Genomic DNA, 87,824 nt, shown 5'->3' on the forward strand with positions numbered 1-87,824 from the left:
CTCGTCATCGATCTTTACGTAGAGTGCGGTCACGAGGGTGTCCAGGTTCGTCGTCACAAACGATCATGGACACCCTCTCCTCGCGCCCGCAGGCATTCGGAAAGACTCGTCTAGAGGTCCCGCTGCGCGTCGTACAGATTGCGCGGTCGTACGGCGTCCGTGGTGCCGTACAGCTCCAGGCGCGCGTGCAGATCGCCGGTGAAGTCGGGGACGTCGATCTGGTCGAACTCGGTGACCTCGTTGACGCCGACCGTCGCGGAGCGGGGCGCGAGTCCGTCGATCTTCATCAGGCCGGCGCGGCCGTTGGTGACCCTGATGTTCCAGTGGGTGAAGCGGGCGCCGAAGAGCGGGCCCGCGTTGGCGTCTCCGCCGTGCCGGCCGTTGTTGTTCACCGTGATGTCCGTGCGGACGTTGGCGAAGGGCAGGCCGCGGTGGCTGTCGAAGGTGCCCATCCGCATCTCGCCGCGCGACCAGACGTTGTACGAGGACAGCCCTTCGACGTTGATGCCGTGGAGCTGGGTGTTCGGCGGGGGCCGGGACCGTGCGCTGTTCGATGGTGAAGTCCTCGATCAGGTTGTCGTGGGAGCCCTCGCGGCAGAAGTACGGGTGGTGCGAGCCGCGGCCGGCGACCCGGGTGCGGCGCAGGGTGCAGGCGGAGGCGGCGACCAGGCCGAAGCCGTTGTCGACGTTCGTCACCGTGACGTCGTCCACCCAGCAGTCGTACGCGCACTGCAAGGCCACGCCGTTGTAGCCCTTGTCGAGCAGATGCGGGGACTGCGGGGTCTCGACCGCCTCCAGGGTCAGGCCCTCGACGCCGGACCCGGTCAGCTCGGTGACGTGCGTGGTCAGTTGCGGGTTCCACTCGGGGCGTACGTCGAGCGGCAGGGGGCGTTCGAGGGTGACCCGGCGGCCCCGGACGCGGGCGATGCGCACCGGCCACTCGTAGGGGACGTACGACAGCAGCTTGGTCTTGTCGTCCCAGGAGTACGACGCCGGGCCCGGGCCGCCGCCCGCCATGTGCTGGAGCAGGGTGTGCGCGGGGTCGTCCGCGAGGCGGAGGAGGACGAGACGGCCGGGGTGCAGCCCTTCCGGATCGGCGACGGTGATCGTCCACGAGCCCTGCCGGGCCGGTTCCACCGCCGTCAGCGGCGTCCACTCGTCACGCTTGTTGCCGGTCCAGCCCTCGAAGGGCCAGGCGCGGGACCGGACGACGGCGACCAGGGAGTCCCAACGGGCCCTCGGCGCCAGCCAGATGAGACCGCCCGCCCAGGACCACGCCGACTTGTCGCCGCCGTAGCGGGAGCCGTAGACGCCGATCAGTTCGGTGAGGGACTTCGTCGCGTGGAGGGTGGTACGGCCGCTGCCGGCGCCGCACAGCACGACACCCGAGTCGCCGATGTGGATCAGGCCGTCGATGCGGAAGGTGCCGGGCGGGATGGTGACCGTGCCACCGCCGGCCCTTCCGGCGGCGGCGATGGCACGGTTGATCGCGGGGGCACAGTCGGTGGTGCCGTCGGGTACGGCGCCGTACTCGGTGACGTCGGCGAAGTGGCGGGGGCGGGGGAAGCAGGCGGCTCCACCTCGGCAGCCGGCCCGGCCGACGTAGGGGATCTGGGGGTGGGTGAAGGGAGACCGGCCGAACTCATGCCAGATGTCGGGCACTTGGGCCTGTTCGGCGGCCGCCGCCTTGACCGTCGTCCCGATCGCGGTCGCGCCGAGCGCCACGGCCGTGGCACCGGCCAGCAGGGTCCGTCGCGTGAGGTGCGTGCTGCTCATGTCCACCCACCCCTTCATATTCATCTATATGAATGACGTTCAGAATTGCGTCGGCCGTGAGCATGCCACTGCCACTGTCGGGCAGGGAAGAGGTCGTACGGAAGTCAGTCCGCCGGGCGTTCGATCAGATGCCTGAACGCGTCCAGGTTGCGCGTGGACTCGCCCCGGGACACCCGCCAGGCGTACTCCTTGCGGATGGAGGAGGCGAAGCCCAGCTCCAGGAGGGTGTTGAAGGCGCCGTCGGCCGCCTCCAGGACCTGGCCGAGGAGGCGGTCGATCTCGTCGGGGGTGACCGAGGCGAGGGGCAGGCGGGCGGTGACGTAGACGTCGCCGAGGCGGTCGACGGCGTAACTCACGCCGTACAGCTTGAGGTTGCGCTCCAGCAGCCAGCGGTGGACGCCCGCCTCGTTCTCGTCGGGGTGGCGGACGACGAAGGCGTTGAGGGAGAGGGAGTGGCGGCCGACGAGGAAGGAGACCGTCGTGGACAGCTTGCGGGTGCCGGGGAGCTTGACCACGTAGTTTCCGGGCTCGGGGCTCTCCCACTCCAGTTCGGCGTCCTTCAGGACACCTTCCAGGACCTGCCTGGCCTTCTCGACGTCACCCATGGTGGGAGCGTACGCGACGGCGGTGGGACTGGGTCGCGGCCGTGTAGACGTCCGCGGTCTCGGCGGCCGCCCGGTCCCAGCCGAAGGACTGCGCGTGCCGGGCGGCGGCCCGGCCCATGCTCGCCGGGAGGGACGGCTCGTCGACGAAACGGCGCAGCACGCGCGCGTAGTCGGCGGGATGGTGGCCGTGGACCAGGAAGCCGGTCTCGCCGTCGCACACGGCCACCGGCAGTCCGCCGACCGAGGCCGCGAGCACCGGCGTACCGGCCGCCTGCGCCTCTATGGCGACCAGCCCGAAGGACTCGCTGTAGGACGGCATGACAAGCACGGAAGCGGCCCGGAACCAGTCCGCGAGCTGTTCCTGCCCGACCGGCGGGTGGAACCGTACGACGTCCGCGATGCCGAGCCGGGCGGCGAGCTTCTGCAGCCCCTCCGGCTTGGCGAGCCCGCTGCCGCTCGGTCCGCCGACGACCGGGACCAGGATGCGGGAGCGGAGTTCCGGGCGCTCGTCCAGCAGCACCGCCACCGCGCGCAGCAGCACGTCCGGGGCCTTCAGGGGCTGTATGCGGCCGGCGAAGAGCGGGATCAGGGCGTCCTGCGGGAGGCCGAGCCGGGCGCGGGCGGCGGCGCGGCCGTCGGCGGGGCGGAAGCGGTCGAGGTTGACGCCCGGGTGGACGACGGCGACCTTCGCGGGGTCGGCGCAGTAGTGCCGTACCAGCTCGTCGGCCTCCTCGGCCGTGTTGGCGATGAGCCGGTCGGCGGCGGCCACGATCTGGGTCTCGCCGATGACGCGGGCGGCGGGCTCGGGCGTGTCGCCGTCGGCCAGGTTGGCGTTCTTGACCTTGGCCATGGTGTGCATGGCGTGCACCAGGGGCACGCCCCAGCGCTGGGCGGCGAGCCAGCCGACGTGGCCGGAGAGCCAGTAGTGGGAGTGGACGAGGTCGTAGTAGCCGGGGCGGTGACCGGCCCAGGCCTGCATCACACCGTGTGTGAAGGCGCACAGCTGGGCCGGCAGGTCCTCCTTCGCGAGGCCCTCGTAGGGGCCGGCGTCGACGTGCCGGACGAGGACGCCGGGGGCCAGCTCGACCGTGGGCGGCAGTCCGCCCGACGTGGCCCGGGTGAAGATCTCGACCTCGATGTTGATGGCGGCGAGCCGCTGGGCCAGCTCCACGATGTAGACGTTCATGCCGCCGGCGTCGCCGGTGCCGGGCTGGTGGAGCGGCGAGGTGTGGACGGAGAGCATGGCGACGCGGCGGGGCCTGCGGTGCAGTCGTAGCCGTGACGCGGCCGACGGGGAGCGTCGCCCGAGCCTGCTGACGTACTGGCTCACCTGGCGGTCCTCTCCTTGCTGCGGGCATGCCGGACGGAGGACCGACCTCGCCCTCCAAGGAGGTGCAACAGAGGCGGCGGCCGGGCCATTTCCCGATCAAGCAGCTTTACCCAATCATTACCCTCGATCGAGCAACCGTTCGATGCGCTGCCGGCCCGGCAGCCGTTTTCCGGGGCGCGCCCCCGCTTACCCTCGTAGGCATGAAAGCCCGCGCAGCCGCCCGCCCCGTGGGAACGGTGACGCGCGGGACGACGAACCCCAACCGGCTCCGCCGCATGGACCGCTGGATAGCGGCGACCCACGGCACCGAACTGCGCCGCGCCGAGACACCGCTGGCCATCGACCTCGGTTATGGCGCCGCCCCCTGGACCGCCGTGGAGCTGCTCGGCCGGCTGCGGACCACCGCCCCCCGCACGCGCGTGGTCGGTATCGAGATCGAACCCGCGCGGGTCGCGGCGGCGAAGGCGTACGAGCGGCAGGGTCTGACCTTCCGGCACGGCGGATTCGAGGTGCCCGTGCCCGGGCGGCCGATGCTCATCCGGGCCGCCAACGTGCTGCGCCAGTACGACGAGGCCGAGGTCGCCGCCGTCTGGCAGCGGCTGTGCGCGCGGCTCGCCCCGGCCGGCGGCGGCTCGCGCGGCGGACTGCTGGTGGAGGGCACGTGCGACGAGATCGGTCGCCGGCACGTGTGGGTGGCGCTCGGCCCGGAGGGCCCGCGCACCGTCACCTTCGCCACCCGGCTGGGCTCGCTGGAGCGGCCCTCCGACCTCGCCGAGCGGCTGCCGAAGGCGCTCATCCACCGCAATGTCCCCGGCGAGCCGGTGCACGCCTTCCTGCGCGACTTCGACCGCGCCTGGGCCGCCGCCGCGCCCTTCGCCTCCTACGGCGCCCGGCAGCGCTGGCTGCGCGCGGTACGGGACCTGACGGCCGACTGGCCGGTGACCGACGGCCCGGCGCGCTGGCGGCAGGGTGAAGTGACGGTGGCGTGGGGGGCCTTGGCGCCCTGGGGCTGAGATAACCCGTTCGGCGAGGCCGGACCGCCCCATTCGGGATCACCCGTTCGGGAAAGCCGGAACGGAACGATCTCCGTGCGCCGTTCGTCACACCGGCGGGGAGATCGTCATAGCGGCGCGAACTCGGGGGGAACACCCACCTCTGTCGTTTTGTGTCGTGACGTGACACCATCCCCGGAGCATCGTAAGTTACTGACGGTAAATCAGCTTTGGGGGCATGTGTGATGGGCTGGGGCAAGCGCAGCATCCTCTCGGCCGCCGTGACGGTGGTCTGCGCGGTGACCGTGCTGGCGGCGCCCGGCACGGCCTTCGCCACCCCGGCACCCACGCCGAGCACATCCCCGACTCCCCCGCCCAGCAAGGACCTCGAACAGGTCCGCGAGAAGCTCGACAAGCTCTACCACGACGCCGCCGTCGCCACCGACGCCTACAACGCGGCCGAGGAGAAGGCTAAGCAGCAGTCCGCCCAGATCGTCGCGCTGGCCAGGAAGATCGACGAGGGACAGCAGAGGCTCGCGAAGCTCAAGGACCAGGCGGGCGCGGCCGCCCGCGCCCAGTACCGCACCGGCGGCATCCCGCCCACCGCCCAGTTCCTGCTCAGCGACGACCCCGGACAGGTCCTGGACGGGGCCGGGCTGGTGCTCCAGGGCCAGCGGGCGACGAAGTCGCTGATGAGCGAACTGACCAGCACCCAGGACCAGTTGCGGGCGTACGCCGACGACGCCGCCGCGCAGTGGACGCAGCTGGACGGCGAGCGCAAGGCCAAGGCCACCGCCAAGAAGAGGATCGAGCAGCAGATCGCCGCCGCCGAGAAGCTCGAGTCCGAGCTGGAGAAGAAGGACAGGGAGCGGCTCGCCAGACTGGAGGCCGAGGCCGCGCTGAAGGCGCAGACGGACTGGCTGGACACCGGCATACTCGAGAAGATCCACGGCAAGGCGTCCGCGCAGGGCGAGAAGGCGATCGCGTTCGCCACGGCCCAGCTCGGCAAGCCCTATGTGTGGGGCGCCGAGGGCCCGAAGTCCTACGACTGCTCCGGCCTGACCTCCCAGGCCTGGGCGTCGGCCGGCCACCCCATCCCGCGCACCTCGCAGGAGCAGTGGAAGCAGCTCAAGCACGTCGCCGTCAAGGACATGCGCCCCGGCGACCTCATCATCTATTTCGACGACGCCAGCCACGTGGCCATCTACGTCGGCGACGGCGCGATCATCCAGGCTCCCCGCCCCGGGCGGACGGTGACGGTCGCGGGCGCCGGGTCGATGCCGATCCTGGGGGTCGTACGACCGGACGCGTGAGCCAGGTCATCTCCGGCCATGCCCCGTGATGTGCACCATGTGACCCACTCCACCACCAACCCCCGTTCAAACCCCGGCCGGACGTGAGCTTCGTCATTCCCCGTGCCGGGGGGCCGTGTCCAACTGTCGTACGGAAAGCGGCATATGACAGCGGCCTGCGCGGGAGCGGCGCGGCTCACACCATTCCATCGGGGTGGGAGCACCCGCTATGGTCCCCGTCGGTGGCTTCGAGACCCTCGACGCCGCCGTGCCCTCGGGGGGAGGGAAGGAACCCAAGACGATGCCCGTACCCGTACCGCGGCAGAGAGCGATCCCGGCCGTGGAGAGTGGTCAGGCGCAGGCCGCCTCCGCCGTCGGCGGCCCCCTCAAGGAAGAGGCCCACCGCGACGCGATGCCCACGAACGGCACCGGCGCCACTCTCACCCTGCTGCTGATCGAGGACGATCCGGCCGGTTCGCCGATCGTGCCCGACCTGCTGGACTCGGCCGGCAAGCCGATCCGTGTGCGTACCGCCCGGAACCTCACCGAGGCCGAGCGGCTGCTCACCGACGACGTCCACTGCATCCTGCTGGACCTGGCGCTGTCGGCGCCCGGCGGCAGCGACACCGACGACGAGTTGGCCGTGCTCAAGCACGTGCTCCGGCTCGCGCCCCGGCATGCCGTGCTCGCGCTGACCGCCTCCGGGGACGCCGAGCGCGGTGCCGAGGCCGTGCGCGTGGGCGCGCAGGACTACCTCTTCCGGGACGAGCTGGACGGCCGGCTGCTCAGCCGTGCCATCCGGTACGCGGTGGAGCGGAAACGTTCCGACACGGCCGAGCGGCGGCTGGCCGAGGGCCGGCTGCGCGCGCAGGAGAACCGCCGTCTGGAGCGCGGGCTGCTGCCCACGCCTCTGCTGGACGGCTCCTCGCTGCGCTTCGCCGCCCGCTACCGCCCCGGCCGCTCCCGCGCGCTGCTCGGCGGCGACTTCTACGACGCCGTCCGCACCCCCGACGGCACGGTGCACGCCATGATCGGCGACGTCTGCGGCCACGGTCCGGACGAGGCCGCGCTCGGTGTGGAGCTGCGCATCGCCTGGCGGGCACTGACGCTGGCGGGCCTGTGCGGCGACGAACTGCTCGGCACGCTGCAGCAGGTGCTGGAGCACGAGCGGGCCGACGAGGAGATCTTCGCGACCCTGTGCACGGTGGACATCGCGCCCGACGGCCGCCGCGCGGGCCTGTGCCTGGCCGGCCACCCGGCGCCTCTGTTCGCCCGCCCCGGCCGGCAGGCCCGCCTGCTGCCCTACGACAACAACGGCCCCGCCCTCGGCCTGCTCCCCGGCGCCCGCTGGCCCCGGATGCAGGTGGAGCTGGGTTCCGAGTGGAGCCTGATGCTCTACACCGACGGTCTGATCGAGGGCCGCGTCGGCGAGGGGGGCGAGCGACTCGGTCAGGACGGGATGGTGTCGATGATCCGCCGCCAGCTCTCGGCGGGTCTGCGGGGGGAGGAGCTGCTGCGGGCGGCGGTGAGCGAGGTGCGCCAGCTCAACGGTGGGGAGCTGACCGACGACGTGGCCGTGGTGCTGCTGGATCGGGCGCCGTGATCGGGGCCTTGCCGTAGGCGGTGCCTCTCCGTCGCCGGGTGCGGGCGCGGGTGGGTTGCTCGCGCGGTTCCCCGCGCCCCTTGCGTTGGTGTCCGCGCCCGGAATCGGCTAGCGGCCGCCGTTCCACGGCCCGTAAGGACCGTCGCTGCTGCTTCCCCTGCGGCGGCGGAAGCCCTTGCCGCCCGAGACCTGCTGCAGCGCGGGGCGTACGTCCACGAAGAAGACGATCGTGGCGACCAGGCCCGCGAGCTGCAGGAACAGCATGGGCACGAAGAGGTTCACGGCGACCGCGATGCCGAGGATGATCAGCCAGAAGCCCTTGTTCTGCTTGCTCGCGGCGCGGTACGCGTCCTCGCGGAAGATCGCCGCCATCACGAACGCCACGATGGCGAGCGCCAGCATGGCGGTGAAGATCAGCCACATCACTCCGCCGACTGCCGTCATCAGCACAATGCCCACCACCCGAGTCGAGTCTTCCGTACAGCAACCGTACCCGTACAACGGGCCGGACACCCCCAAGGTGCCCGGCCCGCTGTCATCTCGGCGTGATCCCGCCGCTGCCGGTCACTTGGCCGGCGGCGTGGTCTTCTTCGCGGTGGTGGTCTTGCGGGGGGCCGGTGCCTTCTTCGCCACCGGCTTGTCCTCCGCGGCGGGCTCGGCCACGGCCGGCTGCGGCTCGTCCCGGGCCTCGGCCGGCTCGGGCTTGCCCTCGACGGCGATCGCGAAGTCCTCGATCTCCTCGGCGGCCTCGCCGCGCCAGCTCTTCACGGCCTGCTCGCCGTGCTCGGCGACCTTCTCGTAGGTCTCGCGGGCCTTGACGGCGTACTCGGCGGCGACGCCGACCCCGCGCAGGGCGAGGTCCTGCGCCTGCTCGCCGAGCTTCTTCAGGTCGACGTCGAGGGTGCCGAAGAACTCGTTGACCTTCGTCTGGAGGGTCTCCTGCGCCTCCTTGGCCCGGGCGGCGGCCTTCTCCTGCGCCTCCTTGGCCCGGGCGGCGGCCTTCCCCTGCGCCTCCTTGGCCCGGGCGGCGGCCTTCTCCTGCACGGCCTTCGGGTCGGTGTTGCGTACGGCCTCGATACGGGCCGGCGCCTCGGCGCGCAGCTGCTCGACCAGGGCGGGCACCTTCTTGGCCTGCTGGAAGGCGAGGTCGGCGGTGCCGGCGGCGAAGTAGAGCGGGGTCGGGTCGCTGAGGGTCTTGCGCAGGTCGTCGGTGATGGCCATCGTGATCTGGTCCTCCCGGATTCGTGTTCGGCTGAGGTTGGTGTGGTCCGCGGTGGGAGCCGGCGCCCTGGTCCGGTTATCCGGCCGTCCGCCGCGGGCCTGCATCGGCATCGTGTCCGTCGGTGTCCGCTTCTTGAGCGCCGCCCTCGTCTTGAGCGCCGCCCTCGTCGTCGGCGGGCTCGCCGATCCCGAATCCGTTCTCTTTCCGGAAGGACTCGTAGATCTGGAGCAGCACCTGCTTCTGCCGCTCGTTGAGCGAGGGATCGGCGAGGATGACCGACCTGGTCTCCACTTCATCCCGGTCCCGCTCGGCGTCGAGGATTCCGGCGCGGACGTACAGCGTCTCGGCGGAGATGCGCAGGGCCTTGGCGACCTGCTGGAGCACCTCCGCGCTGGGCTTGCGCAGCCCGCGCTCGATCTGGCTCAGGTAGGGATTGGACACGCCGGCGGCGTCGGCGAGTTGCCGCAGCGACAGCTGTGCGTTCCGCCGCTGCTCGCGCAGGTACTCACCGAGATTGCCGACGTTGAGCGATGCCATGCGTCCACCTTGCCCCACCATCGCTAACAATTGCAAGCACCCGCTTGCAAAAGTCTGTCCGCGGGGGGAGAGGGCGACTTCTGGCTGGAGTTACGTGCGTTCTGCCGATCTCGGGCCTGGCGTCGAGGCACGGGGCTACGGTCATGGCCCATGACCGAAGCGACCTACCTGCACAGGACTCGGACGGCCTACGACACCGTTGCCGTCGACTACGAGAGACTCGCTCGCGACGAGCTGAACGCCAAGCCGCTGGACCGCGCCATGCTCGCCGCGTTCTGCGAACTCGTGCAGGCGCCGGGCACGAGACCGGTCGCCGACCTCGGCTGCGGCCCCGGCCGCATCACGGCCCACCTCCACTCGCTCGGAGTGGACGCATTCGGCATCGACCTCTCCCCCGAGATGATCGCGGTCGCCCGCCGGACGCACCCGGGTCTTCGGTTCGAAGAGGGATCGATGACCGCTCTGGACCTGGAGGACAACGGTCTCGGCGGCATCGTCGCCTGGTACTCGACCGTCCACACCCCACCGGAGTCGTTGCCGACCGTGTTCGCGGAATGTCACCGGGTGCTGGCCCCGGGCGGCCACATACTGCTGGCGTTCAAGGTCGGGGACCGGCGTCGGCACCTGGACCACGCATACGGCCACGAGGTGTCGCTCGATGTCTACTGGATGTCCCCTGATCACATCGCCGGCCTGATGAGCAAGGCCGGCCTCGTCATGGACGCCCAGACCATCCGCGAAGCCGACGAGAGCGAGAGACCCCGGCAAGGCCGGCAAGGCTTCTTCCTCGCCCACAAGCCCGACGGCTCGTGACGGGACACCTCGGGTCCGTTCTCGCCCTGGCCGAAAACCGTTGGGCGCTTCTGCCGCACGGGGAACCATGAAGCATGCGACCGGATGGCTGGTACCTCACCGAAGACGTCGACGGCTTTCTCGTCCGGGCCGGGGACTTCCTGCGCTCGCGACCCGGTCCGCACGTCATGCAGTTGACCTGGGCCGAGAGGGTGCGAGCGCGTGGGGCGGAGGCGTTCGGCGCCGAAGCCCCCGTCTTCGGTGTGCTGGAGCGAGGGGGCGAGGTCGAGGCCACCTTCTACCGCCTTCCGCCGCGTGGTTTCGGCCTCTCCCCGCTCACGCCCGAGCAGGCCGACTCCCTCGCCGCCCGCCTGGCCGCCCTCGGGCACTGTGTCCCCTCCGTCAGCGCCGACCACGTGACGGCCGGCGCTTTCGCCGAGGCCTGGCAGCGGCGCACCGGCGCGACGCCGGAACTCCGCGACACGCGGCTGCGTCTGTACCGCCTCGGCACGCTCACCCCGCGGGAGCCGATGCCGGCGGGCCGGGGCCGCGTCCTGGGCGAGCAGGACCTCGAGCAGGTCATGTTCTGGTGCGGCGAGTTCGCCAAGGCCGTCGGGGAAGACGTCTCCATCGACGCCGGCACATGGGCCGGCACCCGCTTCGCCGACAAGCGCTACACGCTCTGGGAGACCCCGGACGGCACCCCCGTCTCCGTCGCGGGCATGAACCCGCTGATCGGCGGCCAGATCCAGGTGGACGTCGTCTACACCCCGGCCCACCTCCGCGGCCGCGGCTACGCGGGTGCCGTGACGGCGGAGGTGAGCCGGGCCGCGCTGGCCGCGGGCGCGAGGGACGTCGTCCTGTTCGCCGACCTGGCCAACCCCACCAGCAACGCCCTCTACCAGCGCCTCGGCTATCGCACGCTCACCGACTGGGCGGCATACGACTTCTCGCACCCCGCACCGCAAGCCGGCTGAGCACCGACGACGCGGGACCGCGCCGGAGAGCGGACGGCTACCGGGCGAGTTCGGCCGGCTCGTTCAGGCGGGTCAGCTTGTGGGGGTTGCGGACCACGTGGATCCGGGTGATCCGGCCGTCCTCCACCGTGAGGCTCACCGCGCTCGGCTCGCCGTCGAGGTCGATACGGCCGGCCGGGGCGCCGTTGAGCCACACCGCCGTCGTCTCCAGGCTCTCCACCCGCAGGTGTGCGCGCGCGAGCAGGTCCGCGACGACGCCGGCCCCGTGGAACGGCCGTATGGCGGCGGCCACCACCCCGCCCCCGTCGGTGATCATGACGACGTCCGGCGCCAGGATCTCCAGCAGCTCCCCCAGCCGCCCGGTGCGCAGTGCGGCAAGGAAACGTTCCACCACCGCCTGCTGCTCGGAGCGGCTCACCCGCACGCGCGGCCGCCGGGCCGCCACGTGCTCGCGGGCGCGCCGCGCGATCTGCCGCACCGTGGCCGCCGTCTTCCCGACCGCCTCGCCGATCTCCCCGTACGGCAGCTCGAAGACCTCGCGCAGCACGAACACCGCGCGCTCGGTCGGCCCGAGGGTTTCCAGGACCGTCAGCATCGCGATCGACACGCTCTCCGCGAGTTCGACGTCCTCGGCGACGTCGGGGCTGGTCAGCAGCGGTTCCGGCAGCCATTCGCCGACGTACTCCTCGCGGCTGCGGGACAGGGCGCGCAGCCGGTTGAGCGCCTGCCGGGTGACGATCCGGACCAGGTAGGCCCGCGGCTCACGCACGTCGGCCTGCTCGACGCCGGCCCACCGCAGCCAGGACTCCTGCAGCACGTCCTCCGCGTCGGCCGCCGAGCCGAGCATCTCGTAGGCGACCGTGAAGAGCAGGCTGCGGTGGGTGACGAAGGGATCCTCGGTCATGAAGCCGGCTGCTCCGAACGCGCGGCCAGGGGAATCTCGCAGGCGTCCGAGAAGCCCTGGGACCTGACTCCGAGCGCCGTGTTGTTCCTGGTCGCGAAGTTGGCGAAGGCGATCGACGCGGTGATCTCGATCAGCGCCGCCGCGCCGAGCCGGTCGAGCAGACACGCGGACAGCTCGTCGGTCACGGTCGGCGGCGTGGCCGACATCGCCTCGGCGTACTCCATCACGTCCCGCTCCAGCGGGGTGAAGACGTCCGACTCCCGCCAGCGCGGCACCTGGCTGGCCTTGGTCAGGTCCAGCTTCTTGTTCTGCGCCTGGAAGTAGTTGACGTCCAGGCACCAGCTGCAGCCGACCAGCGCGGCCACCGCCATGTGCGCGAACGACTTCAGGTTCTCGTCGGCCACGTCCCAGGCGTTCACCCGGGCCCCCATCTCCTGGGCCGCCTCGGCGACCTTGGGGTTGTGCCACGTGGCCTGAAGGGGTTCGGGCACGGTGCCGAACTGCTCGATCAGGACTTCGGTGATCTCGGGGCCGAGCTCGGCCTTCGGGACGCGGAGCGTCATGGTGTCCTCCTCATGCGACGCGGTACGACTCCTGTGCCGACCGGTCGTACGACTCGTGTGCCGACCGGTTCGCCATGAAGACACCACCGGACTGCCGGGTGTGACATCGGGCTCGCCGGGCCGTCGGGACGGTCGTCAGGATTGAAGAAGCGCCCGGCGGTCCGGTCCCGCTACCGTGACCGCCATGGACGACGCCACCGCACCGCACGCAGCCGACAGCCACGACCTGATCCGTGTGCACGGCGCCCGGGAGAACAACCTCAAGGACGTCAGCGTGGAGCTGCCCAAGCGCCGGCTGACCGTGTTCACCGGTGTGTCCGGCTCCGGCAAGAGCTCGCTGGTCTTCGACACGATCGCCGCGGAGTCGCAGCGGCTGATCAACGAGACGTACAGCGCGTTCGTGCAGGGCTTCATGCCGACGCTCGCGCGCCCCGAGGTCGACGTCCTCGACGGGCTCACCACCGCGATCATCGTCGACCAGCAGCGGATGGGCGCCGACCCCCGCTCCACCGTCGGCACCGCCACCGACGCCAACGCCATGCTGCGCATCCTGTTCAGCCGGCTCGGCAAGCCGCACATCGGCTCGCCCAAGGCGTACTCCTTCAACGTGGCCTCCATCAGCGGTGCCGGCGCGGTGACCGTGGAGCGCGGCGGGCAGCAGGTGAAGGAGCGGCGCAGCTTCAGCATCACCGGCGGCATGTGCCCGCGCTGCGAGGGCCGGGGCACGGTCACCGACCTCGACCTCACCCAGCTCTTCGACGACTCCCTGTCCCTCAACGAGGGCGCGCTCACCGTCCCCGGCTACAAGACGGGCGGATGGAACTACCGCCTCTACACGGAGTCCGGCCTGTACGACCCGGACAAGCCGATCCGCGAGTTCACCAAGCGGGAGCTGCAGGACTTCCTGCACCGCGAGCCGACCCGGATGAAGATCGCGGGCATCAACATGACCTACGAGGGTCTGATCCCGCGGATCCAGAAGTCGATGCTCGCCAAGGACAAGGAGGGCATGCAGCCGCACATCCGGGCGTTCGTGGAGCGTGCGGTCACCTTCACCGTCTGCCCCGAGTGCGAGGGCACCCGGCTCACCGCGGCGGCCCGCTCCTCGAAGATCGACGGCGTGAGCATCGCCGACGCCTGCGCGATGCAGATCAGCGACCTGGCCGAGTGGGTGCGGGGGCTGGATGAGCCGACGGTGGCACCGCTCCTGGCCTCCCTGCGGCACACCCTCGACTCGTTCGTGGAGATCGGCCTCGGCTATCTCTCGCTCGACCGGCCCGCGGGCACGCTGTCGGGCGGCGAGGCCCAGCGCGTGAAGATGATCCGCCACCTCGGCTCCTCCCTCACCGACGTGACGTACGTGTTCGACGAGCCCACGATCGGCCTGCACCCGCACGACATCCAGCGGATGAACGAACTGCTGCTGCGGCTGCGCGACAAGGGCAACACCGTGCTGGTCGTGGAGCACAAGCCGGAGGCGATCGCGATCGCCGACCATGTCGTCGACCTCGGCCCCGGCGCCGGTACGGCGGGCGGCACCGTCTGCTTCGAGGGCACCGTGGAGGGCCTGCGCGCCAGCGGCACGCTGACCGGCCGGCACCTGGACGACCGGGCGGCGGTCAAGGACACCGTGCGCAAGCCGACGGGGGCGTTGGAGATCAGGGGCGCGACGACGCACAACCTGCGGAACGTGGACGTCGACATCCCGCTGGGCGTCCTCTGCGTCGTCACCGGGGTGGCCGGCTCCGGCAAGAGCTCGCTGGTGCACGGGTCGATGCCGCCGGGCGCGGACGTCGTGTCCGTCGACCAGACCCCGATCCGCGGCTCGCGCCGCAGCAACCCGGCGACGTACACCGGTCTGCTGGAGCCGATCCGCAAGGCGTTCGCCAAGGCCAACGGCGTGAAGCCGGCGCTGTTCAGCGCCAACTCCGAGGGCGCCTGCCCCACCTGCAACGGCGCCGGCGTCGTCTACACCGACCTGGCGATGATGGCCGGTGTCGCCACGACGTGCGAGGAGTGCGAGGGCAAACGCTTCCAGGCCTCGGTGCTGGAGTACACCTTCGGCGGGCGGGACATCGCGGAGGTTCTGGCGATGTCGGTGACCGAGGCGGAGGAGTTCTTCGCCACGGGCGAGGCGCGCACGCCGTCCGCGCACAAGATCCTGGAGCGCATGTCCGACGTGGGCCTCGGCTACCTCACCCTCGGCCAGCCGCTCACCACCCTCTCCGGCGGTGAACGCCAGCGCCTGAAGCTGGCCACGCACATGGCCGACAAGGGCGGGATCTACGTCCTCGACGAGCCGACGACGGGCCTCCACCTGGCCGACGTGGAACAGCTCCTCGCCCTCCTGGACCGCCTGGTCGACTCCGGCAAGTCGGTGATCGTCGTGGAACACCACCAGGCGGTCATGGCCCATGCCGACTGGATCGTCGACCTCGGGCCCGGCGCCGGCCACGACGGCGGCCGCGTGGTCTTCGAGGGCACCCCGGCGGACCTGGTGAAGACCCGCTCCACCCTCACCGGCGAGCACTTGGCGGAGTACGTCGGCGCGTGAGGGGGCGGGCCGGGCGGTGAAGCGCCGTTGAGCCCCGCGACGGGGCGTCCGGGGCTTCCTGGCCGGCCGGGTCAGCCGGCCAGCACCGTCTCGCACGCCGACCAGGCCGACGGGCTCAGCAGGGGTCGGACGCGGGTGAAGAGAGCGAGCAGTTCCGGCCCCCAGCGGCCGCGGAAGGCGGGGTCCCGGCGGGCCAGGTCGAGTTCGTTGGCGGCGGTCAGCTCGGCGAAGTCCCGGCGCGGGCCGGCCCCGGGGACATGGGCGCGACCGGTGAACCGGTCCTGGAAGAGCCCGTCGTCCTCGGCGAGCGCCGGATAGGTGGCCGCGCGGTCGCAGGAGCCGTACAGGTACACGAGGGCCTCGGCCTCGGTACCGATGACGGACGCCAGTTCGGCCCGTCGGCCGGGCGGCAGCAGGGACTCGGGAAAGCCGTCGGTGCCGTAGCAGGCGTGGCACAGGCCGGCGAGCCGCAGGGCCGGGCGCGCGCCCCACTCGGCGAGCTGTCGCTCCACGCGCCGGAGATGCGCGAGGAGGGTGCCGCCCGGATGCGCGAGGTCGGCGGCTCCCAGGTCGCGCAGGAACGCGACCGCGGTGGCCGGGGAGTCCGGCACGGGTCACCTCCGTCCGTCGGCCCGAAGGGCATCGCCCTGCCGATCATCCGGCGGCCGGCGTGAGCCGGTCAATCCTCGGTTTCCCTCCGCCGGTCCAAGCCTTCGCTTCACCCGCTCCCCGACCTGGGGGCACTCGCCGAGCACGGCGACTCCGTGCCCTGGTTCAGCAACCGATCCCCGCCAGCCACTCCCCCACCGCCCCGAAGTCCGCCTCCGTCAGCCCGTGCCGGTGGTCCACCCGGTGCAGCAGGGCCGGTCCGGGGTGGTGGACGGCGGTCCAGGCGCGGTCGGGGGCGGTGATTTCGTCGTCCAGCCAGACGAAGGGGCGGCCCGCCGCCCAGGCGACCAGGGGCCGGGTCTTCCAGTGCAGCCGGCCTGGGGGCTCGGGCTCGTCCGGCCACGGGACGACCGGGAGCGGCGGCAGGCCCAGCCAGGGCGCCAGGCAGCTGTTGGCCTCGTCCATCCAGGTCGTGGCCCACACCAGCTCGCAGCCCAGCGCGGCCAGCCGGGGGCCCAGCGCCGGATCGACCCGGTTCAGCAGCGGGTGTTCACCGACGGCGGCCGAGGGGCCGTCGTACAGCTGGTAGGGGCCCGCCCCGAAGGGGATGAGCGGGCCGTCGACGTCGAGGAAGAGCAGCATCACCGTCCAGGATCAGTCCTGGAAGCCCTGCGCGGCGAGGATTTCGTCGATCCGCGCCCGGTGGGCCTTCTCCCAGTCGTCCAGGGTCTCCTCGGACTCCTTGGCGAGCTTGGCCTGCGCGGCCCGCAGGACCTCCTCCGCACGGGATGCCGGTACGGCGACCACGCCCTCCTCGTCCGCCACGACCACGTCCCCGGACTCGACCCGTACGCCCCCGCAGCGCACAGCCCGGTTCAGCGGCCGTACGGCCTTCTTGGCGCCGAGGACGGGGATGACGCCGCGGGCGAAGACGGGGAAGGCCATCTCCCGGACCTCGCCCAGGTCGCGGATCAGGCCGTCGGCGACGAACGCGGCCACGCCGCGGCGCCGGGCCACCGCGCACACGTTGCCGCCGGCCAGCGCGTAGTGGAGGTCGCCGGACTCGACGACGACGACCGAGCCGGGCGCGGCGCGGTGGACGGCCGCGTGCAGCATGAGGTTGTCGCCGGGCGGGCAGCTGACGGTGAACGCCGGTCCGGCCACCCGCGGGACCGGCCGCCACAGCGGCCGTATGCCGATGTCCATGACCTGTGCGCGGCCGAGGAGGTCGGCGAGGGTCGTGGTGGGCACTTCGCTGAACGCTGCTGTCTGGGTCATGGCCCGCGCGCTATCCCGGTCCGAACACGCCGTCCCTGTTCAGGAGTTCAGAAGGGGAGCGGACGGGCGTGGACCACGTCCAGGCGGGAGACCGCCCTCGTCAGCACGACGTACAGGCGATGCGCGCCGCGCTCCTCCGCCTCCGCCACCGCCGCCGGTTCCACGGCCACCACATGGTCGTACTCCAGGCCCTTGACCATGCTCGCGGGGACCAGGGTCACGCGGGCGCCGAGCTCGTCCGGGCCGGCCGGGTCCAGGCCCGCCGCCGTGAGGGCCGCCCGTACGGCGTCCACGTCCGCGTCGGCCGCCACGACGCCCACCGAGCCCTCGTGGGCCAACGCCTCGCGTACCGCGGTCACGGTCGTGCCCGGCACGTCGTCGGTCGGGCGCAGCCGCAACTCCCCGTCCGCGCGGAGGGATTCGGCCGGGGGCACCGACACGTCCAGGCGGGGCAGCAGCCGGTTGGCCAGGTCCACGACGGCCGCCGGCACCCGGAAACCGGTGGTCAGCGGGACCACGGCCGCGTCCGGCCGGCCGAGGTGGCGCAGTTGGACGGACCAGTCGCGGGCGGCCCACGCGGTGGTGCCCTGGGCGAGGTCGCCGAGGACGGTCAGCGAGCCGAAGGCCGCGCGGCGGGCGATCGCCCGGCACTCCATGGGCGAGAGGTCCTGCGCCTCGTCGACGACGATGTGGCCGTAGCCCTCCGGGTGCTCGATCAGCCCGGAGAGCTCGTCCAGCAGGACCAGGTCGGCGGCCGACCAGCGGGCCGACTTGTGCGAGCGCGGCGGGCGCGGCCACACCAGCGCCGCCTGCTCCTCGGGGTCCAGCAGCCCGTCGGCGGCCCGCGCCAACTCCGCCGGGTCGGTGAGGAGTCGGGCCAGCACCTCCTCGGGGCGGACCTTCGGCCAGACCAGGTCGAGGTGCTCGGTGAGCGGCCGGGCCCGTTCGATGCGGCGCGCCCAGGAGGCGGGCAGGACCCCGGCGTGCCGTTCGGCCCGCTCGCGCAGCCGCCGTACCACCCGGGTGCGCACCCGTTCGCGGCCGATGGCGTACGGCGGCTCCTCGGTGCGCACCGCCTCGACGATGGCGGCCAGTTCACCGGCGGGCACCCGCCACCGGCTGGAGCCGTCCTTCACGGCGAGGTCGGTCACGCCGTCGGTGGTGACGCGCCCGTACAGCGCCCGGCGCAGCACCTCGGCCATCCGGGGGTCGTGCTTGAGCGCCGCCGTGTCCGCCGGGTCGGTGCCGGTGACCGGGTGCCGGGCGATCTCCTCCAGGAGCGTCGACTGGCCTACGCCGGTCTCGCCGAGCGAGGGCAGCACCTCGGCGATGTAGTGCAGGAACGTGCGGTTGGGGCCGAGGATCAGCAGTCCGGCGCGCTGCAGCCGCTTGGGATGGGTGTAGAGCAGGTACGCCGCCCTGTGCAGGCCCACCGCCGTCTTGCCGGTGCCGGGCGCGCCCTGGACGCACACCGAGTCGGCGAGGGCGGCGCGGACCAGGTCGTCCTGTTCGGGTTGGATGGTGGCGGCGATGTCGCGCATGGGTCCGACCCGCGGCCGCTCGATCTCGCGGGCCACGATGTCGCTGGCCCGGGACTCGCCCCGGCCGAGGTGCTCGTCCTCCAGGCCGGTGAGGTCGGCGGACGCGCCCCGGCTGCCCGGCGCCCAGCCGAACCGTCGCCGCACCTCGACGCCTCGCGGGTCGCGGGCGCTCGCCTGGTAGAAGGCGCGGGAGACGGGGGCCCGCCAGTCGACCACGAGGGGCGGGACGGCCGGGTCCTCGGTGATCCGGAGCCGGCCGAGGTGGTAGCTCTGCCCGCCGTGCCCGGGGTCGCCGGCGGCGAAGTCCAGGCGGCCGAAGAACAGCGGGCCGGGCGGCAGTTCGCGCAGCGCCTTGGCCTGGCTGCGCAGGTGGTAGCCGAGGACCTCGGCGTCGGCTCCGGAGGCGGAGACGTCCTCGCCGATGACGACCTGTTCGGCGGCGCCCTCGACCATGGCGGCGAGGGCGGCACGGCAGGTGTCGTGGTAGGCGCGCTCGGTGTGCAGGGTGTTCGTGAGGGCGGGGTCGAGTGACGTCATGGCGACCAGCGTACCGCCACAGCGTTACCGAGTTATATTTTTAACCGAGTCTCACTTCTCACGTCTCAACTCCGGCAGCCCCTCCCCCAGCCGCCGGAACGCCCGCTCGGCCGCCCGTACGGCGTCCGGCGCCACCTCCTCGATCCGCTCCCCCGCCGCGATCCGCCGCCAGTTCTCCTGGGCGAGGATGCGCTGCACGGCGATGATCTGCCCGGCGGCCAGCCGTTCCTCCAGCCCGCCCCCGAGCGCCTCGGCGAGCGCCGCCTCCGACCGCTCCAGGTGGGAGTGCGCCCGCGCCACCAGGGCCGGGGTGCCGTAGAGCAGGGTGTGGAAGGCGAGCACCTGGGGGTGGTCGTTCAGCCCGGTGACCGGGTCGCGCCGCTCGAGACCGGCGAGGAAGTGCCGGCGCAGCGCGTCCACCGGATCGGCCGCGCCGGCGACCACCCGCGCGGCCTCCGTCTCGTGGTCCGCGATCCGGTGCAGGACCAGGTCCTCCTTGGCCGGGAAGTACCGGAAGAGGGTCGGCTTGGAGATCCCGGCCGCCGCCGCGACCTCGGCCACGGACACCGCGTCGAAGCCCCGCTCCAGGAACAGCCGTACGGCGATGTCCGACACGTCCTGGTACATCCGCTGCCGCTTGCGCTCACGCAGGCCCATCTCACCCATGGGGCGAGCCTACGCAGCGCCGCCCGGGCGGGTGGGCCAGGCCAGGGCGCGGGCGAGGTAGGGGTTGGTCCGGCGCCGCGACGACAGCCCCAGGGAGGCGGTGGCCGCCGCCAGGGTCATCGCGTACGAGTCCACCGCGCGGCGGACGTTGGGGGCGTCCAGGCTCGCGCCGGTGACCAGGCGGTCGAGGTCGACGTAGGCGGAACGGACGATCTCGATCCACCGGTACACCCGCCAGTCCTCCTGCCAGTTCCTGGTGAACCGGTCCGGCAGCCGGCTCGCCCAGCGGCGGAACATGCGGTCGCGGATCTCCGGCCGGGTCGGGGTGAGGTGCATGTGCCGGACCAGCTCGTACAGCGGGTCGCCGACCACCGCCAGCTCCCAGTCGATGAGGGTCAGCGCGAGATCGTCACCGCGGCGCACCAGGTTCCAGGGGTTGAGGTCGCCGTGCAGCAGGGCGGCGGCCCGGTCGGTGACCTGGTGCCGGGCGAGGATCTCGCGCAGCCGGGCCGCGTCGGGCAGGCCGAGGAAGCGGGCCAGCTGCTGCGACTCCTTGGGCAGCCGGGCCACCAGCGCCACCAGCTGGTCGCTGAGCCAGGCGTAGAAGCCGGGCCGGCCGGCCAGCGGGTCGACCAGGGTGTAGTCGACCTCGGTCAGTGCGGCCAGCTGGTCGACCAGGCGGTCCGCCTCGTGCGGGAGCAGCCCGTGCACCGGATGCTCGGGCCGCCGGCCGACGTCGGGCCGGCCCTCGTAGGTGTGGATGGCGAAGCGGTCCCCGGAGTAGGTCCGGATGGCGGACAGGCTCTTCGAGTGGCTCTCCCCCAGCGCCAGCACCCGGGGCGCGGCCACCGCCGCCCCGGACCGCTCGATGGCCTGGAGCACGGCGTGCTCGCTGAGGAAACTGCGCTCGCGCCGGGTGACGTCCGCGACCTTGCGGCGGACGACGACCGGGAACGGCGTGCCGGGGACCTGGAGCACCGTGTTGAGGTGCGCGGTGCCCTTGAACACCCGGTGGGCCGGGGCCGCGCCCTCCAGGACCAGGGCGTCGGCGACCGCGGAGTGCGGGAAGTCGGGGGGTGCCGGCACCCGCCGGTCCGGCTTCCAGTCGATCGCCCGGGCGACCGGGCCCCGCCACGGCCCGCCACCGGCCGGCGCCGCCGCTCCCGTGACCGTCGTGGTACCGGGCTGTACGGACGCCGCGCGCCAGCGGAACAGGATCCGCTCGATCTCCTCCCGCCCCGGCACCCGGCCCAGCCTCAGCGGTTCGGCCGCCGCCTGCACGGCCTGGTGCACCCATGCCGTCGCCTCGTCCAGGCTCTTCTGGTCGAAGGACTCCTCCAGCGACTTCGCGGCCCGCATCACATCGGGGTACACCGACTGCGCCCGTTCGAAGGCCACGTAGTGCCGCAGATCGCGGGCCACCCCGTTGACCGCGGCCGGCCGCACCCCGCCCATGGCGCGCGCCCACGCCTCGATCACCTCGCCCCACTGGTGGTCCGGATACTGCATCCGGACCAGGTGGACGGCGAGGTCGTGCAGCGGATCGCCGTAGGTGGCGAGTTCCCAGTCGACCCAGATCAGGGGCGGATCACCGCCGTACGACATGATCACGTTGTCGCGGTGCAGGTCGGCGTGGAGCAGTCCGTAGGGGCGGCGGGACATGGCGGGGACCCGTTCGGCCAGCCGGACCAGGGCGTCCTCGGGGATGCCGAGAGCGGCGAACAGGCCGCCGAAACGGGCCCAGTTGGGCTTGCGGATCTGCAGGTCGGCCAGCCGCGCCAGGGTCTGCAGGAAGCCCTGGCTGTCGGTGTGGTTACGGGGCCACAACGGCGACAGGGGCGGCAGCGCGGGGCCCCGCACCTGGGCCGCCTGGGCGAGCAGGTCCGCCAGGGCCCCGACCAGCAGGCGATCGACCGGTTTGCCGGCCCGGCAGACGCTGGAGAGCGGCACGCCTTCCACATAGCTGTGGATGGCGAAGCCGTCGCCTTCGACCAGGCACTCGGGCACATTGGGCAGCACGCCCTTGACGGCCCGCAGGATCCCCGCCTCGCTGCGCCACGTCCGGATCACCACGGGCAGGGCGTCGGCGCGCGGCAGCCGCACGGTCACCAGGGTGCCCGGCTTCCGGCCCAGCAGCCGGGCCATGGGCTCGGGCAGCGGCAGCACGTGGTTGTCGTTGTGGAAGCCGCCGCTGGTGCGCCCCCGCGCGGCTGCCTCCGTGACGAACGCCCGCCATACGGCGTCGGTCCGGGCCCGGCCGGAGCGCGGCCCCGCCGTGTCGCGGGGGACGGGTGGTGCGCCCACTGGTCGCTCCGGGTTTCGATCACGCTGCGCTGGAGGGGGACGGGACGGGTCGGGGGAAAAACGCTAACTCCCCGGACGACGGACAACACAACCTGCGGCCCGGTCGAGCAGCCAGGCGGGTGGTGTGCCACTCGTCCGCGCCGAGCCGGCAGAGGCTGGCTCGTCGCCATCCCTCACGCGAGAACCCGAGCGGTCGCTCGGACGGTAGCCGGATGGTATCCCATACCCGACGGTGTTCCGGGCCTCACGCCTGTGCCGCCGTCCCGGCCGCCGGCTTCGCGGCCTCGTCCGTCAGCAGCTCCCACGTGGCCTTGAACCACGCCTTCATGCCGTCCACGAAGGTCGACCCCGGTGAGTCGGCACGGGCGTCGCGCACGTGGTGGGTGAGCGTCGCGCCGAGCCCGAGGACGTCCACGGCCCGGACCTCCTCACCGGTGTCGAACATCACCGGGCGGACGAGCGGTATGTACGGGCCGTGCAGCACCTCGGAGCGGTTGATGACGTAGAGCTTGAACGTGGGAGCGAAGGGGGCGTGGCGGAACTCGTACTCCACCTCGGGGACGAGCTGCTCGGCGCTCAGCTCGCCGAGGACCTTGTGCAGCGAGGCGGTGTGGGCCTCGGTGATGCCCCGCAGCCGTTCCCGCAGCCGTTCGTCGTGTCCCGGCTCCACCCCGCGCGGATAGGGCAGGGCGTCGATCGCGGACGGGAGGATCAGGCGCAGGGCGATGCGCCGGGGCGCGATGATGCCGGCGCGGATCCGCTCCGCCTGCAGATGGATGTGGGTGTCCAGGCTCTCCGAGGTCAACGTGTAGATGTCCAGCGTGACTTCGGACTGCTCGAACGCCTCGGCGATCAGCGGCCCCAGGGTCAGCTGGCGCCGGGACCTGCTCGCCCGGGGCGTCGAGGACTGGATGCGCTGGTTGCGCACCACCCGCGAGCCCTTGCCCTGCCGGGACTCGATCCACTCCTCACCGCGCAGGACGCGCAAGGCCCGCTGCACGGTGTCCCGGGAGACCCCGAACTCCCTGGCCAGCGTGGCCTGGGAGGGCAGATAGGTCTCCACCGGATAGAAGCCGTCGGCCATCCGGGCCCGCAGCTCCTCCGTGACCCGGAGAAACTCGTGCCCGCCGGCCTCGTCCTTCCGCTCCACCGTCATGCGCCGTACGTACCTCCCACGCACCGTCGGCAAACCCACGTCCGTCAGGCAACCAGTCAAGTCAACTGCGCGGTTACTAGATCTAGTTGGCCGGGCATGCTGCCACAAGCAGTCAACTTCGTCAGTCAACAGCGCGGACTTGAGGGGTTGACCGGTTGCCGGGGGCCCGGAAGGGGTGCAAGCCGTGACGATCCATGTGCTCGGATTCGACGTGCAGATCGACGACCTGACCCAGCTGGTCCTCTGGGGCGTGGGGGCCCTGGCGTCGCTGCGGGCCTGGGCCCGCAGGCGGCGGGGCCGGCCGGAGGCCGGGATCCCGGGGGCCGACGCCCCGGAGGCCGGGATCCCGGCGGCCGCACCGCCCGCCGTCACCAGCCCCGCAGCACCCGCAGCAACGGCTCCAGCGACGCGACGACGTGCCCGGCACCGGCATCCCGCAGAAGCTTCCCCTTCCGCTCGTTACGCGCGTAGCCGAGAAAGGGCACGCCTGCGTCGTTCGCGGCGGCGAGGTCGGACGGCGAGTCGCCGATCATCAGGGCCGCCGAAGGGGCGGAGCCCGTCGCGGCCAGCGCCCGGTTGAGACAGTGCGGGTCGGGCTTGAGGAGGTGCAGCTCGGTCGTACGGCCGTAGATGTGGGGGGTGAAGCAGCCGGTGAGGCCGCGGTCGTTCAGGTAGGTGCGGACCACCTTCGGGGAGTTGTTGGTGGTGATGGCCAGCCGGGCGCCCACCGCGGTCCAGGTGCGTATCAAGGGGTCGGCGTAGGCGGTGGGCAGCGCGGAGCCGGCGGCCCGCAGCTCCTCCTGGGTGAGACGTTCCTCCAGCTCGGTCACGAGGTCGCTGCCGGGGTGCCGTAGGTCCACCGCGCGCAGCACCTCGTGCGGGTCGAGCGAGTCCCGCTCGGAGTTGCTGAGCAGGTTGTTGAGCCCGCGCCCGGCCAGCCAGTCCACCAGCTCGGTCGCCACCCGTTCGGCCGTGTGCCGCGCGAACAGACGGCAGATCGGCCCGTCGAAGTCCCACAGGACCACCCGGGCACCCTCGATCAGACCCCGGAGCTCGTCGATCTCGTCCGCGGTCCGCCTCGCGGTCCCTTCGGTCCGCGTCGTGTCGGTCTGCGTCGCATCGGTCTGCGTCGTCGCATCAGAAGTCACTAGGAGAGTGTCAGGTCCGTGGTGATGGTTTCCCAGAGGGCGTCGAACCACTTCTGCGATTGCTCCACGAACGCCGCGTCCCGCTGCCCGGCCCGCTGCTCGAAGGAGAACAGCAGGGACTCCGAACCGAGCGTGTCGTACATCTCCAGCGTCCCGCTGTCGGTGGGCTCCGCGCGGCGCGTGACCATGTAGTGCGCGAACAGCGCCTCGACCCCGTTGAGCAGGTACAGCTTGACCGGCGGGGTGAACGGCAGCGCCCGGAAGGTGATATGGACGTCGATGTCGTGGGTGCCGCGCAGCGCCTGGAGGTTGTACTGCAGGACCTGGCCCTGGGCGTTGCGCATGGCCAGCCAGCGCTGGTGCACGGCGTGGTCCTCCTCGCTGCCGGCGTCGACCGAGACCGGGAAGGCGAGGTTGATGTCGCGGGACGGCAGCAGGATGCGGGCGTCGATCCGCTCGGGGCGCAGCCGGCCCTCGTGGACCAGGCGCAGCGGCTCGCCGAGCGCGGGGATCAGGCTCTGCGCGGTCAGGCAGACGGCGTCGATGCGCACGTGCGGTGCCGCGAAGGCCTCGGTCAGCCGGGGCGCGAGCGCCACCATGGTCGGCTGCGGCTCCCCCCGCTGGGTCTGCGGCTCGGCGACCCGCGGCGGGCTGCCCTTGCTGACGTCGGCGAGCAGCCCGTCCTCCTGGAGCACCCGCAGCGCCTGGCGTACGGCGCCCCGCTCCACGCCGAACTCCCCGGCGAGCTCCGCCTGGGTGGGCAGCCGCTCGCCGGGCTGCAGCTCACCGGTGCGGATCCGCTCGCGCAGGGTGTCGGCGATCTCGTGGGGCGTGAGCCTCCTGCTGCCGTTCACTGCCACATGCTCCTGGGTCACGACCAAACGCTACAACTTTGATCCATCTATGAGGAGTTGCCGAGAAGTTGTTTATGAACTCGGACCAAGTGGGGACAACTTAGATGGAGTTGGTTGCCAACTTTTCCGAGTTGGCCAATCTTCTGAAGGGGGAACCGCGTGCCCGCCCTCGCTCTCCTCGTCGAGCAACTCGTCCAGTGGAAGTTCGGTCTCGCCGGCGCCGTCGCACTGCTTCTGATCTCCGTCGGCATCGAGACCAAGAGCCACAAGGCCCTCTCCGCCGGCGCCGTCCTGCTCGCCGTGCTCCTCGCGGGCCCGGCGCTGTAAAGCCTCACCAGCCCTAGGAACTGAGCAGAAGATCCGAACTGATCGTCTCCCACAGCGCGTCGAACCACAGCCGCGACTGCTCCACGAACGCGGCGTCGCGCTCCCCGGCACGCCGCTCGAAGGCGAACAGCATCGAGCGGGTGCCGTCGGCGTCGTACAGCTCCAGATGCTCGTGCTCGATCTCCCGCTCGCGGCGCTTGAGCGTGTAGTACGCGAACAGCGCCTCGGAGTCGCCCAGCAGATACAGCTTGACCGGCGGGGTGAACGGCAGGGCGCGGAAGGAGACCCGGACGTCGACGCCGTGCGTGGTGAGCAGGGCCAGCAGGTTCTGCCGCAGCACCATGCCCTGGGCGTTGCGCTGGGACAGCCAGCGCCGGTGCAGCAGGCCGTGGTCGTCGGCGGCCACCGGGGCCGGGAAGGCGAGGTCGATGTCCCGGCTGGGCAGCAGCACCCGGACGTCGATCTTGGCCGGTTTCAGCCGTCCCGCGTGGATCTGCCGCAGTGGCTCGCCGATGGCCAGCGTGAGCGAGACCGCGGTCAGGCAGAGCGCGTCGATGCGCACGTGGGGGGCGGCGAAGGCCTTCGCTATCCGGGGTGCGAGGCCGACCATGGTGGGCTGGGGCGGCGCGGTCGGTCCGGCCGGCAGCCGGGCAGGTCCGGGCGCCGCCGCCACGGTGGCCGGGCTGCCTTTGGACACGTTGGTGAGCAGGCGCTCCGACTGCAGGATGCGCAGGGCCTGGCGCACGGCACCGCGTTCGACGCCGAATTCGACGGCCAACTCCGCCTGTGTGGGCATGCGCTGGCCCGGCTGCAGCAGCCCGGCCCTGATCCGGCTGCGCAGTTCGTCGGCGATGTCGCGATGGGACGCATGGGGCCGCTGTGACCTCGTCCGTCCACTGGCGGAGGCGTGCTCCGGGTCCATGGACAAACACTACAACTTCCCGCCAAGTTCCATCAGTTCGCCGATAGCTGGTTATGAGCCGCTTCCTAGCGGACATAAGTACGGTGAAGTTGGCTGCCAACTTGCATGACATGGTCAAGCTTCCCAGTGGTTGGCCGACCGGGCTCCCTTCCGGAGGGGAGCCGGGAGCCCGGGCAGGGGACGGCCACCGAAGCGCACAGTCACAACTGAACACGACATCGCACAGCCACAACTGAACATCGCTGCACAGCCACAACTGAACAGCTCGCTACGGATGCACAGTCGGAAGTCGCCGGGAGAGGGGAGCGGTCAGAAGACGTCCGGGCACCACGGCCGCCCGGGCGAACGGAACAGGGCGTCGGCCTTCCGGGCGGCGCCCTCTCGTTCTTCCCGCACCCGGCCGAGCGCCGTGAGCCGCAGCACCGACTCGCCGCCGAGCCACACCGACGCCAACTCGCGGACGTCCAGCGTGAGATCGGCGCCCTCGGTGCCCGCCGGCACACAGCAGGCCCCCTCGGGCGAGGCTTCCAGCCGGAACCGGCCCCCGGCCAGACCGGCGTCGTCCACGACCTCCAGCACCAGCGTGCCCGTCCCGTCGTACGTCCGCGCCTGAAGGGCCCGTACGACGTCCAGGATCCGCACCCACAGCCAGTCCGCGTGCCCGGTGATCCGGGCGGCGCGCGGATCGGGGAGGTAGCACGGCAGCAGGTCGTCGGGGCCGCGGAAGCCGCTCTTGACCTTCGTGATCCAGTCGATGGAACACAGGTAGTGCCACAGGGCGCGCTCGGCCGCCGGGGTGATGGCGGTCAGCTTGAGCACGCTCGCGGTCTGGTCCGGCTGCTTGCCGTTCCAGGTGTCGTCGGACTTGTACGCCACCAGGCCCTGCACCTCGCCGTCGGCCGCGCGGTGGACGGCGTGGAACGGCTCGGTCCAGTCGGCGCGGTAGCGGACGGCCCCGGTGCTGGCCTGCCACCACAGCTCGTCCCGGCTGACCGCGCCGGGCTGGGCACGCCTGAACCGCTCGTAGAACTCCGGGCCGAGCTTGCGGACCTCCGCCCCGTCCACCAGGTCGATACGGCCCCCGTCGTCCGGGCCCGACCAGCGCGGATCGAGGCCGGCCCGGGGCACCTCGACGGTCCACTGGGTCGACCAGGTGGCGGGGCCGAAGCCGTAACGGCCGTAGATCGGGTACTCGGCGGCGATCAGGGTGGCGACCACGTCGCCGCGTTCCTTCGCCGCCGCGAGGTCCTGGTTCATCATGCGCGTGAGCAGGCCGCGGCGGCGGTGGGTGGGGCTGACGGAGACGTTGGTGATCGCGTCCGCCGGGACCAGGCCGCCGCCCACCGCGGTGAGCTCCTGCGCGAAGGACCGGAAGGTGGCGACACACCGGCCGCCGTCGAAGGCGCCGAGCAGCCGGCCCGGCACGAACTGCAGGCGCCGGGCGTCGAGTTCCTCGGGCGTCAGGGCGGGTGGCTGCAGGAACCCGGTGGCCAGCGCGCGCTGCCAGTCCTCGAAATCGGCCTCGGTGACGATCCGGACGTCGCTCATGGGGCCACGGTAGGCGGACCGGCTGCCACCTGTCGTCACGTTTTCCGCAGGCAGCCACCAGCCTCACGTCAGCAGATCGTCGACCTGCGCCTCACCCACCCGGTACCGCCGGGCGATCTCCCCGCTGCAGTCGTCGGCCGTCCGCTGCAACCGCTGGCGGCGCCGGGAGACCTCCTGCTCGTAGCGCACCAGCCGGCCCATCGCGGCGGTCAGTTCCAGGTCGGTCCGCGCCTGCAGGTCCGACAGCTCGACCTCGGCGAGCATCTCGGCGGCCAGCTGCCGGTACTCCTCGTTGTGCGGGGTGCCGAGCGTGACATGGCGGGCCGAGGAGCGGTGCCGGGCCGGGGCGTCCTTGAGGATCTCCGGGAGCCGGTCGACCACGGAGCCGTCCGCGGGCGCCGGCACGGACGCGCGGCCGCGCCGGCACAGCTCCGCGCGCAGGATGTCGATCCGCCCCTGCAGCAGCCGCCGTACATAGCTGAGGTCCGCCTCGTCGCGCTGGGCGTCGCGGCGCAGCGCGCGCAGCTCCGGCAGGCTGAGCCGGGCCAGTTCGGGCTCGGGCGGCTCCACGGGCAGCGCGGGGCCGGCCGGGGCCGCCGGGGTGGGCGGCGTGTCGGCGCGCTGGGCGGGCGGCCGGTACGTCCCCTGTGCCCCCAGCCGCCCGCTGGTACTCGGTGTGCTCATGTTGCCTGTGACCGTCCCCTCGACCGGCGTGTGCAAGCATCGTGCCACCCCAACCGGCCGCTATGTGACCGAGTGCCCCCGAACGGCCCCAGATGGGCGGTAAGAGATCCATATTGGACCCCCTGTGACCGCGTACCGGGCACCCGGCATGATGGTCCGCATGCGTGCGGTGGTGCAGAGAGTGGACGGCGCGAGCGTCGTCGTGGACGGAGAGACGGTCGGCGCGATCGAGGGCGAGGGGCTGTGCGTCCTGGTCGGGGTGACCCACGAGGACACCAAGGAGAAGGCGGCGCAGCTGGCCCGCAAGCTGTGGTCGATCCGCATGCTGCAGGACGAGAAGTCGTGCAGCGACATCGACGCCCCGCTGCTGGTCATCAGCCAGTTCACGCTGTACGGCGACGCGCGCAAGGGCCGCCGGCCCACCTGGAACGCCGCCGCCCCCGGCGATGTCGCCGAGCCGCTGGTGGACGAGGTGGTGTCCCGGCTGCGGGCACTGGGCGCGACGGTGGCGACGGGGCGGTTCGGCGCGCGGATGCGGGTGTCGCTGACGAACGACGGACCCTTCACGGTGCTGATCGAGGTCTGAGACGGCACCGGGACGGCTGGTTTGCCGGACGGCCCGGCCGGGATACCCATGGCGCGTGATTCCCACCAAGGTCGATGACACCCTGCCGGAGCTGGCGCCCTTCGTCCACGCCGTGCAGGCACGCAGGCCCGACGACGGCACATGGTGCGAGGCGTGGACGGTGCGGGACGTCCTGATCCACCAGACGGGCAATGCCGAGCAGCTGGCCCGGGTGCTCCAGGCGTTCCTCGACGGATCGCCCGTGGAGACCCGGGGCTTCGACCGCGAGGCACCCTTCCGGCGGCTGTCCGACTCCGAGCTCTGGGCGACGTTCCTGAACCGCTGCGAACGGCTCACCGAGGTCGCCGCGGCCGCCGCTCAGGACCTGCCGCCGGACACGGAGGTGCGGTGGACCGGCCGGACGGTGACGGTCCCCTTCTTCGCGGAGCACATGCGTGAGGAGCTGATCCTGCACCGCTGGGACCTGACCGGCGACGACCGGACGGCGGTGCGGGCGCTCGAGGAGCCGTGGATGACCGAGCACAGCGTGGTGTCGGTCGGCCGGCCGCTGCTCGCGCGCGGCGGCGCCGGGCTGGACCTGGGAGCGGGCGGACGGGTCGAGGGCCGCCTGCGCACCCCGGGCACGGACGACATCGTGGTGGCCGCCGACGCGGACGACCGCAGCATCCGGTTCGCGGCCCCCGAGGGCCCCGCCACGATCGAGAGCGACGCGGCCACCCGCGTCCTGCTGCTGTGGGGGCGGCGCCCGGCCGATCCGTCGCGCTGGCACAGCGAGGCCGGCCCGGAGGCGCTGCGGGCTGTACGAACCCTGCTGAGCGGCTACTGACGCCGCTGGACCAGCGCGCCCGCGGCCGTACGACTACGGCTCGACCACGACCTCTTGCGCCGCCGCGGTCTCCCCGGCGATCAGCCGCGCGTCCACCGGCACGTTCCGCTTGACCAGCGCCAGCGCCACCGGTCCCAGCTCGTGGTGCCGTACCGACGTCGTCACGAAGCCGATCTTGCGGCCTTCCGGGCCCTCGTCGGCGAGCCGGATCTCCGTGCCCGGCACCGGCAGATGGACCTCGCTGCCGTCCAGGTGGAGGAAGACCAGGCGGCGCGGCGGCTTGCCCAGGTTCTGGACGCGGGCGACCGTCTCCTGGCCCCGGTAGCAGCCCTTCTGCAGGTGCACGGCCGTGCCGATCCAGCCCAGCTCGTGCGGGATGGTCCGGTGGTCGGTCTCGAAGCCGAGCCGGGGCCGGTGCTGCTCGACGCGCAGCGCCTCGTGGGCGAGGAGGCCGGCGGCGGGCCCGTGCGCGGCCGCGAAGGACTCCAGGTCCTCGCGGGGCAGGAAGAGATCACGGCCGTACGCCGTCTCGCGTACGACGACGCCCTCGGGCGCCTCGGCGATGGACCCGGCGGGCAGGTGGACGACCGCGAAGTCGGCCGTCCGGTCGGCGACCTCCACGCGGTAGAAGAACTTCATCGACTCCAGGTACGCGATCAGCGCGTCCTGGGTCCCGGGTTCCACATGCGCCCAGACGGTGCTGCCGTCGTCCACCAGGTACAGCGCGTGCTCGATGTGCCCGTGCGCGGAGAGGATCAGCGCCTCGGTGGCCTCACCGGCCGGCAGGTCGCTGACGTGCTGGGTGAGCAGCAGGTGCAGCCAGCTCAGCCGGTCCTCACCGCTGACGGTGACGACACCGCGATGGGACAGGTCGACGAAACCGGTGCCGTCGGCGAGGGCGCGCTGCTCGCGGAACAGGTCGCCGTAGTGGGCGGCGACGCCTTCGTCCACACCCTCGGCGGGGACGGCGCCGGGCAGGGACAGCAGAGGGCTCTTCATACCGTCAGCCTACGACGTGGTAGTTGAAGTCTTCAGCGAACAGTCCTTGCACCGGCCGAAGATCGCGAAGTGCTTCATGTCGGTGTCGAAACCGAACTGCTGACGCAGCTTGGCGGTGAACTCGGCGGCCACGGCCACATCGGCCTCGATCACGTTCTCGCAGTCGCGGCACACCAGGTGCAGATGGTGATGCCGGTCGGCGAGGTGATACGTGGGCGCACCGTGCCCCAGATGGGCGTGGCTGACCAGGCCCAGCTCCTCCAGCAGCTCCAGCGTCCGGTAGACCGTGGAAATGTTGACCCCCGACGCCGTCTTCCTCACTTCGCCGAGGATGTCGTCGGGGGTCGCGTGCTCAAGGGTGTCCACGGCTTCCAGGACAAGCTGCCGCTGCGGCGTCAGCCGGTAGCCGCGCTGCCTGAGGTCGCTCTTCCAGTCGGTGCTCACCACACCAAAGAGTCTAGGACCACTCGGACCGGGCCACTTGGGGAAGACGGGCCTACTTGAAGAAGGCGATCCCGTCGTCCGGGAGGTCGTCCGGGAGGGCCTTGGCCCAGCGCTCGACGTCCTCCGGGGTGACGACCTTCTTCAGGTGGGCCGACATGTAGGGGCGCAGCTCGACCTCGGGGGTCTGCTTCTCGCCGACCCACATCAGGTCGCTCTTGACGTAGCCGTACAGGCGCTTGCCGCCGCTGTACGGCTGCGAGCCGGGGATGCGGGCCAGGGTGTCCGTGGCCAGGTCGATCTGCGGCTTCTTATCGGCCATCTCGCCGTACCAGATCTCGATGACGCCGTCGTCCCGGGTCATCGTCACCTCGACCTTGCGGCCGGAGTCGATCCGCCAGAAGCCGGACTCCGACTCCAGGGGGCGGACCTTGTTGCCGTCCTGGTCCAGCACCCAGGTGTGGGAGTGGTACTCCAGGAAGTCCCGGCCGTCGTGGGTGAAGCTGACCTCCTGCCCGAAGTTGCACTTCTGCGAGCCGGGGAAGTCGTGCACGCCCGCGCCGGCCCAGTTGCCGAGCAGGAAGGCGAGCGGGACCAGGTCCTTGTGCAGGTCGGACGGGATCTCGATCATGAGGGGAGGCTTTCCTGGATCTTTCCTGGACGTGGGGTCAGCGCTGGCCCTGGTACAGCTTCTTCACGGTCAGGTAGGCGAAGGCGAGCACGCCGACGCAGACCAGGACCAGCAGGGTTTCGAAGAAGATCTCCACGGGTGCTCCTTGAGCGAGGGTGTGGGCATACGACAGAGCCGGGGCCCAGCTTACGCGGCCGGGCCCCGGCTCTCTTTGCGAGGTGGTGCGTAGCGCCCCGTGGTCTCAGCCGAGCAGTTGCTGCTGCAGGACCACCGTCTGCTGGAACGGGATCTCCTTCGCACCGCCCGCGCGGGACTGCACCACGAGTGCGATGACGTCGCCGGAGGCGATGTAGGCCTGCCGCACCTGCTCGGCGCCGTACGGCTTCTGTTCGGCGAACTCCTCCACCAGGCCGTGCCCGTCGACGGCGGCCGTGGGGTACGACGCGTCCATCGCGTTGGAGGCGGCCCCGCGCAGGGCGAGCGTCGGATTCTGGTAGCCGGTGAACTCGTCCTGCTGGACCTCGCCTGCGATCAGGCCGGTCTCGAACTGGAGCAGGTAGATCCGGGTCCGGGTGCCGTCCGGCATGGTCCAGCCGCGCGCGGCGATGTGCCGCAGGCCGTGGTCGGTGAGCTCGCCCCGGAGGGTGTCCCGGTCGTCCTTGGACGCGTACTCCGCGAGGTACGCCTTCGGCTCCACCCATCCGTGGTCGCCGGCGAGCGCGGGATCGGCCTTGGCGCCCTTCGGCGCGGGCAGGACCAGCTTGCGCAGGTCGGCGTAGTGGACGGCGGCCTCGTTGCGGTGGGCGAACGGGGCGGGGCGGCCGGCGGGCAGCGGCGGCCGCACGATCCGCGGGTACTCCCAGCGGCCGTCCGGGCGGGTGGCGAGACCGGGGAGACCGGTGCGCTCCATCCGGGTGATGCCGTACGCCGTCGCCGTGCCGGCCACCGCGAAGACCACGAGGGCCGCGGTCCAGCGCAGGACGGCCCGCAGGACCCGGCGGTCTCCGGGCGCGGGCCGCGGCTCCTGCGGCACGGGCGTCTCGGGGACGGCGGGAATCTGCTGCTCGCTCATACGGCCATCCCCGGGTCCTTGTCCTTGATGCGGTCGAGCTGTCTGCCGATGAAGACGGCGATGGCTTTGGTGTCGAGCGGTCGGCTCCCGGCCACGTTGGCGGTGACGAGCACGTCGCCCACCGAGGCGGAGCAGACCATGCGGTCCATCTCCTCGCCGCTCACCTTGGGCATCCGGAAGCAGGCCGCGTTCTTGTGCCCCTTGATCTCCGGCCCCTTGGGGAAGATCCGCAGCGCCTTGAAGACCTCGTTCCGGCGGGTCGAGAGGTCGCGTACCGAGTCGCGGTTCGCCATCCGGACGAGCTCGAAGGTGAGCGTGAAGGGCTCGCCCTCGAAGGTGTCGAACCGGGCGTAGCTGCGCATCGCCAGGCCCTGGATGTGCTCCTTGTCGATCACCTTGCCCAGTGCCCGCCGGGTCTCCGGCGGCAGGTCGCGGAGCTCCTGCTTGCGCAGGGCGGTGGCCTGGCGTCCGCCGAGCGCGACATCGGGTCCGAACTCGTCGAGGTCCGGCCCCTGGACGTAGCCGTCGGACCCGACCTCGTACGGCATCAGCATGTCGCGCAGCCCCGAGGCGTCCTTGCCCCGCCGGCCGTCCCGGCCGTCCTCGCCGCCCTGGTCCTCCTTGGAGGCCTTGGGGAACTTCCAGACGGGCTTGCCGGGATCCCGGTCGGCACCGGCGACGGTCACGCCGGTGAACCCGGCCCCGCCGACGACGGCGAGGGCCAGCAGCGCGACGGCGACGATCCGGCCCACGGGCCGCCGGGCGGGGGCCGGTGCGGTCGGTGCCACGGGCTCGGCGGTTTCCGGGAGCGGGTGTTGCTCGGGTGACTCGTCGAGCGACTCGTTCACAGCTTGGCCACCTGTCGCTTCGCCAGTTCCATGATCTCGCTCTCGGGGACCGGCTTGGTGTCGCTGATCCAGATGTCCATGTAGATGTCACCGCGGGAGACGACGGCCTCGGCCGTGTACTGCGGCAGGTAGCCGCTCTTCCTCTCGGGCGTGCGGTGCACGAACACCATGCCGTCGCCGGTCCCGGGTATGGGCGAGCTGCCGGTGTTCGGCTCCCGCTCGGCCCAGTACCGCTGGTCCTCCACGTCCTGGGCGGCGGCCGCCCGCGACACCTGGTGGTACTGGGTCAGCTGTATCTCGACGTCGTGCGTGTCGCCGATCCGCCAGCCGGTCTGGGCGGCGCGCCGGAACTCGCGCTCCAGCTCCTGCTCGAAGACCCAGCCCGGCTTGTCGAAGGAGCTCGCGTAGTCGGCCAGGTCGATCCAGCCCTCGGCACCCCCGGCGTCCCGCGCGCCCTTGGGTCGCTTCAGCAGCAGCTTGCGCAGGTCGCCGTCGGTCTTCACCCGGCGGTCGTGCGCCGCCGACAGGGGCTCGACGGTGCCCTTGGCCTGCCGGACCACGGGCTGCGACAAAGAGGGCAGCTTCGTGGGCGGGCGTCCGGCCTGGACGACGTAGCCGGTGCACACACCCGCCACGACGCCCAGGGCGGCGGCCCCGGCGACCAGCGCGGCGGTCCGGCCGCGGCGCGGTCTCTCAGGTGGTTCCAAGACGTCTCCCTACGGAACGGGACGCGCGGATTCCGTCATCCGCGCGCACAGGAGACTCATGGAGTACGCATGGAGTTGTAGCGGAGTTCGATCATGATTCGGCGTTCGGCTTCACCGGCGGACGCAGCCCCCGGGCGCCCGTGCCGAAGCGGTGGGGCGGCCGGCGCTGGCCGCGAGGGCTTACGCTTCCGGCATGGCGAAGAAGCTCGTGATCAAGGTGACGGCCGGGGCCGATGCCCCGGAGCGCTGCTCGCAGGCGTTCACCGTGGCGGCGGTGGCCGTGGCCAGCGGTGTCGACGTGTCGCTGTGGCTGACCGGGGAGTCGTCCTGGTTCGCGCTGCCGGGGCGGGCCGCCGAGTTCGAGCTGCCGCACGCGGCTCCGCTGCCGGACCTGATCGAGTCGGTCCTGGCCGCCGGCCGCATCACCCTGTGCACCCAGTGCGCGGCCCGGCGCGAGATCACCGAGAAGGACGTGATCGAGGGCGTGCGGATCGCGGGGGCGCAGGTCTTCGTGCAGGAGACGCTGGCGGAGGACACGCAGGCGCTCGTCTACTGAGACGCCCGCGTCCAGAGGCAGAAGGGGTGCCCCGCGGGGTCGAACAGCACGCGGACGTCGTCCTGCGGCTGGTACGCGGCGAGTTCGGCCCCTTCCGCCACGGCCCGCGCGGTCTCACCTTCGAGGTCGTCGACCTCGATGTCCAGGTGCAGCATCATCCGCTGGTCACCGGGTGTGCGCGTGGGCCAGACCGGCGGGACGTACCCGGGTTCGGTCTGGAAGGACAGGCCCGTGCCGCCGCCGGGCGGGCCGATGAGGACCCAGTCCGGTTCCTCGGCGCGGACCACGTATCCGAGCAGGCGGCGGTAGAAACCGGCCAGCATGTGCGCGTCCGGGGCGTCGAGCACCACCGTGGACAGCCTCGTGGGCGACATGCGCTCCTTCCTACCGGGGCCCCTTCTTGCCGTCCAGCTCGTCCCACCACTCGTCGGACTGGGGATCGCCGGACGGGTCGTCCCACCAGCGGTCCTCCGGGCCCCGCCGGTTGGCGATCATCGCGGCGACCGGCGGGATCAGCATGGCCACGACGCACATGCCCACGGCCGCCGGGACCGACCAGATGCGCACCACTCCCCAGGCCAGGACGAAGAGCCCGATGCAGGTGCCCATCATGGCGAAGTAGATGTGCCGCCGCCGCGCGTACATAACACCAGGGTAGGCCGCGTCGTACCTGTCACAACTGATCCACAAACGCCGCCCGGGCGGCGCCCGCGGGGTTACCGTGGCGTAGCCGAAGACCGCTCTCGTCCCGGGGGAAACACCACATGCGCGCCCTGCGAATAATCCTGATCCTCGTCGTGATCCTGGGTGGGCTGTTCGTGATCGCGGACCGGGTGGCCGTGCACTTCGCCGAGGGTGAGGCCGCCGACAAGCTGCAGTCGACGGAGAACCTGGCCTCGACGCCGGATGTGAACATCAAGGGGTTCCCGTTCCTCACCCAGGTCGCGGGCGGATCGCTGGACGACGTCGAGGTCGGGATCAAGGACTACGAGGCCGCGACCGGGACGGCCGGCAAGACGATCCGGATCGACGATCTGCGGGCCGACATGAAGGGCGTCTCCTTCTCCGGCGACTACAGCTCCGCCACCGCGGCCAGCGCCACCGGCACCGCGACGATCTCCTACTCCGAGCTGCTGAAGACCGCCAGGTCCGAGCCGACCGAGGTGGCTCCCGGGGTCACCGCCCGGGTCGTCGGCCTGTCCGACGGCGGCAACGGCAAGATCAAGGTCATGGTGGAGGGCACCGTCTCGTCCCTGGGGATCAAGCGGACCGTGCCCGTGCTCAGCTCCGTGACCGTCGAGAACGACAAGGTGCGGGTGCACGCCGACTCGCTGCCCAAGCTCGGCGCCGCCGCGATCGCCGAGGGCCGTATCCGCCAGATCACCGACTTCCAGCAGGCCATCGACCGGCTGCCCGGCGGCATCAAGCTGGACAAGGTGCAGGCCGCGAAGGACGGCGTGGAGATCACCGTGAAGGGTTCCGGCGTCAGGCTGGCGGGGTAGGTCCACCGTCGGCGGACGGTCCGCAGAGCGGGATCGTCCGACTGGCGAGACAGGGTCGTCCGTACATCAGATGCGGAGACCCGCGCGAGCGTCCGGGAGGCCGTGGGGCGGCCACCGGGCGCTTTCTTGTCCCGCCATACGGACGATCGTGTCTCGTCATATGACACACCGGTGACACGCCCACCCGGACGTCCCTACGATCGAGCCCATGAAGCGACAGGCGGATCTCACGAAGCGGCGGGCAGTGGACCTGTGCCGCGTTGCCGCCATGCTCTGTCGCCCCTTCTGAGCGAAAGTCCCCGACTTCCGCATCTCACCGCCGCCCTGCTGGAAGGGCACCCGTGCGCCGCCCGGCCCTCACGAGCGCGCACCCCTGTACCCGCACACCCCGCCGCAACTGCCCCGGAGGAGAAAGAGCATGAGCCGCACCGACGTCCTGGTCGACGCCGACTGGCTGCAGGAGCACCTGGACGACCCGGCCATCGCCGTCGTCGAGGTGGACGAGGACACGTCCGCCTACGACAAGAACCACATCAAGAACGCGATCCGCATCGACTGGACCAAGGATCTGCAGGACCCGGTCCGCCGCGACTTCATCGACCAGGAGGGCTTCGAGAAGCTCCTGTCGGAGAAGGGCATCGCCAACGACCACACGGTGATCCTCTACGGCGGCAACAACAACTGGTTCGCCTCGTACGCCTACTGGTACTTCAAGCTCTACGGCCACGAGAACGTCAAGCTCCTCGACGGCGGCCGCAAGAAGTGGGAACTGGACGCCCGCGAGCTGGTCGACGGCACCGAGGTCCTGGAGCGCCCGAAGACCGAGTACAAGGCCAAGCCGCAGGACACCTCGATCCGCGCCTTCCGTGACGACGTCGTCGCCGCGATCGGCTCGCACAACCTGGTCGACGTGCGGTCGCCCGACGAGTTCTCCGGCAAGCTGCTCGCCCCGGCGCACCTGCCGCAGGAGCAGTCGCAGCGTCCGGGCCACGTCCCGAGCGCCAAGAACATCCCGTGGTCGAAGAACGCCAACGACGACGGCACCTTCAAGTCGGACGAGGACCTCAAGGCCCTCTACGCCGAGGAGAACGTGGACCTCGCCAAGGACACGATCGCCTACTGCCGCATCGGTGAGCGCTCGGCCCTGACCTGGTTCGTGCTGCACGAGCTGCTCGGCGTCGAGAACGTCAAGAACTACGACGGTTCCTGGACCGAGTACGGCTCCCTCGTCGGCGTGCCGATCGAGCTCGGCGCGGGCAACTGAGCCCACCCCCAACCCATCCCGACCGACCTCCCGGTCAGACCCCTCTGGAGAAACAGCATGTGCGGAGCGAAGGCCGGCGGCCCGGACGCCTCGACGATCAAGCCCGGTGAGACCACGATCCAGGGTCAGGTGACCCGCGACGGCGAGCCGGTGACGGGCTACGTCCGTCTGCTGGACTCGACCGGCGAGTTCACGGCCGAGGTTCCCACCTCGGCGACCGGTCAGTTCCGGTTCTACGCGGCCGAGGGCACCTGGACGGTCCGGGCGCTCGTGCCGGGCGCGACGGCCGACCGCACGGTCGTCGTGGCGGAGAAGGGCGCGCTGGCCGAGGTCGCCATCGCGGTCTGAACGGGCTTGCGCGAAGCAGCAGCACAGTGACGGTCGAAGGGCCGCATCCCTGGGGTTGGACGCCAGTGGGGGTGCGGCCCTTCGGCATGCGCGCTAGCGCGACTGACGTCCTTGCGCCAGTAACGACACGCTTGCCGTCGGGGTAGGTACTTGTCATAAGATCATCCAAAAGGTCTAGCGGTGTATCAACTCCCCTTTTTCTGCGGCGACTTGACGCCCCCTCGGTGAACGACGAACAGCGGACATACGCCGCAATTCCCCCAATTGGTGCACAAAAACCCAGTCTCCGGCCGTTTCCGACATGACAGCCATGGAGCTCGGCGAATACGTTCCATGTCGACCGGCCGATGAGTCGGCGTCTCAGAGACTGGAGAAGCACCATGAAGATCACTCGTTCCACCGCTCTCACTGCCGCCGCAGCGGCAGCCGCGGCCCTGGCGGCGACCGGCGTCACCTACGCGTCGGCCGCCTCCGCGCCGGAGGCGGCGCCGGCTGCCCGGCCGGCCGTCGCGCCGGCCGCCGCCGCACCTCTTGGTGGCGCCGGAGCGGGCAACAACAACAACGGCAAGGGCAACGAAGGCGGCCCTCGCGGCGGCGGTCCTCGCGGCGGCGGCCCCCGCGGCGGCTGGTGGGACGGAGGCCGCATCCAGATCAACGAGCGGTCCTACTCCGCCCACGCGGGTGACTGCATCACCGTGATCAGTGGCCTGGGCGCCAGGACGCTGAACATCCGCAACGACAGCCACCGGGTTGTCGAGGTGTTCCGCGGCGCGGTCTGCGACAACGGCGCTCCCGTCGCCACCGTCGGTCCCCACAGCCAGAGCGACGGCGTGCGCGTCCGCCGCGTGGAGGGCATCCACGTCAAGGACGGCGTCCTCGGCAGCTTCCGCGTGGTCGGTGGCCACGGCTGGGGCGGCTGGGGCGGCGGCTGGGGCGGCGGCGACGGCGGCTGGGGCGGCGGCGACGGCGGCTGGGGCGGCGGCGACGGCGGCTGGGGCGGCGGCGGCGACGGTGGCGACGGCGGCGACGGCGGGCGGTAACCCGCAGTCCGCTGCTGGCCCACAGCCCGCTGGTACCTCACAGCCCGCTGTATGAAATGGAGCCCCGGCCCGCCGGAATCGGGCCGGGGCTCCGGCATGTCCCCGTCCCCCGTCCGACGACGGACGGGACGCGATCGGGGCGGAACAGCTCTAACCGAGCGCCCTTCCCAGCACCCACACCACGGGCGCGGCAGCCGACAGCGGCAACGCCACCCCGGCCGTGAAGTGCACGAACCTCGACGGGTAGTCGTAACTGGCCACGCGATGACCGACCAGCGCGCACACCCCCGCAGCCGCGCCCAGCAGCGCGCCCTTCGCGCCCATCCCGGTCATCCCGCCCACGGCGATCCCCGCGCCGGCCGCCGCCAGCAGCGAGACCACGACCGACGCCGGCGTCGGCAGCGGCAGGGCCCGGGCCAGGACGGCCACCGCCACCGCCGCGGCGCCCACGGACACCGCGTGCGCGTCGGCGCCCAGGTACCCGGTGGCCAGTACCGAGAGGGCCGACGAGACGACCGTCGCCATCAGGCCGTACATCCGCTCGTCCGGCGAGGCGTGCGAGCGCAGCTGCAGGACCAGGGCCAGCAGGACCCAGACGCCGAGCGGGCCGAGGATCGCCGCGGGGGCGTGGTCGCGGCCGGCGGCCAGGACCGCCGCGTCGGCCGTCAGCCCGCCCAGGAACGCCAGCGCGATGCCCTGCCGGGCCGGCCACATGCCGTTCAGCCGGAACCAGCCCGCCGCCGTCACGCCCTGGAGCACCACGAGCGGCGCGAGGAGCGCGTACGAGGCGACCGGCGCCGCCGCGGCCAGCAGCAGCCCCAGCAGCGCGGTCAGCAGCGCGGGCTGCATACCGGGCTCGATGATCGGCGAACGGCCCTCCAGGCGCGCGCGCTGGGCATCCGTGATCCGGGCGTTCCCGGCGAGCGTGGCGGGGCCGTACTCAGGCTCGGACTCCGGTACGGCGTCCGGCGCGGGTGCGGCTGCCGGGGCAGGGTGCGGCTGCGGCTGAGGAGCAGCCGCGTACTGCTGCTGGTGCTGGTACTGCCCGTCGTACGGCTGCGGCGCGGGCGTCTGCACCGAGGCGTGCGTCTGCGTTTCCCAGGTCTGGCCCTGCCACTGCTGGGTGAGCTGGGGGTCGTAGCCCGGCTCCGGCTGCTGTGCGTACTGGTGGCCGTAGCCCGGCCAGGACTGCCGGTCGGGCTGGTGCTGGTGCTGCTGCTGATGTTGCTGCTGGTACGGGTCGTAGCCCTCGTACGGGCCGCCCTGATAGGGGCCCTGATACGGCTGGTCGCTCATCGCCTCACCCTCCTGCGAACGGCGGGAGCACCTCGACCGTGCCGCCCTCGGCCAGCCGTACCGTCTCATGCGCGCGGGTCCCGACGGGGTCGCCGTCGACGAGGAAGGAGCATCGCTGCAGCACGCGTGTGAGTTCACCGGGATGGCGCGCGCGCACGGCGGTCAGCGCGTCGGCGAGCGTGTCCGCGTCGTACGGCTCCTCGGCGACACCGGCCGCGGCCTTTGCGGCGGCCCAGTAGCGCACCGTGACCTTGGGCATCTGATTCCTCAATCGACAGCCTGAAAGAAACAAAGAGTGCTGCCAGGCTAGCCCGCCCTGACGGCCGCCCATTCCCCGATCCGGGCGAGCAGGGCGTCCTGGGCCGCGTGCTCCGCGTGGCCCATGCCCGCCTCCACCCAGAGTTCTCCGTGATCACCGGCCGCCTCGGCGAGCATCCGGGGGTGGTCGAGGGGGAAGTAGCCGTCGCGGTCGCCGTGCACGATCAGCAGCGGGGTGGGGGCGATCCCCGGGACCGCTTCCGTCGGGGAGAGCGGGACGGGATCCCACTCGCGGTGGTGGATGCGGGTGCGCAGGCCGTAGCGGCCGACCAGACGGCCCTCGGGGCGGGTGACCAGCCAGTGCAGCCGGCGCATGGGTGCCGTGCCCCGGTAGTACCAGCGGGCCGGGGCGCTGACCGAGACCACCGCGTCGACCGTGCCGGGCTCCAGGGCGGCGTGCCGCAGGACCACCGAGCCGCCCATCGAGAAGCCGACGGTCGCCACGCGCGCGTGCCCGAGGCCGCGCGCCCACGCGACGGCGGCGGCGAGGTCCAGGACCTCCCTGTCGCCGACCGTGGAGCGGCCGCCGGAGCGCCCGTGGCCGCGGAAGGAGAAGGTGACGACCGCGCCGTAACCGCGCAGGACGCCCGCCACCCGTCGTACGTGCGGACGGTCCACGTCCCCGGTGAACCCGTGGGCGACGACGAACACCAGGTCACGGGAGGCGGAACGGCCGGTGTCGGGATCGGATCCGGAGCTTTCGTATACGACGGCGCCCGGATCGTATACGGAATCGATCGGAATTCCGTCGGCGGTGCACAGAAACGTCCGGATAGGCGCCTGTCTGCGTGTCTCACGATTCGGACGAAAGGTGGAATGCGCCATTTGACCTGCCGAACGGTTCCTCATGTGGGCTATTCTGCTGGGCAGAGGACTCGGGCAGCGCAGCCCCCGGGTCCTTTTGTGCTTTCGGAAGCGTTGTATACGAAGCGGGAAACCTCAGGTGACCGCCGGTGTACGGGGCCTTCGGGATCGCAGAGCAGTGCCCGTCCGCACAGTCCTCGCAGGGACCGAGGAGGAACCAGACGTATGAGTTCTCTGCTGCTCCTGACCAACGCCCTTCAGCCGTCGACGGAGGTGCTCCCGGCCCTCGGCCTGCTCCTGCACAACGTGCGGGTGGCCCCGGCGGAGGGCCCCGCCCTCGTCGACACCCCCGGCGCCGACGTCATCCTCGTCGACGGCCGCCGCGACCTGCCCCAGGTGCGCAGCCTGTGCCAGCTGCTGCGTTCCACCGGCCCCGGCTGTCCGCTGATCCTCGTCGTCACCGAGGGCGGTCTCGCCGCCGTCACCGCCGACTGGGGCATCGACGACGTGCTCCTCGACACCGCCGGGCCCGCGGAGGTGGAGGCGCGACTGCGGCTGGCCATGGGCCGCCAGCAGATCGTCAACGACGACTCCCCGATGGAGATCCGCAACGGCGACCTCTCCGTGGACGAGGCGACCTACAGCGCCAAGCTCAAGGGCCGGGTCCTGGACCTGACCTTCAAGGAGTTCGAGCTACTGAAATACCTCGCCCAGCACCCGGGCCGGGTCTTCACCCGCGCCCAGCTGCTGCAGGAGGTGTGGGGCTACGACTACTTCGGCGGCACCCGGACCGTCGACGTCCACGTACGGCGGCTGCGGGCCAAGCTCGGCCCGGAGCACGAGTCGCTGATCGGCACCGTCCGGAACGTCGGTTATCGATTCGTTACGCCCGAGAAGGCCGACAGGGGCGACCGGGCCGGCGAGGAGGCGAAGGCGAGGGCAGAGCGGGCAAAGGTGGAGGATACGGACACCTCCGCCGCCCCTGACGGCTCCGAGATCCACGCCGACGTCTGACGCAGGCATGAAAGCCGTTCGGGCCGGGCATTGCTTCCGCACATCCAAGGGCTGATACGCCCTGCCCAGAACGGGTCAATCCGCGTAGACTCCGCGCGTGGCCAAGGTGACTCGGGATGACGTGGCACGGCTGGCTGGAACCTCCACCGCCGTCGTCAGTTATGTCATCAACAACGGACCCCGGCCGGTCGCCCCGGCCACGCGCGAGCGTGTCCTCGCCGCGATCAAGGAACTGGGGTACCGCCCCGACCGAGTCGCCCAGGCGATGGCCTCCCGGCGCACGGATCTCATAGGCCTGATCATCCCGGACGCCCGCCAGCCCTTCTTCGGCGAGATGGCGCACGCGGTCGAGCAGGCCGCCTCCGAGCGCGGAAAGATGGTCCTGGTCGGCAACACCGATTACATCGGTGAACGCGAGGTCCACTATCTGCGCGCCTTCCTCGGCATGCGCGTCTCGGGCCTGATCCTCGTCTCCCACGCGCTCAACGACCTCGCCGCCGCCGAGATCGACGCCTGGGACGCCCGGGTGGTGCTGCTGCACGAGCGCCCCGAGGCCATCGACGACGTGGCCGTGGTCACGGACGACCTCGGCGGCGCCCAGCTCGCCGTGCGCCACCTGCTGGAGCACGGCTACGAGTACGTCGCCTGCATGGGCGGTACGGCCGAGACCCCGGCCGTCGGCGACCCGGTCTCCGACCACGTCGAGGGCTGGAAGCGGGCCATGGCCGAGGCGGGCCTGTCCACCGAGGGCCGGCTGTTCGAGGCGCCGTACAACCGCTACGACGCCTACCGCGTCGCCCTGGACATCCTCTCCGGCCCCGAACGGCCCCCGGCGATCTTCTGCTCCACCGACGACCAGGCGATCGGCCTGCTGCGGGCCGCGCGGGAGCTGCGCATCGACGTGCCGGGCAAACTGGCGGTGGCCGGTTTCGACGACATCAAGGAGGCGGCGCTGGCCGACCCGCCGCTGACCACGGTCGCCTCGGACCGCTCGGCGATGGCCCGGGCGGCGGTCGACCTGGTGCTGGACGACGGGCTGCGGGTGCCGGGATCGCGGCGGGAGCGGCTGAAGACGTTCCCGTCCCGGCTGGTGGTGCGGACGAGCTGCGGCTGTGCGACCTGAGGCCTGAGCCTCACCGACAGGTCTTTATATCCGGCAAACGAGGTTCTGCCGGGCTTCTCAGCGAGCACTCAGGAAGCTCTCATGGTCACGGGGGAGGCTTCATGGCATGACCGAGAGCCAGGGTGCCTACACCCAGCAGCCCAGCAGCAGCTACTCCGCTCCCGTGAACCCCGAGTGGCCGCCCCCGCCGCCGTACGAGCCGGTGACGGCAGTGGCACCCGAGCCGAGGAAGCGGCGTAACCGGGGTCCGGTGGGCCTCCTCGCGGCCGTCGCGATCGTCGCGGCGGCGGTGGGCGGCGCCACGGCGTACGGCTTCCAGGAGCTGACCGGCAAGGACACGGTCTCCTCCGCCGGTGCGACCACGAACGTGGTGCCGACCGGCAAGCGCGGTGACGTCGCGGCGATCGCCGCCGCGGTCAGTCCGAGCGTGGTCGAGATAAACGCGGCCCTCGGCAACGGCTCCTCCACCGGCTCCGGCGTGATCATCACGTCGAACGGCGAGATCGTCACCAACAACCACGTCGTCTCCGGGGCGCAGTCGATCAAGGTGCGCACCAGCGACGGCACGAGCTACACCGCCGACGTCGTGGGCACCGACAGCTCCAAGGACCTCGCGCTGATCAAGCTGCGCGACGCCTCCGGGCTGCGGCCCGCCGCCCTCGGCAACTCCTCCGGCGTCCAGGTCGGTGACACGGTCATCGCGATCGGTTCCCCCGAGGGCCTGACCGGCACCGTCACCAGCGGTATCGTCTCCGCCCTCAACCGGGACGTGACCGTCTCCACCGACGAGAACCAGGGTCAGGGGCAGGGCGGCGACGGACAGTGGCCGTTCCAGTTCGGCGGCCGTGAGTTCAACGGCGACACGGGGTCGTCCACGACGACGTACAAGGCCATCCAGACGGACGCCTCCCTCAACCCCGGCAACTCCGGCGGCGCCCTGATCGACGCGACCGGCAACGTCATCGGCATCAACTCCGCGATGTACTCGTCGAGCCAGCAGTCCTCCTCGTCCTCGGACGCCGGCAGCATCGGCCTCGGCTTCGCGATCCCCGTCAACACCGTCAAGTCCGACCTGACCAAGCTGCGGGCGGGCAACAACAGCTAGCGCGTCAGCACTGCACCAGTCAGCAGGGAGTACGTCATGATCACCAAGGTTTCGCACCAGATCGCCGACCACGGTCCCGCCGCCCTCGCCCTGGCGCTCACGGTCACCCGGGACCTGCACGTGCCCATCCCGGCACCCCGCAAGCCGGAGTCGGCCCCGCGCGCGCCCGAGGTGGTCACACGGTTCCCGGAGTTGATGGGCCTGCGCACCGGCCCCGTCCGCACCCACCGCCGGAAGGTCCCACTGAACAGGCTGACCGCGGTACGTGCCTGACACCGGGGCCGGGCCTGGCCCCCTGAGGCCGGGCCCTACCCCTCGGGTTGGGCCCGGGCCCCCGGGGTTGAGACTGCCCCGGGGGTTGGGCCTGACCCCCTCCGGATTGGGCCTGACCCCGGGGTGAGAGGGCCCCCTGAGGCCGGGCCCTACCCCTCGGGTTGGGCCCGGGCCCCCGGGGTTGAGACTGCCCCCTCCGGGTGGGCCCGTCCTCCGGGGTTGGGCCTAGCCCCCGGGGTTGGGCCTGGCCCTCCGGTTTGGGCCTGACCCCGGGGTTGGCCCTGAGCTCCGGGTTGGGCCTGAGCCCGGGGTTACGCCTGAGCCGGGGGTTGTGCCTGAGCCCCGGGGTTGGGCCTGACCCCGGGGTTGGGCCTGAGGCCCAGGTTGGGCGGATCGGGCGGACTCGGATCGGGCGGACTCGGATCGGGCGGGCGGACGGCGGAACTGGGCGTGCCTCCGGTTCGGACCTGACGGCCGCCGGGGCCTGCCGCCGGATCGGGTCCGACCGACTTCGGGCCCGCCCCCCGGATCAGGCCCGATCATCGTCGACGGTGGTCAGATCCGGTTCCGGGACCGACGGGCACCTTGGGGGCCGGCCGGTCCCGGGACCGAATCCGACCGCCGTCGGGTCAGTCCCGGCGCCGGATCCGACCGCCGCCCGCACCGACACCGACCACCGACCACCGAAAGAGCCAACCCCCAGACCAGGTCCAACCCCGAGGCCGGATCCAACCTCCAGACGGGGTCCGCCCCCGAATCAGGCCCCGACCAGACCACCAACCGCAGCAGCCGCGAGCGGGCCAGCCCGGACCAGGCTCGACCACCACCCGCACCGACCACTGCCGGAGCCAGGCCCCCGGAACCGGACCCGACCACCACGCCCCACCGACCACCGCAAGAGCCGACCGCCGGACCGGATCCCGACCACCAACCGCGGCAACCACCGCCTAGGACTCGACCACCAACCGCAACAACCACCATGGAGGCCCGCCCGGACCAGGCTCGCCCACCACCCGCACCGACCACCGCAAGAGCCCCCACCGGATCCGACCCCGCCCAGGCCACCCGAAGGCCGAGACCGAACCCCCTGCCAAGGCGATCGCCGTCCGGGCCGACGCCCGGCGGGTCTGCCTCCCGAGGCGCCGGTCGTGGCAGGCTGAAAGGCAGCCGCGACGCAGCCGAGACGCAGAGCGACACCCCGTCCACCCCAACCACCGCACCCCGAGGAACCGCGAGCCATGAGCCCCGCCGAAGGCGACCGTGACCCCCAGCGCATCCTGATCGTCGACGACGAGCCGGCCGTACGCGAGGCGCTCCAGCGCAGCCTCGCCTTCGACGGGTACGACACGGAGGTGGCCGTCGACGGCGCGGACGCGCTGGAGAAGGCGACCGCCTACAAGCCCGACCTGGTCGTCCTGGACATCCAGATGCCGCGCATGGACGGCCTGACCGCGGCCCGCCGCATCCGCGGGGCGGGTGACACCACCCCGATCCTCATGCTCACGGCCCGCGACACCGTCGGCGACCGGGTGACCGGCCTCGACGCCGGCGCCGACGACTACCTGGTCAAGCCGTTCGAGCTGGACGAGCTGTTCGCCCGTATCCGCGCCCTCCTGCGCCGCAGCTCGTACGCGGCCGCGGTGTCCGCCGAGGCCCAGGAGGACGAGGCGCTGACCTTCGCCGACCTGCGCATGGACCTCGCGACCCGTGAGGTGACGCGGGGCGGCCGGCAGGTGGAGCTGACCCGCACCGAGTTCACCCTCCTGGAGATGTTCATGGCGCACCCGCGCCAGGTCCTCACCCGCGAGCAGATCCTGAAGGCGGTCTGGGGCTTCGACTTCGAGCCCTCCTCCAACTCCCTCGACGTCTACGTCATGTACCTGCGCCGCAAGACCGAGGCCGGCGGCGAACCGCGCCTCGTGCACACCGTGCGGGGCGTGGGATACGTCCTGCGGCAGGGCGGCGCCGAGTGAGCAGGCTGGTACGGCGCTACCGGACCCTGCCGATCAGGGCCCGGCTGGCGATGCTGGTCGCGGCGGCGGTGGCGTTCGCCGTGGCGGCGGTCTCGGTGACGTGCTGGTTCATCGTGGAGGGAAGGCTGTACCAGCAGGTCGACGACGAGCTGGAAAAGGCGATGGGCGGGCCCGGGCAGATCCAGCAGGCCTACATCGCCCTCAACGACTGTGTCGACACTCCGCAGCGCACGTCCCCCGGGTACCAGTTCCAGGACAGGTACTCGCAGGTCGTCACCGACAACGGCACGACCTGTCTCGTGGGCAACTCCCCGGACAAGATCAAGGTCACCCAGGCCGACAAGGACGAGATCAAGGCGGGGGACATCCGGCACCTGTACTTCCGCAACGGCACCGACAGCAAGGGCAACGACCTCCGGGTGGTCACCCGGCCGCTCGGCTCCACCACCGACCGGACCACGGGCCAGGCCGGCCCCAACGTCGGCCTGATCGTCGCCGCGAACCTCAAGGGCACCCACGAGACCCTCAACGAACTGGCGCTCATCCTCCTGCTCGTCTCCGGCATAGGAGTCATCGGCGCCGGCGCCGCGGGCCTCGCCGTCGCGCGGGCGGGCCTGCGCCCCGTCGACAAGCTCACCGAGGCCGTGGAGCACGTGGCCCGGACGGAAGACCTGACGGTCCGCATCCCCGTGGAGGACGACAGCGAGGACGAGGTCGCCCGGCTCTCCCGGTCCTTCAACTCCATGACCGCCTCCCTGGCCAGCTCCCGGGACCTGCAGCAGCAGCTGATCGCCGACGCCGGCCATGAACTCCGTACGCCCCTGACGTCGTTGCGCACGAATATCGAGCTCCTCACCCGCAGCGAGGAGACCGGCCGTCCGCTCCCGCCGGAGGACCGCAAGGAGCTGCTCGCCTCGGTGAAGGCGCAGATGACCGAACTGGCCGCGCTGATCGGCAACCTGCAGGAGCTGTCCCGCTCGGAGGGGCAGCGCGGCGAGCGGGTCCAGCTGGTGTCGTTCCAGGACACGGTCGAGGCGGCGCTGCGCCGTGCCCGCCTGCGCGGCCCGGAGCTGACGATCACGTCGGACCTGGAGCCCTGGTACGTCCGGGCCGAGCCCTCCGCGCTGGAGCGTGCGGTCGTCAACGTCCTCGACAACGCGGTGAAGTTCAGCCCCGAGGGCGGCACGGTCGAGGTGCGGCTCGCCGACGGCGTCCTGACCGTCCGCGACCACGGCCCCGGTGTCCCCGAGGACGAGCTCCCGCACGTCTTCGACCGCTTCTGGCGCTCCCCCAGCGCCCGTGCCCTGCCCGGCTCGGGCCTCGGCCTGTCCATCGTGGCCCGCACGGTCCAGCAGGCGGGCGGCGAGGTCACCCTGTCCCGCGCGCAGGGCGGCGGCACGGTGGCGACGGTACGGCTGCCGGGGGCGCCGACGCCGCCGCCGGAGACGACCGAGACCCTGGTCGGCTGAGCGCGCCGTCGCCTCACTCCGGCTTCGGCAGGGCGCGCAGTCGCTGGATCTGGGTGCGGCTCAGTTCGTTCGCGCGGCGCATGTGGCGGGTGATCGCCCGCAGTTCGTCCTCGCTGTGGTCGTCGAACAGCGTCTGCCAGGTACGGCCGAGCTCGTCCCAAACGGCGGTGACCCGGGCGATGCGCTCCGGCACCGGGGTGACCAGCACCCGTCGGCGGTCCCGCGCGTCCGGCCTGCGGGCCACATAGCCGCCGCGTTCGAGCCGGTCCACCAGCCGGGTGGCGGAGCCCGTGGTGAGGCCGGTCATGTCGGCGATCTGCCGGACCGTGAGCGGTTCGGGCTCGGCCGTCAGCAGGCTCAGGGCCTGCACATCGGTGGGGTGCAGGCCGAGATGGTCGGCGACGGCCTGGTTGAACAGCACGTACGACGCCAGATAGCGCCGCGACTCCGTCGACAGCTCCTCGTACAGCCGGGCCCGGCGCGGGTCGGTCGCGTCCGTCACGTGGCTCGCCTCCCAAAAAACACTGCACGGCGCAGCAAAGCTCGGCTACTCTCCTGCACGACGCAGCTATTGCGTCGCGCAGCAATCATCGTCGGTCATCCTATCCACCGGGGGACACCCATGCTCACCGTCGCCGTCACCGGCGCCACCGGCGCCCAGGGCGGAGCCACCGCCCGCGCCCTCCTCACCGCCGGCCACCACGTCCGCGCCCTGACCCGTGACCCCGACGCACCGGCCGCAAGGGCCCTGCACGCCCTCGGCGCCGAGATCCGTCACGCCGACTTCGACGACCGCGCCTCCCTCGACACGGCCCTCACCGGCGCGGACGCGCTGTTCGCGGTCACGACCCCCTTCGGCACGGACACCGAAACCGAGGTACGCCAGGGCCGAGCCCTCGTCGACGCCGCTGCGGCCGCCCGCCTCGCCCATGTCGTCCTCACCTCCGCCGCCCACGCCGACCGCGGCACCGGCGTCCCGCACTACGACAGCAAGCACGAGATCGAGCGGTACCTGTGCGCCTCCGGCGTGCCCCGGACGGTGATCGCGCCGGCCGCCTTCATGGACAACTACGCCGGCGGCTGGACCCTCTCCGGACTGCGCGAAGGCGTCTTCGGCTGGCCCATGCCCGCCGACCGGCCCTTCGCCCTCATCCCCGCCGCCGACATCGGCGCGTTCGCCGCACTGACCTTCACCCGCCGGGCCGAGTTCCTGGGCCGCCGTATCGACATCGCCTCGGACACCCGTACCCCCGAGCAGATCGCGGCCGCCCTGACCACCGCCGCCGGCCGCCCGATCACCCACCACGAGGTCGGCCTCGACATCGTCCGCACCCACTCCACGGACCTGGCGGCCATGTTCGCCTACTTCACCACCACCGGCCTCGACGTCGACGCCCCGGCCCTGCGCCGCGCGTATCCCGAGGTCGGCTGGCACACCTTCGCCGGCTGGGCGGCCGGGCAGGACTGGCCCGCCCTGCGGAACGCGCCCCGCACCGAAGGAGCCCCCGCGTGAAACCCATCGGCCACTGGCTCAACCGCGCCGACAAGGCCCTCACCCGCGCGATGAACGGGGTCCTGTCGGAGTTCGGTCTCACCCGCCTCGACTGGCAGGTCCTCAACGTCATCCGCGACACCACGCCCGAGGCCACGGACTCCGCCGTCCTGTCGGCACTCGCCGCCCACGCCGACGTGCGCACGCTGACGGCCTCGGTCGACGCCGTACTCTCGGGCGGCTGGGCGACCCGCACCGCCCCCCACCGACTGGCCCTCACCCCCGACGGCCGCCGCCGGCTGGCCGCCGTCACCGAGCGCGTCCAGGCGTTCCGCGACCTGTCCATGACCGGGATATCGGCGGCCGAGTACCGCACCGCCCCACGTCCTGCAACGCATGACCCACAACGCCGAGACCGCCGCCTCGCCCGGCACCGCCACAGCGGCACCGGCGTAGACGCCCGGGCGCACGGCGGCGGATCGTTTCGCCCACCCCCTCCGCGCCGCCCCGCGCACGAGGTCTAGCCTCTCCTCGGTCGCGCACCCTCTCCGGTGCGCCGGGGAGGGGATCTCCATGGACGACGGCGGACCGACACGGGTGTACCGCAGGCAGCGAAGACGGCCTCCGCAGACCGCGCTGCTGCCGCTCATCTTGCTGGCCAACGCGGCGCTGCAGACCATCCGCACCCGCCACTCCGCACCGGTCTGGTGGACCCCCGTCGCGCTCGCCGCCTTCGTGGCCGTCGGCGTGTGGGGCGTCCTGGCGGAGTGGCGGGCGCACACCGTGGTGACGACCCGGGGAATCACCCGCCAGGGCCCCCTGCGGGCGCGTACCTGGGCCTGGTCCGCCGTGTACGACATCCGGATCGAGGACACCGGCAACCAGCCCCTCAACGTCCATCCCCGGTGGCCGGCCTACCTGTACGACTCCGCGGGCCGCCGCTTCCTGCTGCCGCAGATCAACGAGTGGCAGCTGGACGATCCCTACGCCGAGGTCGGGGCCCTACGCGAGGCCGCCTGGCGGTATGGGATGCCCTACGGGCAGCGGGCCGAGACCGAGGAACGGATCCTGCGGCAGGCCGGGCGACGCCGGGGATGGCAGTGGGCGAGCGTCGCCGCCGTGGTGGTGTTCGCCCTCATGATCGTGGTCGCGCTGACGGAGGACCTCGCCGGGGCACCCGCCAACCTCTTCCTGCTGCTCCTGGTCATACCGCTGGCCGCTTACGGCCTGCTCGGGCTCCTGCTCGCCGAGTACTGCGCCGCCCGCGCCCTGCGGCTGCCGCGCTAGGGGCTTCACCGGCGCGCGATCACGGTGCCGTCGCCCGCCGGCGCCGGAGAGGGCGGCGGTTCCCGGGCGATCGGTGTGCCGTAGCCGTCGGGGGTGAGGAGCCCCGCCAGGGCGGACCTGCCGGCGCCGCCCGCGCCCCTGTCAGCGCCAATTCGCCCGACTGCGCGGTGAATCCGACGTTCCGCGGGGAGGCGCCGCGGGCGGGCCACGGCGGGGCCGGGTCGGCGGGGTCGGTGACGGCGGGTTCGGCGTCCTGGATCTCGCCGATGCGGCGGGCGCCGGCCGAGGAAGGCGGCAAACGCGCGGAATTGACCGAGGGTCATACGGGCGGCGGAGATCTCCCAGACGCCCGGCCCGATCACCGCGAGCACGCACAGCGCACGCTCGCCCGCACCCAGGCGCGGGCCTCGCGGTCGAGCCGTTTCCGGTCCGTCGCGAGGGGCGCGAGGACGAAGGTGACCAGGGCCAGGCCCCAGCCCAGCCAGAAGGCGGCGGTGGCGTAGAAGACGGCGGGTCCTGGACGTGACGGAAGACGGCCGCGCGCAATCGCAGCACGAATCTCGCGGCGGTCCAGGTGGCCAGGGGATCACCGGGACGACCGACCAGCGCGGCGAGCGCGGGGACACCGGTGCGACCACGCGACAACCGGTGAGTTCCGCCTTACGACGCAGCCATTCTCCGTTTTCCGTGATTCATGCCGGTGAATTTCTGCACCGAAAACATTACGGCATTCGAAAGCCGGGAAAATACAATTCCGGCACGAGTAATTCAGAGGAGTTTTCGGGAAGCACGGCGCCATTCACATGGGTTTTACGGGGTGGCTGCCGTACCCTCTACGCATGAGCAGCGACGACACCGTACGGGCCTTCCCCGCCCGCTCCATCGAGACCCATTCCGCGCTCACCCCGGACCAGGCCCAGGCTGTGCGGGCCCTGCTCGCCGAGGCCGCCGCGGTCGACGGACAGCAGCCGGTGTCCGAACAGGGCCGGCTGCAACTGCGCGGCGGGGCCCGCGAGGGCGTTTCGCATCTGCTGCTGAGCGTCGACGGCGAACTCGTCGGCTACGCCCAACTGGAGGACACCGACCCGGTGGAGGCACCGGCCGCCGAACTCGTCGTACGCCCCGTGCACCGGGGGCAGGGGCACGGCCGGGCGCTCGGCTCGGCGCTGCTCGCCGCCTCCGGCAAGCGGCTTCGGGTGTGGGCGCACGGCGGGCACCCCGCCGCCCGGCATCTCGCCCAGGTGCTCGGCCTGACCCTGTTCCGCGAACTGCGGCAGATGCGGCGGCCGTTGACCGATCTTCAGCTGCCCGACCCGATGCTGCCGGAGGGCGTGAGCCTGCGCACCTTCGTGCCCGGCAAGGACGACGCGGCCTGGCTCGCGGTCAACGCGGCCGCCTTCGCCCACCACCCGGAGCAGGGATCGCTGACCCAGCGGGACCTCGACGACCGCAAGGCCGAGCCGTGGTTCGACCCGGCCGGGTTCTTCCTCGCCGAGCGGCGCGGCGAGGTGATCGGCTTCCACTGGACCAAGGTGCACGCCGAAGAGGGGCTGGGCGAGGTCTACGTCCTCGGGGTCCGCCCCGGCGAACAGGGCGGCGGCCTCGGCAAGGCCCTGACCACGATCGGCCTGCGCCACCTGGCCGTCCAGCAGCTGCCGACCGCGATGCTCTACGTCGACGCGGACAACCAGGCGGCGGTGTCGGTGTACGAGCGGCTGGGCTTCACGACATACGAGACGGACCTGATGTACCGCACGGAAACCTGACATACGGCAGGACGAGGGGCGGCCGGCTTGACGGCCGCCCCTTCCTTACACCACCCTTTCACTACTCAATTAGTGAAAGGGTGGTTCAACGCATGGTCGAGTACCGCATCGACCGGCACAGCGGGGTCGCCACCTACGTCCAGATCGTCCAGCAGACCAAACAGGCCCTGCGCATGGGCCTGCTCCGGCCGGGAGACCGGCTGCCCACCGCACGTGAGGTCGTGGAGGCCACCGCGATCAACCCCAACACCGTCCTGAAGGCGTACCGGGAACTGGAACGCGAGGGACTGGTGGAGGCGCGCCGGGGTCTTGGGACCTTCGTGCGGCGGGCGCTCGGCACCACCCCGGCCGACCCCTCCCTCCGTACCGAACTGGAGGCATGGGCCGAGCGGGCACGCGGCGCCGGGCTGGAGCGGGACGACGTGGCCGCACTCTTCACCGCCGTACTCGACACGCACTTCCAGGGAGAACGTTCATGAGCGACACGGCGATCGAGGCGACCGGCCTCGGCAAGCGCTTCGGGCGACGGGGAGGCTGGGCGCTGCGCGACTGTTCCTTCCGGCTGCCCGCCGGGCGGGTGTGCGCCGTCGTCGGGCCCAACGGCGCCGGCAAGTCGACGCTGCTCGCCCTCGCCGCGGGGCTGCTCCCGCCCACCGAGGACCGGCTGCGGGCGCTCGGCGCCACTCCGGCCACGGCCCGACCGCGGGTCGGTTACGTCGCCCAGGACAAGCCGCTCTACGCGCAGCTCACGATCGCCGAGATCCTGCGCATGGGCGCCGACCTCAACCCCGGGCACTGGGACGCGGCCGCCGCCGAGCACGTCGTCGCGGGCGGCGACCTGGACCCCAGGGCCCGCATCCGCTCCCTCTCCGGAGGCCAGCGCACCCGGGTAGCGCTCGCCCTCGCCCTCGGCAAGCGGCCCGAACTGCTGCTCCTGGACGAGCCGATGGCCGACCTCGATCCCCTCGCCCGGCACGAGCTGATGGGCACGCTGATGGCCCAGGCCGCCCAGTTCGGCACCACCATCGTGATGTCCTCCCACGTCGTCGCCGAACTGGAGGACTCCTGCGACCATCTGCTGCTCGTCGGCGGCGGCCCGATCCGGCTGGCCGGCGAGATCGACGACCTGCTCGCCGCCCACCTCCGGGTCACCGGCGCCGCCGACTCCGCCGGCCTCGACGGGCACGCCGTGGTCGAGTCCCGGGTCACCGGCCGCCAGCTGACCGCGCTGATCCGCCCGGCGGGAGCGCTGCCCGCCGGCTGGCGCACGGCGGCGCCCACGCTGGAGGAACTGGTCCTCGCCCACCTGCGCAATCCCGAGGCCCCCGCCCTGACCACCGCTTTGGCCGTCACCGAGGAGAGTGCCGCGTGAGCACCGAGCCGACCGCCCCACGTCCCCGCACCGCCCGCTGGCTGCTGCGGCTGCACCGCCCCGCGCTGTACGCCTTCGCCGGCCTGGTGATCCTCCTGACCGCCGTGCAGCTCGCCCTGGCCGGACCGCTCGCCGACGCGGCCGCCGCCGGCTGGCGGCAGTTCGACGCCTGCGACATGGACATGGGTGTATGCACGTACGACCAGGCCTCGATCCTGCGCTACAAGGACTACTACGACTACGCCACCGACGCCCTGATCGCGCTGCCCTTCCTGGTGGCCGCCTGGGCCGGCGCCGCCCTGACCGGCCGGGAGATGGAGACCGGCACCGCCCGGCTGTCCTGGACCCAGGGCACCTCCCCGGCCCGCTGGCTCACCGTCCGGCTGGCCGTCCCGGCGGCCCTCATCGCCACCGGCACCTGTCTGCTGTTCTGGCTCCACCACCGCGCCTGGTCGGCGGGGCTGGGCCGGATCCACTCCGCCAAGCGCTGGTACGACCTCGCGACCTTCCACGCCAACGGCCCCACCACCGCCGCGCTGGCCCTGACCGGGCTGGCGGCCGGCACCCTGGCGGGCCTGGCTCTGCGCCGTACGCTGCCCGCGCTGGTCGTCGGCACGCTGTTCACCGTGGGCGTCGCCGGCGTGGCCCAGCAGCTGCTGCCCCATCTGTGGCCGGCGCTCACCCGCATCGGCGACCTCCACCAGGGCTACCGCGGTGACGGCCTCATCGTCGCCCAGGGCCTCGTGACCAGGACCGGCGAGCATGTGTCCTGCGGTTCCGGGGCGTGCGACCGCGCCTCCGTGCACGCGGTCGGCTACTTCAACACCTACCATCCCTACTCTCACTACTGGCCCCTCCAGCTCACCACCAGCGCGCTGTTCCTGGCGGTCACCGGCCTGCTGGTGCTCGCCTCCTACCTGGTGCTGCGCCGGCAGACCGGAGCGCTCCCGGCGGCCGGGACGGCCACGGCCGCCGGGACCAAGGGCGTCCTCGTCTCCGCCTGATCGCCGTTGGGCCGAGGGTGCGCGGGCGGCCGCGGGTCCGTCGTGGCCGCCCGCGCGGTTCCGCGCGCCCCATGGGGCGCGTCACCGGCCTCGCTTTTCGCAACCAGGACCCCCGGGAGCCGCCCCGCGCTATCCCGCACGTCATGTCTCCGTAACCATCGATTCAGCCGGACTTGCGACGCTCGGCCAATGAAGCCCGCCGTGCCAGAGCCTTCGCCGCCCCCCGAGGGGCCCGTGGGGAACGGGGCCGTGACGCTCCCGCCCGCACGTTCCGACGCGCCCGTAATGCCCGTGGCGCGGAAGAATGGGGTCATGAGCCAGCAAGACACCCAGGCAGAGGTCCAGCGCATCCAGCCCGACGTGGGCTCCATAGCCGCGCACCGCACGCAAGTCGCGCAGGGAGCGGTCTCCGACCTCGAACCCGACCTCGACGCGGATCTCGACGCGTACGAGGAGTCGAAGGCCGAGGCCACCCTCCTGCCACAGGGCCGCTTCCTCGACCGCGAGCGCAGCTGGCTCGCCTTCAACGAGCGCGTCCTGGAACTCGCCGAGGACCCGAACACACCGCTGCTGGAGCGTGCGAACTTCCTCGCGATCTTCGCCAGCAACCTGGACGAGTTCTTCATGGTCCGGGTGGCCGGTCTGAAGCGCCGCATCGCCACCGGTGTGGCCACGCGCTCCGCCTCCGGGCTGCAGCCGCGCGAGGTGCTGGAGATGATCTGGGCCCGCTCGCGCGAGCTCATGGCCCGGCACGCCGCCTGCTACCACGAGGACGTCGCCCCCGCGCTCGCGGACGAGGGCATCCACCTGGTCCGCTGGAACGAGCTGACCGACAAGGAGCAGGCCCGCCTGTTCACGCTGTTCCGGCACCAGATCTTCCCGGTCCTCACCCCGCTGGCCGTCGACCCCGCGCACCCCTTCCCGTACATTTCCGGCCTCTCCCTGAACCTGGCCGTCGTCGTACGCAACCCGGTCAGCGGCCACAAGCACTTCGCGCGCGTGAAGGTGCCGCCGCTGCTGTCCCGCTTCCTGGAGAGCAGCCCCGGCCGGTACGTCCCCATCGAGGACGTCATCGCCGCGCACCTGGAGGAGCTGTTCCCGGGTATGGAGGTGCTGGAGCACCACACCTTCCGCCTCACCCGCAACGAGGACCTGGAGGTCGAGGAGGACGACGCCGAGAACCTGCTCCAGGCCCTGGAGAAGGAGCTCATGCGGCGCCGCTTCGGCCCGCCGGTGCGCCTGGAGGTCGAGGAGTCCATCGACCGCGAGGTGCTGGACCTGCTGGTCCGCGAGCTGAAGATCAGCGAGGCGGAGGTGTACCCGCTGCCGGGTCCGCTCGACCTCACCGGCCTCTTCCGCATCCACAGCCTCGACCGGCCCGAGCTGAAGTACCCGAAGTTCGTCGCCGGCACCCACCGCGACCTCGCCGAGGTCGAGTCGGCGTCCGCGCCGGACATCTTCGCGGCCCTGCGCACCCGGGACGTGCTGCTGCACCACCCGTACGACAGCTTCTCCACGTCCGTGCAGGCCTTCCTGGAGCAGGCGGCGGCCGACCCGGACGTCCTCGCGATCAAGCAGACCCTGTACCGCACCTCCGGCGACTCCCCGATAGTCGACGCGCTCATCGACGCCGCCGAGTCCGGCAAGCAGGTCCTCGTCCTGGTCGAGATCAAGGCCCGCTTCGACGAGCACGCCAACATCAAGTGGGCGCGCAAGCTGGAGGAGGCCGGCTGCCACGTCGTCTACGGCCTGGTCGGCCTGAAGACGCACTGCAAGCTGTCCCTGGTGGTCCGCCAGGAGGGCGAGACGCTGCGCCGCTACAGCCACGTCGGCACGGGCAACTACCACCCGAAGACGGCGCGCCTGTACGAGGACCTCGGTCTGCTCACCGCCGACCAGCAGGTCGGCGCGGACCTCTCCGACCTCTTCAACCGCCTGTCGGGCTACTCCCGCCGGGAGACCTACCGCCGCCTGCTGGTGGCCCCCAAGTCCCTGCGCGACGGCCTGATCTCGCGGATAGAGAAGGAGGTCCAGCACCACCGCGCGGGCCGTCCGGCGTTCATCCGGTTCAAGGTCAACTCGATGGTCGACGAGGCGGTCATCGACGCCCTCTACCGCGCCTCCCAGGCGGGCGTGCCGGTGGACATCTGGGTGCGCGGCATCTGCGCCGTCCGCCCCGGCGTCACCGGCCTGTCCGAGAACATCCGGGTCCGCTCGATCCTCGGCCGCTTCCTGGAGCACTCCCGCGTGTTCGCCTTCGGCAACGGCGGCGAGCCCGAGGTGTGGATCGGCAGCGCCGACATGATGCACCGCAACCTCGACCGCCGGATAGAGGCCCTGGTGCGGGTCGTCGACCCCGCCCACCGGGCAGCCCTCAACCGGCTGCTCGACACCGGTATGTCCGATTCGACCTCCTCCTGGCACCTCGGTCCGGACGGCGAGTGGACGCGACACGCGACCGACGCGGACGGCCAACCCCTGCGCAACGTCCAGGAGATGCTCATAGACGCCCGGAGGCGCCGGCGTGGCACAGCAACACCTTGACCCGACGGACCCCACGGCCCGGGTGGTGACCGGGGACGCTCTCGCGGCGTATCTGCGCGCCCAGGCCACGGAGTTCCTCCGCGCCCTGCGCCTGCACCGTGAGACCGGCGGTGCGAACGGGGGCGGCCCCGCGCGAGCTCAGGCGAACGGCGCAGAGAAGGGCACGGCGGAGTCCGTCGACGCGGCGCGCGCACTGCGCCGTTCGGCCCGCCGCATCAGCGGCAGCCTGCACACCTTCCGTCCGCTCCTCGACCCCGACTGGTCGGAGGAGATGCGCCCCGAACTGGCGTGGCTGTCGGGCACGCTGGGGCTTGAGCACGCGTACGAGGCGCGGCTGGAGCGGCTGTTGCTGGCGTTGCACCGGTTGTCCGGGGCGACGGCCTTCCCGGGCCAGGTGACGTCCGCCGAGGTGGGCGCGACGGCACCGCTCGGCTCCAGCGGTCCGGCGAGCCCCGCGCCGGAACGCGGCAACCTCACGGTGGGCGCGGCGAAAGCGGGCGCCCTGCTCGAGCGCCAGCTGACCCTGGCCCGGACCCGGGCTCACTCCACGGCCCTGCAGGCGCTGGGATCGAGCCGCTTCCACGCGGTCGCGGACAAGGTCGCCGTACTCGCCAGCGAGGTCCCCCTCACCCCCACCGCCCCCACGACCGACCTGCGCCCCCTGGCAGCCGCTGCGGAGGAACGGCTGACAGACGCCATCGCAGGTCTTCCGCTGGTCGTCGCGGGCCACCCGTACAACGCGGAGGCCCTGGTGCACGGACTGTCCCCGGACCCGGCCCCGCACGCCCAGGACGGCCCCTGGCACCAGGTCCGGCTGCTGCTGCGGCTGCACCGGTACGCCCAGGAGGCGCTGCACGGCGGTGGGGGCACCTCCCAGCTCGAGCGAAGCCGAGAGCCTGGGGGACTGCCCGTGGACACGCGCCTGCTGGCGGCCGGTCAGGCCCTGAACCGGCACCGGGACGCCTCGGAGGCGGCAGCGGCGGCGGCCCAGGCCGCCCGTACGCCCCGGATCGCCCCGGCGACGGCGTACGCGCTCGGCGTGCTCCACGCCGACCAGCGGCACGAGGTGGAGGCCGCCAGGTTCGCCTTCCAGCAGGCCTGGCAGAAGCAGACCGTCAGCGCACCCTGAGTCCCCCTGAGGAGGCGGTGTGAGCGACACCCTGGTGCGGGCGGCCGGCTGCGTGCTGTGGCGCCGCTCGCCGGTCTCCGGCGACCTGGAGATCTGTCTGGTCCACCGGCCGAAGTACGACGACTGGTCGCATCCGAAGGGCAAGCTCAAGCACGGCGAGGACGCGCTCGCGGGCGCCCTGCGGGAGGTCGCGGAGGAGACCGGGTACACGGCCGTGCCCAGCGCCGAACTGCCGACCATGCGATATCTGGCCAACGGCCGCCCGAAGCAGGTGCGTTACTGGGCGGCCGAGGCGGTCTCCGGGCACTTCGCCCCGAACGCCGAGGTGGACCGCATCCTGTGGCTCTCCCCCACCGCGGCCCGCACCCGCCTCACCCAGCCCCGCGACCGCGGGCTCGTCGACGCCCTTCACCGCTCCGCCGCGTGAGCCTCCGCGTCCGCACGGGCCTGGCTGCGGGCCCGGCGGGCCGGACCGCGCCAGCCGCAGGTACAGCGGGCCAGGCAGAAGCGGCCCTGTTCCGCCGTCGAGGTGAGGTGCTCCTGGCCGTGCCCCTGCCGGACGCGCTCCGGCCCCTCCTGCTGCGCCACGCTGACAACGTTACCGACACCGCGGTTAAAGGGTTCGTATGGCCTTCCCCGCCCCCCGACAGCGCGTGACGGTGTCCCCCTACCCGTCGTTAGCCGGACGACAGGGGCCCGTGACGGACGTACCGGCTTGGGGGTAGGCAGGCGATGGAACGGCGGCAGCACAGGACCGCGGGCAGGACGGTCGTCGCGGTCGGCATCATGCTCGGCCTCGGAGCGGGTGCCACGGGCTGTTCCGGCAGCGGGGCCGCCGCCGAGGACGTCAAGGGCGGGGGCGACCCGGTCGCCGTCCTGCACCGGGCCGTGGACACCCTGCGCGGCGCGGGCAGTTCCAAGGCCACCACCTCCATGGAGATGGCCACCGGCGGCACCCGGGTCACCATCCGCGGCCAGGGCGTCTACGACTACCGGCACCGGCTCGGCCGCCTCACCGTCGTCCTGCCCGAGGACCCTGCGGGCACCTCCGAGCACCAGCCGATCACCGAACTCCTCGCCCCCGGCGCCCTGTTCATGAAGAACCGGGGCGCGGGCGTGCCCGCCGACAAGTGGGTCCGCGTGGACACCGCGACGCTGTCCGACGGCAACCTGGTCACCGGCGGCGCGACCGACCCGTACGCTGCCGCCGAGGTGCTGCGCGGGACGCGGACGGCGACCTATGTCGGCAGGACCGAGGTCGGCGGCACGGCCGTGCGCCACTACCGGGGCACGGCGGATCTGGGCAGCGCGGCCCGGAAGGCCTCCGCCGCGAACAGGGAGCCGCTGGCCGCGGCGGCGAAAGGGTTCGCCACGGCCGAAGTGCCGTTCGACGCCTATCTCGACGACCAGGGCCGCATCCGCAAGCTCAGGCAGCGCTTCAGCTTCGTCAACGGCAGGCAGAAGACCCCCGTGGCGGTCGCCTCGACGACCCTGCTCTACGACTTCGGTGCCCCCGCCGACGTACGGCTGCCGCGCTCGGCGGACATCTACGCGGGCCGTATCGCCGAGGACGGCGACTAGTCCCCGGCACCACCCCGTAAGTAGCCCGTCCGTGCCATGCGCGGTGTGTGGAGCGCTCCCTACTCTAGGAAGTGGGTGACGGCAGAGAAGAGGTGAGGCGCGTGGCTCCGGTCGGCGGTACGGCGGTGCAGGACCACGTGGCCCTCGCCGAGATCGAACTGTGCGGAGAGCTGATCATCGCGGCCTCCGCGGCCGAGGACCGGCTCAGCCTGGAGAGCATCGACGAGGTGCTGCGGGTGTCCGAGGAACGTGCGGACTAGCGCCCCGCTCTCAGGAGCGCAGGAGGCGGCCGATCGCCTTCGTCGCCTCGTCCACCTTGGTGTCGATCTCGTCACCGCCCTTGAGGGCCGCGTCGGCCACGCAGTGCCGCAGATGCTCCTCCAGCAGCTGCAGCGCGAACGACTGCAGCGCCTTGGTGGAGGCGGAGACCTGGGTCAGTATGTCGATGCAGTAGGTGTCCTCGTCGACCATCCGCTGCAGACCGCGGATCTGCCCCTCGATCCGGCGCAGCCGCTTGAGGTGCTCGTCCTTCTGCTTGTGGTAGCCGTGCGTGGCGTGCGGAGTGTGCTCGGTCTCACTCACGGTCCCGCCCGGTGTCTCGGAGGGAGCCGTGGCGCCGGCCTCGGTCGTCGTCATCGCGGGCCTCCATCTCGGGACGAGCTGCGGGACAAGCTGTGGACACAATCGGGGATACATACCCCTACTGGGTATATGGTAACCAACTTTGCGGGGTAGGGAGCCCTTGGTCCGCCCCCGTGCTGATCAATCTGGCCGATGGGCGACACTGGGATGCGGCCCGATAGCCGTGGCCGGATGATGCGCCTAGCATCAGCCTGACCGAAACCGAAGCACCCCGAGGACCCCACGTGCGCTTTCGTCTGACCCCCAGGGAGACGAGCTTCTACGACATGTTCGCCGCATCCGCGGACAACATCGTCACCGGCTCGAAACTCCTGATGGAACTGCTCGGGGCGGACGCACCTGCCCGAGCCGAGATCGCAGAGCGCATGCGGGCCGCCGAACACGCCGGTGACGACGCCACGCACGCGATCTTCCACCAGCTGAACTCCTCGTTCATCACGCCGTTCGACCGCGAGGACATCTACTCCCTCGCCGGGTCCCTGGACGACATCATGGACTTCATGGAGGAGGCCGTCGACCTGGTCGTCCTCTACAACGTCGAGGAGCTGCCGAAGGGCGTCGAGCAGCAGATCGAGGTCCTGGCCCGGGCCGCCGAGCTGACGGCGGAGGCGATGCCGAACCTGCGCACGCTGGACAACCTGACCGAGTACTGGATCGAGGTCAACCGCCTGGAGAACCAGGCGGACCAGATCCACCGCAAGCTGCTGGCCCACCTCTTCAACGGCAAGTACGACGCGATCGAGGTGCTCAAGCTCAAGCAGATCGTGGACGTCCTGGAAGAGGCGGCGGACGCGTTCGAGCACGTGGCGAACACGGTGGAGACCATCGCCGTCAAGGAGTCCTGAGGCGTCGATGGACACCTTCGCCCTCATCGTGACCATCCTGGTCGCGCTCTTCTTCACGTACACCAACGGCTTCCACGACTCGGCGAACGCGATCGCGACATCGGTGTCGACGCGAGCGCTCACACCCCGGGCGGCCCTCGCCATGGCCGCGGTGATGAACCTCGCCGGTGCCTTCCTGGGCTCGGGCGTCGCCAAGACCGTCAGCGAAGGCCTGATCGAGACGCCTTCGGGCTCGACGGGGATGGGCATCCTCTTCGCGGCCCTGCTCGGCGCGATCACCTGGAACCTGATCACCTGGTACTTCGGCCTGCCGTCCTCGTCCTCCCACGCCCTGTTCGGCGGCCTGGTCGGCGCGGCCCTGGCGGGCGGCACGGCGGTCCACTGGAACGGCGTGCTGGACAAGATCATCATCCCGATGTTCCTGTCCCCCGTGGTCGGCCTGATCGTGGGCTACCTCGTCATGATGGCGATCATGTGGCTGTTCCGCCGGGCCAACCCGCACAAGGCCAAGCGCGGCTTCCGTATCGCGCAGACGGTCTCGGCGGCCGGCATGGCCCTCGGCCACGGCCTCCAGGACGCCCAGAAGACGATGGGTGTCGTCGTCATGGCACTGGTGATTTCCGGCCACGAGACCTTCGGCGACCCGATCCCGGTCTGGGTGAAGATCGTCTCCGCGGTGATGCTGTCCCTGGGCACCTACGCGGGCGGCTGGCGCATCATGCGCACCCTGGGCCGCAAGATCATCGAGCTGGACCCCCCGCAGGGCTTCGCGGCCGAGGCCACCGGCGCCTCGATCATGTTCGGCACGGCCTTCCTCTTCAAGGCCCCGATCTCCACGACCCACGTCATCACCTCGGCGATCATGGGCGTGGGCGCGACCAAGCGCCTGAACGCCGTCCGCTGGGGCGTGGCCAAGAACATCGTCCTGGGCTGGTTCATCACGATGCCGGCGGCAGGGGTGGTCGCCGCGCTGGCCTTCGGCGTGGAGAAGCTGACGGTGCTGTAGCCCGGCTCCCGAGAGCACGCCATAGATCACGGGTACGTACCCGTACCCGTGACGTGCAGCGGAGTCGAGGATGTCCGACGCCAACGCCCGTATCCCCGAAGAAGCCCGGAACCGGCTCGCCGCCATAGCGGCGCCGAGGGGATGTCGCTGCGCGCCTACCTGCCGCGGCTCGCCGAGACCCTGCTCACCCCCGCCGAACGGGCCGAGCAGGCCCGCGCCGCCTTGAAGGAGTGGATGGGCTACGCACCCAGTCCTGCGGAGGAACGGGACCTCGACAGCGAGCTGGACCGCCGGCCGACCCGGGCGGCGGCCCGGTGAGCGACTCGATGCACATCGTCCTGGACGACACCGCCATCGCCGCGGCCGGCCGGGGCCATGTCCTTGCCTCCCGGTTGATCCACCGCGCCCACGCGGAGACCGGCTGGCACCTGTAGGCCCCGGCGTGCGCACTGGTCGAAGCCGGCCGGGCCCGTCCCGGTACGGCAGAACATCTCGCCGCCCTGCCCGGCATCACCGTCCTGGACCTGGACCTGCCCGCGGCCCTGGCCGTGGCGCGGCAGCACACGTGGGCCGCGGCGCACTGTCTCCACGCCGCTCAGCCCACCCCGGCCCGTCCCGACGGGGCGATCATCGCCACCACCACCCGGACCGGTGGATCGGCGAGCCGGTGCGCGTGCTGGGCCTCGGTCCGTGAAGGCCTTCACGGCCGTCCCCGAACGCAATGGGCCCGCCCCCGGGAGCCGGGGGCGGGCCCTCTTGCGTCCTCGCGGTGGCACCGCCATGCAGCACCGCGAGGGGTCTATGACGTCGGCTTCGGCTCAGCCGAAGCGGCCCGAGATGTAGTCCTCGGTCGCCTGCACCGACGGGTTGGAGAAGATGCGCTCGGTGTCGTCGATCTCGATCAGCCGGCCCGGCTGGCCCACGGCCGCCAGGTTGAAGAACGCCGTACGGTCCGAGACGCGCGCCGCCTGCTGCATGTTGTGCGTCACGATGACGATCGTGAAGCGTTCCTTCAGCTCACCGATCAGGTCCTCGATGGCGAGGGTGGAGATCGGGTCCAGGGCGGAGCAGGGCTCGTCCATGAGGAGGACCTTCGGCTCGACCGCGATCGCGCGGGCGATGCACAGGCGCTGCTGCTGGCCGCCGGACAGGCCGGAGCCCGGCTTGTTCAGACGGTCCTTGACCTCGTTCCAGAGGTTCGCGCCCTTCAGGGACTTCTCGACGATGTCGTTCAGTTCCGCCTTCCGGTACTTGCCGTTCAGGCGCAGGCCCGCCGCCACGTTGTCGAAGATCGACATCGTGGGGAAGGGGTTCGGGCGCTGGAAGACCATGCCCACCTCGCGGCGGACGGACACCGGGTCGATCCCGGCGCCGTACAGGTCCTCGTCGTCCAAAAGCACCTTGCCCTCGACGCGGCCGCCGGGGGTGACCTCGTGCATCCGGTTCAGCGTGCGCAGGAACGTCGACTTGCCGCAACCGGAGGGGCCGATGAACGCCGTCACCGAACGCGGTTCGACGGTCATCGAGATGTCCTCGATCGCCTTGTGGGAGCCGTAGTAGGCGGTCAGTCCGCTTACGTCGATTCGCTTGGCCATGTCTACTTCACTTCCAGATAAGTCTTGTCAGTCGCCGAGGTTGGCCGCGACTCAGCGACCGGTCTTCGGGGCCTTCCAGCGGGCGATGCCGCGGGCCACCAGGTTGAGGATCATCACGAAGGCGATCAGCGTGAGCGAGGCCGCCCACGCACGGTCGTACGCCGCTCCGGAACCCGCGCTGTTCGCGAACTGCTGGTAGATGTACAGCGGCAGCGACGCCTGCGCACCCTCGAAGGGGTTGTTGTTGATGAACGGGTTGCCGAAGACCAGCAGCAGCACCGGCGCGGTCTCACCGGCGATACGGGCGATCGCCAGCATGATGCCGGTGGTGATACCGCCGATGGAGGTCGGCAGGACCACCTTCAGGATGGTGCGCCACTTCGGCACGCCGAGCGCCAGGGACGCCTCGCGCAGCTCGTTCGGGACGAGCTTGAGCATCTCCTCGGTGGAGCGGACGACGACCGGCATCATCAGGATGGCCAGGGCCAGCGAACCGGCGAAGCCGAACGGCTGCATCTTGAAGATGAGCATCAGCGACAGGATGAACAGACCCGCGACGATCGACGGGATGCCGGTCATCACGTCGACGAAGAAGGTGACGGCCTTGGCGAGCCGGCCGCGGCCGTACTCCACCAGGTAGATCGCGGTGAGCACGCCGATCGGCGCGCCGATCAGGGTGGCGAGGCCCACCTGCTCCAGGCTACCGATGATGGCGTGGTAGATGCCGCCACCGGGCTCGGTGTCGGCGACGACCCCCATGGAGTGGGTGAGGAAGTAGACGTTCAGGACCTTCACACCGCGCGCGACGGTCACCCAGATCAGGGAGACCAGCGGCACCACGGCGAGCAGGAAGGCGACCCAGACGAGGCTGGTCGCGACGCGGTCCTTGGCCTGCCGGCGGCCCTCGACGCGCGCGGCGATCACGTACGTACCGAGGACGAACAGGACCGCGGCGATCAGACCCCACTGGATCTTGCTGTCCAGGCCGGCGGCCAGGGAGATGCCGATGCCCAGGGCGAGGGAGCCCGCGGCGATCGCCCACGGCGACCACGTGGGCAGGCTGGCGCCGCGCAGGGTGCTGTGGCGCTTGTGCGTGACGGATGCGGTGCTCATGCGTTGGCCCCCGAGTACTCCGCACGGCGGGCGATGATGATCCGGGCCGCGCCGTTGACCAGCAGGGTGATGACGAACAGGACCAGACCGGAGGCGATGAGTGCGTCCCGGCCGAACTCCGTCGCCTCGCTGAACTTGCTGGCGATGTTCTGGGCGAAGGTGCCGCCGCCCGGGTTGAGCAGGCTGGCGTGGATGATGAAGTCGGGGGAGAGCACGGTGGCCACGGCCATCGTCTCGCCGAGCGCGCGGCCGAGGCCGAGCATCGACGCGGAGATCACGCCGGAGCGGCCGAAGGGCAGCACGGACATCCGGACGACCTCCCAGCGCGTGGCGCCGAGGGCCAGGGCGGCCTCCTCGTGCATCTGCGGGACCTGGCGGAAGACCTCGCGGCTCACGTTGGTGATGATCGGCAGGATCATGATCGCGAGCAGGATGCCGACGGTGAGCATCGAGCGCGGGGCGCCCTTGTCCCAGGAGAAGATACCGGTCCAGCCGAAGAAGTCGTCGAGCCAGCCGTAGAGGCCGTTCATGTGCGGTACGAGGACCAGCGCGCCCCACAGGCCGTACACGATGGACGGCACGGCGGCGAGCAGGTCGATCACGTACGCGACGGGACCGGCGAGCCGGCGCGGTGCGTAGTGCGTGATGAACAGCGCGATGGAGACCGCGACCGGGACGGCGAGCAGCATGGCGATGACCGAGGAGACGATCGTGCCGAAGGCCAGTACCGCGATGCCGAAGGTCGGCGGGGTGAGGTTGGTGTTCCACTCGGAGGTGGTCAGGAAGTTGCCGTGGTCCTTGCTGATCGCGAGGGAGGCACGGTAGGTGAGGAAGACCGCGATCGCGGCCATGATCACCAGCAGCAGGATGCCGGACCCACGGGAAAGGCCGAGGAAGACGCGGTCACCCGGGCGGCTCGCGCCGCGGGCGTTGCGCTTCTGCTCGGCCGTCGAGGGCTGGGGCGTGGGGGGAGGTGCGTCAGTTGTCTTGGTCGATATGTCCATCGGGTTCTCCGGTCTGCGGAGCCGGCCGCCCACGCGGGGCGGCGGCTCGTGGCGGCGGTGCACCGGACGGTGCGGCCCGGGCCCTGTCGGGCACGGGCCGCACTTTCGGATCAGGTCAGCTCAGGCCCTCGATGGTGGTGCGGACCTTGCTGATGATCGCGTCGGGAACGGGGGCGTAGTCGATCGTGGAGAGGATCTTCTGACCGTCCTCGCTGGCGATGTAGCGCAGGAACGCCTTGGTGGCGGGCAGGGTGTCCGCCTTGTTGCCCTTGTCGCAGACGATCTCGTACGTCACCAGGGTGATCGGGTAGGCACCCTCGGCCTTGGTGGCGTAGTCCAGCTTCAGCGACAGGTCATTGCCGGTGCCGACGACCTTGGCGGCCGCGATGTCGGCGGTGGCGGAGTCGGTGCTGGGCGCGACCGGCTTGCTGGCACCGGTGTCGATGGAGACGGCCTTCATGCCGTCCTTGACGTAGGACAGCTCGAAGTAGCCGATGGCGCCGGAGGTCTGCTTGACCTGCTGGGCCACACCCGCGGACTGCGGAGCGGACTGGCCGCCCTTGGCCTGCCAGGCCTTGCCGCCCGAGTACTTCCAGTTGTTCGGGGTGGTGGCGATCAGGTACTTGGTGAAGTTGTCCGTGCTGCCGGACTCGTCCGAGCGGTGGAACGCCTGGATCTTGAGGTCGGGAAGCTTCACCGAGGGGTTCAGCTTCTTGATCGCCGGGTCGTTCCAGTTGGTGATCTTGCTGTCGAAGATCTTGGCGACGGTCGGAGCGTCCAGGACCAGGCTGTCGACACCCGGGACGTTGTAACCGAGGGCGATCGGGCCGCCGACCATCGGGAGGTCGATGCCCTGACCGCCGGAGCAGACCTTCTTGGAGGCGGTGACCTCGTCCGGCTTCAGCGCGGAGTCGGAACCGGCGAAGGCCAGCTGGCCCTGGTTGAAGGAGGTGACACCGGCACCGGAGCCGCCACCCTTGTAGTTGATCTGCACGCCACAGGCCTGGGAGAACTCCTTGACCCAGGCGTCGATCGCGTTCTTCTGCGCGGAGGAGCCGTCTGCGAGCAGCTGACCCTTGGCGTCGTCGCACTTGATCGAGGAGGCGTTGGCGGAGCCGGACGGGCTGCCCGACGCCTTGGAACCGCCACCGTTGTCGTCGGAGCCGCACGCCGTCAGGGCCAGGGCGCCGGTCACGGCGATCGCACCGAGCGAGAGGGCGCGCAGCCGGTTCTTGCGCTGAAGCTTCACTTTCGGGAGTTCCTTCCAGGAGCCGCCGCGGTCGGCGGCGTGCGAGGTGTAGGGAGGTAGCGCGAGCGCATATGGCCGCGCTCCGCACCGTGCACGGCCGAAATTAGGCAGAACAGGTGAAGCCGCCGATGGCCGGAAGTGAACGGAGGGTGAACCCCTGCCGTCGGCCTGGTTAGGTCACGGAATGCTCACGGGGAGAGCACGTGGAGGTTCCGACAATCGGGTCGCACGCACACGTCTTCGGTGGCCGTTTCCCTGTGCATGAACTGTTACGAACCAACGCGCCCGTGGCGCCGTCTCATTCCAGGAAAGGCCAAGGAGGCCTGCGGAAAGGCGACACAGGACGATGGGCATGGAACGGCGTACGTTCATCGCGGGCGGCACGGCCGTAGTGGCCGCGACCGCACTGACCGGCTGCAGCTCGGGCGCGGGCAGGTCCAGTGCCTCGGCGAGCACGGGCTCATCCTCGCTCACGTCCCTCAAGACCACCAGCGCCAACGCCGCCGCGAACTGGACGGCCCTCGCCCATGACCTGGACGGCACCCTGGTCCGGCCCGGCGACGCGAGCTGGACCACGGCCCACCAGCTGTACAACACCCGCTTCGACGGCCTGAAGCCCGCCGCGGTGGCGTACGTCGCGCACGCCGGTGACATCCGTACGACCCTCGCCTACGCCCATGCCCATGGCGTGCGGGTGTCCATACGCAACGGGGGCCATTCCTACGCGGGCTACTCCTCCGGCGACAACCGCCTCGTCCTCGACGTGTCCCGGCTGAACCGGATACGCGTGTCCGGCGGCCAGGCCGTCGTCGGCGCCGGCTCCAAGCTGATCGACGTCTACCGGGCGCTGGCCGCGAAGGGCGTGACCATACCCGCGGGCTCCTGCCCCACCGTCGGCGTCTCCGGCCTGGTGCTCGGCGGCGGCCACGGCGTCGCCTCCCGCGCCTACGGCCTGACCTGCGACAGCCTCACCCAGGCGACGGTCATCACGGCGGACGGCACCCAGGTGACGGCGAACGCGTCCTCGCACTCCGACCTCTTCTGGGCGCTGCGCGGCGCCGGCAACGGCAACTTCGGCGTCGTCACCGAGCTGCAGTTCAAGACCCACCCGGCTCCGCAGGCGGTGACGGCGTACATGACATGGCCGTGGTCCAAGGCGGCGGCCGTGCTGAAGGCCTGGCAGGAGTGGGGCCCGAGCCAGCCCGACGAGATCTGGTCCTCCCTGCACCTGGCGTGCTCACCGGGCCGCACCCCCACCATCTCCGTGGCCTGCTTCTCCCTCGGCACCTACGGCGAACTCCAGAACGCGGTCGACCGCCTGGCCCACGCGGCCGGCGCGAACGCCTCCTCCGTCAGCCTGCGCCGCCGGAGCTACGAGGAGGCGATGGAGGTCTACGCCGGCTGCTCCTCCTTCTCCACGGACGCCCAGTGCCACCTGCCGGGCTCCACGCCGGGCCGCTCCCCGCAGGGCGGGCTGGGCCGGGAGACGTACGCGGCCCGCTCCGACTTCTTCGACCGCTCCCTCTCCCCGGCGGGCATCCAGACGGTGCTGCGGCAGATCGCCTCCGTGCGCGGCGGCGCGGGCAGCATCGCGTTCACCGCCCTCGGCGGCGCGGTCAACCGCGTCTCCCCCACGGCGACGGCCTTCGTCCACCGCCGCTCCCGGATGCTGGCCCAGTACATCGCGTCCTGGGGCGCGGGGGCCTCCGGCACCACCGCCCAGTCCTGGCTGACCTCGGCGCACGACGCGATGAAGCCGTACGCCTCCGGCGCGGCGTACCAGAACTACACCGACCCGACGCTGCGGGACTGGAAGACGGCGTACTACGGGGACGCGGTGACCCGGCTGGGGAAGGTGAAGAAGCAGTACGACCCGGAGAGGTTCTTCTCGTACGCGCAGGGGCTGTGAGACGGGGCGGGGGCGGCGCGGTGCCGTCGGCTACGCCGCGAGGTCCCGTTCCTCGGACTCCACCGACGTACGGGCGGCCGGAAGCAGCGCCCCCTCACGTGCCCCGCCCGCCGCTCGCGTCCGTACGATCCACCCCGCCCGGGGCGACCGCTCCACCGCTCGCATCAGCGGGGTGAGCAGCGCCGAGGCCAGCGGGGAGAGCAGCAGCGCGACGGCCGTACCGAGCGCGAAGCCGCCGACGACGTCCGTCGGGTAGTGCACGCCCATGTAGACCCGGCAGAATCCCTCAAGCAGCGCGAGCCCTATACCGGCGATGCCGAAGCGGCGGTTGGCGACGAAGAGGCCGACGCCCAGCGCCATGGTGATGGTCGCGTGGTCGCTGACGAAGGAGAAGTCGGTCTTGCCGGAGACGAGGACGTCCAGGCCCTGGTGATCGACGAAGGGGCGGGGCCGTTCCACGAAGCCGCGGATCGGGATGTTGACCAGCACCGCGATACCGGCCGCGAGGGGCGCCCACACCAGCGCGGCCACGGAGGCCGCGGCGTCCTCGGCGCCCCGGCGCCGCACGGACCACCAGCACCACAGCACGAGCAGCACCATGGCGACCAACAGCCCGTACTCACCGACGAACTCCATGAGCCGGTCGAACCAGTGGGGCGCGTCCTTGGCCAGGCCATTGATGTCGTAGAGCAGGTCGACGTCGGGGTTCGATCCGGATTCGGCGAGTACAGCCATGGTGCTGCGGCCCCTTCGTCGTCTACCGGACGCACCTCGTGTGCGCCGCTCCTACCCCCGTGGTTCGTAGATCCGCTTCCGCTGCACTGCCGCACTGCCCGTACTGACGTCCGCTCGGCTACGTCAACAGGAACGCACGGTCCCCATCAATACGTTCCACTCTCCACTGAATGATCACGCAGACGTTATCGAAGAGAGACTCATCGCCGCAGCTCAGGGGGTTGGTTCACGCTCGGTCACACCGTGTCAAACCGTCGTGGGAAGCGCTTTTGCGCCATCTTCGGTGACGCGGGTGGCGCCGAAGTAATCCGGCGTGTCGATCGGATCGAACCGGATGACGGCCCCCGTCCGCGGCGCGTCGATCATGTACCCGCCGCCCACGTAGATCCCCACGTGGTGGATGGCCCGCGAGTCGCCGCGGTCGGTGGAGAAGAACACCAGATCACCCGGGAGCAACTGATCACGCGACGGATGCGGCCCGGCGTTGTACTGATCATTGGCCACCCGCGGCAGCGTGATCCCCACCTTCGCGTACGCGGCCTGCGTCAGCCCCGAACAGTCGAACCGCCCACCCTGCTCGGCCGACCCCTCACCACCCCACAGATAGGGCGTCCCCAACTTGCTCTGCGCGAAGGCGATGGCGCCGGCGGCTTGCTGGGTGGGGTCGACGCGGGTCACGGGTGCGGCGAAGCTCTTCGACAGAGTCGTGATCGTCTTCACGTAGTTCTGGGTCTCCTGGTACGGCGGCACGCCCCCGTACTTGATCACCGCGTAAGCGCCCGCGTTGTAGGCGCCGAGCATGTTCTCCGAGACGTTCCCGGGCACGTCCTTGACGTACTTGGCGAGTTCGCAGTCGTACGCGGCGGCCGACGGAATCGCGTCGTTCGGGTCCCAGACGTTGCGGACGCCGTCGCCGTTGCCGTCGACCCCGTGCGTCGCCCACGTCCCGGGAATGAACTGCGCTATCCCCTCCGCCTTCGCCGGGCTCACGGCGTTGGGGTTGAAACCGCTCTCCTGATACAACTGGGCGGCCAGCAAGGCGGGGTTGAGGGCGGTGCACAGATTGCCCCACCTCTGCACCAGTGTCTTGTACGCCGCCGGAACAGCCCCCTTGGCCAGTCCCACACTGCCTGAGCCGACCCCGTTGGCGAGGTTGCCGGCGACGACGTACACCCCGACGACGAGCAGCATCACGAAGCTCAGGCCGAGCCCGACCGCGATGCCGCCCACCACCCACACTTTGCGCACGACCCAACCCTCCCCCATGCGCGGCCCGTTCAAGGCCACATTCTCGGCACGTCCCTGCCCCCGGCCAACATTTCGGCCTATTCCTGACGCTCGCGCGGCCTCCCGGCCGACGACGCGGAAGCCCGTGCGGGCAGGGCTGCCGTAGGGTCCCGGAAAGCTCGCTGGGCACACTGTCCGACGAGGCGTCAATCAGGCTGACCGGCATACGGCAGTCCGGACCGCCCGAGACAGACCTGCCCAGTTGGCCGTCCGGGGGGCCTCACTGGTCGCTGGTCGCGCCCCTCTTTGACAGGCGCGCGGCCTCTCCGTACACCGTGAAGTCACCCGTGCCGACCTCGGCTCCGAACGGCTCGGGCAACGGCACCGGCTCCCCGAACTTCCCCAACACCACGTCCTGACAGGCGCCGTTGTCAGGCCGGCTGTGCAGGGCGTCCCAGGTGCCGGTCGACACGGACATGGCTCGTTCGGTGGCAGGCCCGACGTCCCGCCTCCGCATTGCGCACCCTCACCCCCGCTACCTTCGCCGTCCTCCTCACCGCCCTCAAGAAGGAACCCTCCCCCACCAACCAGAACCCCGCCGACGACACCCCCCTCTGCCTCCGCTCAAAGGCGACCGTCGTCACGACAACGCGCCACAAGGGGAACGCCTCCGTACTCGGCGTACAGGCAGGCGAGTTCGACCACTTTGTGATCACGTGAGGCAGAGGCTCTGTGCGGCGATTCCACCACCATCCGCGCGCCGACATCGCGTCCTCCGTGCGGGCCGGCTCCTCCGGCAACCGGCGGCGTTTCGTGGGCGTCCTCGGATGGAACTTCGGCGACCGCTACCTCGGCCCGCTCAACGGTGTCCTCTTCATGGACGTCGTCCCGAGCACCGCGTTCGTCGTCTCCGCGCCGACCGGCGTGATCCCGGCCGGCATGCAGGCGGTCGGCGCCTCGCCGACCGCGCCAGCGCTCGTCTTCGACAACCTGTACCTGCGCCGGGTCGCCCAGCGCACGGCGGCGGCAGCGGCGGCCAAGGCCGCGACCGAGAAGCCGGCGGTGGCGGCGACGGAGGGGAAGACCTCGCCGGTCGCGGCGAGCCGCTGAGCGGCGGTCAGGCCTTCCGAAGGGCGGCTGTCGTGGGGGGCACCCCCCGCGGCGGCCGCCTGCGCACCGCCCGCACTTCAGGGATCGCCGATCGCGTCCTTGTACAGCTCGGCCGCCTTGCTGCCCAGCACCACGCTGTACGACACGTCGTCGGTCGAACCGCCCTCCTCGTGGCCGCCGAGGATGCCGACGACCTGGTGGTCCCCGTTGATCCACGGGCTGCCGCTGGTGCCGCTGGCGAAGGAGGGGCAGTCGATGCGCTGCTGGGTGCTGCTGTGCGCGACCGGCTTGTTGGTGCAACTGATGGGCACCTCACGCGAGTCGGGGTAGCCGACGAGGGTGACGGCGGTGGCCCCGGTGGCCGTACCGGGCGTGAACCGGTTGGCTCCCACCACGTCCTCGATCCGCCTGCCGTCCAGGTCGTCGACGGTGACGAGGGCCAGGTCGCTGTCCTCGTCCTGGTCCTTGGCCCAGCCGTCGGGCAGGTAGCGCTTGCCGACCTTCCACACCCCGTACGGCGCCTGCCCGTCCCGGTAGCCCGGCACGAACACCAGATCGCTGTCGGCCTCGCCCACGCAGTGCGCGGCGGTGACGAGGAGATTGCCCCGCGGGCTGTGCACGACCGAGGCCGTGCAGAAGTGGCCGCCGGACAGATCGTCGGCCCGATCCGCGCCGAACAGCGCGCCGACCCGCGCCGTCTGCCGGGTCGCGACGACATCGGCGGTGACCCCCAGGGGCCCCGGCCCGTCATCGGCGGCCGCCACGGACGCCGAGGTCATGGCGAGCATCACCACGGCGCCCAGCAGCGCGGGACGCGAGGTGACCGTGATGCGTGAGATGCGCTTCATCAGACGTCACTGTCCCCCACGAACGTGAGAATCCCGCTGCGACTTAGCTGAGATTTTCCTGTGAAACGTCCCGATGGGCGCGACATCCACCCGCAATACCCGTCTGACCAGGCACGATCACGCAAGGTCAACTCTTCAGAAGCTCGTCGTCATCCCCCCGTCCACCGCGATCGTCTGCCCCGTGATGAAGGACGCCGCATCGCTCGCCAGGAACACCACGACCCCCGCGATCTCCTCCGGCCGCCCCCACCGCCCCAGTGCCGTGCGCGTCCGCAGCCACCGCTCCCACTCGGGGTCGGCCGCCAGTTCCGCGTTGACGTCGGTCGCGAACGTGCCCGGTGCGATCGAATTGACCGTCGTACCGCTCGCGCCGAGGTTGGCGGCCAGGGCCCGGGTCAGGCCGTCGAGGCCCGCCTTCGCCGTGGCGTAGGCGACGTCTCCGGTGCGGCCCAGTTGGCCGACCACCGAGGAGACGTTGATGATCCGGCCCGCCGCTCCCCGCGCGGTCAGCCCCCTCGCCACCGTCTGGCTCAGGGCGTACGCCGAGGTCAGATAGACGTCGAGCAGCGCGGCCAGCTCCCTGGGGGCCATCTCGGTCACACCCCGCCGGTCGCGGTGGCCCACGTTGTTGACCAGGATGTCGACATCACCGAGGCCCCGCACCACCTCCTCGGCGGCCTCCCGGTCGGTGACGTCGAAGGCGGCGGCGGTGACGTCGTACCCCTCCTGCGCCCGCAACCGCGCCACCACGGGCTCCAGGCTCGCCGGGCTCCGCCCGTTCAGGACGACCCGCGCCCCGGCCCCGGCCAGCCCCCGCGCCATCTCCAGCCCGAGCCCGCGCACCGAGCCGGTCACGAGGGCGGTACGGCCGTCGAGCCGGAAGTTCACCGATGGACTCTCACGCACAACGGGTCGTATGCCCAAGGAGTGCCCCGGCACTCGGTACGACGGCTGCCGCCCGCACCTTCGCGCCCCCTGGCCCCCTCACGGTCGGCTGACCGGCTTCAGGCCCCAGTCCACCCCGGTCAGCTCCTCCGACAGGGTCCACAGGCGCCGGGCCGCCTCCGGATCGCTGGCCGCCGCGCTGCGGCCGACCAGCGTGGGGGCGCCGCGCATCTCGCCGAGGCCGGCCGGGCCGACGTAGGACGCGCCGGGAAGATCCTGGCTCGCGGCGTAGAGCGTGGGCTGGGCGCCGGCCTTGTCGCTCTGGGCGAACAGCCTGTTGCCGACCCCCATGGCGCCCCTCATCAGCGGGTTCGCGTGGTGGCTCTGGAGGTTCGTGGCAGCCCAGCCGGGGTGCGCGGCCAGGGCCCGGACCGGGGAGCCGGCCTCGGCGAGGCGGCGCTGCAGTTCCAGCGTGAACAGGAGGTTGGCCAGCTTGGACTGGGCGTAGGCGCGGGTCGGGGTGTAGCGGCCGCGCAGGTTCACGTCCTCGAAGTGGATCACTCCGTCGCCGAAGCGGTGAGCGCCGGAGGCCACCGTCACCACCCGGTCCGTCACATACGGCAGCAGCAGGTTCGTCAGCGCGAAGTGGCCCAGGTGGTTCGTGCCGAACTGCATCTCGAAGCCCTGCTTGGTGCGCTGCTCCGGGAGCATCATCACGCCCGCGTTGTTGATCAGCAGATCCAGCGGGCGGTCCCAGCCGGCCGCGAACTCCCGTACGGAGTCCAGGTCGGCCAGGTCCAGGCGGCGCACCTCGGTGCTGCCGCTCACCTTCGCCGCGGCGGCGCCGCCCCGCGCGAGATCCCGTACGGCGAACACCACATGCGCTCCGGCCCGGGCCAGTGCCTCGGCGGCGACGAAGCCGATGCCGCTGTTGGCACCGGTGACGACGGCCGTACGGCCGGTCAGGTCGGGGAGGTGGGTCGCGTTCCATTTATCGGTCATGCCTCCAAAGTAGGCACCGACAACAATGATGTCAATGACAACATCGGGTTACGATGGTCCGCATGCCGCGCATGTCCCCGTCATCGACGAACCGCCCCTATCACCACGGAGACCTGCGCGCCGCTCTGCTCAAGAGCGCCGAACGCACCCTGCGCGAGAAGGGTGTCGGCGCGCTCTCGCTGCGCGAGCTGGCCCGGGACGTCGGGGTGAGCCACGCGGCCCCCGGCCGGCACTTCAAGGACAAGCAGGCGCTCATAGACGCCCTCGCGCTGGACGGCTACGAGCGCCTGAACCAGGCCCTGCGCGCCGCCACAGAGCAGCCCGGCCTCACCTTCGAGGGACGCATGGCGGCGCTCGCCCGCGCCTATCTCGGCTTCGCCGTCGAGAACCCGGAGCTGCTGGAGCTGATGTTCGCGCGCAAGCACGCGCCCGACAGCTCCGCCCAGCTCGCCGCCGCCGTCGACGAGTCCCTCGGCTCCTTCGCCCGGATGATCGCGGAGGCGCAGGAGCAGGGCGAGATCGTCGCCGGCGACCCCGAGCGGATCACCATGATCGCCGCCGCGAGCCTGCACGGCCTCGCCGCCCTCATCGCCGCCTGCGCGCTCGACGCCGAGGAGGCCATGCACGGCCTGGACGAACACGTCCACCTGCTGCTCCACGGCCTCAAGCCCCGATGAGCCCGATAAGCCCTGCGAGACCGGTGAACCGCCGCTGATTCCGGCCGATCCCCTCTGTGCGGAACCTGTGCCCCGGGTCAAGCCATGCCCAGCACAGCACCAGCACACTGCCATTGGCCAGCAATCCGCCAACTGCCTTGAGTAACGCGGAAGTCAGAATTCCGAAAGCCTCTTGTTGTCGCGTACTCAACAACGCGATGGTCGTCGCGGGCCGCCGCCCCCACCGGTCACCCACCGGTGGCCCCCACACCCGCAGGCCTCTGACCACCACTCCCAGGAGGCTGTACCTTGCGTACGACCACCCCCAACACCCCCCACATACCGGGCAGATGGCGCCGGATCGGATCGGCAGCCGCGGCCACCGCCGCACTTCTCGCCGCCGGCCTGACCACCGCCACCCACGCCGAAGCCGCCGCCACGCCCCACAAGGTGAGCGCCAGGACCATCGCCGCCCAGGTCGCCAAGGCCCACGTCCGCTACGAGAAGGCGTGCGGCGCCACCCCGAAGAAGGGCTACGCCGCCTGCGACGCGCTGCGCGTCACCGGCGGCACCACCGCCTTCATGGAGAAGCAGGCGGCCCTGAAGGGCATCTCCCCCAGGACGGTGAGGCCCGACGCCGCCTCCGACTCCCCGACCGGCTACGGCCCGGGCGACATCCAGTCGGCGTACGGCCTGACCGACGCCGCCTCCGCGGGCGGCTCGGGCGAGACCGTCGCCATCGTCGACGCCTACGACGACCCGAACGCCGAGTCCGACCTCGCGGCCTACCGGTCGTACTACGGCCTGCCGGACTGCACCACCGGCAACGGCTGCTTCAGCAAGGTCGGCCAGACCGGCTCCACGACCTCCCTGCCCTCCGCCGACAGCGGCTGGGCCGGTGAGATCTCCCTCGACCTCGACATGGTCAGCGCCACCTGCCCGAACTGCAACATCCTGCTGGTGGAGGCGAAGTCCGCGTCCGACGCCAACCTGGGCACCGCGGTGAACGAGGCCGTGAAGCTGGGCGCCCGGTTCGTCTCCAACAGCTACGGCGGCTCCGAGTCGTCCTCCGACACGACGTACGACACCTCGTACTACAAGCACCCGGGCGTCGCCATCACCGCCAGCGCGGGCGACGAGGGCTACGGCGCCGAGTACCCGGCCGCCTCCCGGTACGTGACCGCCGTCGGCGGCACCAGCCTGTCGGCCTCCTCCGACAGCCGCGGCTGGACCGAGTCCGTCTGGAACACCTCCGGCACCGAGGGCACCGGCTCCGGCTGCTCCGCCTACGACGCCAAGCCGGCCTGGCAGACCGACTCCGGCTGCGCCAAGCGCATGATCGCCGACGTGTCCGCCGTGGCCGACCCCGCCACCGGCGTCTCCGTCTACGACACCTACGGCTCCGACGGCACCGGCTGGAACACCTACGGCGGCACCAGCGCCTCGGCGCCGATCATCGCCTCGGTCTACGCCCTCGCCGGCACCCCGGGCAGCAGCGACTACCCGGCCCAGTACCCGTACGGCGCGGCCGGCACCTCCGCCCTGAACGACGTCACCAGCGGCAGCAACGGCAGCTGCGCCACGGCGTACTTCTGCACCGCCCGGTCCAGCTACGACGGCCCGACCGGCTGGGGCACCCCGGAGGGTACGAGCGCCTTCGGCGCGAGCTGAGCACCACCGCCCGAACCACCCCGTCGGGTCACGGGGAGCCGCCGGTGTGAGGGGGACGTGGGGTCCCCTCGGCGGCACGGAGAGGAAGACGGGTCACGGCAGCCGGCCGCGGCCCGTTTTCCCTGACCTGGGCAAGGCCCTTGAACCACCGGCGAATTGGGTCAAGGACCCGACCGAGTACCGCTCGTACTACGGCATACCGGACTGCACCACCGCGCCAACGGCCGCTTCAAGAAGGTCGGCGGTGGCCCTGGGCGTGAAGTGCGTCTCCTACTGCGCCAAGCGCACCACCACTGGCGCCCACGCCCTCGCCGGCACCCCGCCGAGGGGGAGTTACCCGGCCAAGTTCACGACGGGCTGGGGCACCCCCGAGGGCGTGACGGCCTTCACCGGCTGACCGCACCCACTGCTCCGCAGGCCACGGGCCCCGACGGCACCCGCCGCCGGGGCCATGTCCTGTTCGCCGTCCCCTCCCATGAGAACATCATCTCGACGCCTCACCCGACCAGCCGTCAGAAAGCGTGCCAGGTCGTAAAGGAGGACAACGGCCCAACCACATGACAGGTTCCGGTCGGACCTCGTTGCCCGGCGTGACCTGCCGTGATACACAGAGTGACCGTACGCGCTACTCGCACGAAACCCGCCAGCCAATGACGTCAAGTCGACATACGACCGCGAAGTTGTCGGCGACAATGAGACCTGCCCTCCGCACACCGCGGGGGCCACGCGGAACTACCCACCAGGGGCGGTGACTTACATGCTCTTTGCGGCCGACAAGGGAGACATCAACACCATCATCGGCGGAATCGCTCCGGACTGGGGCCCCTTCGGCAGCCTGGGCAACGAGGCGAAGGTGATGATCGAGGTGGTGATGGCCGTGGCCATCCTCCTGTGCCTCGGCATCGCGGTCTGGGGTGCGGCCAAACAGCGCATCGGCGCGACCGCCCTCCGCGACACCTTCAGCGCCGAGCAGGGCAAGGGCCTCATCATCGCCGGCCTGACCGGGGTCTTCATCATCGGCTCCCTCGGCACCCTGTTCACGATCGTGTACGGCATGGCGGTCTGAGTCCCCTGAAGGTTGCGTCTCCCTGATGTCGAGTCACCACACCGCGCCCGCGCGGCAAGCAGCACGGCTACCGTCGTACGCCTACGAGGGTGAGGGAGCGCGCACGCCATGACCTCCGGAGACGACCAGGCCTACGACGACGCGGGCCACACCCGCACCCGCCTCCCCGAAACCGACCCCTACGGCGGCGCCCCCCGCCGCACCGGCCGCTCCTCCTCCCGAAGCCTGGTCACGGTGGTCGGCGTAGTGGTCCTCCTCATCGCGGCGATCGCTTTTGCCAACAGGGGGGACGACTCGTCCGCGGACGGCTCGACCGCGAAGACCCACAAGCCGGCGGCCGCGCCCACGGCGGCCAGCGGAACCCGTCCCGTGGACAGCAAGTCCGCGGGTGTACCGACGGGATTCGCCCACACGGAGCAGGGAGCGCAGTCGGCCGCCTCGAACTACGCCGTGGCGCTGGGTTCGACGGGCATGTTCAACAAGGACAGCCGCGACGACCTTCTGCACCTGCTCTACACCTCCGCAGCGGCGGCCAGACTCCAGGGCCCGATGGACCAGGCCTACTCGCCCGACTTTCTCGCCAAGATGGGCCTCGACGCGTCAGGCAATCCGCCGAACGGCAGTACGTTCGTCTCCCGGGTGGTCCCGGTCGGCACGACGGTGCAGCACTACACGGCGAACGACGCCAAGGTGGCGGTCTGGTACGTGGGGCTCATCGGCATGGCCGGCAGCTCCTCGACGGACCCCGTCACCTCGTCCTGGAAGACCTGGACGTTCGACCTGCAGTGGTCCGGGGGCGACTGGAAGATCACCTCCGACACCCAGAAGGACGGCCCCGCACCGGTACCCGGCGACGACAAGGCCGCCACCTCCGACGAGATCAGCAAGGCCATCGAAGAGTACGGAGGGTTCACGTATGCCCGGTAGCCCGCGACGTGCGCTTAAGCTCGCCGGAGTCGTGACAGCCGTCCAGACCACCGCCGTACTGCTGGCCACACGTGCCTTCGCCGCGCCCTCACCCAGCCCTTCCGGCGGCGCTTCGCCCTCACCGTCGAAGAAGTACAACTGCGACGTCATCTCCGGCGAGGCGAAGAAGTACTGCGAACGCGGCAACACCTCCAGCGGCTCAGGAGGTTCCAACGTCCCGGACACCTCCGCCCTCGACCCCCTGTCCTCCCTCGCCAAAGGCTGTGCCGAAGCCGCCTCCTGGACCATCGACAAGCTCGGCAAGGCCGTGAAGGAGACGGCCAACGTCGACTTCACCAACCCCAAGTTCCTGCAGCAGTACGCGATCGTCTTCGCCGCGTCCACGATCCTCACGCTCCTGCTGTGGCTGCTGGCCGTGGCCAAGCGAGCCGTGCGCGGCGTGCCGCTGACCACCGCCATCTCGGAAGCCGTCGGATTCCTGTGGCTGACGGTGCTCGCCTCCGCCTTCACCCCGCTGATCCTCTACACGGTCGTATCCGCGACCGACGGAGTGACCGACGTCCTCGCCAAGGCCACCGGCGACCAGGCCGACACGTTCTTCGGCACCTTCTCCGGCGCCCTCGGCAAGGGCACCGACATCGGCGGCGGCCCGATCATGCTGATCGTGGTCTCCCTGGTCAGCATCCTCGCCGCCGGCGTCCTCTGGCTGGAGCTCGTCATCAGAGCCGCCCTCCTCTACGTCGGCGCCCTCCTCGGCACCGTCGTCTACGCGGGCCTCGTCGACAAGAACCTGTGGGGACACGTACGCCGCTGGGCCGGGATCATGATCGCCGTGATCCTCGTCAAGCCCGTCGTCGTCATCGTGCTCGGGCTCGCCGGCGCCCTCTCCTCCGGCAACGGCCCCGACGCCTTCTCCGCCGTCGTCTCCGGCCTCGCCATCATCCTGCTCGCCATCTTCGCCAGCGCGATGATCTACCGCTTCGTCCCCGGCTTCGGCGACGAGATCGCGGGCGGCCGCAACAACCGCATCATGCAGGGCGCCGAGTCCAAAGCCGCCGCCGTCATCAGCTCCCCCGCCACCCTCGTCGCCCAGGGCATCAAGACCCACAGCTCCCGCGCCGACAACAACGGAGCCGGCGGCGGACAAGCCGGCAGCAGCGCCCCGCGCCCGGCCAACCCCGCCACCGGCGGTGTCGCCGCCCACAGCAGCCGTACCCCCACCGGGGGCGGCGGAGCCGTCCCCTCCGCCACGCCCGCGCCTCGCGCGCCGAGCCCGGTCAACACCCCGCACGCCGGCAACACCCGCAACGTCAACCGCACGGGAGGTGAAGGGCGTTGACGACCGAGTCCCACCTGTCCCATCCGGTCACGCCCCGCCGTACGTATCTCATCGGCCGCGCCCGGCCGAACGCGATCATCGGCCGGAACCGCGAGTCCGGCGAGATCGCGCTGATCGTCGCGGGCGCGTTCCTCGGCATGATGTGCGGCCTCCTCGTCCCGGTCCTGTCCCTGCGCATCGTGCTGCTGACGGGCTTCCCGCTGCTCGCGCTCGCCGCGGTGTACGTGCCGTACAAGCGCCGCACCTTCTACAAGTGGTTCGAGATCAACCGCAGTTACAAGCGCACCGTCAAGGGCGGCCACGCCGTCTACCGGTCGGGCGTCATGGAGGCGGGCACCCGGCTCGACGGACGGGAGATCGAGATCGGCCCGCCCCCGGGCATCGGCCGCATCACCTGGCTCGCCGCCCCCTTCGGGCCCGACGAGATCGCCGTACTGCTGCACGCCGACCGGAAGACCGTCACCGCCGCCATCGAGATCGAAGGCCCCGGCGTCGGCCTGCGCGACTCCGAGGACCAGGAGGCCCTCGTCGACCGCTTCGGCACGCTCCTCAAGCACGTCGCCAACGGCGACGGGTTCGTCACCCGGCTGCAGATGCTCGCCCGCACCCTGCCCGCCGACCCCGACGCCCACGCCAAGGACGTCACCGTGCGCGGCGACGACCGCTCCCCGCAGTGGCTGCGGCAGTCGTACGACCAGCTGCAGTCCATGGTGTCCACCAGCAGCGAGCAGCACCGCGCCTACCTCGTCGCCTGCATGCACTACACGCGCGAGCTCGCCGCCGAGGCGAACGCCATGGCCCGCGCCGTCCGCGCCCGCGGCGGCAAGGTCGACCGGGACGCGGGACTGGCGGTGGTCATGGCCCGCGAGCTGACCGACATCTGCTCCCGGCTCCAGGAGGCCGACATCCGGGTCCGCCAGCCGCTCGGCCAGGGCCGGCTCGCCTCCCTCATCCACTCCATGTACGACCCGGACCACCCCATCGACCACATCCAGGCGATGACCAAGCGCAACGCCTGGCCGGCCGAGCTCGACGCCATGGAGCCCACCTACCTCCAGGCCAAGACCCGCGAGTCCAACACCCGCGCCCCCTGGTGCCACGCCACCGCGTGGGTGAAGGAGTGGCCCATGACCCCGGTCGGGGTCAACTTCCTCGCGCCCCTCCTCGTCCACACCCCGGACGTCATCCGAACGGTCGCGGTGACGATGGATCTCGAACCCACCGAGGTAGCCATCGAACGCATGCTGACCGAGAAGACCAACGACGAGGCCGAGGCGTCCCGCGCCGCCAAGATGAACCGCACCGTCGACCCACGCGACGTCGCCGCCCACAACCGCCTCGACCAGAGAGGCGAAGACCTCGCGAGCGGCGCGGCGGGCGTCAACCTCGTCGGCTACATCACCGTCTCCGCCCGCACCCCGGAGGCCCTGAACCGCGACAAGCGCACGATAAGGGCCTCCGCCGGCAAGTCGTATCTCAAGCTGGAGTGGTGCGACCGAGAGCACCACCGCGCCTTCGTGAACACACTTCCCTTCGCCACCGGCATCCGAAGGTAGGGGCTGATTCACCGATGCGGGATCCGCTGTCCGTCCTCACCGACGCCTTCACCTCCTTCCTCTTCGGGAAGGTCGAGACGACCCGGCTGCCGGTGCGCACCTCCACGGGCCAGGCCCAGGCGGTCTACCTGCCCACGGCCGCGCCCGGCCTCGGCGACTCGGGCGTCATCATCGGCCGCGAGGTGTACTCCGGAAAGGGCTACATCTACGACCCCTTCCAGCTCTACGGCCAGCAGCTCCCGGCCCCGCACTGGCTGGTCCTCGGCGAGTCCGGCAACGGCAAGTCGGCCCTGGAGAAGACCTACGTCCTGCGCCAGCTGCGCTTCAAGGACCGCCAGGTCGTCGTCCTGGACGCCCAGGGCGAGGACGGCGTGGGCGAGTGGAACCTCATCGCGGAGGAGCTGGGGATAACCCCCATCCGGCTGGACCCCACGGCGGCGCTGGACCACGGGATCCGCCTCAACCCGCTCGACCCGGCCATCACCACCACCGGCCAGCTCGCGCTACTCCGGACGATCATCGAGGTCGCGATGGGCCACGGCCTGGACGAGCGCTCCGGCTTCGCCCTCAAGGTCGCCCACTCCTTCGTCAACGAGACGATCGTCGACCGCCAGCCGGTCCTCACCGACATCGTCGAGCAGCTACGGCACCCCGAGCCGGAGTCGGCCGAGGCGATGAACGTCGCCATAGACGACGTACGGGCCTGGGGCCTGGACGTGGCCCTGGTGCTGGACCGGCTGGTCGACGGTGACCTGCGCGGCATGTTCGACGGCCCGACGACCGTGGGGATCGATCTGGACGCCCCGCTGATCGTCTTCGACCTCTCCCACATCGACCGCAACTCCATCGCCATGCCCATCCTCATGGCGATCGTCGGCGTGTGGCTGGAGCACACCTGGATCCGCCCCGACCGCAAGAAGCGCATCTTCCTGGTCGAGGAGGCCTGGCACATCATCAACAGCCCGTTCGTGGCCCAGTTGTTCCAGCGCCTGCTGAAGTTCGGCCGCCGGCTGGGTCTTTCGTTCGTGGCGGTGGTGCACCACCTGTCCGACGTCGTGGACGGAGCCGCGGCCAAGGAGGCGGCGGCGATCCTGAAGATGGCCTCCACCAGGACCATCTACGCCCAGAAGGCCGACGAGGCCCGGGCCACCGGCCGGGTGCTGGGTTTGCCGAGGTGGGCCGTGGAAATCATCCCGACACTGACGCCCGGCATCGCCGTATGGGACGTCAACGGCAATGTCCAGGTGGTCAAACACCTGGTCACGGAGACGGAACGCCCGCTGGTCTTCACCGACCGCGCGATGACCGAGTCCTCCAGCGACCTCACGGCCGACGACGCGCTGCGCGCCGCCGAACTGGAGGCCGAGCAGCGGGCGGCGGCCTTCGTGGAACAGCATCTGGGCGACTCCGAGTCGACGGTGGCGTAGGGGCAGAGGCAGGAGCCGGGGCAGAGGCAGGGGAGGAACGGGTGAGACCGGACGCTCGCGACCGCCGTGAGGACCGCCGGGAGGGCCAGGGCGGCATCCCCGACGGCCTGCTGATCGGCATACTCGCGTTCCTCCTCGGCATGACCGTGCTGGTGTGGACGGCCACCGGCCTCGCGGCCCTCTTCGCCAAGGGCGCCTGGCCGCACGCCGTCACCTTCACCCGCACCCCCCTCGCCATGCGCCACCTCATCGGCGAACCCCACGACATCACCGGCGCCTGGCCCGACACCCCCGCCTCCGAGCTCTCCGGCTGGGGCCTGTTCTGGGGCCTGTTCATCGGCCAGCTGATGGTCCTGTTCGTCGTCACCGTGTTCGTGATGGGTGTGGTGGCGAGGTGGCGGGCGGGCAGAGCGCGGGCGCGGGCCCAGAAAGGGGTGCCGGCGGAGCCGGAGCAGCGGCATGAGGTCCCGGTCCCGCGCACCACCGAGCCGACGCCTGTGCCGAGGTCGGAGCCGAGGCCAGAGCCGGTGCCCGCGCCGGTGGTGCCTGTGCGGGAGACGCCCCCTCCCACCGCCGCCCCTGTCGCTCAGCTGCCGGTCGAAGGCGAGCGGGTGCGCGGTTGGGAGAAGGTCGTCGTCGCGCCCAGGGAAGGCCGCCAGACGGCCGCGGCCCAGGCCATCCAGGACGCGCCGGGCCCCGCACTCGTCGTCACCTCGAACCCCGCCCTGTGGGCGGAGACGAAGGACGCCAGGGCCAAGCTGGGCCCCACCCTCCTCTACGACCCCACCCACCTCTGCGACACCCCGGCCCGTCTCCACTGGTCCCCCACAGCCGGCTGCGAGGACAAACAGAGCGCGCTCAACAGAGCCACCGCCCTCCTCGCCCCCGTCCAACCCACGGCCAAGATCGACCAGGCGGTCGCCGAGACGGCACTGACCCTGCTCCGGAGCTACCTCCACGCCGCCGCGCTGGAGAACCGCACCATCCGCCACGTCCACCGCTGGTCCCAGGGCACCCAGGTCCAGGACGCCGTACGCACCCTCCGCACCCACGCCAAGGCCGCCCCCGGCGCCGCGGGCGAGCTCGAGGCCGCGCTCACCGCACACCCCGAACGCCGCGACATCGCCCAGGAACTGACCAGCCGAGCCCTCTCGGCCCTGTTCACCGTGAACATCCGCGAGGCCTGCACACCGAACCGAACAGATGCCCTGTCACTGGATTCCTTCGTCGACGAGGGGGGCACGCTTTATGTGGTCGGTGAATCCATCGAGGACCCCAGAAGCAACCCGGGCGCGATGCCCCTCCTGACGGCACTCGTCTCCAGCGTGGTCGAGCGCGGCCGGCGCATGGCCGAACGGTCATCCTCCGGTCGGCTCGACCCACCACTCACCCTCGTCCTGGACGACATCGCGGCCGTGGCCCCCGTCCCCCAGCTCCCCGAGCTGCTCAGCACCGGCCCCGACCAGGGCCTGCCCGCCCTCGCCCTGCTCCGCTCCCGCGAACAGGCCCGCTCCCGCTGGCCGCACCGGGAACTACCGGTCTGAGAAAGCCGACCCGGGACGGCCGGCCTAGGACGGCCACTCCAGAGCGAACTCCACCTCGTTCTGCGCCTCGTCCCTGACGTGCGGCACGACCACACCGCTGGGCGCGAACCCGACCTTGCGATACGCCCCCTGGGCACGGGCGTTCTCCTCGTGCACCAGCAGGCGCACCCGCTCCGCACCTCGTTCCCGCGCCCATGCCACACCGGCGTCGAACAGGGCCTTGATCAGCCCGTTCCCGCGGTGCTCGGGCCGGATGAACACCCCGACCACATGCCCCTGCCGACGCTCGACGGCATGCCCGGCCCAGTCCGTCATCCCGGCTTCCTCGATGAGCACGGTCACCGAGCCGGCCCAGGTACCGTCGGGCGCCTCGGCGATGAACTGCCGCGCCACGCTCTGATCCTCGGCCGACCGCGCGGCCCGCTCCTGATAGAAGAAGTCGGGCTTGGCCGCGCCCTCCTCGTACGTCTCCAGGAAGGCGAGGTGCGCGATCGGGTCCCGCAGGGCGTCCAGCCGCAGCTCCTTCACCCGGGGCCAGTCGTCCGGTCGTATCGCGCGGATGACGTAGTCACCGCTGGTCGAGGTGCTCATGAGGGCCACCGTAGTGCCGCCCGTTGTCAGCGGCATCCCATATTGTGAAAGCCATGACAACACTGCCCGAACGACCGCACACCGCCCTTCTGGTCATCGACGTGCAGAACGGCGTGATGGTGCCGAGCTCGCCCGGCCGCGAGGACGTCATCGCGAACATCGGCACTCTCATCGACAGGGCACGCGCGGCGGACGTGCCGGTGATCTGGGTGCAGCACCAGGACGAGGAACTGGTGCCGGGCACCGAGAGCTGGGAGTACGTCCCGCAGCTGAAGCGACTCGACTCCGAGCCCCTGGTCGCCAAGAGCTACCGGGACTCCTTCGAGGACACCGACCTGGAGTCCGTCCTCGCGGCGCGCGCAGTGGGCCGCCTCTTCGTCACAGGCGCCCAGACGGACTTCTGCATCCGCTCCACCCTGCACGGTGCCCTCGTGCGGGGCTACGACGCGACGCTGGTCGCCGACGCGCACACGACGGAGGACCTCACCGAGTACGGCGCGCCGGCCCCGGAACAGGTCATCGCCCACACCAACTTGTACTGGAGCGGCCAGCATGCACCCGGCCGCCGAGGAGGAATCATCAAGACGGCCGAAGTGGCGTTCTAAAAGGCGCAGAAATGCAGAAAGGCCCACGCCGTACGGCGTGGGCCTTTCCCAAGAATCGTTCGGCGGCGTCCTACTCTCCCACAGGATCCCCCCTGCAGTACCATCGGCGCTGTGAGGCTTAGCTTCCGGGTTCGGAATGTAACCGGGCGTTTCCCTCACGCTATGACCACCGAAACACTAT

Annotated in this window: 92 protein-coding genes, 1 rRNA gene and 3 pseudogenes; 50 read left to right on the plus strand and 46 right to left on the minus strand. The window is 71.3% G+C overall.

The window, feature by feature from the left end; all coding sequences use genetic code 11:
* Positions 1 to 110 precede the first annotated feature (110 nt).
* The 3 genes and pseudogenes from ACIBJF_RS28090 to mshA form a co-directional block, all read right to left on the minus strand.
* Positions 111 to 1,776, minus strand: a pseudogene (locus ACIBJF_RS28090) (glycosyl hydrolase family 28-related protein).
* 104 nt (positions 1,777 to 1,880) lie between these two features.
* Complete coding sequence (locus ACIBJF_RS28095; RefSeq protein ID WP_399177815.1) at positions 1,881 to 2,381, minus strand: YbjN domain-containing protein; 501 nt, start codon at positions 2,379 to 2,381, stop codon at positions 1,881 to 1,883.
* On the minus strand, positions 2,374 to 3,711 hold the full coding sequence (mshA, locus tag ACIBJF_RS28100; RefSeq protein ID WP_399177817.1) for a D-inositol-3-phosphate glycosyltransferase: 1,338 nt from the start codon (positions 3,709 to 3,711) through the stop codon (positions 2,374 to 2,376). Before mshA ends, ACIBJF_RS28095 begins: the two co-directional genes overlap by 8 nt.
* 200 nt (positions 3,712 to 3,911) lie before the next feature.
* Here mshA and ACIBJF_RS28105 point away from each other — a divergent pair, with 200 nt between their 5' ends.
* The 3 genes from ACIBJF_RS28105 (at position 3,912) to ACIBJF_RS28115 (ending at position 7,598) form a co-directional block, all read left to right on the plus strand.
* Positions 3,912 to 4,724, plus strand: coding sequence for a class I SAM-dependent methyltransferase (locus ACIBJF_RS28105; protein WP_399177819.1), 813 nt, complete (start codon positions 3,912 to 3,914; stop codon positions 4,722 to 4,724).
* Positions 4,725 to 4,948: 224 nt separating this feature from the next.
* A complete protein-coding gene (locus tag ACIBJF_RS28110) occupies positions 4,949 to 6,016 on the plus strand; it encodes an NlpC/P60 family protein (RefSeq protein WP_399177821.1) in 1,068 nt (355 codons plus the stop codon).
* A gap of 280 nt (positions 6,017 to 6,296) precedes the next feature.
* Positions 6,297 to 7,598 carry a PP2C family protein-serine/threonine phosphatase gene (locus tag ACIBJF_RS28115; protein WP_399177823.1) on the plus strand — a complete coding sequence of 434 codons (1,302 nt, stop codon included), beginning with the start codon at positions 6,297 to 6,299 and terminating at the stop codon, positions 7,596 to 7,598.
* Positions 7,599 to 7,706: 108 nt separating this feature from the next.
* Here ACIBJF_RS28115 and ACIBJF_RS28120 read toward each other — a convergent pair whose 3' ends face one another.
* From ACIBJF_RS28120 to ACIBJF_RS28130, 3 genes are all read right to left on the minus strand, one after another.
* Positions 7,707 to 8,042, minus strand: a complete 336-nt coding sequence (locus ACIBJF_RS28120) for a DUF2516 family protein (RefSeq protein WP_390682302.1) — start codon at positions 8,040 to 8,042, stop codon at positions 7,707 to 7,709.
* Between the two features lie 120 nt (positions 8,043 to 8,162).
* Complete coding sequence (locus ACIBJF_RS28125; RefSeq protein ID WP_399177825.1) at positions 8,163 to 8,819, minus strand: hypothetical protein; 657 nt, start codon at positions 8,817 to 8,819, stop codon at positions 8,163 to 8,165.
* 76 nt (positions 8,820 to 8,895) lie between these two features.
* Positions 8,896 to 9,357 carry a helix-turn-helix domain-containing protein gene (locus tag ACIBJF_RS28130; RefSeq protein ID WP_399177827.1) on the minus strand — a complete coding sequence of 154 codons (462 nt, stop codon included), beginning with the start codon at positions 9,355 to 9,357 and terminating at the stop codon, positions 8,896 to 8,898.
* 150 nt (positions 9,358 to 9,507) lie between these two features.
* Between ACIBJF_RS28130 and ACIBJF_RS28135 the strand changes: the two genes are divergently transcribed.
* Positions 9,508 to 10,170: a class I SAM-dependent methyltransferase gene (locus ACIBJF_RS28135; RefSeq protein WP_399177828.1), complete on the plus strand. Its 663-nt coding sequence runs from the start codon at positions 9,508 to 9,510 to the stop codon at positions 10,168 to 10,170.
* 74 nt (positions 10,171 to 10,244) lie between these two features.
* Positions 10,245 to 11,126, plus strand: coding sequence for a GNAT family N-acetyltransferase (locus tag ACIBJF_RS28140; protein ID WP_399177830.1), 882 nt, complete (start codon positions 10,245 to 10,247; stop codon positions 11,124 to 11,126).
* Between the two features lie 37 nt (positions 11,127 to 11,163).
* Here ACIBJF_RS28140 and ACIBJF_RS28145 read toward each other — a convergent pair whose 3' ends face one another.
* Together ACIBJF_RS28145 and ACIBJF_RS28150 are read right to left on the minus strand one after the other, a co-directional pair.
* The gene (locus ACIBJF_RS28145; RefSeq protein WP_399177832.1) at positions 11,164 to 12,030 is read right to left on the minus strand and encodes an RNA polymerase sigma-70 factor; all 867 of its coding nucleotides are present in this window, start codon (positions 12,028 to 12,030) and stop codon (positions 11,164 to 11,166) included.
* Complete coding sequence (locus ACIBJF_RS28150) at positions 12,027 to 12,593, minus strand: carboxymuconolactone decarboxylase family protein (RefSeq protein WP_399177834.1); 567 nt, start codon at positions 12,591 to 12,593, stop codon at positions 12,027 to 12,029. Before ACIBJF_RS28150 ends, ACIBJF_RS28145 begins: the two co-directional genes overlap by 4 nt.
* Positions 12,594 to 12,777: 184 nt before the next feature.
* On the opposite strand from ACIBJF_RS28150, the gene ACIBJF_RS28155 reads away from it, so the two are divergent.
* Positions 12,778 to 15,147 (plus strand): ATP-binding cassette domain-containing protein, encoded by a 2,370-nt coding sequence (locus ACIBJF_RS28155; protein ID WP_399177835.1) that lies wholly within the window; start codon positions 12,778 to 12,780, stop codon positions 15,145 to 15,147.
* 71 nt (positions 15,148 to 15,218) lie between these two features.
* On the opposite strand, the gene ACIBJF_RS28160 is transcribed toward ACIBJF_RS28155, so the two are convergent.
* The 9 genes from ACIBJF_RS28160 to ACIBJF_RS28200 all read right to left on the minus strand — a co-directional run bounded on the left by ACIBJF_RS28160 (position 15,219) and on the right by ACIBJF_RS28200 (position 25,267).
* Positions 15,219 to 15,758, minus strand: a complete 540-nt coding sequence (locus ACIBJF_RS28160) for a DUF6817 domain-containing protein (RefSeq protein ID WP_399177837.1) — start codon at positions 15,756 to 15,758, stop codon at positions 15,219 to 15,221.
* A gap of 163 nt (positions 15,759 to 15,921) precedes the next feature.
* Positions 15,922 to 16,398, minus strand: a complete 477-nt coding sequence (locus tag ACIBJF_RS28165) for an HAD domain-containing protein (protein ID WP_399177839.1) — start codon at positions 16,396 to 16,398, stop codon at positions 15,922 to 15,924.
* 12 nt (positions 16,399 to 16,410) lie between these two features.
* On the minus strand, positions 16,411 to 17,034 hold the full coding sequence (locus ACIBJF_RS28170) for an RraA family protein (protein ID WP_399177841.1): 624 nt from the start codon (positions 17,032 to 17,034) through the stop codon (positions 16,411 to 16,413).
* Between the two features lie 47 nt (positions 17,035 to 17,081).
* The gene (locus tag ACIBJF_RS28175; protein ID WP_399177842.1) at positions 17,082 to 19,112 is read right to left on the minus strand and encodes a HelD family protein; all 2,031 of its coding nucleotides are present in this window, start codon (positions 19,110 to 19,112) and stop codon (positions 17,082 to 17,084) included.
* Positions 19,113 to 19,163: 51 nt separating this feature from the next.
* A complete protein-coding gene (locus ACIBJF_RS28180; protein ID WP_399177844.1) occupies positions 19,164 to 19,778 on the minus strand; it encodes a TetR family transcriptional regulator in 615 nt (204 codons plus the stop codon).
* Between the two features lie 9 nt (positions 19,779 to 19,787).
* Positions 19,788 to 22,082, minus strand: coding sequence for a phosphotransferase (locus ACIBJF_RS28185; protein ID WP_399177846.1), 2,295 nt, complete (start codon positions 22,080 to 22,082; stop codon positions 19,788 to 19,790).
* Between the two features lie 244 nt (positions 22,083 to 22,326).
* Positions 22,327 to 23,238 carry a GntR family transcriptional regulator gene (locus ACIBJF_RS28190; protein WP_399177848.1) on the minus strand — a complete coding sequence of 304 codons (912 nt, stop codon included), beginning with the start codon at positions 23,236 to 23,238 and terminating at the stop codon, positions 22,327 to 22,329.
* 368 nt (positions 23,239 to 23,606) lie between these two features.
* Positions 23,607 to 24,437, minus strand: coding sequence for an HAD family hydrolase (locus tag ACIBJF_RS28195; protein WP_399177850.1), 831 nt, complete (start codon positions 24,435 to 24,437; stop codon positions 23,607 to 23,609).
* Positions 24,386 to 25,267, minus strand: coding sequence for a winged helix-turn-helix domain-containing protein (locus ACIBJF_RS28200; RefSeq protein WP_399177852.1), 882 nt, complete (start codon positions 25,265 to 25,267; stop codon positions 24,386 to 24,388). Before ACIBJF_RS28200 ends, ACIBJF_RS28195 begins: the two co-directional genes overlap by 52 nt.
* 132 nt (positions 25,268 to 25,399) lie before the next feature.
* Here ACIBJF_RS28200 and ACIBJF_RS28205 point away from each other — a divergent pair, with 132 nt between their 5' ends.
* On the plus strand, positions 25,400 to 25,567 hold the full coding sequence (locus ACIBJF_RS28205; RefSeq protein WP_399177854.1) for a hypothetical protein: 168 nt from the start codon (positions 25,400 to 25,402) through the stop codon (positions 25,565 to 25,567).
* Positions 25,568 to 25,580: 13 nt separating this feature from the next.
* Here ACIBJF_RS28205 and ACIBJF_RS28210 read toward each other — a convergent pair whose 3' ends face one another.
* From ACIBJF_RS28210 to ACIBJF_RS28220, 3 genes are all read right to left on the minus strand, one after another.
* Entirely contained in the window at positions 25,581 to 26,489 is a 909-nt protein-coding gene (locus ACIBJF_RS28210; RefSeq protein ID WP_399177856.1) for a winged helix-turn-helix domain-containing protein, read from the minus strand.
* Between the two features lie 309 nt (positions 26,490 to 26,798).
* Entirely contained in the window at positions 26,799 to 28,037 is a 1,239-nt protein-coding gene (locus tag ACIBJF_RS28215) for a GNAT family N-acetyltransferase (protein ID WP_399177857.1), read from the minus strand.
* A gap of 63 nt (positions 28,038 to 28,100) precedes the next feature.
* Complete coding sequence (locus ACIBJF_RS28220; RefSeq protein ID WP_399177859.1) at positions 28,101 to 28,721, minus strand: aerial mycelium formation protein; 621 nt, start codon at positions 28,719 to 28,721, stop codon at positions 28,101 to 28,103.
* Positions 28,722 to 28,881: 160 nt separating this feature from the next.
* Between ACIBJF_RS28220 and dtd the strand changes: the two genes are divergently transcribed.
* Both dtd and ACIBJF_RS28230 read left to right on the plus strand, forming a co-directional pair.
* Positions 28,882 to 29,307 carry a D-aminoacyl-tRNA deacylase gene (dtd, locus tag ACIBJF_RS28225; protein ID WP_351805233.1) on the plus strand — a complete coding sequence of 142 codons (426 nt, stop codon included), beginning with the start codon at positions 28,882 to 28,884 and terminating at the stop codon, positions 29,305 to 29,307.
* 55 nt (positions 29,308 to 29,362) lie between these two features.
* Complete coding sequence (locus tag ACIBJF_RS28230; RefSeq protein WP_399177861.1) at positions 29,363 to 30,133, plus strand: maleylpyruvate isomerase N-terminal domain-containing protein; 771 nt, start codon at positions 29,363 to 29,365, stop codon at positions 30,131 to 30,133.
* 33 nt (positions 30,134 to 30,166) lie between these two features.
* Here the strand turns inward: ACIBJF_RS28230 and ACIBJF_RS28235 are convergent, their stop codons facing one another.
* The 6 genes from ACIBJF_RS28235 to ACIBJF_RS28260 all read right to left on the minus strand — a co-directional run bounded on the left by ACIBJF_RS28235 (position 30,167) and on the right by ACIBJF_RS28260 (position 34,831).
* Positions 30,167 to 31,132 carry a YgfZ/GcvT domain-containing protein gene (locus ACIBJF_RS28235; protein WP_399177862.1) on the minus strand — a complete coding sequence of 322 codons (966 nt, stop codon included), beginning with the start codon at positions 31,130 to 31,132 and terminating at the stop codon, positions 30,167 to 30,169.
* A gap of 9 nt (positions 31,133 to 31,141) precedes the next feature.
* Positions 31,142 to 31,579 (minus strand): Fur family transcriptional regulator, encoded by a 438-nt coding sequence (locus tag ACIBJF_RS28240; protein ID WP_399177864.1) that lies wholly within the window; start codon positions 31,577 to 31,579, stop codon positions 31,142 to 31,144.
* Positions 31,580 to 31,628: 49 nt separating this feature from the next.
* Positions 31,629 to 32,204 (minus strand): FABP family protein, encoded by a 576-nt coding sequence (locus ACIBJF_RS28245; RefSeq protein WP_399177866.1) that lies wholly within the window; start codon positions 32,202 to 32,204, stop codon positions 31,629 to 31,631.
* A gap of 241 nt (positions 32,205 to 32,445) precedes the next feature.
* Positions 32,446 to 33,276, minus strand: a complete 831-nt coding sequence (locus tag ACIBJF_RS28250) for a hypothetical protein (RefSeq protein WP_399177867.1) — start codon at positions 33,274 to 33,276, stop codon at positions 32,446 to 32,448.
* Entirely contained in the window at positions 33,273 to 34,124 is an 852-nt protein-coding gene (locus ACIBJF_RS28255; RefSeq protein ID WP_399177869.1) for a hypothetical protein, read from the minus strand. Before ACIBJF_RS28255 ends, ACIBJF_RS28250 begins: the two co-directional genes overlap by 4 nt.
* Positions 34,121 to 34,831 (minus strand): hypothetical protein, encoded by a 711-nt coding sequence (locus ACIBJF_RS28260; protein ID WP_399177870.1) that lies wholly within the window; start codon positions 34,829 to 34,831, stop codon positions 34,121 to 34,123. Before ACIBJF_RS28260 ends, ACIBJF_RS28255 begins: the two co-directional genes overlap by 4 nt.
* Positions 34,832 to 35,024: 193 nt before the next feature.
* Between ACIBJF_RS28260 and ACIBJF_RS28265 the strand changes: the two genes are divergently transcribed.
* Positions 35,025 to 35,387 (plus strand): DsrE family protein, encoded by a 363-nt coding sequence (locus tag ACIBJF_RS28265; RefSeq protein ID WP_351805223.1) that lies wholly within the window; start codon positions 35,025 to 35,027, stop codon positions 35,385 to 35,387.
* On the opposite strand, the gene ACIBJF_RS28270 is transcribed toward ACIBJF_RS28265, so the two are convergent.
* Both ACIBJF_RS28270 and ACIBJF_RS28275 read right to left on the minus strand, forming a co-directional pair.
* Positions 35,381 to 35,761 (minus strand): VOC family protein, encoded by a 381-nt coding sequence (locus ACIBJF_RS28270; RefSeq protein WP_365334347.1) that lies wholly within the window; start codon positions 35,759 to 35,761, stop codon positions 35,381 to 35,383. The two genes, ACIBJF_RS28265 and ACIBJF_RS28270, sit on opposite strands and share 7 nt — an antisense overlap.
* Before the next feature lie 10 nt (positions 35,762 to 35,771).
* Entirely contained in the window at positions 35,772 to 36,032 is a 261-nt protein-coding gene (locus ACIBJF_RS28275) for a DUF3099 domain-containing protein (protein WP_351805219.1), read from the minus strand.
* A 119-nt stretch (positions 36,033 to 36,151) separates the two neighbouring features.
* Here ACIBJF_RS28275 and ACIBJF_RS28280 point away from each other — a divergent pair, with 119 nt between their 5' ends.
* From ACIBJF_RS28280 to ACIBJF_RS28300, 5 genes are all read left to right on the plus strand, one after another.
* Complete coding sequence (locus ACIBJF_RS28280) at positions 36,152 to 36,889, plus strand: DUF2993 domain-containing protein (protein WP_399177871.1); 738 nt, start codon at positions 36,152 to 36,154, stop codon at positions 36,887 to 36,889.
* A gap of 208 nt (positions 36,890 to 37,097) precedes the next feature.
* Positions 37,098 to 37,178, plus strand: a complete 81-nt coding sequence (locus tag ACIBJF_RS28285; RefSeq protein ID WP_350751515.1) for an Ms5788A family Cys-rich leader peptide — start codon at positions 37,098 to 37,100, stop codon at positions 37,176 to 37,178.
* 129 nt (positions 37,179 to 37,307) lie between these two features.
* On the plus strand, positions 37,308 to 38,153 hold the full coding sequence (locus ACIBJF_RS28290) for a sulfurtransferase (RefSeq protein WP_399177873.1): 846 nt from the start codon (positions 37,308 to 37,310) through the stop codon (positions 38,151 to 38,153).
* A 57-nt stretch (positions 38,154 to 38,210) separates the two neighbouring features.
* Complete coding sequence (locus tag ACIBJF_RS28295; RefSeq protein WP_004000115.1) at positions 38,211 to 38,501, plus strand: DUF1416 domain-containing protein; 291 nt, start codon at positions 38,211 to 38,213, stop codon at positions 38,499 to 38,501.
* Positions 38,502 to 38,881: 380 nt separating this feature from the next.
* Positions 38,882 to 39,541, plus strand: coding sequence for a hypothetical protein (locus tag ACIBJF_RS28300; RefSeq protein WP_399177875.1), 660 nt, complete (start codon positions 38,882 to 38,884; stop codon positions 39,539 to 39,541).
* 150 nt (positions 39,542 to 39,691) lie between these two features.
* Here the strand turns inward: ACIBJF_RS28300 and ACIBJF_RS28305 are convergent, their stop codons facing one another.
* The 3 genes from ACIBJF_RS28305 to ACIBJF_RS28315 are packed head-to-tail and all read right to left on the minus strand — an operon-like array spanning position 39,692 to position 41,980.
* On the minus strand, positions 39,692 to 40,837 hold the full coding sequence (locus ACIBJF_RS28305) for a hypothetical protein (protein ID WP_399177876.1): 1,146 nt from the start codon (positions 40,835 to 40,837) through the stop codon (positions 39,692 to 39,694).
* Positions 40,838 to 40,841: 4 nt separating this feature from the next.
* Complete coding sequence (locus ACIBJF_RS28310; RefSeq protein ID WP_399177878.1) at positions 40,842 to 41,096, minus strand: MoaD/ThiS family protein; 255 nt, start codon at positions 41,094 to 41,096, stop codon at positions 40,842 to 40,844.
* Positions 41,097 to 41,143: 47 nt separating this feature from the next.
* A complete protein-coding gene (locus tag ACIBJF_RS28315; RefSeq protein WP_399177880.1) occupies positions 41,144 to 41,980 on the minus strand; it encodes an alpha/beta hydrolase family protein in 837 nt (278 codons plus the stop codon).
* 204 nt (positions 41,981 to 42,184) lie between these two features.
* On the opposite strand from ACIBJF_RS28315, the gene ACIBJF_RS28320 reads away from it, so the two are divergent.
* The 6 genes from ACIBJF_RS28320 to ACIBJF_RS28345 all read left to right on the plus strand — a co-directional run bounded on the left by ACIBJF_RS28320 (position 42,185) and on the right by ACIBJF_RS28345 (position 48,916).
* Complete coding sequence (locus tag ACIBJF_RS28320; protein ID WP_399177881.1) at positions 42,185 to 42,973, plus strand: response regulator transcription factor; 789 nt, start codon at positions 42,185 to 42,187, stop codon at positions 42,971 to 42,973.
* Between the two features lie 97 nt (positions 42,974 to 43,070).
* The gene (locus ACIBJF_RS28325) at positions 43,071 to 44,096 is read left to right on the plus strand and encodes a LacI family DNA-binding transcriptional regulator (protein ID WP_366488423.1); all 1,026 of its coding nucleotides are present in this window, start codon (positions 43,071 to 43,073) and stop codon (positions 44,094 to 44,096) included.
* A gap of 106 nt (positions 44,097 to 44,202) precedes the next feature.
* A complete protein-coding gene (locus tag ACIBJF_RS28330; RefSeq protein WP_399177883.1) occupies positions 44,203 to 45,201 on the plus strand; it encodes a S1C family serine protease in 999 nt (332 codons plus the stop codon).
* Positions 45,202 to 45,237: 36 nt separating this feature from the next.
* Complete coding sequence (locus ACIBJF_RS28335; RefSeq protein ID WP_351805201.1) at positions 45,238 to 45,474, plus strand: hypothetical protein; 237 nt, start codon at positions 45,238 to 45,240, stop codon at positions 45,472 to 45,474.
* A gap of 1,238 nt (positions 45,475 to 46,712) precedes the next feature.
* On the plus strand, positions 46,713 to 47,447 hold the full coding sequence (locus ACIBJF_RS28340; RefSeq protein WP_055706594.1) for a response regulator transcription factor: 735 nt from the start codon (positions 46,713 to 46,715) through the stop codon (positions 47,445 to 47,447).
* Positions 47,444 to 48,916 (plus strand): ATP-binding protein, encoded by a 1,473-nt coding sequence (locus ACIBJF_RS28345; protein WP_399177886.1) that lies wholly within the window; start codon positions 47,444 to 47,446, stop codon positions 48,914 to 48,916. The genes ACIBJF_RS28340 and ACIBJF_RS28345 overlap by 4 nt, the downstream gene beginning before the upstream one ends.
* A 13-nt stretch (positions 48,917 to 48,929) precedes the next feature.
* Here the strand turns inward: ACIBJF_RS28345 and ACIBJF_RS28350 are convergent, their stop codons facing one another.
* The gene (locus ACIBJF_RS28350; protein ID WP_399177887.1) at positions 48,930 to 49,418 is read right to left on the minus strand and encodes a MarR family winged helix-turn-helix transcriptional regulator; all 489 of its coding nucleotides are present in this window, start codon (positions 49,416 to 49,418) and stop codon (positions 48,930 to 48,932) included.
* A 120-nt stretch (positions 49,419 to 49,538) separates the two neighbouring features.
* On the opposite strand from ACIBJF_RS28350, the gene ACIBJF_RS28355 reads away from it, so the two are divergent.
* The 10 genes from ACIBJF_RS28355 (at position 49,539) to ACIBJF_RS28400 (ending at position 59,937) form a co-directional block, all read left to right on the plus strand.
* Complete coding sequence (locus ACIBJF_RS28355; RefSeq protein ID WP_399177889.1) at positions 49,539 to 50,429, plus strand: NmrA/HSCARG family protein; 891 nt, start codon at positions 49,539 to 49,541, stop codon at positions 50,427 to 50,429.
* Positions 50,426 to 50,932 carry a MarR family winged helix-turn-helix transcriptional regulator gene (locus ACIBJF_RS28360; protein WP_399177891.1) on the plus strand — a complete coding sequence of 169 codons (507 nt, stop codon included), beginning with the start codon at positions 50,426 to 50,428 and terminating at the stop codon, positions 50,930 to 50,932. Before ACIBJF_RS28355 ends, ACIBJF_RS28360 begins: the two co-directional genes overlap by 4 nt.
* A 49-nt stretch (positions 50,933 to 50,981) precedes the next feature.
* The gene (locus ACIBJF_RS28365; protein WP_399177893.1) at positions 50,982 to 51,695 is read left to right on the plus strand and encodes a PH domain-containing protein; all 714 of its coding nucleotides are present in this window, start codon (positions 50,982 to 50,984) and stop codon (positions 51,693 to 51,695) included.
* An 839-nt stretch (positions 51,696 to 52,534) separates the two neighbouring features.
* Positions 52,535 to 53,461, plus strand: a complete 927-nt coding sequence (mshD, locus tag ACIBJF_RS28370; RefSeq protein WP_399177895.1) for a mycothiol synthase — start codon at positions 52,535 to 52,537, stop codon at positions 53,459 to 53,461.
* A gap of 92 nt (positions 53,462 to 53,553) precedes the next feature.
* A complete protein-coding gene (locus ACIBJF_RS28375; RefSeq protein ID WP_399177897.1) occupies positions 53,554 to 53,940 on the plus strand; it encodes a GntR family transcriptional regulator in 387 nt (128 codons plus the stop codon).
* Positions 53,937 to 54,833 (plus strand): ABC transporter ATP-binding protein, encoded by an 897-nt coding sequence (locus tag ACIBJF_RS28380; protein ID WP_399177898.1) that lies wholly within the window; start codon positions 53,937 to 53,939, stop codon positions 54,831 to 54,833. Before ACIBJF_RS28375 ends, ACIBJF_RS28380 begins: the two co-directional genes overlap by 4 nt.
* Positions 54,830 to 55,837: an ABC transporter permease gene (locus ACIBJF_RS28385; protein WP_399177900.1), complete on the plus strand. Its 1,008-nt coding sequence runs from the start codon at positions 54,830 to 54,832 to the stop codon at positions 55,835 to 55,837. Before ACIBJF_RS28380 ends, ACIBJF_RS28385 begins: the two co-directional genes overlap by 4 nt.
* Before the next feature lie 189 nt (positions 55,838 to 56,026).
* Positions 56,027 to 58,381, plus strand: coding sequence for an RNA degradosome polyphosphate kinase (locus ACIBJF_RS28390; RefSeq protein WP_399177902.1), 2,355 nt, complete (start codon positions 56,027 to 56,029; stop codon positions 58,379 to 58,381).
* The gene (locus ACIBJF_RS28395; protein WP_399177903.1) at positions 58,362 to 59,510 is read left to right on the plus strand and encodes a CHAD domain-containing protein; all 1,149 of its coding nucleotides are present in this window, start codon (positions 58,362 to 58,364) and stop codon (positions 59,508 to 59,510) included. Before ACIBJF_RS28390 ends, ACIBJF_RS28395 begins: the two co-directional genes overlap by 20 nt.
* A gap of 19 nt (positions 59,511 to 59,529) precedes the next feature.
* Complete coding sequence (locus ACIBJF_RS28400; protein ID WP_399177905.1) at positions 59,530 to 59,937, plus strand: NUDIX hydrolase; 408 nt, start codon at positions 59,530 to 59,532, stop codon at positions 59,935 to 59,937.
* Here ACIBJF_RS28400 and ACIBJF_RS28405 read toward each other — a convergent pair.
* Entirely contained in the window at positions 59,919 to 60,098 is a 180-nt protein-coding gene (locus ACIBJF_RS28405) for a hypothetical protein (RefSeq protein WP_399177907.1), read from the minus strand. The two genes, ACIBJF_RS28400 and ACIBJF_RS28405, sit on opposite strands and share 19 nt — an antisense overlap.
* Before the next feature lie 144 nt (positions 60,099 to 60,242).
* Here ACIBJF_RS28405 and ACIBJF_RS28410 point away from each other — a divergent pair, with 144 nt between their 5' ends.
* Complete coding sequence (locus ACIBJF_RS28410) at positions 60,243 to 61,091, plus strand: hypothetical protein (RefSeq protein ID WP_399177908.1); 849 nt, start codon at positions 60,243 to 60,245, stop codon at positions 61,089 to 61,091.
* A 101-nt stretch (positions 61,092 to 61,192) separates the two neighbouring features.
* On the plus strand, positions 61,193 to 61,351 hold the full coding sequence (locus ACIBJF_RS28415) for a hypothetical protein (RefSeq protein WP_399177949.1): 159 nt from the start codon (positions 61,193 to 61,195) through the stop codon (positions 61,349 to 61,351).
* A 10-nt stretch (positions 61,352 to 61,361) separates the two neighbouring features.
* Here ACIBJF_RS28415 and ACIBJF_RS28420 read toward each other — a convergent pair whose 3' ends face one another.
* Positions 61,362 to 61,727, minus strand: coding sequence for a metal-sensitive transcriptional regulator (locus tag ACIBJF_RS28420; protein ID WP_399177910.1), 366 nt, complete (start codon positions 61,725 to 61,727; stop codon positions 61,362 to 61,364).
* A gap of 230 nt (positions 61,728 to 61,957) precedes the next feature.
* Between ACIBJF_RS28420 and ACIBJF_RS28425 the strand changes: the two genes are divergently transcribed.
* From ACIBJF_RS28425 to ACIBJF_RS28440, 4 genes and pseudogenes are all read left to right on the plus strand, one after another.
* Positions 61,958 to 62,578, plus strand: a complete 621-nt coding sequence (locus ACIBJF_RS28425) for a DUF47 family protein (RefSeq protein ID WP_351805165.1) — start codon at positions 61,958 to 61,960, stop codon at positions 62,576 to 62,578.
* Positions 62,579 to 62,585: 7 nt separating this feature from the next.
* Complete coding sequence (locus ACIBJF_RS28430; protein ID WP_399177912.1) at positions 62,586 to 63,584, plus strand: anion permease; 999 nt, start codon at positions 62,586 to 62,588, stop codon at positions 63,582 to 63,584.
* A gap of 70 nt (positions 63,585 to 63,654) precedes the next feature.
* A pseudogene (locus ACIBJF_RS28435) lies at positions 63,655 to 63,902 on the plus strand (hypothetical protein).
* 8 nt (positions 63,903 to 63,910) lie between these two features.
* Positions 63,911 to 64,278: pseudogene (locus ACIBJF_RS28440) on the plus strand (hypothetical protein).
* A 124-nt stretch (positions 64,279 to 64,402) separates the two neighbouring features.
* On the opposite strand, the gene pstB reads toward ACIBJF_RS28440, so the two are convergent.
* The 4 genes from pstB to pstS all read right to left on the minus strand — a co-directional run bounded on the left by pstB (position 64,403) and on the right by pstS (position 68,545).
* On the minus strand, positions 64,403 to 65,179 hold the full coding sequence (gene pstB, locus ACIBJF_RS28445; protein ID WP_399177913.1) for a phosphate ABC transporter ATP-binding protein PstB: 777 nt from the start codon (positions 65,177 to 65,179) through the stop codon (positions 64,403 to 64,405).
* Between the two features lie 51 nt (positions 65,180 to 65,230).
* Positions 65,231 to 66,292, minus strand: a complete 1,062-nt coding sequence (pstA, locus tag ACIBJF_RS28450) for a phosphate ABC transporter permease PstA (protein WP_399177915.1) — start codon at positions 66,290 to 66,292, stop codon at positions 65,231 to 65,233.
* Positions 66,289 to 67,296, minus strand: coding sequence for a phosphate ABC transporter permease subunit PstC (gene pstC / locus ACIBJF_RS28455; RefSeq protein ID WP_399177916.1), 1,008 nt, complete (start codon positions 67,294 to 67,296; stop codon positions 66,289 to 66,291). The genes pstA and pstC overlap by 4 nt, the downstream gene beginning before the upstream one ends.
* Positions 67,297 to 67,411: 115 nt before the next feature.
* Positions 67,412 to 68,545 (minus strand): phosphate ABC transporter substrate-binding protein PstS, encoded by a 1,134-nt coding sequence (gene pstS, locus ACIBJF_RS28460; protein WP_399177917.1) that lies wholly within the window; start codon positions 68,543 to 68,545, stop codon positions 67,412 to 67,414.
* Positions 68,546 to 68,897: 352 nt separating this feature from the next.
* Between pstS and ACIBJF_RS28465 the strand changes: the two genes are divergently transcribed.
* Positions 68,898 to 70,454 carry an FAD-binding oxidoreductase gene (locus tag ACIBJF_RS28465; RefSeq protein ID WP_399177919.1) on the plus strand — a complete coding sequence of 519 codons (1,557 nt, stop codon included), beginning with the start codon at positions 68,898 to 68,900 and terminating at the stop codon, positions 70,452 to 70,454.
* Positions 70,455 to 70,484: 30 nt separating this feature from the next.
* Here ACIBJF_RS28465 and ACIBJF_RS28470 read toward each other — a convergent pair whose 3' ends face one another.
* From ACIBJF_RS28470 to ACIBJF_RS28480, 3 genes are all read right to left on the minus strand, one after another.
* The gene (locus ACIBJF_RS28470; RefSeq protein ID WP_399177921.1) at positions 70,485 to 71,189 is read right to left on the minus strand and encodes a phosphatase PAP2 family protein; all 705 of its coding nucleotides are present in this window, start codon (positions 71,187 to 71,189) and stop codon (positions 70,485 to 70,487) included.
* 246 nt (positions 71,190 to 71,435) lie between these two features.
* Complete coding sequence (locus ACIBJF_RS28475; RefSeq protein ID WP_399177948.1) at positions 71,436 to 72,455, minus strand: NlpC/P60 family protein; 1,020 nt, start codon at positions 72,453 to 72,455, stop codon at positions 71,436 to 71,438.
* A 241-nt stretch (positions 72,456 to 72,696) separates the two neighbouring features.
* Positions 72,697 to 72,894 (minus strand): hypothetical protein, encoded by a 198-nt coding sequence (locus tag ACIBJF_RS28480; RefSeq protein WP_399177922.1) that lies wholly within the window; start codon positions 72,892 to 72,894, stop codon positions 72,697 to 72,699.
* A gap of 38 nt (positions 72,895 to 72,932) precedes the next feature.
* Here ACIBJF_RS28480 and ACIBJF_RS28485 point away from each other — a divergent pair, with 38 nt between their 5' ends.
* Positions 72,933 to 73,136 carry a hypothetical protein gene (locus ACIBJF_RS28485; RefSeq protein ID WP_399177924.1) on the plus strand — a complete coding sequence of 68 codons (204 nt, stop codon included), beginning with the start codon at positions 72,933 to 72,935 and terminating at the stop codon, positions 73,134 to 73,136.
* 12 nt (positions 73,137 to 73,148) lie between these two features.
* A complete protein-coding gene (locus ACIBJF_RS28490; protein ID WP_399177926.1) occupies positions 73,149 to 73,526 on the plus strand; it encodes a hypothetical protein in 378 nt (125 codons plus the stop codon).
* A 77-nt stretch (positions 73,527 to 73,603) separates the two neighbouring features.
* On the opposite strand, the gene ACIBJF_RS28495 is transcribed toward ACIBJF_RS28490, so the two are convergent.
* The 3 genes from ACIBJF_RS28495 to ACIBJF_RS28505 form a co-directional block, all read right to left on the minus strand.
* Entirely contained in the window at positions 73,604 to 74,374 is a 771-nt protein-coding gene (locus tag ACIBJF_RS28495) for a trypsin-like serine peptidase (RefSeq protein ID WP_399177928.1), read from the minus strand.
* 135 nt (positions 74,375 to 74,509) lie between these two features.
* Positions 74,510 to 75,262 carry an SDR family oxidoreductase gene (locus ACIBJF_RS28500; protein WP_399177930.1) on the minus strand — a complete coding sequence of 251 codons (753 nt, stop codon included), beginning with the start codon at positions 75,260 to 75,262 and terminating at the stop codon, positions 74,510 to 74,512.
* A 96-nt stretch (positions 75,263 to 75,358) separates the two neighbouring features.
* Positions 75,359 to 76,261, minus strand: a complete 903-nt coding sequence (locus ACIBJF_RS28505) for an oxidoreductase (protein WP_399177931.1) — start codon at positions 76,259 to 76,261, stop codon at positions 75,359 to 75,361.
* A gap of 53 nt (positions 76,262 to 76,314) precedes the next feature.
* Between ACIBJF_RS28505 and ACIBJF_RS28510 the strand changes: the two genes are divergently transcribed.
* The 9 genes from ACIBJF_RS28510 (at position 76,315) to ACIBJF_RS28550 (ending at position 86,447) form a co-directional block, all read left to right on the plus strand.
* Positions 76,315 to 76,938 (plus strand): TetR/AcrR family transcriptional regulator, encoded by a 624-nt coding sequence (locus tag ACIBJF_RS28510; protein ID WP_390682293.1) that lies wholly within the window; start codon positions 76,315 to 76,317, stop codon positions 76,936 to 76,938.
* A gap of 288 nt (positions 76,939 to 77,226) precedes the next feature.
* Complete coding sequence (locus ACIBJF_RS28515) at positions 77,227 to 78,588, plus strand: peptidase S8 (protein ID WP_399177933.1); 1,362 nt, start codon at positions 77,227 to 77,229, stop codon at positions 78,586 to 78,588.
* A 244-nt stretch (positions 78,589 to 78,832) separates the two neighbouring features.
* Complete coding sequence (locus ACIBJF_RS28520; RefSeq protein WP_399177935.1) at positions 78,833 to 78,985, plus strand: hypothetical protein; 153 nt, start codon at positions 78,833 to 78,835, stop codon at positions 78,983 to 78,985.
* Between the two features lie 360 nt (positions 78,986 to 79,345).
* Entirely contained in the window at positions 79,346 to 79,654 is a 309-nt protein-coding gene (locus ACIBJF_RS28525) for a hypothetical protein (RefSeq protein WP_014673544.1), read from the plus strand.
* Between the two features lie 108 nt (positions 79,655 to 79,762).
* Positions 79,763 to 80,581, plus strand: coding sequence for a hypothetical protein (locus ACIBJF_RS28530; RefSeq protein WP_399177937.1), 819 nt, complete (start codon positions 79,763 to 79,765; stop codon positions 80,579 to 80,581).
* Positions 80,571 to 81,920 (plus strand): hypothetical protein, encoded by a 1,350-nt coding sequence (locus tag ACIBJF_RS28535; protein WP_399177938.1) that lies wholly within the window; start codon positions 80,571 to 80,573, stop codon positions 81,918 to 81,920. The genes ACIBJF_RS28530 and ACIBJF_RS28535 overlap by 11 nt, the downstream gene beginning before the upstream one ends.
* Positions 81,917 to 83,476, plus strand: a complete 1,560-nt coding sequence (locus tag ACIBJF_RS28540; protein WP_399177940.1) for an SCO6880 family protein — start codon at positions 81,917 to 81,919, stop codon at positions 83,474 to 83,476. The genes ACIBJF_RS28535 and ACIBJF_RS28540 overlap by 4 nt, the downstream gene beginning before the upstream one ends.
* A gap of 14 nt (positions 83,477 to 83,490) precedes the next feature.
* Positions 83,491 to 84,903, plus strand: coding sequence for an ATP-binding protein (locus ACIBJF_RS28545; protein ID WP_399177941.1), 1,413 nt, complete (start codon positions 83,491 to 83,493; stop codon positions 84,901 to 84,903).
* 41 nt (positions 84,904 to 84,944) lie between these two features.
* Positions 84,945 to 86,447 (plus strand): type IV secretory system conjugative DNA transfer family protein, encoded by a 1,503-nt coding sequence (locus ACIBJF_RS28550; RefSeq protein WP_399177943.1) that lies wholly within the window; start codon positions 84,945 to 84,947, stop codon positions 86,445 to 86,447.
* 24 nt (positions 86,448 to 86,471) lie between these two features.
* On the opposite strand, the gene ACIBJF_RS28555 is transcribed toward ACIBJF_RS28550, so the two are convergent.
* Positions 86,472 to 87,038: a GNAT family N-acetyltransferase gene (locus tag ACIBJF_RS28555; protein WP_399177944.1), complete on the minus strand. Its 567-nt coding sequence runs from the start codon at positions 87,036 to 87,038 to the stop codon at positions 86,472 to 86,474.
* A 53-nt stretch (positions 87,039 to 87,091) separates the two neighbouring features.
* Between ACIBJF_RS28555 and ACIBJF_RS28560 the strand changes: the two genes are divergently transcribed.
* On the plus strand, positions 87,092 to 87,643 hold the full coding sequence (locus tag ACIBJF_RS28560) for a cysteine hydrolase family protein (protein WP_399177946.1): 552 nt from the start codon (positions 87,092 to 87,094) through the stop codon (positions 87,641 to 87,643).
* A 57-nt stretch (positions 87,644 to 87,700) separates the two neighbouring features.
* Here ACIBJF_RS28560 and rrf read toward each other — a convergent pair.
* A 5S ribosomal RNA gene (gene rrf / locus ACIBJF_RS28565) occupies positions 87,701 to 87,817 on the minus strand.
* Positions 87,818 to 87,824: the final 7 nt, after the last annotated feature.

It is taken from the genome of Streptomyces sp. NPDC050743 (assembly GCF_044456925.1).
Lineage (GTDB): Bacteria > Actinomycetota > Actinomycetes > Streptomycetales > Streptomycetaceae > Streptomyces.

Bases quoted from the DNA above. Each gene is read 5' to 3' on its own strand.
- ACIBJF_RS28095 (WP_399177815.1), bottom strand. From the start codon at position 2,381: ATGGGTGACGTCGAGAAGGCCAGGCAGGTCCTGGAAGGTGTCCTGAAG.
- ACIBJF_RS28105 (WP_399177819.1), top strand. From the start codon at position 3,912: ATGAAAGCCCGCGCAGCCGCCCGCCCCGTGGGAACGGTGACGCGCGGG.
- ACIBJF_RS28110 (WP_399177821.1), top strand. From the start codon at position 4,949: ATGGGCTGGGGCAAGCGCAGCATCCTCTCGGCCGCCGTGACGGTGGTC.
- ACIBJF_RS28115 (WP_399177823.1), top strand. From the start codon at position 6,297: ATGCCCGTACCCGTACCGCGGCAGAGAGCGATCCCGGCCGTGGAGAGT.
- ACIBJF_RS28120 (WP_390682302.1), bottom strand. From the start codon at position 8,042: ATGACGGCAGTCGGCGGAGTGATGTGGCTGATCTTCACCGCCATGCTG.
- ACIBJF_RS28125 (WP_399177825.1), bottom strand. From the start codon at position 8,819: ATGGCCATCACCGACGACCTGCGCAAGACCCTCAGCGACCCGACCCCG.
- ACIBJF_RS28130 (WP_399177827.1), bottom strand. From the start codon at position 9,357: ATGGCATCGCTCAACGTCGGCAATCTCGGTGAGTACCTGCGCGAGCAG.
- ACIBJF_RS28135 (WP_399177828.1), top strand. From the start codon at position 9,508: ATGACCGAAGCGACCTACCTGCACAGGACTCGGACGGCCTACGACACC.
- ACIBJF_RS28140 (WP_399177830.1), top strand. From the start codon at position 10,245: ATGCGACCGGATGGCTGGTACCTCACCGAAGACGTCGACGGCTTTCTC.
- ACIBJF_RS28145 (WP_399177832.1), bottom strand. From the start codon at position 12,030: ATGACCGAGGATCCCTTCGTCACCCACCGCAGCCTGCTCTTCACGGTC.
- ACIBJF_RS28150 (WP_399177834.1), bottom strand. From the start codon at position 12,593: ATGACGCTCCGCGTCCCGAAGGCCGAGCTCGGCCCCGAGATCACCGAA.
- ACIBJF_RS28155 (WP_399177835.1), top strand. From the start codon at position 12,778: ATGGACGACGCCACCGCACCGCACGCAGCCGACAGCCACGACCTGATC.
- ACIBJF_RS28165 (WP_399177839.1), bottom strand. From the start codon at position 16,398: ATGCTGCTCTTCCTCGACGTCGACGGCCCGCTCATCCCCTTCGGGGCG.
- ACIBJF_RS28170 (WP_399177841.1), bottom strand. From the start codon at position 17,034: ATGACCCAGACAGCAGCGTTCAGCGAAGTGCCCACCACGACCCTCGCC.
- ACIBJF_RS28175 (WP_399177842.1), bottom strand. From the start codon at position 19,112: ATGACGTCACTCGACCCCGCCCTCACGAACACCCTGCACACCGAGCGC.
- ACIBJF_RS28180 (WP_399177844.1), bottom strand. From the start codon at position 19,778: ATGGGTGAGATGGGCCTGCGTGAGCGCAAGCGGCAGCGGATGTACCAG.
- ACIBJF_RS28190 (WP_399177848.1), bottom strand. From the start codon at position 23,238: ATGACGGTGGAGCGGAAGGACGAGGCCGGCGGGCACGAGTTTCTCCGG.
- ACIBJF_RS28210 (WP_399177856.1), bottom strand. From the start codon at position 26,489: ATGGACCCGGAGCACGCCTCCGCCAGTGGACGGACGAGGTCACAGCGG.
- ACIBJF_RS28215 (WP_399177857.1), bottom strand. From the start codon at position 28,037: ATGAGCGACGTCCGGATCGTCACCGAGGCCGATTTCGAGGACTGGCAG.
- ACIBJF_RS28220 (WP_399177859.1), bottom strand. From the start codon at position 28,721: ATGAGCACACCGAGTACCAGCGGGCGGCTGGGGGCACAGGGGACGTAC.
- dtd (WP_351805233.1), top strand. From the start codon at position 28,882: ATGCGTGCGGTGGTGCAGAGAGTGGACGGCGCGAGCGTCGTCGTGGAC.
- ACIBJF_RS28235 (WP_399177862.1), bottom strand. From the start codon at position 31,132: ATGAAGAGCCCTCTGCTGTCCCTGCCCGGCGCCGTCCCCGCCGAGGGT.
- ACIBJF_RS28245 (WP_399177866.1), bottom strand. From the start codon at position 32,204: ATGATCGAGATCCCGTCCGACCTGCACAAGGACCTGGTCCCGCTCGCC.
- ACIBJF_RS28250 (WP_399177867.1), bottom strand. From the start codon at position 33,276: ATGAGCGAGCAGCAGATTCCCGCCGTCCCCGAGACGCCCGTGCCGCAG.
- ACIBJF_RS28265 (WP_351805223.1), top strand. From the start codon at position 35,025: ATGGCGAAGAAGCTCGTGATCAAGGTGACGGCCGGGGCCGATGCCCCG.
- ACIBJF_RS28270 (WP_365334347.1), bottom strand. From the start codon at position 35,761: ATGTCGCCCACGAGGCTGTCCACGGTGGTGCTCGACGCCCCGGACGCG.
- ACIBJF_RS28275 (WP_351805219.1), bottom strand. From the start codon at position 36,032: ATGTACGCGCGGCGGCGGCACATCTACTTCGCCATGATGGGCACCTGC.
- ACIBJF_RS28280 (WP_399177871.1), top strand. From the start codon at position 36,152: ATGCGCGCCCTGCGAATAATCCTGATCCTCGTCGTGATCCTGGGTGGG.
- ACIBJF_RS28285 (WP_350751515.1), top strand. From the start codon at position 37,098: ATGAAGCGACAGGCGGATCTCACGAAGCGGCGGGCAGTGGACCTGTGC.
- ACIBJF_RS28290 (WP_399177873.1), top strand. From the start codon at position 37,308: ATGAGCCGCACCGACGTCCTGGTCGACGCCGACTGGCTGCAGGAGCAC.
- ACIBJF_RS28295 (WP_004000115.1), top strand. From the start codon at position 38,211: ATGTGCGGAGCGAAGGCCGGCGGCCCGGACGCCTCGACGATCAAGCCC.
- ACIBJF_RS28300 (WP_399177875.1), top strand. From the start codon at position 38,882: ATGAAGATCACTCGTTCCACCGCTCTCACTGCCGCCGCAGCGGCAGCC.
- ACIBJF_RS28305 (WP_399177876.1), bottom strand. From the start codon at position 40,837: ATGAGCGACCAGCCGTATCAGGGCCCCTATCAGGGCGGCCCGTACGAG.
- ACIBJF_RS28310 (WP_399177878.1), bottom strand. From the start codon at position 41,096: ATGCCCAAGGTCACGGTGCGCTACTGGGCCGCCGCAAAGGCCGCGGCC.
- ACIBJF_RS28315 (WP_399177880.1), bottom strand. From the start codon at position 41,980: ATGGCGCATTCCACCTTTCGTCCGAATCGTGAGACACGCAGACAGGCG.
- ACIBJF_RS28320 (WP_399177881.1), top strand. From the start codon at position 42,185: ATGAGTTCTCTGCTGCTCCTGACCAACGCCCTTCAGCCGTCGACGGAG.
- ACIBJF_RS28330 (WP_399177883.1), top strand. From the start codon at position 44,203: ATGACCGAGAGCCAGGGTGCCTACACCCAGCAGCCCAGCAGCAGCTAC.
- ACIBJF_RS28335 (WP_351805201.1), top strand. From the start codon at position 45,238: ATGATCACCAAGGTTTCGCACCAGATCGCCGACCACGGTCCCGCCGCC.
- ACIBJF_RS28340 (WP_055706594.1), top strand. From the start codon at position 46,713: ATGAGCCCCGCCGAAGGCGACCGTGACCCCCAGCGCATCCTGATCGTC.
- ACIBJF_RS28355 (WP_399177889.1), top strand. From the start codon at position 49,539: ATGCTCACCGTCGCCGTCACCGGCGCCACCGGCGCCCAGGGCGGAGCC.
- ACIBJF_RS28365 (WP_399177893.1), top strand. From the start codon at position 50,982: ATGGACGACGGCGGACCGACACGGGTGTACCGCAGGCAGCGAAGACGG.
- mshD (WP_399177895.1), top strand. From the start codon at position 52,535: ATGAGCAGCGACGACACCGTACGGGCCTTCCCCGCCCGCTCCATCGAG.
- ACIBJF_RS28375 (WP_399177897.1), top strand. From the start codon at position 53,554: ATGGTCGAGTACCGCATCGACCGGCACAGCGGGGTCGCCACCTACGTC.
- ACIBJF_RS28380 (WP_399177898.1), top strand. From the start codon at position 53,937: ATGAGCGACACGGCGATCGAGGCGACCGGCCTCGGCAAGCGCTTCGGG.
- ACIBJF_RS28390 (WP_399177902.1), top strand. From the start codon at position 56,027: ATGAAGCCCGCCGTGCCAGAGCCTTCGCCGCCCCCCGAGGGGCCCGTG.
- ACIBJF_RS28410 (WP_399177908.1), top strand. From the start codon at position 60,243: ATGGAACGGCGGCAGCACAGGACCGCGGGCAGGACGGTCGTCGCGGTC.
- ACIBJF_RS28420 (WP_399177910.1), bottom strand. From the start codon at position 61,727: ATGACGACGACCGAGGCCGGCGCCACGGCTCCCTCCGAGACACCGGGC.
- ACIBJF_RS28430 (WP_399177912.1), top strand. From the start codon at position 62,586: ATGGACACCTTCGCCCTCATCGTGACCATCCTGGTCGCGCTCTTCTTC.
- pstB (WP_399177913.1), bottom strand. From the start codon at position 65,179: ATGGCCAAGCGAATCGACGTAAGCGGACTGACCGCCTACTACGGCTCC.
- pstA (WP_399177915.1), bottom strand. From the start codon at position 66,292: ATGAGCACCGCATCCGTCACGCACAAGCGCCACAGCACCCTGCGCGGC.
- pstC (WP_399177916.1), bottom strand. From the start codon at position 67,296: ATGGACATATCGACCAAGACAACTGACGCACCTCCCCCCACGCCCCAG.
- ACIBJF_RS28465 (WP_399177919.1), top strand. From the start codon at position 68,898: ATGGAACGGCGTACGTTCATCGCGGGCGGCACGGCCGTAGTGGCCGCG.
- ACIBJF_RS28470 (WP_399177921.1), bottom strand. From the start codon at position 71,189: ATGGCTGTACTCGCCGAATCCGGATCGAACCCCGACGTCGACCTGCTC.
- ACIBJF_RS28475 (WP_399177948.1), bottom strand. From the start codon at position 72,455: ATGGGGGAGGGTTGGGTCGTGCGCAAAGTGTGGGTGGTGGGCGGCATC.
- ACIBJF_RS28480 (WP_399177922.1), bottom strand. From the start codon at position 72,894: ATGTCCGTGTCGACCGGCACCTGGGACGCCCTGCACAGCCGGCCTGAC.
- ACIBJF_RS28495 (WP_399177928.1), bottom strand. From the start codon at position 74,374: ATGAAGCGCATCTCACGCATCACGGTCACCTCGCGTCCCGCGCTGCTG.
- ACIBJF_RS28505 (WP_399177931.1), bottom strand. From the start codon at position 76,261: ATGACCGATAAATGGAACGCGACCCACCTCCCCGACCTGACCGGCCGT.
- ACIBJF_RS28510 (WP_390682293.1), top strand. From the start codon at position 76,315: ATGGTCCGCATGCCGCGCATGTCCCCGTCATCGACGAACCGCCCCTAT.
- ACIBJF_RS28525 (WP_014673544.1), top strand. From the start codon at position 79,346: ATGCTCTTTGCGGCCGACAAGGGAGACATCAACACCATCATCGGCGGA.
- ACIBJF_RS28530 (WP_399177937.1), top strand. From the start codon at position 79,763: ATGACCTCCGGAGACGACCAGGCCTACGACGACGCGGGCCACACCCGC.
- ACIBJF_RS28535 (WP_399177938.1), top strand. From the start codon at position 80,571: ATGCCCGGTAGCCCGCGACGTGCGCTTAAGCTCGCCGGAGTCGTGACA.
- ACIBJF_RS28545 (WP_399177941.1), top strand. From the start codon at position 83,491: ATGCGGGATCCGCTGTCCGTCCTCACCGACGCCTTCACCTCCTTCCTC.
- ACIBJF_RS28555 (WP_399177944.1), bottom strand. From the start codon at position 87,038: ATGAGCACCTCGACCAGCGGTGACTACGTCATCCGCGCGATACGACCG.
- ACIBJF_RS28560 (WP_399177946.1), top strand. From the start codon at position 87,092: ATGACAACACTGCCCGAACGACCGCACACCGCCCTTCTGGTCATCGAC.